Genomic DNA, 83,121 nt, shown 5'->3' with positions numbered 1-83,121 from the left:
GGCGGGATCTCCCCTTCGATCGGAGATCCCGCCGGCTCGTCCTGCGAATAGCGGTAATTCATTCCGCTATTCGGCCAAATCCCAAATTTTTGGCGTAAATAACGCCAAAAATTTCCCTTATCTGGCGCGGATCCCCCTAAAAACGGGGGGAATCCGCGCCACCTCCCACAAATAAGGCCCTAAAATGGCCTTATTTTTCATCAAATCCGCGGCAAAGGCAAAATAAGGCCATTTTTTACCGCTATTTTGCCGCGCCTCTTGCGCCGCACCGCCTCATGATTTTGCCGTGCCTCATACGCCGCTCCTTCCGCCGCACGCTTCTTCCGCACGCCTCTTCCGCATGCTTTTTCCGCCGCATGTTTCTTCCACCGCATGCCTCTTGCACAGCGCCACCTCTTGCGCAACACCGCCCCTTGCACCGCACTGCCCTAGCGCAGCACCGTCCCTAGCACGGCACCGCGTCGAGCGCAGCACCTCACCGTCATCGTACCCTCACTCGTCGCAGGTAGCTTCTACCGTCACCATTACTCTGTTGCGCAACCTTTCCCGTACATTCATCATCCCTTGCAACTGTCATCCCCTCCACAGAGAGCTATGGCGGCGGCAGGAGCAGGCACCGCTCCTCACTTACGAAACCATCCTTTCCTGCTCTCCCAGCAACTCAATCAACGCGCGGAGTGCGCTGGTGGGTTGGGCAGTTTTGCGGTAAATGATCTCGGTTTTCAAGTAGCGCATCGATTCGGGAACTTCGTGAATCCGCATGGCGCCTTCCTGCGCCTTCTGCTCGGCGACCATCCGCGGCAACAGCGAGATGCCAAGTCCGGCGGAGACGCCGCCAAGAATTGCTTCCAGCGTGCCGAACTCCATCGTGGCGACGTTGGTTTGGCCGTGGGTCTTCTTCATCTCCTCGAGTTGTTCGCGGAAGGTGCAGCCGCGGTTGTACACCAAGCTAGGCTTCAACAGGGCCTCGTCCAAGCTCTCAATGCCCGGTGGAGAAATAACCACCACTTCCTCGTCAAAGACGGGAAGGCGCGTGAGATCCTCATGATTAAATCGGAAGCTGCCAAAAGCGACATCCAACTCATACTGCAGTACTCTCTCCATCAGGCGATCGGACATATCTGTCAGCAGGGTTAACTCCACCTTCGGATACTTTTCATAATACTGGCTGAGCAGTTTAGGCATCCGCACCGCCGCCGTCGTTTGCGTCGAGCCGATCAGCAACGGACCGGTCGGCTCGCCGGAGAAGGAGAGCGCCGACGCCGCTTCGTCCAGCAAACCGATAATTTTGTCTGCATAATCCAACAGCATCTTGCCGCTGGAGGTTAAGGTCATCCCCCGGTTGTGCCGGTAAAACAAATCAGTCCCCAGCTCCGTCTCCAGCTGCTTGATGCGAGCCGTCACATTGGACTGCACATAGCCAAGCCGGGCGGCAGCTTTTGTGATGGAGCCGTCCCGAGCAACGGCTTGAAATATCCGCAATTCCGCACTATCCATATGGAATGCCTCCCTTTTGGCCCGTTGTCATCACAAAAAATGATATCAGATATCTTTATCAATCATTATACATAATCACCAACCTCCGATACAATACAAATCATGAAAGTGACACCTAAGGAGGAAACGACAACGTGAATATATTCAAATATACCGGTCTGCTGTTGCTGACCACTTTCTTGATGGGGACGGCGTATCCGGCTGCCAAACTGGGGATGATGCATACCACCCCGCTCATGCTGATGGGGATCCGATTCTTATTGGCCGGGGGATTGCTCGCCTTACTCAGCGCCAACAAACCTCAACCTAAGGGTGCGAAGTCTTGGCTGCAGCTTTTGCTGCTCGGGTTGTTCCAATCGGTTGGGGTGATGGGGTTCACCGCTTACAGCATGCGCTGGATTACCTCTGGCGAGTCCGCTATCATCTCAAGCACGAGCCCGTTGATGCTGATCCTTTGGGGAGCTCTGATGGGAACTGCCTATCGCGTAAGGCAATGGGTTGGCGTGGTGATTGGCTTTGCTGGTGTGGTTATCACCTTTGGCATGAACCTGAGCATTAACCCTGGCACGGTATTTGCATTGGCGGGAGCCGTCAGCTTCACGGTGGCCACGTTGATCATTAACCGCATCGGTCCGGCGTTTGACAAAAGAGTGCTGGCCGCCTATCAAATGCTGCTCGGCGGCGTGATGCTGTTAATCTTCAGCTTTGCAGGGGAGCATCCCAGCTTTGAATTGAACCTGTCGTCCGCGTCCGTGGTCATCTGGCTCGTGATCTTTTGTTCCATTATTCAATTTACGATCTGGTTTTATTTGCTCAGCCACAGCGATCCCGGCAAAACCAGTTCATTCCTGTTCCTTGTGCCGATCTTTAGCGTCATTTGCAGTTGGCTGCTGCTTGGTGAGCAGATCACTTGGTACGTTTATGTTGGCGGGGCTTTGACTTGTGTAGGGGTGTTCCTGGTGAATTGGCAGGGAAGCAGTAACAGCCAGTCGGCTGAAAAAAATAAATCGAGTGTACTTCGCTTACAGGAGGAGATGGAAGCATGAGTTACCATAACAAAGTTGTGCTAATTACCGGGGGCGCTACGGGGATCGGCCGGGCGACGGCAACGCTGCTGGCTGAACGCGGGGCAAGGGTTGCCGTCAATTACTCCCGTTCAGAGGCGGAGGCCCAAGAGACCGTGCAAACCATTCAGCAATTTGGCGGCCGGGCGATTGCGATTCGCGCCGACGTTTCAAACAACGAGGAGGTCATCTCTATGGTTGACCAAATCGTCCAGCAATTTGGGACGATCGATTTTCTGGTCAATAACGCCAGCATCACCCGGTATATTGCAATGGGCGATCTGGATGCAATTACGGAGGATGCCTGGGACGATCTATTTGCGGTAAATGTAAAAGGGATGTTTTATTGTGCGCGAGCGGCAGCTCCGTATTTAAAGCAGGGTAAAGGGGCAATCGTCAACGTGGGCAGTATAGCAGGGATTACGGGCAAAGGCTCCTCGGTCCCCTATGCGGTATCCAAAGCAGCGGTGCACGGTTTGACCAAATCGCTGGCTCACGCATTGGCGCCGGATGTGCGGGTGACCGGTGTAGCTCCTGGAGCGGTCAGCACACGTTGGTGGGCTGGACGGGAGGAGCAGATGCGGTCGCTGACTTCCCAGCTGCCATTGGACCGGATCGCTTCGCCGGAGGAGATTGCCGCACTGATCGCGTCGATTCTGGAACAACCTTCGATGACGGGACAAATCCTTACCATCGACAACGGGCAAACGATGTAAGAACCTATTCCTTATGCTAAAAATAAATCAGCCTTCAGGACCTAACGGTAACCTGGAGGCTGATTTTTTTGATTGTTGTTATTGCTCTTTCACATCATACAGCACCCGAGCCAGCAGGTCCTGGCTGTAGTTGCCGAAGTTCTTGCCGTAGATGGTCAGGCCGCGCTTGTTGATCGGCTTGTCGGTGACGGCGATGCGGAACGTCAGCTCGCTTTTGTAATCCAGTTGAATCTGTTCCAACGTAACGTCGGAAATGCGGCAACCGTCGATAAAGCTGCCCTCATTGTTAATGCGGATCAGCTTCAGCATTCCATATTGGTTCAAGTGCGGCGGCCACCAATCCGGATTAAATGTGCCGCGTGCATCACCGAAGTCCCCCGGACTCGTCCAGAAACCGATTTCGACGCCGTTCAAGTAAAAATAGATGTCCGACGGGTAGTTATCGCAATACCCGGGTGCCTCGGAACCCAGTTCCATCGAAAATTGAATTTCCCGGAACGTTTGATTGGGCTTCAAGTAATTCGGGATGCGGTATTCCAGAAAGCCCTCGGACAACCAAATAATCTCCGAGTCGATTCGCTGTGGATCGGCGAAGTAACGCGGATCGTCAAAATCACCGATAATGCTGTGCTTCGTAGCCAAACCGCAGGTAGGGACCGCATGATAATTGCTATAATGGCCCACCTGAATTTCCACTTCGTATAAATTGTCGACATCCTTGCTCCGCAGGTCGACCATCAACTTGTCTTTGTTCAGATAACATATCTTCTGGATGCCATGCTTGCCAACGGAAGTATTAATCTCAATCAGGCCGCTTTCCTCCAGCTTCTTGATGTGCATCGTTATCGCTCCGTTGCTTAAGCCCAGCTTGGTGGCGAGGTCATTGAGGTTTAAAGCCTGATTTTTGGCCAGCAGTTCGAGGATTTGAATTCTGATCTCCGAGCTTAATGCTTTGAAAATGTCGATCCCGCTCATCAAATCCTTAATATAGATCATCGGATAATCGAACCTTCTTCCAATAATTAATGGGTAGTTTTATTTTAGATAATTATAAACTAACTTAGTCGCATAATAAAGCATCAAATCAAAAAATGAAGATCCGATTCGAAAAATAGATTGAATTTGCAGTAAATGAGTAATTAATTTTAAGTTTATTTAAACTAAATTTCAAAATTGCGTTGTAATTTCAGGCAAATTTTCAGCATTTTCACGTGGTTTAGGACCATTCATTCAATTAATTTTATATAAATATAAAATGTTTTAGGTAAATATATTTACAACCCTAATCTCATATGTTATTTTATACCTGTAAACGGATTCATTCAAGGATATTCGAAATAATTTAATATTTACTAAAATGGAAGGTGGTCAACATGTCATCAACAGCACTGCGAGCAACGATGGTCATCGACAAAGCCTTTAAAATTGCGGAAGTAGATCGGCGCATTTACGGCTCCTTTATTGAACATTTGGGCCGAGCTGTCTACGGGGGGATCTATGAGCCTTCGCATCCGGAGGCGGATTCACATGGATTCCGTAACGACGTCAAGGAGCTGGTGAAGCAGCTGAACGTCCCGATCATCCGATATCCCGGCGGGAACTTTGTTTCCGGGTATAACTGGGAGGATGGGGTTGGTCCGGTTGAATCGAGGCCCAAACGCTTGGAACTGGCCTGGAGGACGATTGAACCGAATTGGGTAGGCACAAACGAGTTTGCTGGATGGGCCAAAGAGGTTGGTGCCGAAGTCATGATGGCGGTGAATTTGGGGACCCGCGGCGTTGATGCGGCCCGCAACCTGCTGGAATACTGCAACCATCCGGGGGGCAGCTATTGGAGCGATTTGCGCCGAAGCCACGGTTATGAGCAGCCCCATAAGTTCCGAACCTGGTGCCTGGGTAACGAAATGGACGGTCCATGGCAAATCGGACAAAAGACACCTCAGGAATACGGACGGCTCGCCTATGAGACCGCGAAGGCGATGCGACAGGTTGATCCTGATATCGAACTGGTATCGTGCGGCAGCTCCAGCTCGTCGATGCCAACGTTCCCGGAATGGGAAGCGGTGACATTGGAGCATACCTACGAGGTGGCCGATTATATTTCCCTGCATCAATACTATGGCAACCGGGACAACGATACGGCGAATTTCCTCGCCCGTTCGATGGATATGGACCACTTCATTCGTACGGTGATTTCCACCTGCGATTATGTGAAGGCGAAGAAACGCAGCAAAAAAACGATGTACCTCAGCTTCGACGAATGGAACGTTTGGTACCATTCCAACGATGCCGATGCCAAGCTGGAGCCCTGGGGAATTGCGCCGCCGCAACTGGAAGACGTTTATAACTTCGAGGACGCTTTGCTGGTCGGAAGCATGCTGATTACGTTCCTGCGCCACGCCGACCGAGTGAAGATGGCTTGCATGGCCCAGTTGGTGAACGTAATCGCTCCGATCATGACGGAGAATGGCGGACGTTCCTGGAAGCAAACGATTTATTATCCTTACATGCATGCTTCGCTTTTTGGACGGGGCGTATCGCTGCAGCCGGTAGTTGACTCCCCGGTGTACGACGCGAAGGATTATACCGATGTTCCTTATTTGGACAGTGCGATTGTATATAACGAAGCGGACGAGACGTTGACGATTTTTGCGGTCAACCGTCATTTGGAGGAAGCGCTTGAGCTGGATTGCGATATTCGCGGGTTCGAAGGCTACTGTGTGATCGAGCATCTGGTGCTGGAACATGACGACCTCAAAGCTGTAAATACAGCGGACCAGGAAAATGTTAAACCTCACACTGGAGGTAATGCGGTCTGCGAGGACGGTTATGTAAAAGCTCGTTTAGCTAAAGCCTCCTGGAACGTGATTCGCTTGGGTCAAGCGAGATCTTAAAGAACCAAACGCTTCTGAGAAGCAACGGCTTCATTCACCCTTGAGACGATGACAACACCTAGCTATACACAACAGGCATGCGCTTCTTCAGGTCATCGATTGACCATCGGTTTTACTAGAGAAGTGGGAGATAACCGACTGTAAATGAAGTGTGTAGATTTTATTTTGTCAGGGAGGGTCAAGGATGAAGAAAAAGGTTTGGATTGTGCTGTTAGTCTTATCAATGGCCACATGGCTGTGGGGTTGCGGCAAGACGTCAACCACGGCGGGGGGTGAAACCTCCGTGTTGGACGGCGGTGCGGGGGAAGATGCGATAGAGCTTTCCTATTGGACGTTTGTGGAACTGCATGGACAGCATTTTGAGAAAATGCTGGAGAAATGGAACACCGCCAATCCGGATCGGCAAATTAAGCTGAACGTCACGGTGATGCCTTACGATGATATGCACAACAAATTATCCATCGCCGTCCAGACGGGTGTTGGGGCGCCGGACATCGCGGATATTGAGCTGGGCAAGTTCCCGGATTTTCTGGCCGGCACGCCGCAGCTGGTCGAATTAAATGACGTCATCGACCCGTACCGGGACACGATCGTCAAATCCAGAATCGACCTCTACAGCAAGGACGGTGTGAATTACGGTATCCCAACTCACGTTGGCGCCTCGGTTGCTTTTTACAACACGGAAATTATAGAAGAGGCCGGAGTGGATTACAAGACGATCGTCACCTGGGAAGATTTTAAACAAGCCGGAATCCAAGTGTATGAGAAAACAGGCAAGTATATGGGCACCGCCGATACGAGTGCAACGTGGCAGCTTTCCCAGCTGCTGGCGCAGCAAGGTGCGGATTTCACGGATGACGCCGGGAACCCGACCATCAACTCGGAACCCTTGGTGAAGGCACTTACCCTGCTGAAAGACCTGCAAGACAACAATGTGATCGCCACCATCGCCGGAGGGCAGCCCGATACGGAGGAAGCTTACGGGGAGTTTAATGCGGGCAACTATGCGACCGCTTTCATGCCGTTGTGGCAAATGTCGAGATACACGAACTATATGAAGGATCTCTCCGGCAAAATCGCCATCGCCCCGATTCCGGTTATCGAAGAAGGGATGCCGCGTTCGGTTGGCGGCGGCGGAACCGGGACGGTCGTAACCAAAACGGCCAAAGACATTGAGCTGGCCAAGGATTTCCTCGCTTTTGCCAAATTGTCGGAGGATGCCAACATTGAAATTTGGAACACGTTGGGCTTTGACCCGGTCAACATGGACGTTTGGGAAATGAAGGATGTAACACATAACCCGGACAACCAGTTTGTGCAATACTTCATTAACAACCCATTTGACGTGCTGAACGACATCAAGGACGAAATCCGATTGATTAAATCCACCTCCGCTTCACCTACGATCAATAACGTGCTTTGTACGGTAACGTTAAACGAGGTTTTTGAAGACGGGAAGGATATTAAGCGAGCTCTGGATGATGCGCAAGCGCAAATCGAGCAGGAGCTGAAGTAATTGAAATAAGCAGCGAGCTACTCCTCCGGGAGTAGCTCTGTTTAAAAAAAGGGGTAGGGCGATGTTTAAAAAATTCCTTTACTCACAAAAGGTTGCTCCTTACGTATTTGTGTTGCCGTTCGTGCTCGTATTCCTCATCTTTTGGGTGTATCCGCTGATCAGCTCCTTCGGGATGAGCTTCCAGAAAGTGACCCTGGGACAGGAAGCAGCGTGGATTGGCATAGACAACTATGAGAAATTGATGGGCGACGGGGTTTTCCTCAAGGCCGTGACCAACAGTGCCATCTATATGGTCTTAACCTTGGTGATTCTGATCCCGTTTCCGATGTTGTTTGCCGTATTGATTAACAACAAGTTCATGTGGGCGAGGGAATTTTTCAAATCCTCGTTTTTCTTCCCGGCGTTGACGTCAGTGGTGGTGGCCGGGACGATCTTCCGACTGATGTTCGGTGAAATGGAAGGGTCGCTCATCAACAGCTTTTTGGGCTTGTTTGGCGTGGAGCCGATTAAATTTTTGAAAGGACAAACGACTGGCTTTATTGCCTTATTGGCACTGGCGACCTGGAGATGGACCGGGGTAAACATGCTTTACTTCCTATCTGGACTCAAAAATATTCCCGAAGAATACTATGAAGCCGCTTCCATCGACGGTGCTTCTCCCATCCAGCGATTTACGAAAATCACGATGCCGCTGTTGAAGCCAACGACCATCTATGTTTTAACGATCAGCATCTACGCCGGTCTGGCGATGTTTATCGAAAGCATGATGCTCTGGAACGGCAACAACTCTCCGAAGAACATCGGCTTAACCATCGTGGGCTACTTATACCGTCAAGGGATTGAGAAGAATAATCTGGGGTATGCGGCCGCCGTTGGCATCGTGCTTCTTGTCATTACGATGGTGATCAATCTGACACAGCTGGCCTTTACCGGCATGTTTAAGAAGGGGGAGGAAGCATGACGAAATCGAAGCGCGGCTTGCTAATTAAGATCGTTTTGTTCGTGTTTTTCGCCTTCCTGTGCGTGCTGGTGCTTCTGCCGTTTTATGCTGTAACACTGGCTTCCTTTAAGCCTGGGGAGGATTTGATCCGATACGGACTGAACCTGAAGTTCGATCTATCGGTCATGAGCTTGGATAACTTTGTCTACTTATTTACGGGCAATCATTCCTATTTCTTATGGTTTTTTAATTCGTTAGTGCTGACGGTCGTCCAAGTGACAGTGACGTTGCTGGTTAGCGCTACGGTGGCATACGGGTTTTCAGCTTATGAGTTCAAAGGGAAAAATACCCTGTTCATCTGTGTCCTGCTGATCATGATGGTTCCATTTGAAATTCTGCTCCTGCCACTGTATACCCTAACCTACGATATCGGGCTAATGAACTCTTATTCGGCCATTATTCTGCCTGGGATCGCCAGCGCGGCGACGATCTTCTTCTTCCGGCAGTATTTGCGGGGAATTCCCCGGGAAATTATCGCTGCGGGGCGCGTCGACGGAGCGAGTGAGTACGGAATCTACGTGCGGATTATCTTACCGGTGATGAAGCCTTCTTTTGCGGCGATGGCCATCCTCAACGGGATGAACAGCTGGAACAACTTCCTTTGGCCGTTTATGGTGCTCAGCGACGCCAATAAATACACGTTACCGATTGGGCTCAAGACGCTGCTAACCCCTTACGGGAACAACTATGATTTGCTGATTGTAGGTTCCTTCTTCTCCATCATTCCGATTTTTATCTTGTTTGTGGCCTTTCAAAAATACTTTATCGACGGGATGACGGCAGGAGCGGTGAAGGGATAGAACGGCCCTGCGCTGCGGACGTTTGCGGACGGCTTCAGCGCCGGCCGATTTCATATCATATTAATTATTCAAAACGGGGGAAGAAACATGAAAACGAAGTGGTTGTATTTATCTTTGGTTTTAGTTCTTTTAAGCGTGACAGTACTATCTGGATGCAGCAGCGGCTCGGACAAGAAGACGATTACTTTCTGGACGCCGTTAACCGGCGATGACGGAGCTTACATGGATCAATTGGTCAAGAATTACAACGCTACCAATCCCGAGTTCAAAGTGAAGCATGTGATTACCGCAGACATGTATACCAAAATTTCCACGGTGCTCAACTCTGGCAAAGGGGTTCCTGATTTGGCGATCATCCACGCGGACCGTGTTCCCGGCTTTGTGAAGCAAGGCGTGCTGGAACCTATCGGCGGTGCGATTGCCGCGCAGCCGGAAATTAAGGAGGAGAACTACCTTCCGCAGGCTTGGGCGACGGGGAACATCGATGGCACGCAGTATACCGTTCCGCTCGACATTCATAGCAACACGATGTATTACAACAAGGATCTGCTCAAGAAGTACAACGCGGAATCCTTCTTGGACGACGACGTGGTTACCATCGACGAAATGCTGTCGCTTCAAGGCAAGCTGGAGGATGGTGATTACGTTGTCAATGATGCGCTGCTCGGCTGGGTGATTTTAGCTCAAGTGCAAAACCTGGGAGGAGACATCCAAGAAAACGGCAAGCCGGCTGTGAATACGCCGGTGATGAGACAAGCCTTCGAAGAGGTGAAGAAAATTGCCGATGCCGGGTTGATGACCCCATTTGGCGAAGACGGCTACTTAATGTTCCAATCCGGCAACGTCTTGTTCTCGACGGACGGTACTTGGAGTTCTACGGCCCATGCTGCGGTCGAGGGTCTAAACTTCGGGGTGACGAACATCTATTCTCCGACGCCGGACAAGTTCACGAACCGCGCTTCGTCCCACCTGTTTGCGATGCTGAAAAACGAGGATCGATCGGATGAGAAAGAAGCCGGCATCGGCGCTTTCCTGGAATTCATCCGCGCGAACTCCTTGGAATGGGCGAAAGCAGGTCAAATCGTGGCGAGTAAACAAGTGATCGAAAGTCCGGAATATCAGCAATATATGCAATCCTTCTTCACCTCCAATGAGAAGGAGACCCAGTCCCTTTATATTTATACCTACGAATATTACCCTTACATCGCCGAAGCGGTTGATACCTATTGCGCGGATATCGTTCGCGGCAACGTCGATCTGGATGATACGCTGCAGACGATGCAGAAGTTCGTCGAGGACAAGATTGCCGAGAGCACTACGGGCAGTGCGAGCTGAGCCTGCGTTCTAGATAAACAGAAAGAAATCATGTGCCGGAACGATGCGTCTGGCACATGATTTTTCCAAAAGGAGATATGGAAAGGCGATGAACAAGAAATCCTTTGCGCCGTTTTTCTTTGTGGGTCCGCACCTGGTTTTGTTCCTGATCTTCATTCTGATTCCGACCGTATACGGGATATATGCTTCGTTTACTCAGTGGAACTTGATGAACGATCCGACCTGGGTCGGATGGGCTAACTACAAAACGATCCTATTTGATGAAACCTCGACCTTCCACACCCAATTCGTAAACGGGCTTCGGAATACCCTCATTTTTGTCGTGATCAGCGTTCCGCTGTTGATCGTCATCCCATTGTCGGTGGCCGTCGCCTTGGAGCATAAGAAGGTCAAATTGAAGGGCATCATCCAGTCCATTATTTACATTCCGGGCTTGATTTCCATTTCCGCTGCCGCTTTGATCTGGCTGCTTATCTTTAACAAACAGCTGGGGATTACGGGGAACATCTTCCATTCGCAGGTCGCTTGGGCGGCGACGCAGCCTTATGCTTGGATCATTATTTTTGTGATCACCGTATGGGGCGGGGTTGGCGGGAACATGATTATTTACCGCGCCTCGATTGCCGGGGTATCCAAAGACTTGTACGAAGCCGCCGAGATCGACGGAGCCGGCGCGACCCGGCGATTCTTCAGCATCACCTTGCCGTCGATCCGTTTTCCGCTCATTTATACCTTTGTCATGACCACTGCCGGGGCCTTTAACGTCTTTGGCCAACCTTTAATGATGACGGATGGCGGACCGCGGCAATCGACGCATGTTCTCATGATGTACATCCGTCAATTAGCGTTTGGTCATGGCGAATCGATTGCCGGCATGGCATCCGCGATGGCGGTGCTGCTAGGCATGGTCATTTTGGTTATTTCGGCGCTGCAGTATTACGTCATGAACCGAAACGCCAATTGACGCATCCTGTGATGGATTATGGAAACGAGAGGTAAGGTGTAAATCAAGATGTCGAAGAAAATCAGCATATCGAAGTATATCGCATACCTGTATTTGATCCTCCTGTGCGTCATTTGGGTCATTCCCGTGTTATTTGGAATTTCGACTTCCTTCCGCTCCCAATCTGAAGTGGTGTCAACGGGCTTCCGTTTGCTTCCCGTGGAATGGATCCTGGACAATTACGTGACGATTCTGGAGAATACGTCCACGGCTCCGATCCTGCGCTGGCTGACGAACTCCGTATTCATTGCGGTGACACATACGTTCCTCGTGATCGTGATCATCTCCATCACGGGTTACGGGTATGCTCGAATGAACTTTAAAGGCAGAGACACGCTGTTTTTTACATTGCTGGGCATTTCCTTCTTTCCGGGAGTCGTCAACATTATCCCCTCTTACAAAATCATCGATATTTTCGGCTGGGTGAATACCGCATGGGCGATGATTATTCCGGGTTTGGCGGGTATGGGCAACATCTTTCTGGTCAGGCAGTTTCTGAAAGGGATTCCGACCGACCTGGATGAATCCGCTCGGGTTGACGGGGCCGGAGATTTTCGGATCTACTCGTACATCATCCTGCCGCTTATCAAGCCGATCCTCATCGTTTGCGGCCTGTTCTCGTTTGTCGGCTCCTGGAACGACTTCCTCTGGCCGGTCATCGTCTATACCGACGTGGACAAAATGCCGGTGACTGCGGGACTGCTGCTGCTTCAGGATATCTACGGCAACTATCGCATGATCGGACAGCTTATGGGTTCGGCCATGTTGGCCATCATTCCAACGCTGCTGCTGTTTGTTTTTGCGCAAAAATACTTTATTCAATCGATCAATCTGAATTCAGGCATTAAAGGATAAATGAATTTAGGGTGGAGGAAAAACCGTGAACAACAAAGTGATCATTCAAACGGACGTGACGAAAGCGGTCATCAACAAAAATATTTACGGTCATTTTGCCGAGCATTTGGGCAGATGCATCTATGAGGGGATTTGGGTCGGAGAAGATTCCCCGATTCCCAACACGCAAGGGATACGTAACGATGTGCTGGAGGCGTTGAAGCGGATCAAGGTTCCGGTGCTTCGTTGGCCCGGCGGATGTTTTGCGGATGAGTATCACTGGAAGGACGGCGTAGGCCCGAGGGAAGCCCGCAAGCGGATGGTCAACACCCATTGGGGTGGCGTTATCGAGAACAATCACTTCGGGACGCATGAATTTATGCTGCTATGCGAGCTGCTGGAATGCGAGCCGTATATTTGCGGGAATGTGGGGAGCGGCACGGTTCAAGAAATGTCCGAATGGGTCGAGTATATGACATTTGACGGCGAATCCCCGATGGCGAACTGGCGTAAGGAGAATGGCAGAAGCGCGCCGTGGAAGCTGACCTATTTTGGCATCGGAAATGAGAATTGGGGATGCGGCGGCCACATGCGTCCGGAATATTACGCCGATCTGTATCGCCGCTATCAAACCTACGTCCGCAATTATGGGGATAACCGGATATATAAAATCGCCGGCGGGGCCAATGTGGACGATTATCGCTGGACCGAAGTGCTGATGCAACAGGCCGGCGGGCTCATGGACGGGTTAAGCCTGCATTATTACACGATTCCCGGTGATTTCTGGCTGGGGAAGGGTTCGGCGCTGGATTTTTCAGAGGACGAGTGGTTCGTGACCATGAAAAAAGCGCTGCACATGGACGAATTAATTGCGAAGCACAGTACGATCATGGATCGGTACGATCCCGAGAAGCGTATCGGCTTGATTATCGACGAGTGGGGTACTTGGTACGACGTTGAGCCGGGCACGAATCCGGGATTTCTGTATCAGCAAAACACGATCCGTGACGCACTGGTGGCCGGGCTTCACTTCAACATCTTTCATCATCACGCCGACCGGGTGCAGATGACGAACATCGCCCAGACCGTCAACGTCCTGCAAGCGATGATTTTAACAGAAGGTGAGCGGATGATCCTAACGCCGACGTATCATGCGTTTGATATGTTCAAGGTCCATCAAGGAGCAGAGCTGTTGTCGACCGAGTCATCGCTGGTTGATTCGGCGAATGGCGACGACACACTTCCGGCCCTGTCGGTGTCCGCCTCGAAGAACGCCCAAGGCGACATTCAGATCAGCTTGGTTCATATCGATCCGAGACAGGCTGCGGAGGTCAGTCTCGAGTTGCGAGGAAATCACGCGGAATGGGCTTCGGTTTCGGGAACTTTGTTAACGGCTGCAACGATGAATGCGCACAATACGTTTGAGCAACCGGATGTGGTTACGCCGGTTCCGCTCCGGGACGTTCACGTAGCCGGTGACACGCTGCACGTGAAAATGCCGGCCATGTCACTGGTAACCTTGATCATCAAATCATAACCTAAACCTTATGAAGGAGGGAAGTCCGTTGAAAAGTATGGTTAAGTGCCTGGGTTTACTCTTGATCTTCACGATGCTCATCCCTGCCGAAGGGTGGGCGAGCAGCGGCGATACGGATGCCGGGAAACGCGGGGCAACGGAAAGCGAGAGTGCGGGAGGGGCCTCGGGGAAAAAGCGACCGCCCGCGTTTACCAATGTCTCGGTCCACGATCCGAACATCGTCAAGGCCGGCTCGACCTATTATGTCTTTGGGTCGCATATCGAAGCCGCCAAATCAACCGATTTGATGAATTGGACGACGTTTACCAACGGCTATCAAACCCCGGGGAACGTGATCTACGGCGATCTGTCTCAAAATCTGGCCGGTTCGTTCGCTTGGGCGGGAGAGGACGATGCCGACAGTAAAGGCGGGTATGCGGTCTGGGCGCCGGGCGTGATCTGGAATGAGAAATACCGGAATGCGGACGGAACGAGGGGCGCTTATATGATGTATTACAGCGCTTCGTCCACCTATATCCGCTCCGCGATTGGTTATGCGGTATCCAAAAATATCGAAGGCCCCTACACCTACGTGGACACGGTTATTTACTCCGGGTTTACGAAGGGGACGGCGTATGACGAGAACAGCCGGGTCGATAAGAAGTGGACGAATACGAACCTCAAGCAGCTGGTGGACCAGGGAAGGCTGAAGGAGGCCAATCCGAATTGGTTTAACAGCGACGGTTCCTATAATAATGCCATGTATCCGAACGCAATTGACGCCGCTTTGTTCTTCGATAAGGACGGCAAGCTGTGGATGACGTACGGCTCCTGGTCCGGCGGAATCTTTATCGTCGAGTTGGATCCGGTCACCGGTCAGGTGAAATATCCTGGCAAAGACGGCACAACGGCTGACGGACGCCTTGTAGACCGCTATTTCGGCACCAAAATTGCCGGAGGCTATACGAAGTCCGGCGAAGGGCCCTACATTTTATACGATAAAACTTCGGGATACTACTATTTGAACGTTTCCTATGGTTGGCTGGGGGCGAACGGCGGCTACAACCTGCGGCAGTTCCGGGCGAAACGTCCAGACGGCCCTTATCTCGATGCGGCCGGACAAAATGCCGTGCTGCCCAGCGATACGGATAACGCGCCGTACGGCATCAAAATGGTCGGCAATTTCCTGTTCGACCGCAAAATAGGCGATCCCGGCACGGGAATCGGTTACGGTTATGCTTCGCCAGGGCATAACTCGCTATTTTATGACGAGAAGACGAAGCGATATTTCTCGGTGTTCCATACTCGCTTCCCGCAACGGGGAGAGGTTCACGAAGTCAGGGTGCACCAGCTGTTTATGAACCAAAACGGGTGGCTGGTCATGGCACCGACGCGTTACGCCGGGGAATCCCTGCAGAAAGTGACGGCCTCCAAGGTGGTCGGCGACTATCAGTTCGTGAATCATGGGCTTGGCTATTCCGGTGAGGTCCCTACTTCGGTCCACCTTACTTTGAACAAAGACCATACGATTTCGGGTTCGATAACCGGAACCTGGAAGCTAAACGGCTCCTATGGAGCGGAGCTGACCCTTGAGGGAGTAACTTACCACGGCGTATTCGTCAAAGGCTGGGACGAGAACCAAGGGCGGGAGACGATGACCTTTACGGCCATCTCTCGCGAAGGCACCGCCATTTGGGGCATTCAGCAGCCGGAGATGAACGACCGCCAGGTCGTTAAGGAGGTGCAGGAAGCCTTAACGCTCGGCGATACCAGCAAAGTCATGAACAACCTGACATTGCCATTGGAAGGGACGCATGGGGCTCAAATCGTCTGGTCCACCTCCGATCCAGGCGTCATTTCAGAGAGCGGGGTCATCCACCCGCCCGATGCGGGAGAAGCCGATGCTCCCGCTACGTTAACCGCAACGATCACGAAGGGGAAAGCGAAAGCCGTCAAGACGTTTGAGATCGTCGTTGCTCCGATTGATCTTAACTATGGACTGCGAGCCCACTATCGCTTTGAGGGGAATTTATCGGAGGTCGAAGGACGGTTTGGCGATGGAGCGGTGACCGGGGCAAAGCTTGATACCGAAGGCGGAGCGATCACTTTTACGGATGGAGTGCAGGGGTTAGCCGCCGAGTTTGATGGTACATCCGGCATTCGGCTGGATGACAGTCTGATTCAAGGGAACCGTTATTCGGTTTCCCTCTGGTTGCATCCGCAGCAATTTACCCAATTTACGACCAGTTTCTTTGGGGCGAAATCCAATACAAGCTGGATCAGCCTCGTGCCGGATTCCTGGGATCATAACACGATGCTGTGGTCCGGTGAAGCCTGGTATGACGGGACAACGGGTTCGCGGATCTCGGCGGGAGCGTGGCATCACGTAGCCTTTACCGTCGATGCCGGGAACGTGAAGGTGTACGTTGACGGGGAACTGAAGTTTACGGGAACGGGATTCCCGGATATCTTCACGGATAATCAAGGTATGTTCAGCCTAGGGGTGAATTGGTGGGATCCCCCTTTCCAAGGGAAGATGGATGAACTCCGGGTTTACGACGTGCCGATTCCAGAAGCGGTGGTCCGCAAGCTGTATGAGGAAGGCCAGAGCGTAACGAGATGACAGAAAGAGAAGGAGAAACCAAGATGAAGAACACGCAGGAATATCGAAATCCAATCGTGGAGCAACGGGCGGATCCATGGGTTTATAAGCATCAGGACAGGTATTATTACTTTACGGCTTCGGTACCTGAGTATGACCGGATCGAAATTCGCCGGTCCAAGACGCTGCAAGGATTGGGGGATGCCAAGCCGGTGGTGGCCTGGCGCAAATATGATACCGGCCCGCTGAGCGCCAATATTTGGGCTCCGGAAATCCATTTTATCGACGGAAAATGGTATATCTATTTTGCCGCCGCGCGAACGACCGAGACGAACGAAGGATTGTTTGATCACCGAATGTACGTGCTGGAGAACACCTCCGCCAATCCGCTTGAAGGCGTATGGGAGGAGAAAGGGCAAGTCCGTACGCGGTGGGAGTCGTTTGCATTGGATGCGACGACGTTCGAGCACCGGGGGGAACGGTATTACGTTTGGGCGCAGAAGGACCCAGGTATCGAAGGCAACTCCAACCTCTACATCTCCCGGATGAGCAACCCTTGGACGTTGACCGGGGAGCAGGTCATGATCTCCACGCCGGAATACGATTGGGAAACGATCGGCTTCAAAGTAAACGAGGGACCGGCCGTACTGAAGCGGAACGGGCGTATATTCATCAGCTATTCGGCCAGCGCCACCGACCATCATTATTGTATGGGCCTGCTCACCGCGGACGAATCGGCAGATTTGCTGAACCCTAGCTCCTGGTCAAAATCGCCGCTTCCGGTGTTTGCGACCAATGAAGCGGCGGGACAGTATGGACCAGGTCATAATAGTTTTACCGTCTCGGAGGACGGGCGGGACGTATTGGTCTATCATGCCCGGAATTACAAGGAGATTGACGGTGATCCGCTGTACGATCCGAACCGGCATACCCGGGCCCAAATTCTGGAATGGAACGAGGATGGCACGCCAAACTTCGGAGTGCCGGTACCCGACTCGGTCCGCACGAATCCATAGGTTTGGACTACTCCCGGCGCGCGTTACCCCGGTGCGCGTTACTCCAGCGTGCATTACTCCGGCGCGAGTTCCTAGCGGCACGACGAAGCAGAATGGCTGCTCTACCACTCATCTAGGGATGAGGTAGGGCAGCTTTTTTTGGCGAGGCATCAAAATAGTGCAATAAATGAACAGAATAATGTTTGTGAGCTGTTCGAAAATTAACCTATAATTACATTGAAAACGCTTTATCTAATGCTGGGGAAAACAAAATTTTTTCCGGCCGGAGGAATGCAAAATGATTAAAGTGCTGATTGTTGACGACGAACCGAAACTTAGGGAGGGTCTGCGGACCTTTATCGAATGGGGAGCCTATGACTACGAAGTTGTGGATACGGCGGCCAACGGGAATGAAGCGCTGGAAAAGTATCAGCAATATCATCCCGATCTGGTCGTGGCCGATATCCGCATGCCGGGGATGGACGGGTTGCAATTGATCGAGAAGCTCCGCACGCAAGATCCGAATTTGCATATTTTGATTCTTAGCGGTTACGCGGATTTTAGTTATGCCAAGAAGGCGATGACATACCGGGCGGATGGTTATTTGCTGAAGCCGGTAGATGAAGATGAACTCAAGGATTATCTTTGGAGAATCAAGCTGACGATCGACGAAGAGAAAGCATCCGAGCAGTGGAAGCACGTCACAACGGAGTGGAACCGGGAAGCGTTGATCCAGTCCGTGCTGACCGGCGAAGACGAAGAGGACCCTACTCCGCTATGCGAGCGGGCTCATGAAGTAGGTATCAGCGGCAAGGTGTTTCAAATTTTGCTGCTTGCCCCGCAAATGGAAGGGGACGCTGATGCCCAAATTAACGCTCTGATCCGCAAAGCATTGGTCCGGCAGTTCGAGGAGCCTGGCCGCGGCTGGGTGTTTGCGATCCACTCGAAGTTTGGCGTCCTGCTCAAGGAGCCGCTTCTCTCCGTGGAGCTTGCGGGGATCTATCGCGAGCTTGCTGCCGAGCTGTCCGATTTAGGCATCCGCTATTCCGTGGCGCTTGGCGAGAAGGTGGGATGCATGGCGGAGATTCGGGAATCGTACCGGACGGCATGTGATTTGGTCCGCCGCCATTTCTTCCTTGATCAGGGAACGATCTTAACGCCGGACAGCCTGTCTGCCAGAACGGATGCGGGGGCTGGTGCGAGTGCGGGACCGGAGCTTACGACCGAAGAGCTGGGCGAGCAGCTCTTTTATGCGGTAGATATCGGTAATCGCGATGCCGTAAAATCTCTGCTGCATCAGCTGGGCGAAGCGTATAAGGCTGAAGGTGCGATGGAGAACGAAATAAAGAACCGTTATGTGGAGCTGCTGACCACGATTTTCAGTAAGGCGCTGAAGCAGTCGCCGGAGCTGCAAAATCGCAGCAAAGAGTTTTCCGACGGGTACTCGAAAATCCAAAAAGCCTACTCCATTCTGGAGCTAAACGGGCAGGCAGAGCATCTGCTGCAGCAGATCATGAACCAGCTCGGCGAAGACGGGAAACACCGCGAAGTCAAAATTATGTTGGATCTGATTCACCGGAACTATAACGAAAACCTCAAATTGGAGACGCTCTCCGGCATCTTCAACTATAACAGCGCATATTTAGGCAAATTGTTCAAGAACACGACCGGAGAATACTTTAACACGTACCTCGACAAGGTGCGGATCGAGAAAGCTAAACACTATTTAGAGGAAGGCCTGAAGGTCTATCAGGTGGCCGAAAAGGTCGGATACACCAATGTCGATTATTTTCACAGCAAATTCCGCAAATATGTCGGTACCTCACCTTCCGCATATCGCAAGCAGATGAACCATGCCTGATGCTACTCCATACGGCTCCTTTTTGAAGGGGCACTGATGTGTGTATTGGCCCTTTGCTATCGGGGCATATAGTCCATCGGCGGCGCTCTTCTGACGATTATCCCGTTGAATCAGGGAGTGGAGAAAGAGAAAATAGAAAAGAGAGAATTTAAACTGAAACTGAAACGCTCGGATGAAAAAATAAGAGTCCTACACCAACTGATCCATAAGCCAGCCTGTCCCGAAAATGACCATTCTCGTACGTCTGTACGCCTAGCAGCCCGTTCGTTCAGCAGTGGATTAAGCCGCTGCTGCAATGGACGGGTATTTTTGTTGTCGGGCGATTAACTGACGGTATGGGATCGCTGGAATGGACAGGCACATCTGCAACAGGTTCCGGCGCATCTCTTCCTCGGAAAAGGTCATGCGCAGGTAACGGCGGACGGTGTACTCATTCAAATACGCCTGCAAATGTGTTAGCCCCAAGGCAATATATGTGCGCTTAAGCGAGTTCCATGTGGCTCTTACTTCTTTCCGCAAGGGCAAATACAGCCGATAAGCCAAATGGAACGACTGAACGGTGGAGGTATGGACTTCAATATGATCATGGATGAACGCGGCGAGATCATGTCGGTCGGCACGTTGTCCTCTTTTATGCGATATCAGCTGGATCTTCACCCGCTCCGGCTCGCCATATTCCGTGACCGTGCAGCCGGCTACAACCGCGGTGGCATATGGCTGAGCAGCCGGATGATAACGCGACGAATCATACGCATACTGATCGCAGTTTACCTTCACGTCTCCAGAGAGCAGATTCCGGGCATCACATTCACCGAGGGTATGGCGGATTTTGTGCAGCATGAGCCAAGCGGTCTTGTAGGTAACTTGGATCACCTGACTCAACCGCAGCGCCGAGATACCGTCGGGAAGCAGAAACAGCTCCATGGCTTGGAACCACTTCACCAAAGGCAGATGGGTTCTTTCAAAAATTGTGCCGACCAAAGGCGATGCCTGATAGCCGCATCTTCTGCACTCAAACAACGGAAGGCGTCGGGAGGACAGACGGGTGCATTCGGTATAAGCGCAGCGCGGGCAGACGAAGCCGTTTGGCCACTTCATAGCGATGATCGCCTCGATACAGTCGGACTCACTTCGGAAACGGCTGCTGATAGAATGAAGCTTCGGATTCATACCTAAATCCATGTCCGATCCCTCCAATTTAAATCCCTCTAACTCAACAAATGCGTACATATGTTCTCTTTGTTATCATTATACCAAACACCTGTTCGTAAATCAAGAAAAATATCCCAAATAAACCATCTTATCTTCGTAAAAAACGGAATGATCAGCTCCATGAGCCACCTCATTTCTATCCCTCCTATGGATTTCCCAGTTCTGAACCAAAGGGATAATCGTGCAAAAAGGCTGCTAGAAGATCTCTTCCTCGATCTCCCCATTCTGAATAAAAGGGATATTCGTGAAAAGAGGTGCAGCTGGAAGATTCCCTTCCTCGATCCCCCCCGTTCTGAACGAAAGGGAAATCGCAGAAAGAAGGGCGCGAAATAGCCTATGGGGCTGCTGGAGAAGGGTGGATGACGATGGGGCCTTACCGACGATGAGGCCATGCTGGCGATAGGACGTGCCGGCCATGCGATATTTTTATATGAAAAATGATCTAATATTCCGTGTATCGCTGAAAGAAGACGCGGACTATGATAGGGTGGTAGACCTGATGGTATAAGCAGTGACAAATTCTTAAGCGCTTACAATGAAATGATAGAGTAGGAGAGCGAGGTAATTGTATGACGGACAACACGTACCAATATCCTTTTCAGAACCCTGATCTGCCGCTGGCGGAGCGGGTGGACGACTTGGTTAGCCGATTTACATTGGATGAGAAAATTGAGCTGATGTGCCAATTCCAAACGGAAGTGCCGCGGCTTGGCGTCAAAAAATACAAGCATGGCACGGAAGGCGCGCACGGCGTAGCTTGGTTGGGGGAAGCCACGTCCTTCCCGCAAAACACCGGACTAGCCTGCACCTGGAATCCCGAGTTGATGCGCCAAATCGGCTCGGTGATTGGGGATGAGGCGCGCGTGTATTTTCAGCGGAATCCGGAAGTGAACGGCTTGACGATCTGGGCGCCAACCGTAGATATGGAGCGCGATCCGCGTTGGGGCCGGACAGAGGAAGCCTACGGCGAAGATCCGCATCTCACGGGAGCGTTAACGACCGAACTGGTGAAGGGGCTGCAAGGCGATCATCCGTTTTATTACAAGGCGGTAGCCACGCTGAAGCATTTTTACGCAAATAACAATGAAATCGGTCGTGGCAGTGAATCGGTGAGCATCGATCCGCGCAACAAACGGGAGTATTATTTGAAAGCGTTTGAGCGGGCGTTCCGGGAAGGTCGCGCAGGTTCGATGATGACGGCTTACAACGGGATCAACGGTACGCCTTGCAACCTGAATTCGGAAGTCAACGAGATCGTCAAAGGCGAATGGGAGATGGACGGGTTTGTTGTCGGCGACGCCGGCGACGTCATGGGCACGGTGCTGGATCACAAATATGTGGAGTCTTATGCCGAAGCGGTTGCAGGGAGCATCAAGGCAGGCATCGACAGCATGACGGATGAGCAGCCGATTATGTTCCAGGCGCTGCGGAATGCGCTGGAGCAAGGATTGCTGGCTGAATCGGACTTGGACCGTGCGCTACGGAATGCCTTCCGCGTTCGCTTCCGGTTGGGTGAATTTGATCCGGAGGAGCGGAACCCGTACAGCCGCGTGCCGGAAGAGAAGCTGTGCGCACCGGAGCATGCGGCCTTGGCGCTAAAGGCTTCCCGCGAAGCGATCGTACTGCTGAAGAACGAAGGCTTACTGCCTTTACCGCAAACGTTAGGTTCTGTCGCGGTTGTCGGGCCGCTGGCCAATGAAGCCTATACCGACTGGTACAGCGGCACGCCGCCGTACCGCATCACCCCGCTTCAGGGCATTAAGAAGAAAATGGGCGATCGCCCCGTCCTGTTCGGAACTGGCCTGGATCGGATTCGCCTGCGCTCGGCCTTGACCGGTAAATATGTCCGGATCACGTCTGGCGAAGGAGCGGAAGCCGTTCTGGAGGCGACCGGCGAGAATGCGGCCGATGCGTCCGTTTTTGAGCGTAACGATTGGGGCTGGGGCTCCATCACGCTGCGGTCGGTGGAGAACGGCAAGTTCGTGACGGAGACCGAATCGGGATTGCTGACGGCGACGGCGAACGAAGCAAGCGGCTGGTTTGTCAAGGAAGTGTTCGACTTCCGCCCGGCTTTGAGCGGCAAGGTCGAGTTGAAGGCGTGGAACGGACGGCCGATCGTCTTGAACGAACGCGGCGGGTTGATTGCTGTGGGTGAGAATGTTTTTGATAATGCCGTGAAGGTGGAGAGTCGCCTTCCAGGAGAACAATGGATCGTGGAAATTGTGGAGAGCGGGATCGAGCAAGCCGTACAGGCTGCCAAATCGGCGGAGACGGCGGTTGTCTTCGTGGGCAACAACCCGTTCATCAATGCGAAGGAAACGATCGACCGGGTGGACATCGTGCTTCCGCCGGCGCAGCAAGCATTAATTCAAGCCGTAAGAGCGGTGAATCCTAATACGGTGGTCGTCATCGTCGGCAGCTATCCGTTTGCAGTGAACTGGGAGAACGCGCATGTACCGTCGATCCTGTTTACCTCTCATTCCGCCCAAGAGCTGGGCCATGCCGTGACTGACGTGCTGTTCGGCGACTATAATCCGGCGGGGCGGTTGAATATGACCTGGTACCAATCGGTGGACCAACTGCCGGACATTATGGATTACGACATTATTAAGGGCAAACGGACTTATCAATATTTTGACGGCGAGGTGCTGTATCCGTTTGGTCATGGGCTTAGCTATACGACGTTTGAATATAGCGATCTTGCACTGGATCGGGCCGCGATAGGTCAGGATGGCGAGGTTCAGATTTCGTTTGATGTGCGTAATGCCGGGAACATAGCCGGGGACGAAGTGCCGCAACTGTACGTGCGAATCGGGCAATCGCGCGTGCCGCGGCCGCTGAAGACGTTGAAGGGCTTTACCCGCCTGCATTTGCAGCCGGGTGAGACGCAGCGGGTGACCTTTGCACTGAAAGCAGAAGAGCTGGCGTTCTGGGACGTGACCCGAGATCGCTATTGCGTGGAGTCGGGCGAATATACGGTGATGGTTGGCCCTTCCTCGGACGAGATCGCCTTGACGGCAACGCTTCAGGTTGACGGCGAAACCGTGCCTCCGCGCTCGCTGCGTGAACCAGTCCGCGCGGTCAACTATGACGACTACGAGCAAGTTTTCCTCGATGAATGCCGTGAAGGCGGTGAATGCATCCGGCTGAAAAGCGAACGCGGGTGGATTGCCTTCCGTGATGTCGAACTAGGCGAAGGAGCATCCCGATTTGAAGCCCGGGTATCGGGGAATCTGAAGGGCGGTGAAATCGCCGTAACGCTGGATTCTCCGGATGGCGAGTCGGTGATCACCTGCAAGATCCTGCCTACCGGCGGTCGCCAAGCTTGGACAACGGTCACCGCAGAAGCCGCGGCAAGCTTGTCGGGCCGGCATGATGTGTACCTGCATTTGCAAGGTGAAACGCAAATCAGCTGGTTCCGGCTGGGCTAAACCTACGGCTACTTCCTGTGATTACTTATTGAATCAACCGCAATCAGCGAACCTAGACCTCAACCGAAGCATGCAGCCGTTTGCGGAATTCCGAAGGCGAGCAATTCATCGCTTTACGGAACACGCGGATGAAGTAACTGATGTTGTCGAAGCCGACCTCCAGCGCGATATCGGAGATTTTTCGTTCCGGATCGCGCAGCAGCTCGGCGGCCTGGCGGATCCGGTACGAATTGATATAATCCATCGGCGTCTGTCGGGTCATCGACTTAAAGAAGCGGCAAAACTGTCCTTCGCTCATCGGAATCAGCGCCGCCAGCTCCGCCAGCCGGATGGGATGGCTGTAGTTCTGCTGAATATGCTGAATGACCGTTTTGAGCCGGTCGATTTTGGACGATTCGCTGCGGGTGCTGCTATAGGAGCGGTTGACGGCCCGGCCGGTAGCCGCGATCTCCGACAGCATCAAGTAGAGATGCCCTTTGACGGCGCCTTCATAGCCGGGCGCCTCGGTGCTGCAGCTGCGCATCAACGTCACGATATGCTCCAGAAGTGATAAGTCTGCCGCGGTCTCGCGCCGGATATGGCGAGGAAACGTCGCCTTCCGTTCCTGCAAGGGCAGCACCAGGTTCTCCTGGACCGCATCATAATGTGCGCTGGCTAGCAGCTGCGTATCGAATACGAGTGAGAAGAATGCGCAGCCCTGCTCACCATGCGCATGGGCGGCGTGAATGTCGCCGCCGTCGATAAACACCGCTTCCCCGGCACGAACCGGGAAGTAATCGGTATCGACCTGAAACAGCGTCTCGCCTTCCAGGCAATAGAAGAACTCGGCTTCATCATGCCAATGGCAGTCGATGACATGTTCACCAGGGCCATAGCGGTACCAATAGGTTCCAAACGGCTGCCGCTCGTTGCCGTGACTCTTGCTCTCTTTCAGAGAGCGGCGAAGCGCCTGATCCATATACGGTCACCTCATCAAAATAGTGTTATATTTTGGCTTGATAATGTTAGTTTTATTTGAGTGATATCAGTATAATGCAAGTATAGAGCGTTTTCATAAGAAAAACAATGTGACGAAAGGCGGTATTCCACCCATGAAGTTTACCGATGGCAACTGGCTGATTCGCGAGGAGTTTACGCTCTCCACCGCGGTGCAGGCCTATGATTTTCAAGTCAAAGACCATACTTTAATTGCCTCCGCCTCCACAACTCCGCTTCGCGGCCGGGGCGATATGATTAATACGACATTGCTGACGATGCAGTTCCACTCTCCGTTGCCGGGGGTCATTGGTGTTAAGCTGATCCATTTTGCGGGGACAGTGGACCATGGTCCTCATTTTGAATTGGCAAAGGGCGGCGACCATGCCGAGATAACCGAAACCGAGCATTATGCCGAGCTCAAGAGCGGCAACCTTAGCGTCCGCATTAACAAAGGCCCGCAATGGTCCGTGGACTTCTTCCGCGGCGACGAGCGGATTACCGGCAGCGGCTACAAATCGATGGCGCATATCACCGAAAGAGGCGGCAACACCTATATGCGCGAAGAGCTTGACCTGCGCGTCGGCGAATGGGTGTATGGTTTGGGCGAACGCTTCACCTCGTTCCTCAAGAACGGTCAAGTGGTTGACATCTGGAACAAGGACGGCGGGACAAGCTCTGAGCAGTCCTATAAGAACATTCCTTTTTACGTGACAAATAAAGGATATGGCGTGTTTGTAAACGATCCGGGTGCGGTTTCGTTTGAAGTCGCATCGGAAAAAGTCAAAAAAGTACAATTTAGTGTTCCCGGCGAATCGCTGGAATATTTCGTCATCGACGGTCCGGAGCCAAAGGATGTGCTGAACAAGTACACCGATCTGACCGGCAAACCGTCCCTTCCTCCGGCGTGGAGCTTTGGCTTGTGGCTGACGACCTCGTTTACAACCGACTATGACGAGGCGACCGTTAACTCCTTTGTGGACGGCATGGCAGAGCGTGATTTGCCGCTGCACGTCTTCCACTTCGACTGCTTCTGGATGCGTGAATTCCATTGGACGGACTTCAAATGGGATGAGCGCGTATTCCCGGATCCAGTGGGCATGCTGAAGCGCCTGAAGGAGAAAGGCTTGAAAATTTGCGTTTGGATCAACCCGTACATCGGTCAGCGCTCCCGTCTGTTTGAGGAAGGGAAGAAGAACGGTTACCTCGTGAAAAAAGCAAACGGTGACGTATGGCAATGGAACCTTTGGCAGCCGGGTATGGCGCTGGTAGACTTCACAAATCCGGCGGCTTGCGAATGGTTTGCCGGATATTTGCGGGAGCTGATCGACATGGGCGTCGACTGCTTCAAAACCGACTTCGGCGAACGGATTCCAACGGATGTCGTGTATCACGATGGCTCCGATCCAGTGAAAATGCATAACTACTATACGTACCTGTACAACAAAGTTGTTTTTGAAGTACTGGAAGAGAAGCTGGGTAAAAATGAAGCAGCTTTGTTCGCACGTTCAGCAACCGTCGGCGGCCAGAAGTTCCCGATCCACTGGGGCGGCGACTGCTACGCGGATTATGAGTCGATGGCAGAAAGCCTTCGCGGCGGCTTGTCGTTGGGCTTAGCCGGCTTCGGCTTCTGGAGCCACGATATCGGCGGCTTTGAGAACACCGCTCCGGCGCATGTGTTCAAGCGTTGGCTGGCCTTCGGCTTGCTGTCCAGCCACAGCCGTCTGCACGGCAGCAGCTCCTACCGCGTGCCTTGGGCTTATGATGACGAGGCAGTGGACGTAACCCGGTTCTTCACCAAGCTAAAATGCCGTTTGATGCCGTATATGTTCGATATTGCGTTCCAAGCGACGCAACAAGGTGTACCAACAATGCGGGCGATGTTCCTGGAATTCCCGGACGATCCAGCGGCCGAAACCTTGGACCGTCAATATATGCTGGGTGACTCGCTGCTTGTAGCGCCGGTGTTCAGCGAACAAGGCGACGTGACGTACTATCTGCCGGACGGCCAGTGGACCCATCTGCTGTCGGGCCAAACGGTAGAAGGCGGCAAATGGCGCAAAGAGAAATACGACTTCTTCAGCTTGCCGCTGTTCGTTCGCCCGAACTCGATTCTGGCGACAGGAGCTAACGATGTTCGTCCAGATTACGACTATGCCAATGAAGTCCAACTTGGCTTGTATGCGATCGAAGACGGGGCAACCGTATCCCGTACGGTACGCAACATTAAAGGCGAAGCTGAGCTTCAAGTTACAGTCGTTCGCGAAGGCAAGCTTGTGAAGGTGACTGCGGAAGGCGCGGGCAAACCGTTCTACGTAACATTGCACGGCATGGGCGAAGCGGAATCGGTGCAAGGGGCTACGTTGTCCAGTAATGGCGCTGTAAAAGTGGAGGCTTTCACAGGCAAAACCGAACTGCAAATCACCTTGAAATAATTGGTCCTAGACCTCGATCGCATCTTAATTTAATATGTGACAGACATCCCCGGCGCACGGTACGTGCCCGGGGTAACTGAAATATCCCCTTTCCCTTGGATGAAGGGGATATTTCCATTTAGATGAGAGGTGATCCGATTTGATAAGCAAACTGATTCGCATCACCAATAATTTGCGGTTGAAGCATAAGCTGCTCATTTCCTATATCGTCGTGGTCATGATTCCGGTCCTGATTGTCGGCGTTGCCGTAACCGCTTACTTTCGCAATCAAGCCATGGATCGGGCGATCGCCCAAACTACCAATAACGTCGAGAAGGTGAAAACCCGGACCGCCGCGTTGCTTCGGGTGCCGATGGACATCTCCGATATTTTTATGCTCGATGAAGGGCTGGAGAAAATCGTCAGCACTCCGTATCCCAATGTGCTGGAGCTGACCAAAGCGTACCTCAATTACAATGATTTTCGCGCTTACGACAGAACCTATCGGGAAGTGTCGGGGATTCGTTTCTATTACGATAATCCGACCTTGATCAACAACCTGGAATTAATCCCGGTGAATGAGGAGATCAAGGGGATGTATTGGTACCAACAAGCGATGAAGAACAAAGACATCGGGTGGTTTTACATTGACGACAAGCAGGAGGTTCCAGTGAAGCGGCTCAGTCTCGTTCGGCAGATCTCTTTTAAAGGAACGAAGAAAAGCGGAGTTCTTATGGTCATTATGAATCAGGAGGAACTCAACCGGATGCTGCAGCAAGAACCTTTTGAGACGCTGATCACCGATGATTTAGGTTATGTGGTGGCCGCCAATAATCCGGCGATCGTCGGCAAGACACTGGAAGATCTAGATTACGGCATCGACTTGCGAACCCAGCAAAAGGGGACGTTTCAGGTGGATATCCAGGGGGTTCCATCCTATCTCGTTATCGACACCTTGAATCCGGAAGCCAGCATGAACGGGCTAAAGTTTATTTCCGTATTTGCGACGGAGCCGATTGTGAAGGACGCCAATACCGTAAGCCTTGTCGGATTGCTGATCATTCTACTCGTATTGCTGATTGCGCTGGTATTCGTATACACCGTCTCTTTCTTGACTACCAACCGGATGCTGCGGCTAAGCCGGCACTTAAATCGTCTGGCTTTAGGGGACCTCAACGTCGTATCGCGGATCGATGGGAATGATGAGATTGGCCAGCTGTCTCGGCAGTTCAACTACATGGTGGATAGTATCCGCCGGCTCATGAACCAGGTCGTTGAGAAAACAGAACAAAACAATGCCCTGGAGCTAGCCCAACGCGAGATTAAGCTGAAGATGATGGCCAGCCAGATTAATCCGCATTTTTTGTTTAACGCTTTAGAGTCCATCCGGATGAACGCTCATCTGAAGGGGGACAAAGAAATCGCCAACGTGGTCCGGCTGCTAGGCAAGATGATGCGCAAAAATTTGGAAGTCGGGCGGGAAAGCACACCGTTGAAGGAAGAGCTGGAAATGGTCAGCTCCTATCTGGAAATTCAGAAGTTTCGTTATGAGGACCGCTTAACTTATTCCTTAACTATTGATCCTGCAGCCAGCGCCATTCGGGTACCGCCGCTGATCATTCAGCCGCTCGTTGAGAACGCGGTCGTGCACGGGGTGGAGGACAAGGAAGAAGGCGTCCATGTTGAGGTGAATATTCAGAGAGACAAGGGATTGGTTCGCGTCTCGGTACAGGATAACGGAATGGGAATGACTCCGGAGCGGCTTGAAGAGGTCATGCGCTTCATCTCCGGTTCGACGGAGCCGGAACAGGGACGCATCGGGCTGCGTAACGTGCATCAAAGGCTTGTCCTCTCCTATGGGGAAGCGCACGGATTGCGGATCGTCAGCGAGTATGGCGTGGGCACGAAAATCAGCTTTACGATCCCGGCGGGGGGGAATCTCTAATTTTTATATGGTTTTGTTTGAAATCTCTCGGGTATTTCGTCAGCCGCTCCTCCCTTATCATTAAGCTATAGCAGACAAGGGGGGGAGAAATTGAGATGGAAACGCTGTCAACTCAGCCTGAAACCAGAAATGTAAGCGCAACCCCTGCGCCGCAGAAGAAGCGAAAGAACGGTATCTGGCGGAGCATTTTGCAGCAAAAGTACTTGTACTTAATGTCCATGCCATTCGTGATCTGGTTGTTTGTATTCAACTACCTTCCGGTGTGGGGATGGACGATGGCTTTCCAAAACTATAAGCCGGCGAAATCCTTCTCGGAGCAAAAATGGGTAGGATTTAAAAACTTCGTGGACTTGTTCCAGGACGAGCGGTTTTACCTGGTCCTCCGTAATACGCTGGCGATGAGCTTTATGGGGCTGGTCGCGGGATTCGTGATTCCGATCACCTTTGCGGTGTTGTTGAACGAGCTGCGCGGCAAATATTTCAAACGGACGGTTCAGACGATTTCCTACCTTCCGCACTTTGTATCTTGGGTAGTCGTCGCCGGGATCGTGACGAAAATGCTCTCGATCGACGGCGGGATCGTCAACGAGATTTTAGTTTCCTTGCATATCATTGACGAACCCATCCAATTCATGGCCCAAGGGAAATGGTTTTGGGGAATTGTAACCGCTTCCGACGTATGGAAAGAAACCGGTTGGAACGCCATCATTTATTTGGCAGCGATCACCGGCATCGATAAAGAGCTGTACGAAGCGGCACGGGTCGATGGAGCCGGACGTTTCCGGCAAATTTGGAACATTACGCTGCCGGGGATCCGGACGACGATTTCGGTACTGCTGATTATGTCGATCGGCCATTTGATCGGCATCGGGTTCGAGAAGCAGTTCCAGCTGAGCAACTCGCTCGTCACCGACTATTCCGAAGTGTTGGACTTGTACGCACTGAACTACGGTATCAATATCAGCCGTTTCTCCTATGGTACAGCCATCAGTATGTTCACGTCCGTGGTCAGCATCATCCTGCTGCTTACGGCCAACGGAATCATGAAGAAAACGACAAAAGAGAGCATCATGTAAAGGGAGGGAGAAGGGCGATGGCAAGTTCAAGCAGAGGCTTTAATGATACGCGGGGCGATAAAATCTTCAACATTTGCAACATCATTCTCATGAGCGTCATTTTGGTCATCACGTTGTATCCTTTCCTGAACGTGTTGGCGATCTCCTTTAATGATTCCACCGATACGGTTCGAGGCGGCATTTACATCTGGCCGCGGGAATTCACTTTGGAGAACTATAAAACGATCTTTAATTATTCCAGCCTGATTACCGGCTTTAAAATTACGATTTACCGGACGGTTCTTGGGACCGTGCTTGGCTTGATCAGCGCCTCAATGCTGGCCTATACGCTAAGCCGGCCGGATTTCAAATCCCGGAAGTTTGTATCCACCTTCCTGGCGTTGACGATGTACTTCTCCGGCGGTTTGGTTCCAACCTACATGCTGATGCGCCATCTCGATTTGATCGGCACGTTCTGGATTTACATCTTACCGGGCGTTGTCAGCGCGTTTAACGTGTTCGTTATCCGTTCCTTTATCGACGGGTTGCCGTATGCATTGCAGGAATCTGCCAAGCTGGACGGAGCCAACGACTTCACGATTTACTACAAAGTGATTCTGCCGCTCTGTAAGCCGGTACTGGCGACCATCGCCTTGTTCCTGGCGGTAGGCCAATGGAACTCTTGGTTCGACACTTATCTGTACAACGGGAACAAAGCGCATTTGACGACGCTTCAATATGAGTTGATGAAAATTTTACAAAGCACCAACCAAGGCGCAAGAATGATCAACGCCAACGATATGGCGAATCAGATGGCTCAGGTATCGCCGGAATCCATCAAAATGGCGATCACTATCGTTGTAACGGTACCGATCTTGATCGTTTATCCGTTCTTGCAGCGTTACTTCGTAGATGGGATGACGCTGGGCGCCGTCAAGGCTTAACCCTAGAGCCTGCCGGGCGGTAAGCCCGATGGATTAACGCCGCCAAATCCGCCTCCGCCGCAAGCTGCATCAGCGGCGGGGCGGCACTCGGCGGGTGGGAGCAATTTCTTTTTCAATCAAAGATGAAAGCCTTTACTTTTTTGGGTAACACCGGGAATGAGGGAAGCAACTCAGGTATCAGCAGGCGAAAGCCTGTTCATACAATACAAGTTTGATCAAGATGACGAGGGGGAACGTAGAAATGAAGTGGAAAAGCCCTAAAGCATTCGCGGCGATCTTGCTCGCGAGTACGGTGTTGGTTGCGGGTTGCGGAAGTAACGGTAACAATGCTGCCAACAGCAGCAATACCGGCAACGCGGGAAGCAATGCGGAAGCGTCCGCAGATAACAGCCCGATCACCTTTACCTTCTTTGGTGCGGATGCCAGCCCGAACTGGAACAACATGCAGGACGATGTAGGCAAAGTGATTACAGAGAAAACCGGTGTAACGCTTGAAGCCGAGTTTGACGTAGGTGCCGGCGGCGGCGAAAACAAAATCGCGCTGATGGCCGCAAGCGGTGACGTTCCGGATCTAATTTTTGCCAAAGGGGAATTGAGCAAGCTGGTGGATGCCGGTCTCATTATCGACTTGGCTCCGCTTATTGAAGAGCATGCACCAAACCTGAAGAAAATTTTCAGCGAAAATATGAACCGTCTGAAATACAGCAACGATGATCCTGCGATTTATTCTATCTTCACGAATGGCGGCGTGGATCAGCAGTACTTCGACGCTGGCGGCGGCTTCGAAATCCAGCAACGCGTTTTGAAAGAGCTGGGATATCCGAAGATTCGTACGGTTAAGGATTTTGAAAACGTGCTGAAGCAGTATGTAGAGAAACACCCGACTACAGACGGTCAGCCAACCATTCCGCTGACACTGAGCGCCGATGACTGGAGAATCATGATTACGGTAACGAACCCGGCGTTCCTGACAACAGGTGCACCGGACGACGGCGAATATTATGTCAATCCGGAAACTTATGAGGCGATGCTGCATTACAAACGTCCGGAAGAGAAGGAATACTTCCGCTGGCTGAATCACATGTATAACGAAGGCCTCCTGGATAAAGATACATTCGTGCAAAAAGAAGACCAATACAAAGCGAAAATTGCCAGCGGCCGCGTGCTTGGCCTGATCGACCAAGAGTGGGGATATCAGGATGCAGAAAACGCGTTGAAAACAGCTGGTAAAGACGAGTACACTTACGCGCACTTCCCGGTTACATTGACGGAGGAATATGAAGATCATTCCTTCCAACAAGCAGGCGTTGACGGCTACGGAATCAGCATCACCACAGCATGTAAAGATCCGGTTCGCGCCATCAAATTTATCGACTGGCTGTCTTCTGACGAAGGTCAGGTTTTGAGAAACTGGGGCGTAGAAGGTAAACACTATACGGTTGATGAGAACGGCCAACGCGTCATTCCAGCCGACATTCAAGAACGTAAAGTAAATGACAGCACGAACTTCACGAAGGAATCCGGCATCAGCTTGTACCGCATCTTCGGTGCGAACTATGGTGACGGCGTGAAAGATCCTTCGGGCAACTACTACACCACGAACTTCCCTGAGCAAATCGTGGCAGGCTACACCGAAGCTGAAAAAGAAACGTTGAAAGCTTACAATGCAACAACTTGGAAAGACCTGTTCCCAGGTGAAGATGCATTCCCTGCGAAGGATTGGGGCGCTCTGTACAACATGCCTGTTCCTACGGACGGCGATTACCAAGTGATTTACCAAAAAACGCAGGATATCATCCGTAAGCGGATTCCGGAAGCGATTCTGGCGAAGGAAGCCGATTTCGACAAGATTTATGACGCTTTCCTTGAAGAGCTGGACAAAGCCGGCGCGAAGAAGATGGAAGCCGAGTATACGGAATTGGTTAAGAAGAGAGTCGAATTGTTTACCGGTAAGAAATTGTAATTGTAGCTTAGCAGTAACAATCTAAATAGGATTGCAAAAAGGCCCGTGTGTTTTCGGGCCTTTTTGCGCCAGTTAGCCATTATATACATCATTCAGGAGGATGAGGAAACTGAACTATTCGGAGCAAACGGAGTGGAAGCTATGGTATGATCGCCCCGCTTCTCGCTGGGAGGAAGCTCTTCCCGTTGGAAACGGGCGAATCGGCGGGATGGTCTTCGGCGGGATTCATCGCGAGCGGATTGCGCTGAATGAAGATACGTTATGGTCGGGATTCCCCCGGGACCCGCAAAACTACGATGTGCTGCGTCACCTTGGACCGGCCCGGGAACTGATCTTCGCCGGCAAATACAAAGAGGCCGAGAAACTGATCGATGCGAAAATGCTAGGCCGACGCACGGAATCCTACCAGCCGCTTGGGGATTTGTGGCTGGAGCAGGGAGATTCGGCGACGGAGGCCGATGGGAATGAGCTGCGGGGATTCCGACGGGAATTGGATCTGGCGACCGGGATCGCAACGACGACTTATCGGATCGGGGGGGCGGAATATCGCCGCGAGGTATTCATCAGTGCGGTTGATCAGGTGATGGTTCTCCGCATTACGGCGCTGGGGAGTGAACCTGTGAATATGGCCGCTTCGTTGGACTCTCTTCTTCGTCATCAAGCCTTCGGCGGGCCGGCGGGAACGGCACGGATCTGCATGAGAGGCCAGGCCCCCAGCCATATTGCCGACAATTATCGCGGGGACCATCCGCAGTCGGTCTTATACGAGGACGGCTTGGGCCTCACCTTTGAGGCCCAGCTCTTGGCGCTGCCGGAGGGCGGCGGCACGGTGCAGGCAGATGCCTCAGGCCGGCTAACGGTGAGCGGGGCGAAGGCGGTGACGCTGCTGCTGGCAGCCGCCACGGATTACGCCGGCTATGATCAGGCGCCGGGAAGCGGCGGCATCGACCCGGCGGAGCGATGCCAGGCGGCGCTGGATGCGGCCGCAGCGCTTGGCTATGAGCAGCTGCGTCAGCGCCATGAGGCGGATCACCGCCGGCTGTTCGGCCGCGTTGAGCTGCGGCTGGGCCGCGCGGAGGAGGCCGCCGAGCGGGCAGCCCGTCCGACCGACGAGCGGCTTGAGGCTTATCGCCGCGGAGAGTCGGACCTTGGGCTGGAGTCGTTGTATTTTCACTACGGCCGATATTTGCTGATGGCCAGCTCCCGGACGGGGACGGAGGCTGCTCATCTGCAGGGCATCTGGAATCCGCATGTGCAGCCGCCGTGGAACTGCGGGTATACGACCAACATCAATACGCAAATGAATTATTGGCACGCAGAGGTGGCGGGGCTGGCCGATTGCCATGAGCCGTTGTTCGAGCTGATCCGTGATCTTAGCGTAACCGGAGCCCGAACGGCGCGGATTCATTACGGCGCCCGGGGCTGGGTCGCTCATCACAATGTGGATGTATGGCGCCAATCCACGCCATCGGACGGCGAGGCTAGCTGGGCGTTCTGGCCGATGGGCGGCGTGTGGCTGTGCCGCCATTTATGGGAGCATTACGAATTTGGGCTGGACGAGCAGTTTCTGCAGGAAACGGCGTATCCACTGATGAAGGGAGCTGCCGAGTTTTGCCAGGATTGGCTGGTGCCCGGACCGGACGGACGGCTGGTTACAGCCCCGTCGACTTCGCCGGAGAACAAGTTCCTGACACCGGATGGCGGAGAGCCTTGCAGTGTGTCTGCTGGCAGTACGATGGATCTGTTCTTGATCCGTGAACTGTTGGAGCATACGATTCGGGCCGCAGAAATTCTTAAGGTTGACGAGGCGTGGCGACAAGAGCTGGCCGATACGCTCACGCGTATGGCTGAGCCGCAGATCGGCCCGGACGGCCGGCTGCAGGAGTGGAGCGAGCCGTTTGCAGAAGCCGAGCCGGGACATCGGCACGTGTCCCATTTGGTTGGCTTCTACCCGGGCAATGCGATCACGGTGCGGCAGACGCCGGAGCTGGCGGAAGCTGTCCGCCGCACGCTGGAGGAGCGCATCCGGAACGGCGGAGGCCATACCGGCTGGAGCTGCGCCTGGCTGATTAACCTGTACGCCCGGCTGGGCGACGGGGACACCGCTCACCGGTTCGTGAACACGCTGCTGTCACGTTCCACGTATCCGAACCTGTTCGACGATCATCCGCCGTTCCAGATCGACGGCAACTTCGGCGGAGCAGCCGGCATCGCCGAGATGCTGCTGCAAAGTCATATGGGCGGCATCGACCTGCTGCCGGCCCTGCCTGCGGCCTGGACGAGGGGGCAAGTGAGCGGCCTGCGAGCCCGCGGAGGGTTTACCGTCGACATGACGTGGGAGGAGGGCCGTCTGACGTCGGCCTGCATCACGTCAACGTCCGGCGGCGAGTGCACGCTGCGCGGGCTGCATGGCCTGAGCGTCCGCTTGCCGGACGGCCGCACCGTGCAGGAAGGTGAACGCTTCCAGACGGAGCCGGGGGCGACGTACCTCGTAGGCTAGAAGGAAAAGCCCCGAATTTCTCGCGGGGGGCGCTCGGCGTCAAATGAATGCAAAAGTGCAGTTTTCCACGAAAAAAAGCCCTCCCCTTTTGGGTTAGGCTTTGTTAGACGAATGCGCCGTACCGCCCCGGACTTGAACGTTCCCTAATGCAGCCTGCGGAACTGCTGGGGCGTCATGCCTGTGTGCTTGCGGAACGTGGCGACGAAGTGGCTGGCATCGCGAAAGCCCGTTTTGCCGGCAATCGCAGCGACGGTGATGCCGGGTTCGCTGGCCAAATGCTCCTTCGCCTTATGGATGCGCATTTGCGTGAGGTAACTGTATGGGGCGATGCCAAACGATTGCTGGAACAGCTTGCTGAGATGTCGCCCGGACATTCCGGCTACTTCCGCCAACGTATCCAGCCCCACGTCTGGATTGCCGTATTCCCGCTCCATCCAGGCGAGCAACGGCCCCAGCTTCTCCATGATTCGCGGGACAGCGCTGCTGCTTACTTGGCCGAATTGGCTCAGGACAGCGAGGAACCGGTATACCTCAGTTGAGGTCTCCAGGCCAAACGGGTCCTGAATGCTGTCCAGCCGGTTCAGCAAGTGGCCGAGCAACGGGGAGATGGGGGCCTCCGGTTCCCAGCGGAACAGGACGGCCTCCCGGATGCCAAACGCAGCCAATATCGATCCGGCAGCCGCTCCGCCAAAGGTGAGGTAATAGGTCTCCCATGTCGAGCTCCGCTTGGCCTGATAAGCGTGAGGCATACCTGGCGGCAACAGCATCCCGCTGCCTGGCTGAAGCAGGAACGTACCGCTGCCCAACGTTAGCTCTCCCTCGCCCTCGGCGGTATGCAGCCAATGGTAATAAGGGTAGCCGTCCGGGCGGACAATTTTCTCTTGATTTGGATTATAGCCGACGCTTTCGAGGAGTAAGGGAAGATCCGGCGTGGCAGCCGGAGAAAAAACAAAACGGGTAAAGGCCCGTGAACTCATCGTACGAAATGCCTCCTAGGTATGATCCATATTATTATATTACAATTCGAAATTATTATATATAAAGCGGGAAATTTCAACCTTACAATGGACTTAGAAGTTATATATTGTAAAAGGATGTGGATATGGTGATCAACGAGAAACTGCCGAAGATTTGGTACGGCGGCGACTACAATCCAGAGCAGTGGGGACCAGACGTCTGGAAAGAGGACGAGCGGATGTTCAAACTGGCTGGGATTGATGTGGCGACGGTCAACGTTTTTTCCTGGGCGATGATTCAACCGAGCGAGGAAACGTATGACTTTGCACAATTGGACGAAACGATCGACCGCTTGTATAAAAGCGGCGTGTATGTCTGCCTGGCGACCAGCACTGGGGCTCACCCGGCATGGATGGCTCGCAAATATCCGGACGTGCTGCGCGTAGACGTGCAGGGACGGAAACGCCGGTTTGGCGGACGTCATAACTCTTGCCCCAATTCGCCGACCTATCGCAAATACGCTGCCCGTCTGGCCGGCAAGCTGGCAGAACGATACAAGGATCATCCGGGGCTGTTAATCTGGCACGTGTCCAATGAATACGGCGGCTACTGCTATTGCGACAACTGTGCAGCGGCCTTCCGCGTCTGGCTGCGGGAACGTTACAAGACGCTGGATGAGCTCAACCGGGTATGGAATACGCGATTCTGGGGCCACACGTTTTATGATTGGGAAGAGATTGTGGTGCCTAACGAACTCAGTGAAGAATGGGGCGGAAACCGTACGAATTTCCAAGGGATTTCGCTGGATTACCGGCGCTTCCAGTCCGATTCGCTGCTGGAGTGCTACAAGCTGGAATACGACGAAATCAAGAAGCATACGCCTAACGTTCCGGTAACCACTAACTTGATGGGCTTTTATCCGGAATTGGATTACTTTAAATGGGCGAAATCTATGGACATTGTTTCTTGGGATAACTACCCGTCCTTGGATACGCCGGTTAGCTTCACGGCCATGGCTCATGACTTGATGCGCGGGTTGAAGAGCGGCGCTCCGTTCATGCTGATGGAACAGACGCCAAGCCAGCAGAACTGGCAGCCGTACAACTCGCTGAAGCGCCCTGGCGTAATGCGGCTTTGGAGCTATCAGGCCGTAGCTCGCGGCGCCGACACGGTCATGTTCTTCCAGCTGCGCCGCTCGATTGGGGCGTGCGAGAAATATCATGGGGCGGTTATTGAGCACGTGGGCCACGAGCATACCCGGGTCTTCCGTGAAGTAGCGGAGCTGGGCCGAGAGCTGGATCAGCTGGGCGATACGCTGTTGGATGCGCGGACGGAAGCCAAGATCGGCATCGTCTATGACTGGGAGAACCGTTGGGCGATCGAGCTTTCCAGCGGCCCATCCGTAGCCTTAAATTACGTCAATGAAGTGCACAAATATTACGATACGTTGTTCCAAATGCATGTAGAGAGCGACATGGTGTCAGTGGAGGAGGATTTCAGCAAATACGAAATCCTGATTGCCCCGGTGATGTATATGGTGAAGCCGGGCTTTGCGAAGAAAGTGGAGGAGTTCGTAGCTGGCGGAGGTACGTTTGTCACCACCTTCTTCAGCGGCATCGTGAACGAGAACGATCTGGTGACGCTTGGCGGGTATCCAGGTGAGCTGCGCTCCGTTCTAGGTATTTGGGCAGAGGAAATCGACGCTCTGTTGCCGGGCCATACGAACCAAATCGTGATGAAAGAAGCTTGGGGTGCGTTGTCCGGACAGTATGAATGCGGCCTCTTGTGCGATTTAATTCACGCCGAAGGCGCGGAAGTGCTGGCGGAATACGGCTCTGATTTCTATCAGGGGATGCCGGTCGTGACGGTCAATTCGTTTGGCAAAGGACGCGCGTATTATGTGGCAAGCAGCCCGGACGCCGCCTTCTTGCAAGGATTCCTGAAGAACCTCTGCGAGGAGAAAGGGATCCAGCCGCTGCTGGATGCGCCAGAAGGCGTTGAAGTAGCACGCCGCGTGAAGGATGGCAAAGCTTTCTTGTTCCTGTTGAACCATAACGAAGGGCCCGCCGAGGTGGAGATTGGGTCCGAAGCTTATAAGGACCTGTTGGCGCAAACGGAAGTGTCGGGGACGGTTCAAGTCCCTGGCCGAGGCGTTGTCATTTTGGAAGGGAAAAAATAAAGACCATAAAAAACCGCAAGGCCGTTTATGTCAGGCCTTGCGGTTTTTGCAAATCGGAGAGGTTCAGCTGTTCTCCAAAATTGTGTTCAGCGTTGTCCGATCCAGTCCGCGCACGAGGCGGATCAACAGCTCCTTCGCTGCAGCGTAATCATCCGTGTGGATGATCGAGGAGGACGTGTGGATGTAGCGGGAGCAAATACCGATCACGCTCGAGGGGACGCCGGTGCCGCTGAGATGCACTTGACCGGCATCCGTGCCGCCCGGCGACACGAAATATTGGTACTTAATCTTGTGTGTATCCGCCGTATCACGGATATATTCGACCAAGCCGCGATGGGTGATCATCGTCGGGTCGAGGATACGCAGCAGGGTGCCTTCACCCAGCCGGCCAAACGCTTTTTTGTCGCCGGTCATATCGTTGGCGGCGCTGGCATCCAAGGCGAAGAAGATGTCTGGCTTGATGAGGTTCGCCGCTGTCCGAGCACCTCTAAGGCCAACTTCTTCTTGCACGTTCGCCCCGGCATAAAGCACATTTGGCAGCTTCTCACCGTGCAGTGCTTCAAGCAGTTCAATCGCTAATCCAACGCCGTAGCGGTTATCCCAGGCTTTCGCCATAATTTTCTTCGGATTGACGAGAGGGGTGAACTTGCAAATCGGCACGATTTGCTGGCCGATCCGCACCCCTGCGGCTTCGGCTTCCTCCCGGCTGTCCGCGCCGATATCCAGATACATCGATTTGAGATCTACCGGCTTGTTGCGCTGCGACTCATCCAGCAGGTGGGTCGGAATCGATCCGACGACGCCGACGATTGGCCCGTTTGGCGTAATGATTTGCAGGCGTTGCGCCAAAACGGCCTGACTCCACCAGCCGCCAAGCGGTTGGAACGACACCATTCCGTTGTCGCTGATTCCGGTGGTCATGAAGCCCACTTCGTCAAAATGACCAGCCACCATGACCCGAGGCCCTTGCTCATCTCCGCGCAAGACCCCGAACAGCCCGCCAAGGTTATCCTGCACGAATTCCTGCGTGTAGGCCGACATTTTCTGTTTGACGAGGGCCCGCAGTTCTCGTTCAAATCCAGGAGCCGCTGGAAACTCCGTCAGTTCTTTAAATAGCTCGCGCGTTTTTTCATTCATTGTTTGCTTCTCCTTTTTCTAAAGATACGGGTTCCAAAGGCCCGATTTACAGCACTTGATATTTTAGAATCACTCGAAGTTGAATCTTCCTCTCCTAGTATGAACTACCTTTTTTCGATTGTCCATGCAGCGATTGTGTTCTGAATTTCCAGCATCGCTGTAACGTTGATGAGCACCCGGCTCCCAAGCAAAGCATATACTGCAGAAGCAGCAGTTCGATGGGCGAATGAGGAGGCTAAGCTGAATGGAACGGTATGCCAAGGATTGGCTGGTGATCTGTCTGCTCTTTATCCTGTTAGTGATCGTCCTTCTATATTTATAATAACAGGATGCAATTCCCTTGCCCCACCTGATGCAAGTCCGCCGGAACTTGATTCCTGCGGGCTTCTTTGTGTTGTCATTGAGCAGTTTGGAGCCGAAATCCATGGATCATTTTCCAAACATAACAAGCCGCCGGATGACAAATAATGAGTATACCGTGCAAGTTAGGAAAATAAGGAGGAATGTCGTTTGCCTGCAAAAGCGAAAAACAAGCCGGGAGCTCGGGTGAAGCTGAACAACCTGCTGCTGACGGAGGAAGAGTATCAGCAGGTTGCCGACCAGCATAAGCCGAAAACCAACGTTTTGCGCAACTGCGTAAGGGCGTTTCTGGTCGGCGGGTTCATCTGCTTTATTGGCCAATGTATCCAGCAGCTGTTTATGACTTTTGCCGACATGTCCGCGCGGGAAGCAGCGAGTCCTACGGTCGCGATCCTGATTTTGATCTCCGTCGTGCTCACCTCGTTTGGCGTATACGACAAAATCGCCCAATGGGCTGGAGCCGGTACGGCTGTCCCGGTGACGGGGTTTGCCAACTCCATGTGCTCCTCGGCCATTGAATCCCGAGCAGAAGGCCTTGTCCTTGGCGTCGGGGCCAATATGTTTAAGCTGGCGGGTTCGGTGATCGTGTTTGGCGTAGTGGCCGCGTTTATCGTAGGAGTGATTCATGTTATTTTCGGCCTGGGAGGAGTGCATTAACCGATGCTGATCGGCGCGCAAACCTGGGAATTTCGCTCCAAACCGGCCATTATCGGAGCGGCGACCGTTGTTGGTCCCGAAGAAGGGGAGGGACCGTTGTCCCACACGTTTGATTTCGTCTACGACAATTTGGAGATTGACGAGAAGACGTGGGAACGAGCGGAGCGCAAACTGTTGGAGCACGCTTCTGCCCTGGCCTTGGTCCATGCCGGCATCAACCGCGAGGACCTGTCCTTCTTCATCGGCGGCGATCTGATGAACCAAATTATCACTGCGACGTTTGCAGCTCGGTCGATTGCAGCTCCGTATCTCGGGGTGTTCGGCGCCTGCTCCACCTCAATGGAGAGTCTCGCTTTAGCCGCTTTTCTGGCAGACGCCGGCGGAGCAAAATATGCGATGGCCGGTACGGCCAGCCATAACTGCACCGTGGAGAAGCAATTCCGCTATCCCACCGAGTACGGTTCACAAAAACCGGCCACCGCCCAATATACGATTACAGGCGCGGGCTGTGCGGTCGTATCGAAGGAAGGGAAGGGGCCGCGCATTACCCACGCTACGATCGGCCGGATCCAGGATCTTGGCGTCAAGGATCCGTTTAACATGGGAGCGGCCATGGCGCCGGCTGCCGTGGATACGCTGGTTTCCCACTTCCGTGATACGGGCCGGGGACCCGAGGATTATGATTTGATCGTCACCGGAGACTTAGCTTCGGTCGGACATGCTATCGCCAAGGATCTGCTTGAAAAAGACGGCGTCTTGATGGATAAAACGGAATTTAACGATTGCGGACTGATGATTTATGACCGCAACAAACAAACGTATGTGAACGCCGGAGGCAGCGGCTGCGGCTGTTCCGCCGTCGTCACCTACGGCCACATTTTACGAAAATTAAAGAACCGGGAACTAGGCCGGGTGCTGGTCGTTGCTACGGGTGCCCTCTTGTCTCCGCTGTCCTATCAGCAAGGCGAGAGCATTCCTTGCATCGCGCACGCGGTCGCCCTGGAACAGGAGGTTAGTAAAGAATGATATTTTTCTGGGCATTTGTTGTTGGCGGATTGATCTGTGTGATCGGCCAACTGATGTTTGACGTGCTAAAACTCACCCCGGCGCACACGATGAGTACGCTGGTGGTCGCCGGTGCAGTGATGGATGCGATAGGCTGGTATGATCCGCTGGTGAAGTTCGCCGGAGCGGGGGCCTCGGTACCGATCACCAGCTTTGGGAACTCGTTGGTACATGGGGCATTAACCGAGCTGCAACGAGACGGATGGATCGGTGTAATTACCGGGATCTTCGACGTGACAAGTGCCGGGATTTCGGCGGCGATCATTTTCTCCTTCCTTGCGGCACTGGTTGTTCGGCCCAAAGGCTAAATTTTTTGGGAATCGCGTTGCTTTTTACGGGAACAGTGTACTCCCTATCTATCTTCATGTAAAATAGGTAGATATATACAGGTCTTATTTGGGAGGGAAAATGCGTGCCCGTACATGAGCAATCGATTCAAACTTTGAACGCCGTAAAGAACAACCTGGAGTCATGTATTTTAGGAAAGTCTTTTGAAATTAAGCTGCTGCTTTCGGCGCTGCTGGCCGGCGGCCATGTGTTAATCGAGGACGTACCCGGTACAGGCAAGACTCAGCTCGTGAAGGCGCTGGCGAAGTCGATGAGCGGAGATTACCGGCGGATTCAATGCAATCCAGACATATTGCCCAGCGACATAACGGGGGTATCGGTTTTCCATCCTCATGAAGAACGTTTTGTATTCCGGCCGGGGCCGGTTATGACGCATATTTTGCTGGCGGATGAAATCAACCGGGCAACTACGAAGACGCAATCCGCTTTGCTGGAAGTCATGGAGGAGCGAAGCGTCACTGCCGATGGCGTGACCTACCCGCTGCCTCACCCCTTTATGCTCTGCGCTACGCAAAACCCGATTGATTTTGAAGGCACTTATTTGCTGCCGGAAGCCCAGTTGGACCGTTTTATGATGAAAATTGGGATCGGGTATCCCGACGCTGACACGGAGAAAGCGATGCTGCGCTCTCATAGTCAAGGCCAGCCGGCAGAACAGTTGAAATCGGTTACAACGATGGAAGAGATCGCCGAGATTCAACGCGAGGTTCAGCGCGTGCATATCAGCGAACCGCTTGCCGATTACTTGCTGGAGATCGTCCGTCGGACACGGGAGCATGAAGATGTCCTGCTGGGGGCCTCGCCGCGTGCTTCGCTCGCTTTTATGGCTGCAGCCAAGGCTTATGCTTACCTAGAGGAACGGGATTATGTGCTGCCCGATGATATTAAGACGCTGGCGCCATTCGTGCTGGAGCACCGGATTCTGCTGCGTCCCGAGTCCCGTCTGGGGCATCGGAACGTCAGTGAGGTATTGCAGCAAATTCTCCGGCAGGTCCACGTACCGGTCGCCATAGGACGGTAACCGATGCGCGCGCTGGTCGAAGGCTTTAAAGCGGGCCTCACCTCCCGAAAATTCTGGAGAGTGGCGTCCGTTTGGCTGATCTGCCTGTTGTATGTCTTGTTTCAAGGCGGGAAAACCTCGCTGATGCTATTTATGATGGTTTCGGTACTGTGCTTCTACTGGGTGATTGGAGGGTTTGGCGGCGTCAAACGCATCACAGGCTCACGGACGCTCTCGCTCTCTGGAGAGCGGGGCGGGTTGCTTCAAGCCGGGGATCAGGTGGTGGTGAAGCTGCAACTGCAGCTTCCCGCATTCCTTCCCCTGCCTTACATCGTTGTCAAGGAAACGCTGCGGCGCCATAACGGAGACAGCTGGATATTTGAGGATAGCATCGTGCCCTACTTCAGCTCTCGATCCGAGTTGGTGTACAAAACGCCGCCGCTCGAGCGCGGAAAATACGCATTTGACGGTACGCATTGCAGTGCAGAGGATATTTTTGGCCTTATGGAGCATACCAGCGTCTTTCAGACCGGCGGGGAGTTTCGTATTCTTCCCCGGACGGTGTTTATTCCTCACTGGGAGCTGTACAGCCGCAATTCGCGTCTAGCGGGTCCGGAGACGGCGATTGCGTTGTCGCGCCGGGAATCTACTCAAATCAACGGGGTGCGTGACTATGTGTACGGGGATCGGATTTCGCGGATTCACTGGAGCGCCACTGCGAAGACGGGAACCTGGAAGTCCAAGGAGTTCGAGCATGAATCGCTGCCTAAGATGGTGCTGGTGCTAGACGCCCATACCAGCGGATATTACCGTGCTTCGCAGTTCGAATTGGCCGTATCAACGGCTGCATCGCTGTTGGAATTTGGGTCCAGGGAACGGATCAGCATGGGGTTGTGCACTCTGGGCAAGTCCCTTCGTTACTTTCCGCCGGCGGAAAGTTATCTGGAGCGACAGCAGATGCTGCACCATCTCGTAGATATCGATGCAGACGGGTTCGGCAACTATAAGGATCGCTTAGAAGCGAAGCCGGATTTATTTCAGCCGGGCGCATTCTTTATCCTCATAAGTCCGCTGGCGGACGATAAAGTGCTGGCTATGCTTAGGTTAGCCAAATCCCGTCAGATGATCCCGTATCATATCCAAATCGGGGAAGAGACTGTGGCCGCAGGTGCGTCTAACAGCTATCAAACCGTGAAACGTTCTGCATGGCAGGCAACCCTGCAGGAGCGGGGACTTCGCGGGATATACGTCACCTCTCTGCACGAGCTTCCTGCAGCGATGGGGGGTGCAAAGCTGTGAAACTATTGGCCAATACTCAGCTTCCGAAGTCTTATCAGAATTTAACCCTGCTGTGGATCGTGATCATTGCGATGCAATGGATTGATTTTACGGAACCGCTGTGGTTCTCGGTCACGACCACTTTGGTGACGGTCACGATCATCTTGATGGCTCTGATTGAATGGCTGCTTCCGGTACAGGCAGCGTGGAAATGGATGATTAAGATCATCGCGCTGCTGCTCATTTGGAGGTTCATCCTCACCACTTACGGGGTTTATGTTCCGTTTGGCCCGTTATTTCCCGATCAGATTCGCGGTATGGCGTTAACCTTTACGCCGTATATCTGGTTTTCCTTAGTCGCTTGGGTGCTGCTTGAAGCGGCGCTGCGGCTGGTTGTTACTCGACTGAGAATTTTGGTGTTTCTGGCTGCCCATCTGGTTGCGTTTACGATTTTGGACTCTTTTACACGTTATTATTTATGGCAAAACGTAGCCTGGATTGTGTTCGCCGGTCTCGGATGGCTGGTTAGCGCCAATTTCTACGAGTATCGCCGGAAATATCCGCAGGGCTGGCAACGATTGCGGCAAAGCCCATTCAAGATCGCGGTGAACGTCTTTATCGTCTTTGCCTGCGTGCTTTTGATCGGGATTAGCATGCCGTCGGTGTCACCTACGCTGACCGATCCGTATACGGCTTGGATCAAGCGGAGCGGAGGGGGCGGAGGCGGTCCTTCCACCTTGACCAGCGCGTTAGGGAATAGCCCATCCGCTGTTCAAGAAGAGATCGTCTCCGGCTACAGCCGCGATGACAAAACGCTAGGCGACGGGTTCGAATTCAGTTACAGCCCGGTCATGTCCATTGAAACCCCGGTGAGATCCTATTGGCGCGGTGAGACCCGGCGCATCTACTCCGGGAAGGGATGGGCTGATCTGGAGCAGGAAGGCCGGGATACGGAACGCTATCGCGGCGGACCGGACGCCGAGCCGCTCGAGCATGAGCAGCCTGGCAAGGTGGAAACGATGCGGGTCGAACAGATCGTGACAATGAATACCGACAAGGAGTACCCGGTGTTGTTTGGCGGTTACGCTATCGAAAGCGTGGAATTACTGGACGAACGCCAGCAGGCAGATATGCGCTGGTCTGCCAAACAGGCGGAACTATTCTGGAACGGCTATCGTGATCCCGGGGATTTGCCGAATTACCCGAGGAAATATAAAGTGGTCGCCAATATCCCTCTGATCCCGCTTAAGGAGCTGGAGCAGGCCAGTTACGATACCTTGTATCCAGAAGGGGCGCCGGAGGAATATTTGCAGATTCCCAACAATCTGCCGCAGCGGGTCAAAGATCTGGCTGCGGAAATTACCGCAGAAGGCGAGACGCCCTACGCGAAAATGGATTTGCTGCAACAGTACCTTCGGCAAAATTACGAATATACAAACAAGCCGGATTTGACTCGCAGACGCAGCGATGATTTCGTTGACAGCTTCCTGTTTGAAATTCGGCAGGGGTACTGCGACTACTATTCCACGGCGATGGTTGTGATGGCCCGCTCGCTGGGCATCCCGGCACGTTGGGTTAAAGGATACGCTCCCGGCAGTCAGCCAAGCGACGAGATGATGATGCGCAATCCGGAGCTGGGGCGGGCATATAATGTGAGCAACGCGGATGCTCACTCTTGGGCGGAGCTCTACTTCGGCGATTACGGCTGGATACCGTTCGAGGCGACGCCGGGCTTTGTTTCCCCGATTATGGAGGCACCGGAAGAGAGCGAAGATACGCTTACGGTTGATACGAACACCGATACGGAGGTTGCGGCTGCCGAAGACAGCTTCTTCTCGAAGCTGGATCCGGTGGTGATGCAGCGGATTTTTGTCTCGGCCGTCAGCGTCCTGTTGCTCTGGACCCTGTACCAACTGCGCTCAGAATTGTATTTCCTCTGGCTCCGGTTGCGGCTGGGCCGTCCGCTGACGCCAGAGGAAAAGACGGTATACGAAACGCTGCGACTCGTAAGACGGATGCAGCGGAGAGGCTTTACCCGCGGTGACCAGGAGACGCTGCGCGAAGCATTTGAGCGTTGGAAGCTTGAACGTCCGCAGCTGGCGGAAGTGCTGGACCCGCTGCTTCTCTTATACGAGCAGGCGATGTACAGCTCCAGTCCAAGCCCGGCTGCTGCGAATTGGCGCGCCGCGCGGGAGCTGTCCCGAAAGGCAACCCGATTGGTTGGCGGGCACGGTTGGAAGCAGGCTTGGCCGCTCGGTCCTAAACGAACCTTAGGCCAATAATCCAATCGTAGAGCGATTGATCTCTGATTAACGTCAACGCCCCCGTGCTTGCGCGGGAGGCGTTTTCTTTTTTAAAATAGAAGCATGTCGGGGGAATAATATGGTATAGTTTGTCGTATGAAACCGAGGTGAACGTATTTGTTTGAGAAGTTTATACCGAATATGCGCGTGGACAGCGTATTCGATATCGATCTGGAAGGACTCTATGCCCAAGGCTACCGCGGCATCATCACCGACCTCGACAACACTCTGGTCGGAGCCAAAGCGCCGCTGGCCACTCCCGAACTGATCGAATGGTTTGAGAAAGTGAAGAAATGCGGGTTTAAACTCGTGATTGTGTCAAACAATAATTTGGATCGGGTGTCGGTATTCGCCAACCCCTTAAATATTGAGTTTGTACACGCAGCCAGAAAACCGTCCGGCGCAGCTTTTCACCGAGCGATGGAAATGATGGGGCTTGGTCCGAAGGAGACGATCGTGGTAGGCGACCAAATGATGACCGACGTCTTTGGCGGGAACCGGCAAGGGTTGTTTACCGTGCTCGTACTCCCGATCGCCGTCCAGGATGAAGGGTTCGGTACGAAAATTAATCGCATGTTGGAACGCATCGTGAAGCGGCGGCTGGGCAAGGTTGGATTATGGCTCGAGGAGGACAAGAGGAGATGACGGAATTACGGGGCGCAGAAGGCGCTCTTCGTTGCAGCGGGTGCGGCGCTGTTCTGCAAACGCAGGATTCAAGTAAACCGGGGTACGTCCCGGAGCAAGCTTTATCGAAAGAACCGGTGATTTGCCAACGCTGTTTCCGGATCAAGAACTATAACGAATCTTCATCGGTGACGGTGGAGCAGGACGAGTTCCTGCGGCTGTTGTCGCAGATCGGAAGCAGGGAAGCGCTGGTGATCCATATCGTGGATCTGTTTGATTTTCACGGCAGTGTGATTACCGGCTTGCAGCGGTTTGTGGGGAACAATCCTGTGCTGCTGGCGGTAAACAAAATCGATCTGCTGCCGAAAGTAACGAATTGGAACAAAGTTCGCAACTGGGTGCAGAAGGAAGCCAAGGACTTGGGGCTGAAAGTCGAAGATATCGTGCTGTGCAGCGCGAAGCAGAACAGCGGGTTCGACCGGCTGCTAGATGCAGTGGCGGCACGCCGCGGCGATCGGGACGTCTATGTCGTTGGCGCAACGAATGTAGGCAAATCAACGCTGATCAATCGGTTGATTCGGGACTACAGCGATCTGGATCAGGAGTTGACCGTTTCGCGTTATCCAGGCACGACGCTGGATATGGTGCACATTCCGTTGGATGATGGCCGGGCGATTATCGATACCCCGGGGATTGTGTATCCGTCTCGCTACAGCGAGTTGGTGGCTCCATCTGATTTAGGGGTGATCATGCCGGACAAGCCGTTGAAGCCGGCGGTGTACCAGCTGAATGAGGGACAGACACTCTTTTTTGGCGGCTTTGGCCGGTTTGATTTCATTCAAGGGGAGCGTCAATCGTTCACTTGTTTCGTCAGCGGCCGGGTACCCATTCACCGCACGAAGCTGGCGCGGGCAGACGAGCTGTTCGCAGAGCATGCCGGGGAATTACTGTCACCTCCGAGCAAGGAGCGTATTGAAGCGTTGCCGGAATGGACGCGCCATGAATTCCGGATTCCGAAGGGCAGCCGAAGCGATGTCTTTATTTCCGGCCTAGGCTGGATCAAAATCAATAACGATGTCGGTGCGGTCGTCGCAATGCATGTGCCGAAAGGCGTGAAGGTGCTCGTTCGGCCGTCGTTGATCTAGGGTTGCATGGTAGAGCGGACGCTGGCATTGCGGGAAGGCAGGGCCAGCTTTGTAATAAATGGCGCTATTGCATGGAAAACGTAAGGATGAATCAAAATAGCGGACATTATGGGCGTTATTTTTGAAGCATGGACTGGAGTCGGGCGGATGTGGTGATTTCAGGTGGAATAAGGCCATAATTTACCGCTATTTTTGAGTCATAACGGACTTGAGAGGAAATATGGCCCATTTGGACCGTTATGATTCGAAAAGTTTGGTGAGCAGGAGGAGAACCGATGGGAGATCGAGAGCAGGCGAATCACGAAAAACGGGGAGAGGCACAGGCAAGTGAGTACGAAAGCACGAAACAACCGTTGCTGCTCGGCGTTATCGGCGATCCGATCCAGCATTCCAAATCGCCGGTGATGCATACCACCGCCTTGCAAGCCTGCGGGCTTACAGGGGCTTACCTTCCGTTTCATGTCAAAGGGAATCGGTTAGAGGAAGCCATCCGGGGCATTCGCGCATTGGGGTTCCGAGGCATCAATGTCACGGTTCCGCATAAGGTGGAAGTGATGAACTACTTGGACCACATCGACGAAGGCGCGCGGCTGATCGGGGCGGTAAACACGATCGTCAATGACGGCGGCGTACTTACCGGTTACAATACTGACGGCATCGGGTATATCCGCTCGCTGAAGGAGGAGGCCGCTCCTGAGCTAAAGGGCAAGCGTGTGCTGGTGTTGGGCTGCGGCGGTGCCGCCCGAGGCATTGTGTACGCGCTGCTTCAGGAGGCGCCGGGGAGGGTGACGATCGCCAACCGCACGGCGGCGAAAGCACAGGAACTGGCCGCAGAATGGTCCCAGCTTGGCAACTTAACCGGCTGCAGCATGGAGGAACTGGCTGAGGTGCTGCCGGAAGTGGACCTGATCATTAACACCACCTCCGTTGGCATGCATCCGCACGTGAGCGACTGTCCGTTGGATATGCGACTCATCCCGGAAGGGATCGTGGTCAGCGATCTCATCTACAATCCGCTAAAGACCGAGCTGCTGGTGCAAGCTGAGGCGAAAGGCTGCACGATTCACAGCGGGCTGGGGATGTTCATTTACCAGGGGGCTTACGCATTTGAGCATTGGACTGGCTTGACAGCGCCGGTGGATGCGATGCGGGCAGCGGTCTTGGAGAGCATGAATCAATAACGCAAGTTATCGCATAATTGAATGTTAAGGGGTCTTGAATACGACATGTTAACCGGAAAGCAAAAACGTTATTTGCGCAGTTTAGCGCACGGACTGCAGCCGATTTTTCAAGTGGGCAAAGGCGGCACCAACGAGCATATGATTAAACAAATCTCGGAAGCACTGGAACGCCGGGAACTCATCAAAATCTCCGTGCTCAACAATAACTTGGACGATCCGCAGGAAATCGCGGAGGAGCTGGCGGCAGGCGCCGGAGCTGAGCTGGTGCAGCTGATCGGCCGGACGATCGTTTTATATAAGGAGTCTCGGGAGTATAAGCAAATCGAGCTGCCTTAAGTCTAAGATGAGGCTGAAGCAGATTGTGCACATGAGAAAACTAACCTTTAGAAAAGGCTTCATGTAAAGGTTGTTGGAGGCAACGCATAATGAAGAAAGTCGGAATTATGGGCGGGGCGTTTGACCCGATTCACCTCGGCCATCTATTGGCGGCGGAGGCGGCCAGAGAACAATACCATCTGGAAGAGGTCTGGTTTATGCCCTCCCATATCCCTCCGCATAAACATCAGGCCGGCGTGAGCGGCCAGCAGCGGCTGGAGATGGTCGAGGCGGCGATAGGCAGCAATCCTGCCTTTAAGCCGCTGGATATCGAGCTGCGCCGCGGCGGTGTGTCCTACACGGTAGATACGATCCGGGAGTTGCGCGCATTGCACCCCGATCTGGAGTTTTATTTTATTATCGGGGCCGATATGGTGAATTACCTTCCGAAGTGGGAAGGGATTGAGGATTTGGCCGGGATGATTTCGTTTATCGGGCTGCAGCGCCCCGGAAGCTTCCTGGAGCTGGACGCGCTGCCTCCGTTTATTCAGGAGGCGGTACAGCTCGCGGAGATGCCGCTTGTTGATATTTCTTCAAGCCTGATTCGCAGCCGATTATCTGCCGGACGTTCGGTCAGATATATGGTTCCGGATGCCGTGTATGAATATATGACAAGGAGCGGATTGTATGGGTTACAGCCGTGAAGAACTGATCGCCTCCGTCTCGGCAGGGATGCCCGCCAAGCGCTGGAAGCATGTTGAGGGCGTGATGGAGAGTGCAGTCATCCTGGCGAAGAGGTACGGAGCAGACCCGGTCAAGGCGGATTTAGCCGCGCTGCTGCATGACTTGGCCAAGTTTTGGCCAATCGAGGAGCAGGAAGCGATCATCCGCGACAACGGCCTAAATGCCGAGCTGCTAAACCACGACAAACAGCTGCTGCATGCCGAGGTTGGGGCGTTCATCTCCCGGCGGGATTACGGGATCGAGGATGAAGAGGTGCTGAACGCGATTCGTTATCACACCTCCGGCCGAGTTGGCATGACGCTGCTGGACAAAATCGTCTGTCTGGCCGATTACATCGAACCGGGGCGCGAATTCCCGGGTGTGGAGCGGATTCGCGAGCTGGCGAAAACGAGTTTGGATGATGCGCTGATCGCAGGGTTTGACTCAACGATATCTTTTTTGCTGGAGAAGGGGAAGCCGATCTTTCCTTTGACGGTATTGGCACGTAATGATTTGATCGTAAACCGAAGAAAAACTAAGGAGGCTGAATGAATGGCGATTAGTTCCAATGAATTGATGAACTTGGCAGTGCAAGCTGCAGACGATAAAAAAGCAATGAACATCGTGGCGCTCGATTTGAAAGGGATTTCCTTAATCGCGGACTATTTTGTGATTTGTCACGGGAACTCGGATACGCAGGTGCAGGCGATTGCCACTGAGATTCGCAAAAGAGCGCATGAGGTGGGGGCCCAAATTCGCGGCATTGAAGGCCTGGATTCTGCTCGCTGGGTACTGATGGATCTGGGCGATGTTGTTGTGCACGTGTTCCATCGCGATGAGCGTGAGTATTACAACATTGAACGGCTTTGGTCGGATGCCAAGGTCGTGGAGACGGTATGAGTCTGGTTGCGGGAACCATCGTCTCTTTACCGATCGATCGCGAGGTATCGCCGTATGGGTATTTTCTGAGTGCAGGCGGGCAAGATGTACTGCTCCATTACTCCGAGCTGACCCGCCAGGTGAAGCCGGGGGAAACGGTTGAGGTGTTTCTGTTCTACGATACGGAGGACCGTTTGGCGGCTACGATGAAGAAGCCGTATCTCACGCTGGGCGAGCTGGCGCTGCTTGAGGTGGCTGATGTGCATCCGCGGCTCGGCTGCTTCCTGGAGATGGGGCTGGGCCGTCAGCTGCTGCTGCCGATCCGTGAGCTGCCCGAAATGAAGGAGCTGCATCCACAGGTAGGCGACCACGTGTACGTCATCATGGAGCATGACAAACAAGGTCGGCTCAAAGCGAAGCTGGCCGGTGAGCAGGATTTGGCTCCCCATGCTTTCCATGCGCCATCCTCGTGGAAAAACCAATGGCTTGATGCCATCGTCTACAAACCGCTGCAGATGGGGACGTTTGTCGTCGTCCAAGGCGGCGTGCTGGGATTCGGAGCGATTGGCATGATCCACGCCACGGAACGCAGCCGCTTGCTGCGTCTGGGCGAACGCGTGCAGGTACGGGTGGCCCATATCCGTGAGGACGGGCGTGTGAACCTGTCGATGGCGCCGCGCAAGGAAATCGGCATGGGTCAGGATGCGGAGCGCATTCTCGCCTATCTGGAGAGTCGACCGGGCGGAAGTATGCCGTATTCTGACGCAACGCCCCCAGATCTGATCAAGCAGCGGTTTGCGATCAGCAAGTCTGCGTTCAAGCGGGCGCTTGGCAAGCTGATGAAGGAAGGCAAGGTAGTCCAGAAAGAGAACTGGACGTATTTGGTGCAGTCCCCAGCTGCCGGTGCGAATGATCGCGGGCAGCCGGAAGCTTAAGAAAGCAGCAGCAACTAGATAGAAGGCGGTGACGAGCCCATGGCATCATATCGGAAATTTGCTTACGTGTACGACGAATTGATGGAGGACATGCCTTACCCGGACTGGATCCGGTTCGCCCGTACAGCTTGGGATCGGTACGGTATGCCAAAGACGGTTGTGGATCTCGGCTGCGGGACCGGCAGCATTACGATTCCGCTGGTGAATGCCGGGTTCGAGGTGATCGGCATCGATTTGTCTGCTGACATGCTGGCGGTAGCCCGCCGTAAAATGGAAACCACGCCCCAAGGCGCTCGGTTGTTCCGCGAGGGCAGCGTGCGCTGGGTGCAACAGGATATGACGGAGTGGTCCGTGCCGGAGCCGGTCGACGCCGTCATTTCTTTTTGCGATTGCTTGAACTACTTATTGGAAGAGGAAGACATCATTCGGACCTTCCGCCGTACATACGAAGGGTTGAAGCCGGGAGGGACATTCCTGTTTGATGTGCATCATCCCAACACGTTGATCCGGTATGAGGAGGAGCAGCCGTTTGTTTGGGATGAGCCGAGTGTGTCGTATATCTGGACTTGTGAGCGAGATGCGTATCGGAACGAAATTGAGCATCATTTGACGATTTTCGCCCGGGAAGAGGAGCAGGGGCCGGGACTGTACCGTCGGTTCGAAGAAACGCATATCCAACGGGCGTACGACCCGGCATGGATGAAGAGCGAGCTGCTGCGCTGCGGCTTCCGCGAGGTCCACATCTATGCCGATTTTGAGTGGGTCGAGGCGGTAGAAGATGCGGCTAGGCTCTTTTTTGTGGCGGTGAAGTAGACGGCTCAGCTGCGGCTGCCCATCGTTGTCCTAAGTGCAATACTTGCAAAAGTACAGGAATTATACGCCCTATTCGCGGTTTTGGCATTTTTTGTCTAAAATAACTGCAGTTTTGCAGGGATTTATCAAAAATCGGCTAAAGTTCGAGAAGAAAACTGTATTTTTGCACTAATTTCTTCATGGAGGCCCGTTATCTCTCAAAGCTATAATGAGAAACGGAAATCATCGAAGGGAAGAGGGGGAATCGCATGAAAAAGCAGTTGACCTTGTTGTTCCAGGGGGATTCCATTACAGACGGAAATCGGGATCGCGGTACGGATTTGAACCATATTCTGGGTCACAGTTATGCCTATATTATCGCGGCGAAGCTAGGTCATGAATATGCCCATTTGCAACCGAACTTCATAAACCGGGGCGTGAGTGGGGATCGGGTGTCCGATGTTTACGCAAGATGGAACGAGGATGCGATCAGTCTGAAGCCGGACGTCATTAGCCTGTTGATCGGCGTGAATGATGCCTGGAGGCAAATGAACGGCGAACCTAGCGGGGCGACGGATCGGTTTGAGCGGGTGTATCGTCACTTGCTGGAGGAGACGAAGGAAGTAATGCCGAACACCAAACTGGTGTTATGCGAGCCGTTTATTTTGAATACCGGAGCTACCGCGGAAAAATGGACCGAGTGGAAGCACCTGATAGGCAGGTACCAGGATATCGTGCGCCAATTGGCTGAGGAGTTTGGTGCGGTGCATGTTCCGTTGCAGGACGCGTTTGATGCGGCGACGGAACAAGCTGAGGCTGCTTACTGGATCTGGGACGGCGTCCATCCAACGGCTGCGGGCCACGATCTCATCGCCAAACGATGGTTGGAAGTCGCAGAACGAAGCGGATTGTGGGAATAATCTAAACAAAAAATAAAGGGTTTAAAGCGGATTGATTCCGTTTTAAACCCTTTTATTTTTGACGAAACATTTCCTTCAGCACACGGTACGCGCGCGCTTGCTCCTCGGCTGGCTGCTCCTGCAACAATTGCACGATCTGCCAAATCCAAGTTTGGTCCTGGAGCTCGTCGTACCCTGGATTGCGAAATAGAGCATATACGCTGATCTGCAGGGCATCGGCAATTTTATGCAGCGTTTCGAGCTGCACGTTCTGCTCCCCGCGTTCCAACCGTCCGATATAGGAGCCGTACGTTTCCGTCGACTCGGCCAGCTGTTCCTGGGTCAGCCCTTTGAGCTTGCGATAGTATCTGACGTTTTTTCCGACCTGCTTTGCTACATCCATAGCGGCCACCTCTCGTATTAAGTTTAGTCCAAGCGGAGGGGCGAACTGCAGAGCATCTTAAGTTCAAATTTTTATCAAAAAGAATTTATAAGTTCTTTACTGCATATTATTGACAAATTTCGAGGGGAATATTAGATTGAAGATAGAAATCTGAACCATTCCTTTGTGATGGTTGATTTTATCTCATTTCGAGTGGTGAGGAGTGGTCTTGTTGAACGGATCGGGGTTGCAGATATTTCCATTTTATTCGAATTAGACATAATCCCCTAAAATCATGGATGAATAGTTTTTTTTGCAAATTAGAGGGGGATTCCATTGAAATCGCGTGCCACTATTGTTGCTGCCATAGAAGAATATATGGTGCGACAGAATCTAAATCTCACTCAATTGGCCAAGCAGTTTGAACTAAACCCGGGGACGTTAAGCTCCATATTGAACGGAAACCGTCCGCTGGCGGTAGATCAATTAGAACGGATTACTATGGTGCTGGGATATCCGAGAGGCTATTTCTATAAAACTTACATCAGCGAGTATTTGCATGAAAAGGACCCGGATTGGCGCAGAGTCAAACCATTAATCCATAACTGTGCGGAGTTAGGCCAGCTGGATCGCATTCGGGAAATCGTCGGATTATTGTTGGACAACCCGCTTTACGCTCAGCTTTTATTTGATTTAGCTGAAGAGCTGTACGAGAAGGGCCAATATGAAGCCGCTGGAATCTTATACGAAAATGTGGCGATGACTGAGCGGAAACAGCACTCCGAGCGGTTAGCGCTTTGTCAATACCGCCTCTTCCTGATCGGTCAAGGGACGAATCAGGATCAAAACTACCAGGCGGCGATCCAATTCGAGCCGTATGTCGAGCGTCTGGATGAAGCCAGTCAACTCGATGCGTTAAGGGATCTGGCGAATACCTATCGTGCCCTAAACCGCTGGGATCGGGTGGAGAGCATTGTGCAACGATTGGAGCAAAAGGCCAAAGTGTACTATTTCTCGGAGCATAAGCGTAGAATCTTGCATCGGAAGACGACGCGACCTTTATTTTACTATTTGGCGTATTCCTATTTGCTGCTTGGAAATGTACATAACGTACGTGGGGAATATGACCAAGCATTGTTGGATATCCAACACTACCGAGATCTCAGTTGGGTGCAGGAGAATGATGCAGAGACGTTGCGTTGGAAGAAGTTATTTAGTGAGTGGGCCTATGCCAACACGCTTCTTACCCGGCTTTCTTCCGGGGATATTACGGTACTCGATGAGTATGTCACCTACTGCCACAGCAGAGAAGAAGACAAGATTCTCATGATCTTCAATCTGGTGAGGAACGCCAACCAATATGACTTCTCGATTGATCATATCCTTGAACAGTTTCAAGAAGATTTAGCGGCTTTAGATCATCCGCCCTTGAATACGGGAATGTATAGCCCGCAGCTTATTCTGGATCGGATATCTCAACTTTATCTCGAGTTAGCCGACTATCATCTCTGCCGAGGTAAGTACCCGGAGGGGTTTAGCTGCTTAATCAAAAGTTTGGAACAGTTTAATCAATTAAACAATTCGCATCGCGCCGTGATGGTCCGATATGTAGAGTTATTCGAGCGGTACCGAAGCTTTGCATCGCCCCAAGTTATCGATACATATGAGGATTTAATCAGCAAGCTAAAGAAGAGCATATAAATCATATGGATGAAGTCCAAGACAGAAGAGGCCATGTTTGATCCACGGTCTCTTTTTTGTTATCTAGAATTTTTTATGCAATGTTCTCTATTTTGTTAACGTTTTGCAGTAAATTCATTGGTTAAATGGAGAATTGTAAAAATTAAATAGTTATTGTGCTCATAATTCAGTATAATTCTTATGAACCCATTGAACGAACTCTTCAGAGAGGATTATCGACCTAATGAATGTAGCAGCAACTAAACCAGTTAAGACAAACCGGCGTTCGAAGCCGTCACCTCCACCTGTTCGGATCTTTTCCCTCGGCGGGATCGGGGAAATCGGAAAAAATATGTATGGCATCGAGTTCAGAGACGAAATTATATTAATTGACGCGGGGCTTAAGTTCCCGGATTCCCGTTTGACGGGCATTGATTGCATTATTCCGGACATCAGTTATCTGATTGAGAACAAGCATAAAATGAAAGGGCTTTTCCTGACTCACGGTCATGAGGATCATATCGGAGCGATCCCGTATGTGTTGCGCCAACTGCAGCTGCCGATTTACGGCGGTCCGTTAACAATTGGCTTAGTGAAAGCCAAATTGGAGGAGCATCGGTTGCTTGGGCAAGCAGAGCTGCATGTGTTCCACGAAAATGATCGGTATGCTTTTAAGCATCTGGCCGTGCATTTTTTCCGGACGACGCACAGCATTCCCGATGCCTTTGGCATTGTCGTGGATACTCCTTACGGATCTATCGTTCATACCGGTGATTTCAAATTCGACTTCACCCCGGAGGACCGTCCGGCGGATCTGTTTAAGATGGCCAGCGTCGGGGGAGAAGGCGTGTTGGCATTGCTTGCTGACAGCACCAACAGTGAGAAAGAAGGCTTTACCCCTTCGGAGCGCCGGGTTGGTGACGCTATCCTAGAGTCATTCCGCGGCTGCCGGGGGCGGATCTTGTTCGCCACCTTCGCCTCGAACGTGCATCGGCTTCAACAGGTGGTAGAAGCGGCCACGATCGTCAACCGCAAAATTGCAGTTATCGGCCGCAGTATGGAAAAGGTATTCGCCATCGGTCAGGATTTGGGCTATATCCGCGTTCCGGAAGGGATGCTGATCGATGTGAAGCACATCGACCGTTACCCGGAGGAGCAGATCCTTATTGTCTGCACCGGCAGCCAAGGTGAACCTAACGCGGCGCTCAGCCGAATTGCCTCGGGTGCGCATCGGAATGTCCAGGTTTATCCGGGAGACACGGTAATTTACTCATCCTCGCCGATTCCTGGCAATGCGCAAAATATTAACCGCAGCATCGACCTGCTGCTTCGCGCAGGTGCCAACGTCATTTACGGCTCGATCTTCGATATCCATACGTCCGGGCACGGCTGCCGAGAGGATCTGAAGCTGATGCTCAGCTTTATTCGGCCTAAATATTTCATTCCGATCCACGGCGAGTACCGGATGCTGCTCAGCCATCGCGATTTGGCGCTGCAAACGGGAATTCCTGAGGATCGCATCTTCATCATGAACATCGGGGATACGTTGTCGGTGTACCGGAACCGAGCCAAACGCGGGCGCACGATTCCTTCAGGACAAGTGCTCATCAGTAACGGGGAAATGCGTCCTACCCATGAAGACACCCTGTTGCTCGAACGGATGGAGCTGGCTCAGGAAGGGATTGTCATCGTCGTCATGACAGTCGACCGTAAGACACGGCAAATTTTAGCTGGACCAGACATCGTCTCGCGCGGTTTCGTTTATATGCAAGATGCCAGACCGTTGCTGCGGCGGGCGGAGGCGCTGTTGAAGCGGAACCTGAACCGCCTTGGCGAGAAGGAGCCTTACGATCATAACGCCTGGCTGCGCGCGACGCAGCAGCAACTTCGGCGGTATTTTGCCAAAGAAGTGGGCCGGACGCCGCATATTATGCCTTCCATCTTGGAAGTCTAGCATCGACAGTGGGAGCTTCCCGATCACGGGAGGCTCTTCTCTTTGAATTGACCGCTTGTTCGGAGTTCCGTATAATGTGTAAAAATATAAGGAGATCGCAAAGGAGGGAGATTCCATGAAAGAACCCACGATTCGTTCCGTGATCAGCGATCAGCTGGAAAGGAAGGGCTATTCCTTGCACAGCTTCTCTCGCCGTTCGGGAATTAACCGGGGAACGCTCAGCGCCATCTTGAACGGAAATCCCCCTAAACCGATCTCTATCGGTCAGTTGGACCTGATCACCCAAGCGCTGGAACAGCCGATCGGGTCGTATTATCCCTTGTATGTGGAGGAATGTATCGATTCAGACCATCCCAACCGTCGAAGGTTAAAAGCGTTTCTGCATCGCTGCGCGGAGATCGGCGAATTGGCTTGCATTGATCAAGTGTTATCTCGCTTAACCGAGGACTTATCGTATCTTCCGATGATTTTTGATCTGGGGGAGGAGCTTTACGAAGAAGGATACCGCGATGCTGCAAAGCTCTTCTACCATTCCGTCTGCGAAAACGAGAAGTACCAGCACTCAGAACGACTGGCAATCAGCCAATACCGCCTGTTCCGGATGAATCTGGGGGATGACGCGGAATCCAACCTGCGGACTGCCACCTGGTTCGAGCCCTATCGCAACCGACTTCCTGAGGATCTTCAGCTCGATGGGCTGCTGCAATTAGGGAACACCTATTACGCATTGCAAAAATGGATGTATGTCGTGAGATTTGCCGAGGAGCTGCAAACGCTGGCCCGCCGAATCTATGAAACGAGCTGGAAGGCCTCCTCTGCTCAATGGGATCGGGAGCTGCGTTGTGAGCGTCACCTGGTGGTTTACTATGGCCAAGGATATCTGCTGAAGGGCGCGGCATTGGAGCATCTGGGCAGGTATGAGGAAGCGCTGCAGTGTGTTGCTGAATACGCGGATTTAAGCTGGTTTGAGGGCTTGGACGAAACGGGCTTCAAAGAAGTGGAGAAATTTAAAGTCTGGGCCAGAGCGAACCGCTACAATCTGGAGATTTTAAATGGGAACCAAGCGATTCTTCCGGAATATATCCAGATGCTCAGAGAGCATCCGTATGAAGTGCTGCCGAGCCTGAGGATCATTGTCGAAGCCGCGAACATCAACGGTTTTCTAATTGACGACGTATTAAAAGAGTTTCCGATGAATACGGATTTATATAGCCTTTATCCCAATCACTATGTTTCCGCTATAAATAAAGACCGCTTCTTGGACCTTAACTATCAGCTGGCGATTTATCTGCTGCGCAAACAGGAGATTGAGGAAGGTTTGGAGAAGTTGATTTACGCGCTCCAATACGCGGTTTCTCTGAATAACAAGGAATTTTTCATAAAAATGGTTCCGCTATTCGAGCAACATCGAAGCTTCGCGACACAAGTGCAACTCCAGCAGTACGAATCTTTGATGAGGGAGGTGTTGAAGGTTGCGGAAGTGGGCAGTGGCGTTCGCTTTGTTGATTAGTTTAGGTTCTGGAGTATTCGGCAGCATCAGTCACAACGGCCCTATTACAGTGTACGAAAACGGAGTAGGGGGTTAATAAGACACCAGAACATAAGATGCAGCTTGGCAGGGACCAAGTCAATTCATCCGGGGGAACCCGTATCGATGGATTGGCTTTTTTTTTTGATAGTTTTCCGATCCCGGACATGAGATAATGGTAATAAAATTGACTCCAAAAGAAGGTGTGGATCTGAACATGCAGCAGTTAAGTGAAACTCGCCCGAACCTGGGAAGCCCCGAAGTGGTCACCTTTGGCGAAAGCATGGCTTTATTGATCGCGGAGGGGGGCAAAGGGCTCGAATATGCAAGCGCTCTCTCGCCATCCTTTGGGGGGGCGGAGTCCAACGTAGCGATCGGATTAGCCCGACTGGGCCAAACCTCCGGATGGTGCGGCCGCTTGGGGGACGATCCGTTTGGCCGGCGTATTCTGAAGGCCATCCGCGGCGAAGGCGTTGACGTGTCCCGTGCGATGTTGACGGACGAAGCCCCGACGGGCATGATGGTACGGGAAAATGTGGCAGGCAAAAGCTCGGTCTATTACTACCGCAAGTTATCGGCGGCCAGCTTCATGCGCCCGGAGCATCTGGACGAATCGTACATTGCCGGAGCTAAGGTTCTGCATCTGACCGGCATTACGCCGGCACTTAGCGCTTCTTGCGTGGAAACGGCCCATGCGGCGATGGATATCGCCAAGCGGCATGGGGTGAAGGTGAGCTTCGATCCGAATTTGCGATTAAAGCTGTGGAGCATTGAGGACGCACGGAAGGTATTACTGCCGTTGGCGATGAAAGCGGATTATTTCCTGCCCGGGCTGGATGAGTTAAAGCTGTTGTACGAGACCGATTCGATGGATACGATGATCGGCAAGCTGCAGGAGTTGCCTGCGATCAGTATTATCAAAGGCGGGGATGATTGTACCTACGTGCTGGAGCAAGGGCAGCTGAACGCGGTGCCGTATTTTAAGGTGGAACAGGTGATTGATACGGTAGGAGCGGGCGACGGATTTTGCGCCGGATTTCTGGCTGGAGTCGTACGCGGGTACAGCATGGTAGAAGCCGTTCGTCTCGGGAATCTGGTTGGCGCTCAGGTCATTCAGGCCGTAGGCGATTGGGAAGGGTTGCCGAGCGCGGCGGAGATTGAACGTCTCTTGTCCGGCAAAGGGCATGTGGAGCGGTAGAGAGCTCATTTCTTTACTGTGAACGGTGTCGTTTGGGCCTTAATGTTAACGTGATCATTTATACGGTAATAGAAAACCGCAGGAGCTTTGTCTCCGGCGGTTTTGCTGTCATTAGGGGGCGAACCCCTCCTGACTAAGAAACACTTGATGTTTGGGAAAAACCTGCAGCAGACGCTCATGTACGATTTGGTAGGCGTCCGGTGAATACCACGATGCGAGGCCCAGCTGTTCATAGATCGAGTGAATGCCCAGCTTGGCGGTGCGGGTGCCTCCACTTCCATCTCCCATAAAATAGTCGTCCAGGCACACGCGATCGGCCCATAGACGCAGCTTGGACGGGAATTGCTCGGTGCTGGGAAGCACTGGAGCAAGGGTGGCTTGAACCGGCACTCCAGCCTCAGCCAGCTGCTGTCCGGCGCGCAGACGCGCGGCAATCGGCGGAGCATATGGCGTAAACGCCCGGCGAATGTCCTCCCGGTCCGTCTCAATCGTTAAGCTGACACGCACCCGATGCTTGAGCTGCAGCAGCAGATCGATATCCCGAGTGACGAGGGGACTACGGGTTTGTACCAGCAGAAAGTCGGGGGGTTCGCTTACCATCACCTCGAGCAACGATCGGGTGATTTGCTCCTTCGCTTCTACAGGTTGGTAAGGATCGGTGCTGGAGGACATAAAGATCGTAACCGGACCTTTAGCTTTGGCTTTGCGCAGTTCTTTGCGGAGAAGCTCAGCCGCGTGATGCTTGATGTCCACCCACGATCCCCATTCCCGCTTGCGAAATAAGGCCACCGGCAGCTGACGTACATAGCAATAGGAGCAACCGAAGGCACATCCGGCATAAGGGTTCAGCGAATGGGAGTAATGGGAGAGAAATCCGGTCCCTTTGTTTAACAACGTTTTGGGCGTTGTATAGGCGGCAGCTACCCGCGGATGGTCGTTGGGATTCACCGGCTGCCTCCAACAAATACGGCCTGTTCCAGCTCCAGCAGTCGCATCTTCATCTCCAGACCCCCGCGGTAGCCGGTAAGCGCCCCGTTCTTGCCGATCACGCGGTGGCATGGAACCGTGATCAGCAGCGGATTTACGCCAATCGCGGCTCCCACGGCACGAACGGCAGCGGGCTTGCCGATCGACTCCGCAATGTCGGAATAGGAGCGGGTCTGCCCGAACGGAATGGCGCATAACGCCTGCCAGACGTCCTGTTGGAACGGGGTTCCGTGCAAGTCGTAAGGGAGGGTAAAACGCTGCAGTTCGCCGCGTAAATAGGCGGCCAGTTCGTCGGCATAGGGAGCCAGTCGTTGGTCATCTTGCGTCAGTGTACGGCCGGGGAATCGCCGGCTCGCCCAGGCGGTCAGTTCATCCAACGTGCCGCCGGACGAACCAACGAAAGCCAGACCTTGCTCGGTAGCAGCAAGATAAAGGCTCCATGCGGGTTCCTGAAGCCGTGACCAGTATAACGGTGAGGTTTGAACGGCTGTAACGGTTGTCATGGCGCTTACACCTCCGTTTGCATTTTGCGATATTCATTCGGCGTAATGCCGGTCATTTTCTTGAATAGGGTGATCAAATAAGCAGCGCTGCCAATCCCGACTTCCCGGGCGATTTCAGCCACAGTTCGCTGCGACTCCCGTTCTGCCAAAGCGCGCTTCGCCTCATCGATTCGCCGCCGCACCAGGTATTCCGTTGGTGTCATGTGCATGACTCGTTTGAAGGTTCGTTGCAAATGATACGGGCTGCCATGGCATTCTTCAGCCAGCATTTCCAGGGTGAGCTTGTTTGGATAGTGGCGGTCGATGTAATCCGCGATCTGTTCGACCCACTCTTGATCCGGCAACCGCAGTCCTTCCGGCTTGCAGCGCTTGCAGGGGCGGAAATGGGCAGCACGCGCTTGCTCCGCAGTAGCAAAGACGAGAACGTTCTCCCGCTTAGGCGGCCTTGATTTACAGGACGGGCGGCAGAAGATGCCCGTGCTGACCACCGCGTAGAAGAATTGGCCGTCCTGTGCAGCATCATTGGCGAGAATCGCTTGCCACTGGGCATCGTTTGCGGTCTGGTAAGTCCGGGACCCGGTATGGATTGTCATGGCTTCACCCCCAGCCCTAGTATACCTTGACCAAGATCAAGGCGCCACGGGGAGCGAAAGGAAAAGCAAGATTACGAAATGCCCCATCATAGAAAAAGCCTGCCAATAAGGCAGGCGAAATTCGATGATATTACCGCGCCATCCATCCTCCATCAACGCAAAGGATATGGCCGTTCATATAGTCTGAGGCGGCGGAGGCGAGGAAGACGGCCGGCCCTTTTAGATCCTCCGGCGTTCCCCAACGCCCGGCAGGAATCCGATCCGTGATCGAAGCCCTCCGGTTCTCGTCGGCCCGGATTTGCGCGGTATTGTCCGTTACCATGTAGCCGGGTGCGATGCCATTCACCTGTACGCCATAGGAAGCCCATTCGTTGGCGAATGCCTTCGTTAAGCCGGCGACCCCATGCTTGCTGGCCGTATAGCCGGGCACGTTGACCCCGCCTTGGTAGGAGAGCATCGAGCAGATATTAATGATTTTGCCGCTGCCGCGTTCAATCATATGGCGTCCGGCGATCTGCGAGAGCAAGAACACGGTGTTCAAGTTCAGTTGGATGACGTCGATCCAATCCTTTTCGCTGTGATCCTTCGCTGGTGTCCGGCGAATAATTCCGGCGTTGTTTACCAGAATGTCGACCGCCCCCGTTAATTGGAGCGCTTCATCAAAGGTTTCCTGCAGCTTGTCATGCTCGCTGAGGTCGACAACGATTTCCGTCGTTTTCCGGCCTAAGGCTGCAATTTGGCTGACCGTTTCCGCACTGCTGGTGCGCGAGACGCAAACGACGTCGGCCCCCGCTTCGGCTAGTCCGACTGCAATCCCCTGGCCTAGTCCGCCGGAAGCCCCGGTAACCAGGGCAGTTTTGCCCGTTAAGTCAAAAAGTTGATGCATATGTTTACGCTCCTCCCATCAAACCGCTTTCGTTTATTTCGTTGCGTATTCGATCGTTACGCCGGCACGTTCATACGGCAGCGCGGACTCGGCGGGCAGTCCCCGATCGGTAAGGATCCGCGAGATTTCGCTCAACGAGGCGAAGGTGCGGAGCGCCGTCTGCCCGAACTTTTGATGATTTAAGACGGCGATCGCCTCGCGAGATGTTTCGATCAACGCCCGCTTGAAGTCAATCAAATCCCCGGTGTAAATCGACAGTCCGTGTTCCGGATGAATGCCGGTAGCCGAGATAAAGGCTTTCTGGATATTCAACTGACGCACGTACGCCGCCGATTCGGGTCCGGCCAGCATGTTGCGGACGCGGTAGCCTCCGGGTACGACCAGACGAATCTGGTCTTTGGCCGCCAGCTCGCTGATGATATATACGTCGTTGGTGATGACGGTAAGCGGACGATTCTCCAGCCGCCGGGCGATTTCCAGCGTAGTGCTCCCCCCGTCCAGTGCGATGATATCGCCTTCTTGGATATGATGGAGGGCGAGGAGGGCGATGTCCTTCTTCTCATCCGCATGCTTGGTCAGCGGCTCTTTGGACGGCAGAATCCCATACTGATCGCTTTGGGCGAGCACGGCTCCGCCATGTACACGAACCAGGAGCCCTTGTTCCTCCAGCTTGGCGAGATCCTCCCGGATCGTCTTGCCGGTCACGCCCAAGCTTTCGCTTAGTTGCGCTACCGTGACTTCCTTTTGTGTCAGCAGAACCTCCATAATTTTTTCATAACGTCGAATCGGATTCATGCAAGCTTTCACTCTTTCTTATCTCAAGTCTTTCATCGGAACGGCGTCCATATCGGCATAAGCTTTGTTGTCGCCGGCCATCCCCCAAATGAACGTATAATTGCTGGTTCCTACCCCGCTGTGAATCGACCAACTTGGCGAGATGACCGCTTGCTCGTTACGCACAACGAGATGACGAGTTTCGTTCGGCTCACCCATCAGGTGGAAGACCACAGCGTCTTCTGCCAGATCAAAATACATATAAGCCTCCATCCGGCGAGGGTGAACATGGGCAGGCATCGTGTTCCACATGTTGCCGGTCTTGAGTTGGGTCATCCCCATCACGAGTTGGGAGCTTTGAATGCCGTTCTCGTGGATAAACCGGTGGATCGTGCGCTCATTGGAGTTTTCGATCGAGCCCAGCGCTCCGGATTCCGCTTCAGCCAGCGTTGTTTTTGCTGTAGGGAACTCTTTATGCGCCGGTGCCGAATTCAAATAGAACTTCGCTGGCTTCGAAGCATCCTTGCTGCGGAAAATCACTTCACGCGAGCCCTTGCCGACGTACAAGCAATCCTTGTTGTTCAGCTCGTATTCCGTTCCGTCGACAATAATCGATCCTGGTCCGCCTACATTAATGGCACCAAGCTCACGACGTTCGAGGAAGTAGGAGACGCCCAGCTCTTTGAGATCCGTCTCCAGTTTGACATCCTGCTGTACCGGATTCGCGCCTCCGATAATCAGCCGGTCTTCGTGTGTCAACACCAGCTCTAATCGATCCGGCGTAAACAAGGTGGGAATGTGGAATTCCTTGCGCAGACGGTCGGTATCAAATTGCTTGACCTCTTGGGGATGCGAAGCGTAACGACGTTCCATGTAAAATCTCTCCTTTTCACGTTCATTTTGGTGTATAATGTTCATATAGGTTCAGATTAATCCATTTAGGTTCATTTGGCAAGAGGTCGCACCCTATTGCACCATTTCGAATGAAGATGCGAATTTCAGATGTTTACCGTAGGAAATCGTGGATTCATCGGCTTTAGCCACGATGGAAACCATGGTAGGATGTGGGGGAAGGGGTACGTTTGATGAATCTGTATCAAGCTCGAATGAAGACAATCGTTCGAAAAGTCGCAACGACCGCTTGGCGGCAACCACTTCGGGAAAGCGGGCTGTGGTTTCATGGTGATATCCGGGACAACTATTATTACGCCTCCTATTTATTTGCCGCTGCCGTAGATCCGGACGAAACGCTGCCATTTGATCGGACGGAAGGTAAGCGGCTCGCTGAGCGGGTGTTGCTGCGCGTGCTTCAACTCCAGGATCAGGCGGCGTCCAGCCCGACGTACGGACACTGGCCGCTGGGACTGGATCCAACACCGGAGCAGGCTAAGCCGCATGTACTCCCGGTCGAGCTCATGGGCAGTTTGATGGTGTATTTCATGCACCGCTATGGGGTAGAGCTAAGCCCGGAATTGGCAGCCCGCTTCGAGGACGCGCTGTCGCATGTCTATCGAAGCGACTTCTATCGCCAGCCTTTGCGGGAATATAACCATCATGAGGCGAAGTACACGGCTGCGAAGCTGATCTTGGGGCAGCGTTATGGAGATGCGGCGTTGTTTGCCGACGGAAAGGAATGTTTACGGCAAACGTTGGCTCGTTTGCGCCTTGAGGGGATGGCGGAATACGGCGCGTTGCCGTGGTTTTGGCACTGGATTCAGGCGTACACCTGCGCTTGGGTGCTGATGGAGGATGCGGAGGTAAAGGCCGAGCTGGCTGAGATGTTAGACCATCTATGGACGATTCGGGCTACTTATTATTTCAAGGGAGCATGGGTTGGCGCCCATGCCCGTGGTTGGCCGCATGATGCACCGCGGGACGCCAACGTGCTGCACGACTATGTGCAGTTCGGCGATTTCGAGCTGCCGGAAGCGATGCCGCGCACCGAGTATGCCGGGCTTCTATTCTATGAGGCTCCTGCATCAGCTCGCGTGCGAGCGTTGGCGCGTGACAAGCCTGCCGAAACCATGGCAGCCTTCCTCAAGGAGATCGGCGGCGTTAAGCAGCGGCTCCATTCTTATGCCTACCTGACCGATCACTTCGCGGTAGGCGGACTGTGGGAGAGAGTCGAAGAATTCGACAATGAGCAGCTGAGATGGCTGTACAGCTTGCCGGTCCGCGGCGAGAAGGGCAATCAGCTGTACTTTTTCCATCCCGGCAAAGGATATGATCCCAGCGGTAACGACCCGCGCCATCAGAGCGAATGGACGGAAGTCCTGTATCATCATAATGTCGTAATGGCGGTCTACTCGCTGCCAGAGAAGGTACCCGGGCAGGTTAATGGCGTGCTTCCGGAAGGAGAATGGCGATTTACCGCGAATGGTATATTCGGAAAGGTTGAAGAGACGTTTTTTGCTGTATATGTGTCGGGAGATTATCAGGTGAGAGAGCGGAGCGGCTATCTCCAGGTCGAGGTGGAAGGCTGCTGCGTGGGCATTGTGGTGGAGGCGATAGGCCTTCCGGAAGCAGGCGAGCGGGGAATTAAGAGCCTGGATGATTTCATATTAACGATGAAGTCCCATGCCCCACGCTTTACAGCAGATGTTCGCACGGGCAGGATAGATGCCTCCTATACCACCTATGCCGAAGGAATCCAGCTTACGTTAAGCGTCAAAGGTCCCGGGCTTCCAGGGGATCGGTGGATAAACGGCGAGCGTGTGAATTTGGAGTCGTATTCTTATTCGATGTAAGGTATAAAGAACAATGTTGATGGGAAAGAGGGTTAAGGAATGAAGAAGCTGCAGCTTGTGCAAAAAATCGTACAGGAAGGCGTTGTCGCCGTCCTTCGCGGAGAAACCCCGGAGGAAGTCGTGCAAATGGCCGAGCAGGCCATTGCCGGCGGTATTAAAGTCATCGAAGTGACGATGACGGTTCCGTTTGCTTTGCGGGCGATTGAGGAATTGGCGCGAAAATACAGCTGGGACACCCAGGACGAATCACGATACGCGATTATCGGCGTAGGTACGGTGCTGGATCCTGAAACGGCGCGGGCTGCGATCTTAAGCGGCGCTCAGTTCGTTGTCGGGCCATCTTTGAACCGTGACACGGTGACGCTGTGTAACCGGTACCGCATCCCGGTGATGCCTGGATGTATGACGATCAAGGAAACCCAGGAGGCATTGGAGCTGGGGGCGGACATCGTGAAGCTGTTCCCGGGCAACTTGTACGATCCGTCTATGATCAAGGCGATCAAAGGACCGTTGCCGCAGGCGAATATTATGCCAACCGGCGGGGTTTCGCTGGCGAACCTCGGCGAATGGATCCAAGCGGGTGCGGTCGCTGTGGGAATCGGCTCGGATTTGACGAACGAAGCGGTGAAGCGGGGAGATTTCTCCTTGATTGCCCAGAAAGCCGCTGCCTATAAAGCGGAGTACCTGAAGGCCAAAGATTTATCATAATTTCGAATCATCACCTTCATCCATCATAAAAAATGTTGTCGAGGAGGGATTCACTTGGATCTTGGATTGAGAGGAAAACGGGCCATCATTACCGGCGGCAGCAAAGGGATTGGGCTGGCAACCGCCATCACGTTGGCTGCGGAAGGTGCCCAGGTCGCTATCGTGGCGCGGAACGCAGGGCCGTTGCAGGAAGCGGCTAAGGCGATCCGTGAGAAGACGGGGACGGAGCCGCTTGTCCTTGTCGCTGACGCCACTTCGGGTGATGATGCCCGCCGGGTCGTCGAGCAGGCAGCCCAGCATTTTGGCGGACTTGATATTCTCGTCAACAATGCAGGTACCTCAGCGGCGGCTCCGTTTGAGAAGGTGGAGGCCGAAGCTTGGGGGGCGGATTTGGATCTGAAGCTGCTGGGCGCGGTGAATTTCGCCCGGGCCGCACTGCCCCATCTGCGTAAAGCAGGGGGCGGGGCGATTTTGAACGTCACGGCGATTGGCGGTAAAACTCCGGGCGCTTCCTCGTTGCCAACATCGGTCAGCCGAGCTGCTGGTCTGGCCTTAACGAAGGCGATGAGCAAGGATTTGGCAGCTGACAAGATCCGCGTGAACGCGGTATGCATTGGGCTTGTCCGCAGCGACCAGATCGAACGGAAATGGCGTCAAGCTGCACCGGAGCTGACCTGGGAGCAGTTTGCAACCGATCCGCGCCATGGCATCCCGCTGGGCCGAATTGGCCAAGCGGAGGAGGCGGCGAAGGTCATCACCTTCCTGGTGTCCGAAGCGGCATCCTATGTGACGGGTACCGCCGTGAACATCGACGGCGGCACGTCGGCAGTGTTGTAATTCGCGGCGAGGTGGAACCCGCCGGATGAAAAAAGGCGGATCGCCGGGGTATCGGCGGTCAGCCTTTTTTTTAAGATATCAGAAAGTACAAACTCCGGGGATTGGCATCCTGATATCGCAAGAAAAACATCCGCTAAACGCGGTCTGTCGACTTAGAATGTACGTCGATTGATTTTTTTCTTACAGGCAAGATGCTGCGATTTTTGTGAAACAACCTTATCACACGAATTCGCTTCATCACCTCCGTTCCGACAGCACTTCCCATCGAGCCGAGCAGCACGCTGGCAGTTGCCACTTTGATCAGGTAGTACAGCCCCGTTCCGGTGATCAAATCCAGGATAATGAAATTCCGAATCGTTGATGCCCGAATCGACACAAAAATAAATGGACGTTGTTTCCGCTCCACCATCGTTCTCCCCATTCCTCTCCATCCTTGCTGTTCAACTATATGGGGGGCAGAGTTTGGACTATTCGTAAAAAAAGAACCCCCGAACTTGTATGAAGTCGGGGGTTCTTCGCTATTCGTCGAGATGATACGGCTTCAGATTCAGAGGCAACGCTGCCGGCGGAGTGCAGGTGCTTTGCATTTGATAGAAGGTGCCCGTATCGGAAGCATCATGGAAGCCCCACATGGCCTCCAGCACATGATAGGCAAGCTCGCCGGTGGCGCGGTGCGGCCGCCCGTGCAGTAAAGCGCTGGCCATATCCGCTGGGCCGATGCCGCGGCTGTTCTCGGCGTAGCCCGGGAGTAAAGGCACTTCGGTCCAGGCTTCTTCGCCGATCCTGCGGAACTTCACCGGGCCGCCAAAAGTGTTAGGATCCGGCACAAGTAGGGTGCCTTCTGTCCCGTGAATTTCGATTGGCGGAAGTGTACTGCCGCCAAAGATGTCAAAGCTGGTCGTGAGCGTAGCGATCGCGCCTTGCGCAAACTCCAGCGTGCCGGTGACATGGGTCGGGACTTCGACCGGGATCTTTTGCCCATACTTTTTCTCGCTGGTGATGGTACGCTGTTCCAGCGCTTTGCCGGTCATGCCGGCGATCCGCTTAATCGGCCCCAGCAGTTGAATAAGTGCGGTCAAATAGTAGGGGCCCATATCAAACATCGGGCCGCCGCCTTTGGCATAATAAAATTCCGGATCCGGATGCCAGAACTCATGGCCGCGGCTCATCATAAATGCCGCCGCTGAGACCGGCCGGCCAATCGCCCCGTCCTGGATGAGCTTCAGGGCTGTTTGGATGCCGGCGCCAAAGAACGTTTCCGGCGCGCTGCCGACCATCAGTCCACGCTCGCGGGCCGCGGCGAGAACGGCCAAGCCTTCCTCGCGGGTGACAGCCAGCGGCTTCTCCACGTATACATGTTTACCGGCTTCCAGCACCTTTAGGCAAACCTCGGCATGGGCTGCCGGAATTGTTAAGTTAATGACGATCTGGATGTCAGGATCCTGCAGCAGCTCGTCAACCGTGCAAGCAAAGGGGACGTTATATTGCTTGGCCTGCTCCTGCGCCCGGTTCAAGTCGAGGTCGGCGCAGGCGACGAGATCAAGCGCTTCGAACTTAGCACAATTCTCCATGTAGATGCCGCTGATTTTGCCGCAGCCGATAATCCCTACTTTGATTTTGTCCATTATTGGCTGTCCCCCATGCCCGTGTAATTGCTGTCAATCCGTGCATTTTCACCAAGTGACTCGACTGCAAGGCGTTTGCCTTCTGCCGCCCACAGCATCCCGCGGGTCATCATTTCCTTCACTGGAGGCAGGTCGACGATGTCAGCATGATGTCCCAGCGAGTTATAGTACACGCGTCCAACTCCCCAGCGCTTAGTCCAGACCACTGGCATATCCACCGGCTTGTTCAGACGATGGGGTCCGTCAACGACCGGGAAGCGCGTCGTGGCGAGCACTTCAACGGCAGGATCGACATGCAGGTAATATTGCTCCGTTTTCACATAAAAGTCTTCGATTCCCTCCACCAGCGGGCTGGAATTGGCGATAATCTCCACCTTGTACTCGACTCCGTCATTCCCCGGGTGGGCTACCCATTGTCCGCCGGTCATAAATTGCCAGTCGACATTGTTTCGGAACGAATCACACATTCCACCATGGCAGCCAGCTAATCCGGTTCCGGCTTGTACCGCCGCGGATACGTTATTGACGAACTTTTGTTCAATTGTTCCCATCGTCCATACCGGGACAATCAGATCAAGACCGAGGAGCTTCTCCGCATCGGCAAAAGCCTCCAGCGTATCGGAGACCTCCACCTCAAAGGCGTGCTCCCGCAAAGCGCCGGCAAAGATGCTGGCAACCTGCTCCGGCTCATGTCCGTCCCAGCCGCCCCAAACGATTAAAGCTTTTTTCATTTCTTAATTCCTTCTCTCGTGATTAGTTGTTGGATCTAAGCTAACGGACACCAAAGGCGTTATCAACTTACACATGCACCTCCGGGATTTCTAACGGACCGAGGAGACCTTATTTCGAAAAAAATCAGCCCCGTGTTCGCCGCAATCGGCCGGTAAGGTCATTGGAGTCCGTTACAGCGGGAAATTGCCGGGAAATCGGCAAATAAGCTCCCTGTGGTCCGTTAGAGTAACGTGTCCATCACATTTCAGAAATCGCGACCCAGCGCCGATCTTCAATCGAGCGTTCTACCGCTTCCAGCACAGCCTGGCATTGCACGCCTTCACGGAAGCTTGGCACCGGCTGACGGCCTTCCCGAATGGCCGAAGTCAGCTCCAGCACCTCGTGCGTAAACGTATGTTCGAACCCGATCGTGTGCCCTGGCGGCCACCAAGCTTCGGCATAAGCGTGAACCGGATCGGTAGCGAGCACACGCCGGAAGCCTTGGACATCAGCATCGTCGGAGGTGAAGTATACCTCAAGCTCATTCATCCGCTCGAAGTCGAATCTTACGCTGCCCAAGCTGCCGTTGATTTCAAACGCATTCGTCGAACGATGACCCGCGGCAAACCGCGTGGCCTCAAAGCTGCCTAATGCACCGTTAGTGAAGCGGGCCAGGAACAGCGTAGCGTCATCGACCGTGACTGGTCCCTTCGGCGCATCGGCGCTGCTCTTGGCGCTAAGACCGGTCATATTCTCCGCGAGCGGCCGTTCCTTAATAAACGTCTCGCTCATGCCAATCACTTCCTGGATGTCCCCAACCAGATAGTGAGCGAGATCGATCAGATGCGCCCCTAAATCGCCATGGGACCCTGATCCAGCAATATCCTTCTGCAGCCGCCAAACCAGCGGGAAGGACGGATCCATGACCCAATCCTGCAGGAACCAGGCCCGGAAATGGTAGATCCGTCCGAGTCGGCCGCTCTGTACCAGCTCCTTCGCTAACCGGACGGCCGGCGAGAAACGGTAGTTGAAGCCGACCATATGAGCGACGCCTGCGGCTTCAGCCGCAGCCAGCATCTCCCGGGCATCCTGCAATGTAAGCGCTAACGGTTTCTCGCAAAAAATATGCTTACCTGCCTTCGCTGCCGCCAACGCGATTTCCTTATGGGCGTCGCTGGGGGCATTGATGTCGATCAGGTCGATATCGTCTCTGGCGACGAGCTCTCGCCAATCCGTCGTCGTTTCGCGCCATCCCAGCTGATTTGCTGCCTCTTGCACCGCTTTTTCGTTCCGGCCGCATAATACAGCCATCTCCGGCTTTAAGGCGTCAGGGAAAAACATCGGCAGCGCCCGGTAGGCGTTGCTGTGGGCTTTGCCCATAAACTTATAACCGATCATTCCAACTCGCAGCGGGTTCATCGAATTCCTCCGTTTCGCGGGTATAGTCAAAGTTTTTAAAATTTAACTTTTTCAAACCCATTATAATTAGATTTCCTTGCAATCTCTCGCCAGTTTATGCGTATATCTGGACAAAATATGCGTTTTCCCATTCCCTGCATTGCCGTTCGACTATCGTGAGGGACGCAGGCTGGATGGGACATAGCCCCGCAGCTCCTTAAACACGCGGTTAAACGTGCGAATGCTGCTGAAGCCGCACTCAAGAGCGATTTCCATAATGCTGAGTTCGCTGGTCAACAGCTGATGCTCCGCGCTGAGGACGCGAACTGTGTTGAGGTAAGTTTTAAAATTCATGCCGATGGCAGCTTTGAAGGAACGGCTGAAATGGGAGGGCTCCATGGAAAAACGCTTCGCCATCACCTCCACATTTAATTCCTCCCGGTAATGGTCCTCGATATAGGACAAAATTTGCTGCATCCGAGCCCGGCGGGACTCATACTTCTCCTTCGTGGTGCGGTCCATGGGCAGCGTGTCCAACGCTCTTTGCAGGCTGCCGCACAGCTTTAAGATTCCAGCTTTCAGCAGCAAGGGGTAGCCGGGTTTCTTTTCGTCTTTTTCCTGGATCAGCTCGTCTAAGATCGTTTTTACGGTTTCAAGCCCTGGAGTACCTGCTGGAATATAGGGGGAGGTGAAGCGGAAGTCGGACGGCCAGCTTTTGGTCATCGTAATCCACTCCGGTTTACAGATCAGAATAATGATTTCCGACTCCAACTCCCGGCTGTCAAAATAGTGGATATCGTTGCTGCCGCAGATGACCATGTCGCCTTGCCGAAGCAAGCGGATCTCTTCATTCACCCCAATTCGAATGGCGCCGGAGCGGACATAAATAAACTCGATTTCAGCATGGAAATGGGGATAAAACGTAATATTCTTGCTTTGGTAAATGTCCATCGGAAGCTCGGGATCCAATTTCCAATTTTGATAGAACGATTTCACTTAGATCCCTCCGTGTCATTAAAATTACCTTCCCTCCTAAATGTACTGCATGATGGCGGAAGATTCCTCTTTTTTTCTTAGAAGAATAGATGGAGGAGCTTGGACATAGGATGAAATTGGAACAATTCAAAAAATGGAAATGATGGTGGCAATATGAAGCATCGATGGGTCAAAATATTTCAAATTGCCGTAACTTACATCGGTACGGTGGTTGGCGCCGGTTTTGCTTCGGGACAATCGATTATGCAATTTTTTACCCTATATGGTTCGGTTGGCGCTGCCGGGATTATTGTTTCGACGCTGCTGTTCATGTGGTTAGGGACAAAAATGATGATCTATGCCCATCGAATCCAGGCATTTTCGTACCAAGAGTTTAATGATCATTTGTTTGGCTCCTTGTTCGGCAAGGTTGCTAACTTCCTGACCCTGCTGATCCTGCTGGGGGTTACCGCCGTCATGTTGTCCGGCACCGGGTCAATCTTTGCTGAGCAGCTTCAGCTGCCTTATCAGCTCGGAATCATCGTGAGTATCGTCCTGAGCTATCTGGTGATGACACGGGGGATGAACGGTATCGTCGTGGTGAATGTGCTGGTCGTGCCGATGATTCTTCTATTTACGAGCTTGATCGCGTTTCGCGCGATTGAGCCGGAAGGACTGTTTGGGATCAACGGCTTTCAGCTGCAACAATTGCAAAGTTACAAGTGGGTACTGAGCCCATTTGTGTATGCTGCGCTTAATTTTGCATTTATCCAGGCTGTGTTAATTCCGTTGGGGAGTGAGATTCAAGAGGAGAGTACCTTAAAATGGGGAGGCTTCTGGGGCGGTATCGGGCTTGGCTCTATGCTGCTGATCTACCATTTCGCATTGAACTCCCGAATGCCAGAAATGCTAGGTTACGATATTCCGATGGCGGAAATTGTACAGGACCTCGGCCCGTTTCTGCATGTGCTGTTTCTGTTAGTGCTCTATGGCGAAATATTTACGACCCTGATCGGCAATGTCTTTGGCGTCACAAGACAGCTGCATAGCCTCTATAAGGTGCCTGAAAACATGACCATGGTGATGATCCTGCTTGCTTGCTTTGTGATCAGCCAGGCTGGTTTTTCTTCCCTTTTAACCTACCTGTATCCCATGTTTGGGTATATCGGGATGCTGCTGCTTATTTTATTGGCGTTCCGACGGTTACCTCTCCGTTAACTTCCTGTTCTCCATAGCTGCTGAAAATATCACGGAACCGATTTCCCGGCTCGTTTATACTTAGGAAAATCGACTATTTCCCGAGCAATAAAGCTGGTATTTAGCGATTCGCAACCTGTAGTTGACAGATTGCCAACTTCGCTTGGTCGATCGGTGACGGAGGAGCAGCTATGATGGAGGCGGGGTGATGAAGAATATGGATTTTGCAGATAAGCTGCAGAACTATCGGAGACAAAAAGGAATGTCCCAGGAAAAACTGGCGGAAGCGATCGGCGTATCACGCCAAGCGGTTTCGAAGTGGGAGTCGGGTCAGTCATACCCGGAAACGGATAAACTGATCGCATTATGCGAATTGTTTGAGGTTAGCATGGATCATTTGGTCCGGGGAGTGCCAACGGAAAAAAGGGAGCTTTCTCCGGAATCAAATGGATCGGCGATGTTCCGCTATCGATATCACTATGAATATAAAAGTGAAAGAACCTGGTTTGGCGTACCGCTCCTGCACATCAATGTGGGGCGCGGGATGTACGTCGCCAAAGGGATCATCGCGATCGGCAATATTTCCATCGGCGCTGTCTCCCTGGGGCTCATTGCGCTTGGCGGTTTAAGTCTGGGTGTGTTGGCGGCGGGGGTGATAAGTCTGGCTGCGATTGCCTTAGCCTTGATTCTAGCGTTGGGCGGCTTTGCGGCCGGTTTCATCGCAGCTGGAGGGGCCGCTGTTGGTGTGTTGGCTTTTGGCGGATTCGCCGTGGGCGTGTATTCCTTTGGCGGCCTAGCGATCGCATCGAGGATTGCCGTCGGAGGTTATGCCAGCGGGCACATCGCCATTGGTGATGCTGTACGCGGAACTTATTCAATGGCGATCCCAGACGGCGAATTGACCCACGTTCAGGCCGAACAGGTGAGGGCTTTGATCAACCAGGAATACCCAAAGATGTGGAAACCGCTGACAGAATGGATCGTTTCATTATTCCATTGATAGGATAAGTAGATGAGCCGGACATTTCCCTGGATATTAGGGAGGGTCCGGCTCGATTGATGTTCACCTTAGCCTTCAATGGGGACTAAGATATCCCAGTCTTTAAACACGGGCTGCAGCCCGTTATGATAGAGCATTTCCCGAATCTCAGCCACGCTGCGCTCATCGGAAATTTCAAATTGCGGGGTGCCGCCCCCTTTGGAGTGGCCCCCAACGGCCGTGGATACACCAGCTGACATCTTGGTCACCCCAAGGTGAACCAGTCTGTCACGTAACCGGGCAGGCTCCCGGCTGGATAAGGTGATCCCGGCCCGCGGCAGAAAGAGACGGTAGGCGAGCATCACCTGTACCAAAGCCCGATCGGACACCTGGGCATCCGGTTCGTAATCTCCGAGAAAAGGGCGGAAGCGCGGAATCGATAAGCTGATCTCACAACCTGGATACTTGGTTTGCAAATAATCTGCGTGCATGGCGGCAAAGAAGGCTTCCTGTCTCCAATCGTACAAGCCAAGTAATGCCCCGATATTCACGGCCCGGTAACCTGCAGCACATCCGCGTTCCGGGGCATCCAGCCGATTTCGATAATTGCGCTTGGGGCCTTTGATATGGAGCTTGGCATAGGTTTCCCGGTGGTAGACCTCTTGGAATACCGTCAGGCTGTCTACGCCTGCCGCAGCTAGCTCCTGATATTCGGAGACAGACAGCGGGTTCACCTCAATGCCGATGGATGAAAAATAATTGCGCAGCACCTTCACGCAGTCTCTTAAGTATTCGACCGGGGAATCTTTGCGGGATTCACCGGTTAACAGCAGGATATGACGGATCCCGGTTGCCGCAATCGCTTCAGCTTCCCGTTCGACCTCTTGCATGTCTAATTTTTTTCGCGGAAAATCATAGATCGAACTAAAGCTGCAATACTCACAGTGGTTCACACAATAATCGGACACATACATCGGGGTAAACAATTGGATTACGTTCCCGAACTGGCTTTGGGTGATCTGCTGTGCCCGTTGGGCCATCTCCTCCAAATGTCGATCAGCCGCTGGTGACAGCAAGGCTAACAGATCCTCCGCATCAAGCTTAGGCCTGCTAAGCGCCCGCCTTACATCTGCATCGCTGTAACCTTGAAGCCGCTGTGGAAAGGGGAAGCCTTCCCAGGATTGGATTTTGTCATAGAAGCTCATCCCTTAGGCCTCCACTTCATCCAGAAATCCGGTTAGCGGGGAAGAGGCTACCGCGTTTTGCTCCACCGGTCCCAGCCCGGCCAGATGGGCTAATCTGCCGGCTATAACGGCTGCGCGGAACGCTTCAGCCATGCCCAGCGGATCGCGGGCGGTTGCAATCGCCGTATTTAAGAGGACAGCCGCTGCGCCCATTTCCATCGCTTCCGCTGCCTCTGACGGCTTGCCGATCCCGGCGTCTACGATCACCGGCAGGCCTGATTCCTCGATCAGGATCTGAATCAATTCCTTCGTCCGCAGGCCGCGGTTGCTGCCAATCGGTGAACCGAGCGGCATGACGGCAGCGGCTCCAGCATCCCTTAACCGGAGCGCGGCCGATAGATCCGGGCTCATATAAGGAAGGACTACGAAGCCTTCTGCGGCCAGTACCTCGGTTGCTTTAATGGTTTCCACGTTGTCTGGCAGCAGATAACGTTGATCCTGAATGACCTCCAGTTTAATCCAATTGCCCATATCCGCCGCTCTGGCCAGCCTTGCGATGCGGATTGCTTCTTCTGCGTTGCGGGCACCGGAAGTGTTCGGCAGCAGCGTCATATGTGGAGGAATATGATGCAGCAGATTTTCCTCCTCCCAATCGGGATTCACTCTTCTTAAAGCGACCGTGATGACTTCTGCTCCTGAACGTTCGATCACTTCGGGAATTAAGGTGTTGCGGTTATATTTGCCAGTACCGATAAAGAGACGGCTGGACAACGCCTTGCCGCCAATATGGAATAAGTCCTGCATAGGATCAACCTCCCCCAACAAAATGGACTAGCTCAATACGATCCCCATCCGATAACGGGGTCACGTCATAGTCTTCCTTTCGTACAACTGTACCGTTTAGTTCAACCAACAGCTTTCGGTCCTTCCATGGGGGCTCTGCTAATAAATCGGCCAGTGTGACACAGCTTTCGTTGATCGTCGTCTCTTTCCCATTCAGACGAACCTGCACGGGGTTCACCTCCTTTCCAGCCAAGCTGCCTGCATTGCCTTGCGATATGCTTGGGCCTCTTCCGCCGGGTCTGGTGCATGGAACAGGCTTGTCATGACGGCAACCCCTTGGGCGCCGCAGCGGATGACCTCTCCCGCATGGTCCGGACGGATGCCTCCTATGGCGATCACCGGAACCGGGCAAGCTTGAGCCGTTGCCGTGAGTGCTGCCAGTCCTCTGCCGGGAAGTCCAGGTTTGCTGAACGTATCGTATACATGACCGAACAGGCAATAATCCGCTCCATCTGCGGCGGCTTGCATCGCTTCTTCCGCCGAATGAACCGACCTGCCCAAGCGCATCCCAGTGGCTAACGGACGAGCGGCATCCACTGGAAGACTGTGGCCGGCTAAGTGGACATTCATGGCCCGAGCAGCCAAGGCGACGTCCAGGCGGTCGTTCACGACAATTTGGGACAGCGGAATGCCGGCTTCCAGCATCTGTTGAATGACCTCCAGCTGACCTTTCGCCGTGAGCTGCTTATCCCGTACATGGATGTAATCCAGGTAGGGCAGGGCGCTGAGGGACACCCTAAGCAGTTCGGAAACGTGGATAGGAGAGATGGAGATCAGATGCAGTTCGGGTGTGTTCAGCATTATTTTTTGGCTCGTCATATTCATCCCCTCTGAGGTTCGATATGCAATGCAAAAAAGCCCCCTCCGCAAGGAGGGGGCTAGTTCAGCAACAGAAGGAATAAGCCTAAATAGACTTATGTTCTGGTTCATACATGCTTTACGCTCCACTTCCCTACGCAGGTCTTAACCCGTTCAGGTTCAAAGGGTCCGAATCTTGCGATTCATCTCAGCCTTGCGGCTCCCCTAGTGTCGATCGATATCCATTTGTCATGTTTACTATACACGGGGATCCAAATAATTACAACCGTTGAATTGGAATGGGTTATGCTGGCTGCTTTACCTCGTTTCCAAGAAATTTTCATGAAAATGTCACGATTTATCGCAAAAATAGCTGGTTTGTGATGTTTAATGAAATTGAAGCGAAACAAAAACATCCTCTATAATACGGTCGGAGTTTGATTGGGGGGAGTGATGAGATTGAAATGGACGATTGGTTTACGCAATCTCAAGACGGGGCTAGCCATCTGTTTGTGTGTGATCGTTGCAGCGTTATTGCGCCTGGAATATCCTTTTTACGCTGCGATCGCCACGATCATTTCCATGGAAAATTCAGTTGCCAACTCCTTTACGGCCGGGAAACATCGGACGATGGGGACGTTTGTTGGGGCGATTGTGGGTGCAGGCTTCGCCATGATTGAACCTGGGAACGCCATATATTGTGCGTTAGGGGTCATCGTCGTAATCTATGTCTGCAATCTGTTGAATTGGAATAAGTCGATATCCATCGGCTGTATCGTTTTTTTAGCCATTATGTTAAATCTTCAGCCGGGGGAAAGTCCGATTTTTTATGGGATTAACCGGATCACGGACACCCTGGTTGGGATTGCTGTTGCGGTGATCGTCAATTTGGTCGTCTTTCCTCCAAAACATGAGGCGGATTTGGAAAAGGCGCGTAAATCTGTCGCCAAGCGAATGGCTGACTTATATGGGCAGATTACTTCGTGTCGGGAAGCCGTCGATTTGAAGAGTTTTCGTGCGGAGCTAGCTTGTCTGGAGAAATATTATCAGCTCTGCAAAGAGGAATTCCATCTGACTCGGGATCTCAGCGAATCGATGGAGCACATCGGCAAAGAAATTGAATCCTATCGCCACATCTATGAGCATTTGGTGATTTTGCAACAGCTGCTTGCCGAGCATCGACAGTTGCTGGTCGAGGCTGATCTTGAACGAAGCGATTCCGTTGAGGCAGGAACCCGCAACGCAGAACAGCAGTACAGAATAGAAATCGTCTATGAGTACCACGCGGATTGGATTTACGCCGAGCTGCAGAAGATGGGCTTGCCGCTTCCGATTAAGGAGCGAGGACGTTTCCAGACGAAGGCGGAGCTTAAAATGTCGTAGAAAAGGGATGTCCCAAGAGCCGTGAAGGGCTAGTGGGGCATCCTTATTTTTATGCAAAATAGTGTCCTGACTCAAGATCAGCGATCAGCCCGGGTTGCACCGGTTTCCAGCCGAGAAGCTCCCGCGTCGCTGGGCTTGCTTGCGCTGTGTTGTACAAGCTTGTGATGTCGTATTGCGCAATGGCACCCAGAAAACCGAAATGGGCTTCAGCCTCTTCCGGTGTGATGCTGACCACAGGCACATTTAACTGCCGTCCGATGACAGCGGCGATCTCGCGAAGCTGAATGCCTTCGTCGCCGGCGCCAAGCAAGCGTGAACCTGCCGGGGCGGATTCCAACGCCCGACGGTACAGAACCGCTGCATCCAGGCGATGAATGGCTGGCCAGCGGTTCGTGCCTTCGCCGATATAAGCAGAGCAGCCCTTCGCCCGGGCGATATCGATCATCATGGGCACGAATCCCCCATCGCCTTCACCGTGGACAGATGGTGCAAGTGTCACAACGGACGATCGAACTCCTCGATCCGCCATGGCAAGCACCGCCTGATCGACGGTATGCCCATTGGCGTGAGCTGTCGTAATGAACGGCTTGCCTGAGCCTTCGAGCGCGGCTCCTATGGCTTCGACGGCACGTAAATCGAGAGCCAGCGCGCCCTCAAAATCGGAAAAATCATTTGTGAACGCCAGATGAATGACGCCGTCCGCCGTCTCCGCGGCAGCGCGCAGTGTATCGAGATCTTCGAGTGTTCCATAAACCGCTTTTGCACCCAGCGACTGTAGTGTTGCGGCTTTCTTTTCCGATCGACAAAGACCCGTCACAGAATGTCCCGCACCCGTCAATTCCCGTACGACCGCGGAGCCGATATACCCGGTGGCACCTGTAACAAAAACATGCATCCTCAAGTTCCTCCTTCACAATTTGACTGCTGAAACAGGTATAGCATAAACTATAGAGTGAACTCTAGGGCAAGCGGCCAAAGGAGAAAAAGTAGATGAAAATTCAGGAACTCGCCGACAAAATGGGTTTGACGATTCATACGATCCGCTTCTATGAAAAGGAAGGGTTGCTGGATGAGCGGCATGTTCAGCGGGAAAGCAACAATTACCGCAATTATTCAGAAGAAGCGATCGAGCGCTTGAGGATGATTAAGAAATTCCAATCTATCGGCTGTTCGCTGGCTGAATTGAAGGATGTGCTGCAGGAGCACGATGCCCATACGAGCACGAACGAACAAACCATCGAATGGATCCGAAGCAAGATGAAGGAGATTGAGGGCAAAAAGAAAGAGTACGATCAAATGCTGGACACTCTACGCAAAATGCTGGAGTATCGGACCTTGCTCAAGGTCGATCCGCAAAAAGCCGAAGCATTTCTGAAGAATTGGAAGGCCGAAGCAGGATGGAACTGATAAAATCAGTGCGAATGCTGTTAGAATCTAAAGGAGAAGAAGAGAAGGAGTCCGACGAGGATGACGAGGGTGGTCCAAACACCGCCTTTTGCTAAAGCGTTCCAATCTCCGATTTCCGCACGATTCATCGAATCCGCCAAATTGATGAAAGGCTTGCGTTGATACTCTTTAAGCTGATCTTTCTCTTGTTTCTCCCACATATTCACTGGAATCCCTCCTAATGGGTACTTCTTAACATATAGTATACTTGGAACATCGCTGGAGAGCATTTTTTTTTTGAATTCTGGTTAAGGAGCCGATCTCTATGAACAAACTCCCCCCAAATCAATCCACAAATTCTTCTCTTCAAGAAGTTGAGAATTTCCTTATTCAAACCTACTCAGCCAAGAAGATCCCCGTTTCGAACTTTGAGGAACTTAGAAACGACGCTCAGGTTAAATTTGATCGGATTGTGGCTTGCTTTGAAGTGGATCATCCGGAAGTTCTTAAGGGCCTCTTTAATGAAGATGAGAAGAAGATGCACGAAGACTACAGGAATCATCATAGAAATGCGACATTTACAACTCCTTGGCAGAAGATCAATGCGGGGCAGCTTCTGAGAGTTGTTTTAGAAAGCGAGGATGGGGTCAGTTTAAGTAACTTCACCGTTCAGTGGATGTGCATGAAGTTGGTACATGATCTTTCAGCCTTAAAAGGGCAATAAAAAATCGCGGCCTAAGACCGCGATATTGGTGTCATAAGAATCGAGACGACAGGATTTGAACCTGCGACCTCTTGCTCCCGAAGCAAGCGCTCTACCAAGCTGAGCCACGTCTCGTCAGCAATATTATTAATTTTGGGGGGAAACATTAATACATTATACACTTTTAGGCGAAGCTGTAAAGGGGGGGGACGGATGAAAAATTTTTGAACGCAAGGAATCGGAACCAACGCGTGTCAACTCATATAAAAATGTTACCGAAGGATAATGGTTCACTCACGTAATTTTGTTACCC

74 protein-coding genes, 1 tRNA gene and 1 riboswitch are annotated in these 83,121 nt (G+C 53.1%); of the genes, 49 read left to right on the top strand and 26 right to left on the bottom strand.

The genetic code is table 11. The annotated features are described in order from the left end of the window. Positions 1 to 200: 200 nt before the first annotated feature. Positions 201 to 374 carry a hypothetical protein gene (locus PBA01S_RS22725; RefSeq protein ID WP_157268729.1) on the bottom strand — a complete coding sequence of 58 codons (174 nt, stop codon included), beginning with the start codon at positions 372 to 374 and terminating at the stop codon, positions 201 to 203. 253 nt (positions 375 to 627) lie between these two features. Then, positions 628 to 1,497 carry a LysR family transcriptional regulator gene (locus tag PBA01S_RS07700; RefSeq protein WP_016311345.1) on the bottom strand — a complete coding sequence of 290 codons (870 nt, stop codon included), beginning with the start codon at positions 1,495 to 1,497 and terminating at the stop codon, positions 628 to 630. 134 nt (positions 1,498 to 1,631) lie between these two features. Here PBA01S_RS07700 and PBA01S_RS07695 point away from each other — a divergent pair, with 134 nt between their 5' ends. Continuing rightward, positions 1,632 to 2,543, top strand: coding sequence for a DMT family transporter (locus tag PBA01S_RS07695; protein ID WP_028537411.1), 912 nt, complete (start codon positions 1,632 to 1,634; stop codon positions 2,541 to 2,543). Continuing rightward, positions 2,540 to 3,277 carry an SDR family NAD(P)-dependent oxidoreductase gene (locus PBA01S_RS07690; RefSeq protein WP_127575720.1) on the top strand — a complete coding sequence of 246 codons (738 nt, stop codon included), beginning with the start codon at positions 2,540 to 2,542 and terminating at the stop codon, positions 3,275 to 3,277. Before PBA01S_RS07695 ends, PBA01S_RS07690 begins: the two co-directional genes overlap by 4 nt. A 78-nt stretch (positions 3,278 to 3,355) precedes the next feature. Here PBA01S_RS07690 and PBA01S_RS07685 read toward each other — a convergent pair whose 3' ends face one another. Beyond that, positions 3,356 to 4,273, bottom strand: a complete 918-nt coding sequence (locus PBA01S_RS07685) for an ArsR/SmtB family transcription factor (RefSeq protein ID WP_016311348.1) — start codon at positions 4,271 to 4,273, stop codon at positions 3,356 to 3,358. A gap of 377 nt (positions 4,274 to 4,650) precedes the next feature. On the opposite strand from PBA01S_RS07685, the gene arfA reads away from it, so the two are divergent. The 11 genes from arfA (at position 4,651) to PBA01S_RS07630 (ending at position 19,633) form a co-directional block, all read left to right on the top strand. Then, the gene (gene arfA / locus PBA01S_RS07680) at positions 4,651 to 6,171 is read left to right on the top strand and encodes an arabinosylfuranosidase ArfA (RefSeq protein WP_127575719.1); all 1,521 of its coding nucleotides are present in this window, start codon (positions 4,651 to 4,653) and stop codon (positions 6,169 to 6,171) included. A gap of 184 nt (positions 6,172 to 6,355) precedes the next feature. Continuing rightward, positions 6,356 to 7,687 (top strand): ABC transporter substrate-binding protein, encoded by a 1,332-nt coding sequence (locus PBA01S_RS07675; protein ID WP_127575718.1) that lies wholly within the window; start codon positions 6,356 to 6,358, stop codon positions 7,685 to 7,687. A gap of 61 nt (positions 7,688 to 7,748) precedes the next feature. Beyond that, on the top strand, positions 7,749 to 8,648 hold the full coding sequence (locus PBA01S_RS07670; protein WP_016311351.1) for a carbohydrate ABC transporter permease: 900 nt from the start codon (positions 7,749 to 7,751) through the stop codon (positions 8,646 to 8,648). Further along, positions 8,645 to 9,487, top strand: a complete 843-nt coding sequence (locus tag PBA01S_RS07665) for a carbohydrate ABC transporter permease (protein ID WP_028537416.1) — start codon at positions 8,645 to 8,647, stop codon at positions 9,485 to 9,487. The genes PBA01S_RS07670 and PBA01S_RS07665 overlap by 4 nt, the downstream gene beginning before the upstream one ends. Before the next feature lie 87 nt (positions 9,488 to 9,574). Beyond that, positions 9,575 to 10,822, top strand: coding sequence for an extracellular solute-binding protein (locus tag PBA01S_RS07660; protein ID WP_085168789.1), 1,248 nt, complete (start codon positions 9,575 to 9,577; stop codon positions 10,820 to 10,822). 88 nt (positions 10,823 to 10,910) lie between these two features. Further along, positions 10,911 to 11,786 carry a carbohydrate ABC transporter permease gene (locus PBA01S_RS07655; protein ID WP_009224212.1) on the top strand — a complete coding sequence of 292 codons (876 nt, stop codon included), beginning with the start codon at positions 10,911 to 10,913 and terminating at the stop codon, positions 11,784 to 11,786. 48 nt (positions 11,787 to 11,834) lie between these two features. Next, positions 11,835 to 12,680, top strand: coding sequence for a carbohydrate ABC transporter permease (locus PBA01S_RS07650; RefSeq protein ID WP_009224211.1), 846 nt, complete (start codon positions 11,835 to 11,837; stop codon positions 12,678 to 12,680). A gap of 25 nt (positions 12,681 to 12,705) precedes the next feature. Beyond that, positions 12,706 to 14,196: an alpha-N-arabinofuranosidase gene (locus tag PBA01S_RS07645; RefSeq protein WP_028537418.1), complete on the top strand. Its 1,491-nt coding sequence runs from the start codon at positions 12,706 to 12,708 to the stop codon at positions 14,194 to 14,196. A 37-nt stretch (positions 14,197 to 14,233) separates the two neighbouring features. Next, the gene (locus tag PBA01S_RS07640) at positions 14,234 to 16,798 is read left to right on the top strand and encodes a lipocalin-like domain-containing protein (RefSeq protein ID WP_164744117.1); all 2,565 of its coding nucleotides are present in this window, start codon (positions 14,234 to 14,236) and stop codon (positions 16,796 to 16,798) included. Positions 16,799 to 16,821: 23 nt separating this feature from the next. Continuing rightward, positions 16,822 to 17,793 carry a glycoside hydrolase family 43 protein gene (locus PBA01S_RS07635; protein WP_127575716.1) on the top strand — a complete coding sequence of 324 codons (972 nt, stop codon included), beginning with the start codon at positions 16,822 to 16,824 and terminating at the stop codon, positions 17,791 to 17,793. A gap of 277 nt (positions 17,794 to 18,070) precedes the next feature. After that, entirely contained in the window at positions 18,071 to 19,633 is a 1,563-nt protein-coding gene (locus PBA01S_RS07630) for a response regulator transcription factor (protein WP_127575715.1), read from the top strand. A 279-nt stretch (positions 19,634 to 19,912) separates the two neighbouring features. On the opposite strand, the gene PBA01S_RS07625 is transcribed toward PBA01S_RS07630, so the two are convergent. Next, positions 19,913 to 20,815, bottom strand: a complete 903-nt coding sequence (locus tag PBA01S_RS07625) for a transposase (protein ID WP_127575714.1) — start codon at positions 20,813 to 20,815, stop codon at positions 19,913 to 19,915. A gap of 599 nt (positions 20,816 to 21,414) precedes the next feature. On the opposite strand from PBA01S_RS07625, the gene PBA01S_RS07620 reads away from it, so the two are divergent. Beyond that, positions 21,415 to 24,276 carry a glycoside hydrolase family 3 C-terminal domain-containing protein gene (locus PBA01S_RS07620; protein ID WP_127575713.1) on the top strand — a complete coding sequence of 954 codons (2,862 nt, stop codon included), beginning with the start codon at positions 21,415 to 21,417 and terminating at the stop codon, positions 24,274 to 24,276. Between the two features lie 52 nt (positions 24,277 to 24,328). Here the strand turns inward: PBA01S_RS07620 and PBA01S_RS07615 are convergent, their stop codons facing one another. Further along, a complete protein-coding gene (locus tag PBA01S_RS07615; protein ID WP_016311356.1) occupies positions 24,329 to 25,234 on the bottom strand; it encodes an AraC family transcriptional regulator in 906 nt (301 codons plus the stop codon). A 133-nt stretch (positions 25,235 to 25,367) separates the two neighbouring features. Between PBA01S_RS07615 and yicI the strand changes: the two genes are divergently transcribed. From yicI to PBA01S_RS07585, 6 genes are all read left to right on the top strand, one after another. Next, a complete protein-coding gene (gene yicI, locus PBA01S_RS07610; RefSeq protein WP_028537421.1) occupies positions 25,368 to 27,686 on the top strand; it encodes an alpha-xylosidase in 2,319 nt (772 codons plus the stop codon). Positions 27,687 to 27,825: 139 nt separating this feature from the next. Further along, on the top strand, positions 27,826 to 29,610 hold the full coding sequence (locus PBA01S_RS07605) for a sensor histidine kinase (RefSeq protein ID WP_127575712.1): 1,785 nt from the start codon (positions 27,826 to 27,828) through the stop codon (positions 29,608 to 29,610). 95 nt (positions 29,611 to 29,705) lie between these two features. After that, complete coding sequence (locus PBA01S_RS07600) at positions 29,706 to 30,686, top strand: ABC transporter permease (RefSeq protein WP_127575711.1); 981 nt, start codon at positions 29,706 to 29,708, stop codon at positions 30,684 to 30,686. A gap of 17 nt (positions 30,687 to 30,703) precedes the next feature. Further along, complete coding sequence (locus PBA01S_RS07595) at positions 30,704 to 31,609, top strand: carbohydrate ABC transporter permease (protein ID WP_009224200.1); 906 nt, start codon at positions 30,704 to 30,706, stop codon at positions 31,607 to 31,609. Positions 31,610 to 31,850: 241 nt separating this feature from the next. Beyond that, entirely contained in the window at positions 31,851 to 33,572 is a 1,722-nt protein-coding gene (locus PBA01S_RS07590; protein WP_009224199.1) for an ABC transporter substrate-binding protein, read from the top strand. Between the two features lie 100 nt (positions 33,573 to 33,672). Then, a complete protein-coding gene (locus PBA01S_RS07585; protein ID WP_127575710.1) occupies positions 33,673 to 36,072 on the top strand; it encodes a glycoside hydrolase family 95 protein in 2,400 nt (799 codons plus the stop codon). A 143-nt stretch (positions 36,073 to 36,215) separates the two neighbouring features. Here the strand turns inward: PBA01S_RS07585 and PBA01S_RS07580 are convergent, their stop codons facing one another. After that, a complete protein-coding gene (locus tag PBA01S_RS07580; protein WP_127575709.1) occupies positions 36,216 to 37,049 on the bottom strand; it encodes an AraC family transcriptional regulator in 834 nt (277 codons plus the stop codon). A gap of 128 nt (positions 37,050 to 37,177) precedes the next feature. On the opposite strand from PBA01S_RS07580, the gene PBA01S_RS07575 reads away from it, so the two are divergent. Next, complete coding sequence (locus PBA01S_RS07575; protein WP_127575708.1) at positions 37,178 to 39,208, top strand: beta-galactosidase; 2,031 nt, start codon at positions 37,178 to 37,180, stop codon at positions 39,206 to 39,208. Between the two features lie 63 nt (positions 39,209 to 39,271). Here the strand turns inward: PBA01S_RS07575 and PBA01S_RS07570 are convergent, their stop codons facing one another. Next, positions 39,272 to 40,345: a M42 family metallopeptidase gene (locus PBA01S_RS07570; RefSeq protein ID WP_085168807.1), complete on the bottom strand. Its 1,074-nt coding sequence runs from the start codon at positions 40,343 to 40,345 to the stop codon at positions 39,272 to 39,274. A 510-nt stretch (positions 40,346 to 40,855) separates the two neighbouring features. Between PBA01S_RS07570 and spoVAC the strand changes: the two genes are divergently transcribed. The 16 genes from spoVAC to PBA01S_RS07490 all read left to right on the top strand — a co-directional run bounded on the left by spoVAC (position 40,856) and on the right by PBA01S_RS07490 (position 54,870). Continuing rightward, complete coding sequence (gene spoVAC, locus PBA01S_RS07565; protein ID WP_085168809.1) at positions 40,856 to 41,362, top strand: stage V sporulation protein AC; 507 nt, start codon at positions 40,856 to 40,858, stop codon at positions 41,360 to 41,362. Positions 41,363 to 41,365: 3 nt separating this feature from the next. Then, entirely contained in the window at positions 41,366 to 42,388 is a 1,023-nt protein-coding gene (gene spoVAD / locus PBA01S_RS07560) for a stage V sporulation protein AD (protein ID WP_085278021.1), read from the top strand. Further along, positions 42,385 to 42,735 (top strand): stage V sporulation protein AE, encoded by a 351-nt coding sequence (gene spoVAE / locus PBA01S_RS07555; RefSeq protein WP_028537429.1) that lies wholly within the window; start codon positions 42,385 to 42,387, stop codon positions 42,733 to 42,735. The genes spoVAD and spoVAE overlap by 4 nt, the downstream gene beginning before the upstream one ends. Before the next feature lie 104 nt (positions 42,736 to 42,839). After that, a complete protein-coding gene (locus tag PBA01S_RS07550; protein WP_028537430.1) occupies positions 42,840 to 43,796 on the top strand; it encodes an AAA family ATPase in 957 nt (318 codons plus the stop codon). Positions 43,797 to 43,799: 3 nt separating this feature from the next. Next, positions 43,800 to 45,074, top strand: a complete 1,275-nt coding sequence (locus PBA01S_RS07545) for a DUF58 domain-containing protein (RefSeq protein ID WP_085278020.1) — start codon at positions 43,800 to 43,802, stop codon at positions 45,072 to 45,074. Continuing rightward, on the top strand, positions 45,071 to 47,335 hold the full coding sequence (locus PBA01S_RS07540; protein ID WP_085278019.1) for a DUF4129 domain-containing transglutaminase family protein: 2,265 nt from the start codon (positions 45,071 to 45,073) through the stop codon (positions 47,333 to 47,335). The genes PBA01S_RS07545 and PBA01S_RS07540 overlap by 4 nt, the downstream gene beginning before the upstream one ends. A gap of 138 nt (positions 47,336 to 47,473) precedes the next feature. Further along, on the top strand, positions 47,474 to 48,001 hold the full coding sequence (locus tag PBA01S_RS07535) for a YqeG family HAD IIIA-type phosphatase (RefSeq protein ID WP_028537433.1): 528 nt from the start codon (positions 47,474 to 47,476) through the stop codon (positions 47,999 to 48,001). Continuing rightward, a complete protein-coding gene (yqeH, locus tag PBA01S_RS07530; RefSeq protein ID WP_085278018.1) occupies positions 47,998 to 49,125 on the top strand; it encodes a ribosome biogenesis GTPase YqeH in 1,128 nt (375 codons plus the stop codon). Before PBA01S_RS07535 ends, yqeH begins: the two co-directional genes overlap by 4 nt. A 275-nt stretch (positions 49,126 to 49,400) precedes the next feature. Then, the gene (gene aroE / locus PBA01S_RS07525) at positions 49,401 to 50,306 is read left to right on the top strand and encodes a shikimate dehydrogenase (RefSeq protein WP_085278017.1); all 906 of its coding nucleotides are present in this window, start codon (positions 49,401 to 49,403) and stop codon (positions 50,304 to 50,306) included. A 45-nt stretch (positions 50,307 to 50,351) separates the two neighbouring features. Next, the gene (gene yhbY, locus PBA01S_RS07520) at positions 50,352 to 50,642 is read left to right on the top strand and encodes a ribosome assembly RNA-binding protein YhbY (protein WP_016311374.1); all 291 of its coding nucleotides are present in this window, start codon (positions 50,352 to 50,354) and stop codon (positions 50,640 to 50,642) included. Between the two features lie 89 nt (positions 50,643 to 50,731). Next, a complete protein-coding gene (locus tag PBA01S_RS07515) occupies positions 50,732 to 51,325 on the top strand; it encodes a nicotinate-nucleotide adenylyltransferase (RefSeq protein WP_016311375.1) in 594 nt (197 codons plus the stop codon). Continuing rightward, on the top strand, positions 51,309 to 51,896 hold the full coding sequence (yqeK, locus tag PBA01S_RS07510; protein WP_016311376.1) for a bis(5'-nucleosyl)-tetraphosphatase (symmetrical) YqeK: 588 nt from the start codon (positions 51,309 to 51,311) through the stop codon (positions 51,894 to 51,896). Before PBA01S_RS07515 ends, yqeK begins: the two co-directional genes overlap by 17 nt. Then, the gene (gene rsfS / locus PBA01S_RS07505) at positions 51,897 to 52,244 is read left to right on the top strand and encodes a ribosome silencing factor (RefSeq protein WP_016311377.1); all 348 of its coding nucleotides are present in this window, start codon (positions 51,897 to 51,899) and stop codon (positions 52,242 to 52,244) included. Then, complete coding sequence (locus PBA01S_RS07500) at positions 52,241 to 53,158, top strand: CvfB family protein (protein ID WP_085168815.1); 918 nt, start codon at positions 52,241 to 52,243, stop codon at positions 53,156 to 53,158. Before rsfS ends, PBA01S_RS07500 begins: the two co-directional genes overlap by 4 nt. A gap of 39 nt (positions 53,159 to 53,197) precedes the next feature. Continuing rightward, positions 53,198 to 53,971 carry a class I SAM-dependent DNA methyltransferase gene (locus PBA01S_RS07495; protein ID WP_028537437.1) on the top strand — a complete coding sequence of 258 codons (774 nt, stop codon included), beginning with the start codon at positions 53,198 to 53,200 and terminating at the stop codon, positions 53,969 to 53,971. Between the two features lie 248 nt (positions 53,972 to 54,219). Continuing rightward, positions 54,220 to 54,870: an SGNH/GDSL hydrolase family protein gene (locus PBA01S_RS07490; RefSeq protein WP_127575707.1), complete on the top strand. Its 651-nt coding sequence runs from the start codon at positions 54,220 to 54,222 to the stop codon at positions 54,868 to 54,870. Between the two features lie 52 nt (positions 54,871 to 54,922). Here PBA01S_RS07490 and PBA01S_RS07485 read toward each other — a convergent pair whose 3' ends face one another. Then, positions 54,923 to 55,252, bottom strand: a complete 330-nt coding sequence (locus PBA01S_RS07485) for a helix-turn-helix domain-containing protein (protein WP_028537439.1) — start codon at positions 55,250 to 55,252, stop codon at positions 54,923 to 54,925. A gap of 315 nt (positions 55,253 to 55,567) precedes the next feature. Here PBA01S_RS07485 and PBA01S_RS07480 point away from each other — a divergent pair, with 315 nt between their 5' ends. From PBA01S_RS07480 to PBA01S_RS07465, 4 genes are all read left to right on the top strand, one after another. Beyond that, positions 55,568 to 56,932 carry a helix-turn-helix domain-containing protein gene (locus PBA01S_RS07480; protein ID WP_028537440.1) on the top strand — a complete coding sequence of 455 codons (1,365 nt, stop codon included), beginning with the start codon at positions 55,568 to 55,570 and terminating at the stop codon, positions 56,930 to 56,932. Positions 56,933 to 57,155: 223 nt separating this feature from the next. Continuing rightward, on the top strand, positions 57,156 to 58,865 hold the full coding sequence (gene rnjA, locus PBA01S_RS07475) for a ribonuclease J1 (protein WP_016311383.1): 1,710 nt from the start codon (positions 57,156 to 57,158) through the stop codon (positions 58,863 to 58,865). A 115-nt stretch (positions 58,866 to 58,980) separates the two neighbouring features. After that, complete coding sequence (locus PBA01S_RS07470) at positions 58,981 to 60,375, top strand: helix-turn-helix domain-containing protein (protein ID WP_036699032.1); 1,395 nt, start codon at positions 58,981 to 58,983, stop codon at positions 60,373 to 60,375. Between the two features lie 235 nt (positions 60,376 to 60,610). Next, entirely contained in the window at positions 60,611 to 61,591 is a 981-nt protein-coding gene (locus tag PBA01S_RS07465) for a sugar kinase (RefSeq protein ID WP_036624304.1), read from the top strand. A 111-nt stretch (positions 61,592 to 61,702) separates the two neighbouring features. On the opposite strand, the gene PBA01S_RS07460 is transcribed toward PBA01S_RS07465, so the two are convergent. The 6 genes from PBA01S_RS07460 to kduI all read right to left on the bottom strand — a co-directional run bounded on the left by PBA01S_RS07460 (position 61,703) and on the right by kduI (position 66,207). After that, positions 61,703 to 62,539, bottom strand: coding sequence for an SPL family radical SAM protein (locus PBA01S_RS07460; RefSeq protein WP_051416780.1), 837 nt, complete (start codon positions 62,537 to 62,539; stop codon positions 61,703 to 61,705). Then, positions 62,536 to 63,081 (bottom strand): methylated-DNA--[protein]-cysteine S-methyltransferase, encoded by a 546-nt coding sequence (locus tag PBA01S_RS07455; protein WP_085168821.1) that lies wholly within the window; start codon positions 63,079 to 63,081, stop codon positions 62,536 to 62,538. Before PBA01S_RS07455 ends, PBA01S_RS07460 begins: the two co-directional genes overlap by 4 nt. A gap of 5 nt (positions 63,082 to 63,086) precedes the next feature. Then, positions 63,087 to 63,674 (bottom strand): bifunctional transcriptional activator/DNA repair enzyme AdaA, encoded by a 588-nt coding sequence (locus tag PBA01S_RS07450; protein WP_127575706.1) that lies wholly within the window; start codon positions 63,672 to 63,674, stop codon positions 63,087 to 63,089. 130 nt (positions 63,675 to 63,804) lie between these two features. Beyond that, entirely contained in the window at positions 63,805 to 64,560 is a 756-nt protein-coding gene (gene kduD, locus PBA01S_RS07445; RefSeq protein ID WP_127575705.1) for a 2-dehydro-3-deoxy-D-gluconate 5-dehydrogenase KduD, read from the bottom strand. 33 nt (positions 64,561 to 64,593) lie between these two features. After that, entirely contained in the window at positions 64,594 to 65,355 is a 762-nt protein-coding gene (locus PBA01S_RS07440; RefSeq protein WP_016311390.1) for a DeoR/GlpR family DNA-binding transcription regulator, read from the bottom strand. Between the two features lie 18 nt (positions 65,356 to 65,373). Beyond that, positions 65,374 to 66,207, bottom strand: a complete 834-nt coding sequence (kduI, locus tag PBA01S_RS07435; RefSeq protein ID WP_028537446.1) for a 5-dehydro-4-deoxy-D-glucuronate isomerase — start codon at positions 66,205 to 66,207, stop codon at positions 65,374 to 65,376. Between the two features lie 212 nt (positions 66,208 to 66,419). Here kduI and PBA01S_RS07430 point away from each other — a divergent pair, with 212 nt between their 5' ends. The 3 genes from PBA01S_RS07430 to PBA01S_RS07420 are packed head-to-tail and all read left to right on the top strand — an operon-like array spanning position 66,420 to position 69,626. After that, positions 66,420 to 68,081 carry a hypothetical protein gene (locus tag PBA01S_RS07430; protein WP_085168830.1) on the top strand — a complete coding sequence of 554 codons (1,662 nt, stop codon included), beginning with the start codon at positions 66,420 to 66,422 and terminating at the stop codon, positions 68,079 to 68,081. Positions 68,082 to 68,120: 39 nt separating this feature from the next. Next, positions 68,121 to 68,789 (top strand): bifunctional 2-keto-4-hydroxyglutarate aldolase/2-keto-3-deoxy-6-phosphogluconate aldolase, encoded by a 669-nt coding sequence (locus PBA01S_RS07425; protein ID WP_127575704.1) that lies wholly within the window; start codon positions 68,121 to 68,123, stop codon positions 68,787 to 68,789. 54 nt (positions 68,790 to 68,843) lie between these two features. After that, complete coding sequence (locus tag PBA01S_RS07420; RefSeq protein WP_016311394.1) at positions 68,844 to 69,626, top strand: SDR family NAD(P)-dependent oxidoreductase; 783 nt, start codon at positions 68,844 to 68,846, stop codon at positions 69,624 to 69,626. A gap of 133 nt (positions 69,627 to 69,759) precedes the next feature. On the opposite strand, the gene PBA01S_RS23095 is transcribed toward PBA01S_RS07420, so the two are convergent. From PBA01S_RS23095 to PBA01S_RS07395, 5 genes are all read right to left on the bottom strand, one after another. Beyond that, positions 69,760 to 70,047 carry a hypothetical protein gene (locus PBA01S_RS23095; protein WP_016311395.1) on the bottom strand — a complete coding sequence of 96 codons (288 nt, stop codon included), beginning with the start codon at positions 70,045 to 70,047 and terminating at the stop codon, positions 69,760 to 69,762. Positions 70,048 to 70,144: 97 nt separating this feature from the next. Next, positions 70,145 to 71,251 carry a Gfo/Idh/MocA family protein gene (locus tag PBA01S_RS07410; protein WP_028537447.1) on the bottom strand — a complete coding sequence of 369 codons (1,107 nt, stop codon included), beginning with the start codon at positions 71,249 to 71,251 and terminating at the stop codon, positions 70,145 to 70,147. Next, on the bottom strand, positions 71,251 to 71,982 hold the full coding sequence (locus PBA01S_RS07405) for a ThuA domain-containing protein (RefSeq protein WP_016311397.1): 732 nt from the start codon (positions 71,980 to 71,982) through the stop codon (positions 71,251 to 71,253). Before PBA01S_RS07405 ends, PBA01S_RS07410 begins: the two co-directional genes overlap by 1 nt. 238 nt (positions 71,983 to 72,220) lie before the next feature. After that, complete coding sequence (locus PBA01S_RS07400; RefSeq protein WP_127575703.1) at positions 72,221 to 73,381, bottom strand: Gfo/Idh/MocA family protein; 1,161 nt, start codon at positions 73,379 to 73,381, stop codon at positions 72,221 to 72,223. 150 nt (positions 73,382 to 73,531) lie between these two features. Beyond that, a complete protein-coding gene (locus tag PBA01S_RS07395; protein ID WP_028539712.1) occupies positions 73,532 to 74,356 on the bottom strand; it encodes an AraC family transcriptional regulator in 825 nt (274 codons plus the stop codon). A gap of 153 nt (positions 74,357 to 74,509) precedes the next feature. Here PBA01S_RS07395 and PBA01S_RS07390 point away from each other — a divergent pair, with 153 nt between their 5' ends. Both PBA01S_RS07390 and PBA01S_RS07385 read left to right on the top strand, forming a co-directional pair. Next, complete coding sequence (locus PBA01S_RS07390; protein ID WP_085278012.1) at positions 74,510 to 75,553, top strand: YkvI family membrane protein; 1,044 nt, start codon at positions 74,510 to 74,512, stop codon at positions 75,551 to 75,553. Positions 75,554 to 75,740: 187 nt separating this feature from the next. Next, positions 75,741 to 76,532, top strand: a complete 792-nt coding sequence (locus tag PBA01S_RS07385) for a helix-turn-helix domain-containing protein (protein ID WP_198032046.1) — start codon at positions 75,741 to 75,743, stop codon at positions 76,530 to 76,532. A gap of 68 nt (positions 76,533 to 76,600) precedes the next feature. Here PBA01S_RS07385 and thiH read toward each other — a convergent pair whose 3' ends face one another. Genes thiH through PBA01S_RS07365 form a run of 4 tightly spaced genes read right to left on the bottom strand, consistent with a single transcriptional unit; the run spans position 76,601 to position 79,357 of the window. Beyond that, positions 76,601 to 77,716, bottom strand: coding sequence for a 2-iminoacetate synthase ThiH (thiH, locus tag PBA01S_RS07380; protein WP_127575702.1), 1,116 nt, complete (start codon positions 77,714 to 77,716; stop codon positions 76,601 to 76,603). A gap of 3 nt (positions 77,717 to 77,719) precedes the next feature. Beyond that, positions 77,720 to 78,499 carry a thiazole synthase gene (locus PBA01S_RS07375; RefSeq protein ID WP_016311404.1) on the bottom strand — a complete coding sequence of 260 codons (780 nt, stop codon included), beginning with the start codon at positions 78,497 to 78,499 and terminating at the stop codon, positions 77,720 to 77,722. A 4-nt stretch (positions 78,500 to 78,503) separates the two neighbouring features. After that, complete coding sequence (gene thiS, locus PBA01S_RS07370) at positions 78,504 to 78,707, bottom strand: sulfur carrier protein ThiS (protein ID WP_016311405.1); 204 nt, start codon at positions 78,705 to 78,707, stop codon at positions 78,504 to 78,506. Between the two features lie 5 nt (positions 78,708 to 78,712). Further along, positions 78,713 to 79,357 carry a thiamine phosphate synthase gene (locus tag PBA01S_RS07365; RefSeq protein WP_164744116.1) on the bottom strand — a complete coding sequence of 215 codons (645 nt, stop codon included), beginning with the start codon at positions 79,355 to 79,357 and terminating at the stop codon, positions 78,713 to 78,715. A 113-nt stretch (positions 79,358 to 79,470) separates the two neighbouring features. After that, positions 79,471 to 79,573: riboswitch (TPP riboswitch) on the bottom strand. A 216-nt stretch (positions 79,574 to 79,789) separates the two neighbouring features. Between PBA01S_RS07365 and PBA01S_RS07360 the strand changes: the two genes are divergently transcribed. Then, the gene (locus PBA01S_RS07360; protein WP_255315309.1) at positions 79,790 to 80,719 is read left to right on the top strand and encodes an FUSC family protein; all 930 of its coding nucleotides are present in this window, start codon (positions 79,790 to 79,792) and stop codon (positions 80,717 to 80,719) included. 49 nt (positions 80,720 to 80,768) lie between these two features. Here the strand turns inward: PBA01S_RS07360 and PBA01S_RS07355 are convergent, their stop codons facing one another. Then, positions 80,769 to 81,614: an SDR family oxidoreductase gene (locus PBA01S_RS07355; RefSeq protein ID WP_127575700.1), complete on the bottom strand. Its 846-nt coding sequence runs from the start codon at positions 81,612 to 81,614 to the stop codon at positions 80,769 to 80,771. Positions 81,615 to 81,709: 95 nt separating this feature from the next. On the opposite strand from PBA01S_RS07355, the gene PBA01S_RS07350 reads away from it, so the two are divergent. Further along, entirely contained in the window at positions 81,710 to 82,126 is a 417-nt protein-coding gene (locus tag PBA01S_RS07350) for a MerR family transcriptional regulator (protein ID WP_127575699.1), read from the top strand. A 20-nt stretch (positions 82,127 to 82,146) separates the two neighbouring features. On the opposite strand, the gene PBA01S_RS07345 is transcribed toward PBA01S_RS07350, so the two are convergent. Continuing rightward, a complete protein-coding gene (locus PBA01S_RS07345) occupies positions 82,147 to 82,332 on the bottom strand; it encodes a hypothetical protein (protein WP_016311409.1) in 186 nt (61 codons plus the stop codon). 98 nt (positions 82,333 to 82,430) lie between these two features. Between PBA01S_RS07345 and PBA01S_RS07340 the strand changes: the two genes are divergently transcribed. Then, on the top strand, positions 82,431 to 82,829 hold the full coding sequence (locus PBA01S_RS07340; protein ID WP_127575698.1) for a hypothetical protein: 399 nt from the start codon (positions 82,431 to 82,433) through the stop codon (positions 82,827 to 82,829). Between the two features lie 40 nt (positions 82,830 to 82,869). Here PBA01S_RS07340 and PBA01S_RS07335 read toward each other — a convergent pair. Beyond that, a tRNA-Pro gene (locus PBA01S_RS07335) sits at positions 82,870 to 82,943 on the bottom strand. Positions 82,944 to 83,121 lie beyond the last annotated feature (178 nt).

Source organism: Paenibacillus barengoltzii NBRC 101215, assembly GCF_004000745.1.
Classification (GTDB): domain Bacteria; phylum Bacillota; class Bacilli; order Paenibacillales; family Paenibacillaceae; genus Fontibacillus; species Fontibacillus barengoltzii.
The sequence above is the reverse complement of the archived record's forward strand: the minus strand, read 5'-3'. Positions and strand labels throughout refer to the sequence as shown.

Excerpts from the sequence above, each read along its gene's own strand:
- PBA01S_RS07640 (WP_164744117.1), top strand. The coding sequence starts at position 14,234 with ATGGTTAAGTGCCTGGGTTTACTCTTGATCTTCACGATGCTCATCCCT.
- PBA01S_RS07570 (WP_085168807.1), bottom strand. The coding sequence starts at position 40,345 with ATGAATGAAAAAACGCGCGAGCTATTTAAAGAACTGACGGAGTTTCCA.
- rnjA (WP_016311383.1), top strand. The coding sequence starts at position 57,156 with ATGAATGTAGCAGCAACTAAACCAGTTAAGACAAACCGGCGTTCGAAG.
- PBA01S_RS07390 (WP_085278012.1), top strand. The coding sequence starts at position 74,510 with ATGAAGCATCGATGGGTCAAAATATTTCAAATTGCCGTAACTTACATC.
- PBA01S_RS07665 (WP_028537416.1), top strand. The coding sequence starts at position 8,645 with ATGACGAAATCGAAGCGCGGCTTGCTAATTAAGATCGTTTTGTTCGTG.
- rsfS (WP_016311377.1), top strand. The coding sequence starts at position 51,897 with ATGGCGATTAGTTCCAATGAATTGATGAACTTGGCAGTGCAAGCTGCA.
- PBA01S_RS07340 (WP_127575698.1), top strand. The coding sequence starts at position 82,431 with ATGAACAAACTCCCCCCAAATCAATCCACAAATTCTTCTCTTCAAGAA.
- PBA01S_RS07585 (WP_127575710.1), top strand. The coding sequence starts at position 33,673 with ATGAGGAAACTGAACTATTCGGAGCAAACGGAGTGGAAGCTATGGTAT.
- PBA01S_RS07465 (WP_036624304.1), top strand. The coding sequence starts at position 60,611 with ATGCAGCAGTTAAGTGAAACTCGCCCGAACCTGGGAAGCCCCGAAGTG.
- yhbY (WP_016311374.1), top strand. The coding sequence starts at position 50,352 with ATGTTAACCGGAAAGCAAAAACGTTATTTGCGCAGTTTAGCGCACGGA.
- PBA01S_RS07655 (WP_009224212.1), top strand. The coding sequence starts at position 10,911 with ATGAACAAGAAATCCTTTGCGCCGTTTTTCTTTGTGGGTCCGCACCTG.
- PBA01S_RS07615 (WP_016311356.1), bottom strand. The coding sequence starts at position 25,234 with ATGGATCAGGCGCTTCGCCGCTCTCTGAAAGAGAGCAAGAGTCACGGC.
- PBA01S_RS07595 (WP_009224200.1), top strand. The coding sequence starts at position 30,704 with ATGGCAAGTTCAAGCAGAGGCTTTAATGATACGCGGGGCGATAAAATC.
- PBA01S_RS07650 (WP_009224211.1), top strand. The coding sequence starts at position 11,835 with ATGTCGAAGAAAATCAGCATATCGAAGTATATCGCATACCTGTATTTG.
- arfA (WP_127575719.1), top strand. The coding sequence starts at position 4,651 with ATGTCATCAACAGCACTGCGAGCAACGATGGTCATCGACAAAGCCTTT.
- PBA01S_RS07675 (WP_127575718.1), top strand. The coding sequence starts at position 6,356 with ATGAAGAAAAAGGTTTGGATTGTGCTGTTAGTCTTATCAATGGCCACA.
- kduI (WP_028537446.1), bottom strand. The coding sequence starts at position 66,207 with ATGGAACGTCGTTACGCTTCGCATCCCCAAGAGGTCAAGCAATTTGAT.
- PBA01S_RS07485 (WP_028537439.1), bottom strand. The coding sequence starts at position 55,252 with ATGGATGTAGCAAAGCAGGTCGGAAAAAACGTCAGATACTATCGCAAG.
- PBA01S_RS23095 (WP_016311395.1), bottom strand. The coding sequence starts at position 70,047 with ATGGGGAGAACGATGGTGGAGCGGAAACAACGTCCATTTATTTTTGTG.
- PBA01S_RS07670 (WP_016311351.1), top strand. The coding sequence starts at position 7,749 with ATGTTTAAAAAATTCCTTTACTCACAAAAGGTTGCTCCTTACGTATTT.
- PBA01S_RS07620 (WP_127575713.1), top strand. The coding sequence starts at position 21,415 with ATGACGGACAACACGTACCAATATCCTTTTCAGAACCCTGATCTGCCG.
- PBA01S_RS07660 (WP_085168789.1), top strand. The coding sequence starts at position 9,575 with ATGAAAACGAAGTGGTTGTATTTATCTTTGGTTTTAGTTCTTTTAAGC.
- PBA01S_RS07440 (WP_016311390.1), bottom strand. The coding sequence starts at position 65,355 with ATGAATCCGATTCGACGTTATGAAAAAATTATGGAGGTTCTGCTGACA.
- PBA01S_RS07700 (WP_016311345.1), bottom strand. The coding sequence starts at position 1,497 with ATGGATAGTGCGGAATTGCGGATATTTCAAGCCGTTGCTCGGGACGGC.
- PBA01S_RS22725 (WP_157268729.1), bottom strand. The coding sequence starts at position 374 with ATGCGGTGGAAGAAACATGCGGCGGAAAAAGCATGCGGAAGAGGCGTG.
- PBA01S_RS07635 (WP_127575716.1), top strand. The coding sequence starts at position 16,822 with ATGAAGAACACGCAGGAATATCGAAATCCAATCGTGGAGCAACGGGCG.
- PBA01S_RS07470 (WP_036699032.1), top strand. The coding sequence starts at position 58,981 with ATGAAAGAACCCACGATTCGTTCCGTGATCAGCGATCAGCTGGAAAGG.
- yqeK (WP_016311376.1), top strand. The coding sequence starts at position 51,309 with ATGGGTTACAGCCGTGAAGAACTGATCGCCTCCGTCTCGGCAGGGATG.
- PBA01S_RS07500 (WP_085168815.1), top strand. The coding sequence starts at position 52,241 with ATGAGTCTGGTTGCGGGAACCATCGTCTCTTTACCGATCGATCGCGAG.
- thiH (WP_127575702.1), bottom strand. The coding sequence starts at position 77,716 with ATGAGCTTCTATGACAAAATCCAATCCTGGGAAGGCTTCCCCTTTCCA.
- PBA01S_RS07515 (WP_016311375.1), top strand. The coding sequence starts at position 50,732 with ATGAAGAAAGTCGGAATTATGGGCGGGGCGTTTGACCCGATTCACCTC.
- aroE (WP_085278017.1), top strand. The coding sequence starts at position 49,401 with ATGGGAGATCGAGAGCAGGCGAATCACGAAAAACGGGGAGAGGCACAG.
- PBA01S_RS07410 (WP_028537447.1), bottom strand. The coding sequence starts at position 71,251 with ATGGACAAAATCAAAGTAGGGATTATCGGCTGCGGCAAAATCAGCGGC.
- PBA01S_RS07490 (WP_127575707.1), top strand. The coding sequence starts at position 54,220 with ATGAAAAAGCAGTTGACCTTGTTGTTCCAGGGGGATTCCATTACAGAC.
- PBA01S_RS07455 (WP_085168821.1), bottom strand. The coding sequence starts at position 63,081 with ATGACAACCGTTACAGCCGTTCAAACCTCACCGTTATACTGGTCACGG.
- yqeH (WP_085278018.1), top strand. The coding sequence starts at position 47,998 with ATGACGGAATTACGGGGCGCAGAAGGCGCTCTTCGTTGCAGCGGGTGC.
- yicI (WP_028537421.1), top strand. The coding sequence starts at position 25,368 with ATGAAGTTTACCGATGGCAACTGGCTGATTCGCGAGGAGTTTACGCTC.
- PBA01S_RS07495 (WP_028537437.1), top strand. The coding sequence starts at position 53,198 with ATGGCATCATATCGGAAATTTGCTTACGTGTACGACGAATTGATGGAG.
- PBA01S_RS07580 (WP_127575709.1), bottom strand. The coding sequence starts at position 37,049 with ATGAGTTCACGGGCCTTTACCCGTTTTGTTTTTTCTCCGGCTGCCACG.
- PBA01S_RS07350 (WP_127575699.1), top strand. The coding sequence starts at position 81,710 with ATGAAAATTCAGGAACTCGCCGACAAAATGGGTTTGACGATTCATACG.
- PBA01S_RS07545 (WP_085278020.1), top strand. The coding sequence starts at position 43,800 with ATGCGCGCGCTGGTCGAAGGCTTTAAAGCGGGCCTCACCTCCCGAAAA.
- spoVAE (WP_028537429.1), top strand. The coding sequence starts at position 42,385 with ATGATATTTTTCTGGGCATTTGTTGTTGGCGGATTGATCTGTGTGATC.
- PBA01S_RS07625 (WP_127575714.1), bottom strand. The coding sequence starts at position 20,815 with ATGGATTTAGGTATGAATCCGAAGCTTCATTCTATCAGCAGCCGTTTC.
- PBA01S_RS07400 (WP_127575703.1), bottom strand. The coding sequence starts at position 73,381 with ATGAACCCGCTGCGAGTTGGAATGATCGGTTATAAGTTTATGGGCAAA.
- PBA01S_RS07425 (WP_127575704.1), top strand. The coding sequence starts at position 68,121 with ATGAAGAAGCTGCAGCTTGTGCAAAAAATCGTACAGGAAGGCGTTGTC.
- spoVAD (WP_085278021.1), top strand. The coding sequence starts at position 41,366 with ATGCTGATCGGCGCGCAAACCTGGGAATTTCGCTCCAAACCGGCCATT.
- PBA01S_RS07630 (WP_127575715.1), top strand. The coding sequence starts at position 18,071 with ATGATTAAAGTGCTGATTGTTGACGACGAACCGAAACTTAGGGAGGGT.
- PBA01S_RS07690 (WP_127575720.1), top strand. The coding sequence starts at position 2,540 with ATGAGTTACCATAACAAAGTTGTGCTAATTACCGGGGGCGCTACGGGG.
- PBA01S_RS07685 (WP_016311348.1), bottom strand. The coding sequence starts at position 4,273 with ATGATCTATATTAAGGATTTGATGAGCGGGATCGACATTTTCAAAGCA.
- PBA01S_RS07600 (WP_127575711.1), top strand. The coding sequence starts at position 29,706 with ATGGAAACGCTGTCAACTCAGCCTGAAACCAGAAATGTAAGCGCAACC.
- PBA01S_RS07355 (WP_127575700.1), bottom strand. The coding sequence starts at position 81,614 with ATGCATGTTTTTGTTACAGGTGCCACCGGGTATATCGGCTCCGCGGTC.
- PBA01S_RS07590 (WP_009224199.1), top strand. The coding sequence starts at position 31,851 with ATGAAGTGGAAAAGCCCTAAAGCATTCGCGGCGATCTTGCTCGCGAGT.
- PBA01S_RS07360 (WP_255315309.1), top strand. The coding sequence starts at position 79,790 with ATGAGATTGAAATGGACGATTGGTTTACGCAATCTCAAGACGGGGCTA.
- kduD (WP_127575705.1), bottom strand. The coding sequence starts at position 64,560 with ATGCATCAACTTTTTGACTTAACGGGCAAAACTGCCCTGGTTACCGGG.
- PBA01S_RS07385 (WP_198032046.1), top strand. The coding sequence starts at position 75,741 with ATGAAGAATATGGATTTTGCAGATAAGCTGCAGAACTATCGGAGACAA.
- PBA01S_RS07405 (WP_016311397.1), bottom strand. The coding sequence starts at position 71,982 with ATGAAAAAAGCTTTAATCGTTTGGGGCGGCTGGGACGGACATGAGCCG.
- PBA01S_RS07450 (WP_127575706.1), bottom strand. The coding sequence starts at position 63,674 with ATGACAATCCATACCGGGTCCCGGACTTACCAGACCGCAAACGATGCC.
- PBA01S_RS07430 (WP_085168830.1), top strand. The coding sequence starts at position 66,420 with ATGAATCTGTATCAAGCTCGAATGAAGACAATCGTTCGAAAAGTCGCA.
- PBA01S_RS07365 (WP_164744116.1), bottom strand. The coding sequence starts at position 79,357 with ATGACGAGCCAAAAAATAATGCTGAACACACCCGAACTGCATCTGATC.
- PBA01S_RS07375 (WP_016311404.1), bottom strand. The coding sequence starts at position 78,499 with ATGCAGGACTTATTCCATATTGGCGGCAAGGCGTTGTCCAGCCGTCTC.